Here is a 114,806-nt window from a genome sequence, read left to right as displayed (position 1 = left end):
GGGAGCCGGTCAGGACATCTCGAAGGGCGGCCAGGCCATCTCGAACTCCGCGGAGCAGCACAAGTAATTCACGAGGCGCGCCGCTTCGCTGCGGCGTTCCCGCTCAGGCGTTCCATAGCGTTGACGTAGTTCTCTCTCTTCCCGCCACCTTCGCGTGGCGGGATTTTTTTTGTCTTTGGAGCCGTTCGTGTGTCGTCCAGGCCGCTCGCGGCGTCCCACGGGTCACGCGTCATTCTCTGCACAATGACGCCGATGACCCAGATCCCCTTCGCTGCGATAGAGTTCGCTCATCTCGATGCCTTCCTGAGCGATGATGCCTGGCTTCAGACATCGGGATTCACAGCGCAAAGGGAGACACGAATGGCCAAAGTAAAAGTAGCCGGGTTCGGCGTTTCGCTCGATGGCTTCGCCGCGGGAACCGGTCAGAGTCTGGAACATCCGCTCGGGGTGCGGGGCCCGGAGCTCTTTCAGTGGTTTTTCCCGACGCAGACGTTTCGGCGGATGCAGGGAAAAGACGACGGCGAAACCGGTGTCGATGACGACTTCGCCCGGCGCGCGATGGACGGATTCGGCGCGTTCATCGTCGGGCGCAACATGTTCGGGCCGATTCGCGGCGAATGGCCGGATGAACAATGGAAAGGATGGTGGGGTGAGGATCCGCCCTATCATGCGCCGACTTTCGTGCTGACCCATTACCCGCGTCCGCCGATTCGGATGCAAGGCGGGACGACGTTTCACTTCGTCTCGGACGGCATCGAGGTCGCGCTGCAAAAGGCACGCGAAGCGGCGGGCGCGAAGGACATCAAGATCGGCGGCGGAGCGGCCACGGTCAAGCAATACATTCAGGCCGGCCATGTGGATGAAATCCACCTCGCTTTCGCGCCGGTGGCGCTCGGGCAAGGGGAATCGCTCTTCGACGGTCTGGATTTGCGCGCTTTGGGATATCGGACGGTCGAGCACGTTCCGACGGAGCGGGCCACGCACATCGTCCTTGCGAAGTAGCTGCGCGCGATACGAAAAAGCCCGGCCGATTCTTCCGGCCGGGCTGTGCGGTTCATGCCTTATTGCGTGTCGGGCAGTTCGAGCGCCGGCTGCTGCGTGTTGCCACCCTGCGCGACGAGCACGCGAATCTTCGCGGGCACGAGTTGCGTGGCTGCATTTCCCGAAGGCAGCGTCGTCACGAGCCAGTCCGCGTTGTTGACGAGATCGAACGACGCCGATTTATAGACCGGCGTCTTCGAGCCCGGCAGCGTCGCGATCAGTTGATACGTGCCGCCGGAGACGTAGATCGAGTCTTGCGTCGTCGCCGGTACGGCGTTCTTGTAGGCGACGCCCGCCATCGTCGGGCTGACGGTCGAGATGTTCGTGCCCGGCGCGACGAGATAGATGTCGAGGTTCGGCGCGTTCGTCGATGCGTTGAACGCGCGCACGCGTGCGCTGCTCGATAGCAGGCCCTTGTCGAACGGATCGTCGATCACCGCGATCGACGGCACGAAGCCCGCGTCCGGCAGCGCGATCACCGTGTATTCGTGCCCTTTCGCCGCGTTCGAGATGGTCGTGTCGGTGGCGAGTTGCGTCGTCGTGTTGACGGCGGCGTAGGAAAAGTTGTGCTGGCCCGTGTCGATGTTCGCGAAGTTCGTCACCGCCTTATAGGCGAGATTCGGCTGCAGGATCTTGCTGTTGTCGTAGAAGTCGACGTTCGGGCCGCTCGGGATCGCGTGGATGAAATGGACTTGCGGCTGAGTGACGCCGATTTCCTTGCCGACGTCATCGGAGCTTCCGCCGCAAGCGGAGAGCAAAGCGGCGACGGCGGCAAGCGCGGCAGCGGTGCGGATGAGCTTCATGGTTTCACCTTTTCTCTTGGTTTTAATCGTTGTTTGAGTCCGCGGTGCGTTTCGTAAGGCGTGGTGCGTTTCGAGGTTTGAGGCCGGGACTCTCCCGTTTTGGCCTTGCTCACCGTCAGCGGCGACGCTTACCGCGAATTACACCGCGACGGGTAACCGGCGTTAGCAATCCCTGTGCCCCGGTTCGGCGCAGGGAGGCTCGAACTGTGGACAAGCATCGTTGACCGCGCGCCGGCATTCTCCAGATCAAGCTTCACGAGATAACGTGTCGACGAGGGAACCAGAAGGAGCACTTGCGGCTATGCCATTGCGCGACAGGATTGATACAGTTTCATTCCAAGTTCATATTCAGGCGACCCTTCCGCATCGGAAATCAACGCGGCCATTTCCGTCATGTCGAGCCGGTGATCGCCCGCAAATAGCAGACGCCGAATCGCGTTAGCAAGGAGCCCTTCTCTCTCCCCTACCGGGAGATAGTCGAGCTTTTCATAGGGAATCGTTGAAACGTTCCTAAAGCTAGGCGTCGCCAGGAACGGAACAGTCAGATTTGCCATCACACGTCCACTGGAAATCCAATCCCGGTACAGAATATCCACCGCGATTCCGGGATCCGGCTCTTCAGAGAAAAGCTGCCGCAGTGTTTGCTTTCCCTTCGGAGTCACGACGTAACAGGCAGAGCAATATGCAAAGATCCCACGTGCGTCAATAATGCTCACGCCTGAGAGCGCATGTCTATCCTCTTCCGAAGCATCGCCGCGCATCCGATTCTTCATTTGTATCTCACTAAGAGATAACAGGAAGGGCGCCTGTGCATAGAAGGAGCAACAGTCTAAAAAAAGAATATCGCAGGTCGGATTTCTAGCGATAAATTCACTTAGCGTGGCTGGATTCGCTATTTTCGAAAAAGAACGACTGATTTCTACATCGTCCTCCAAAATCAGAAGAGCCGACGAATCATCAGAGTCTGCAATAGCCTCCGTGTGCGACTGTCGACACGCCCAAACACTGTTTTCAACAACGCCGACGAACGGCCCACGCGTGCTTCCATCGACTGCGGCGAAACGCTTGATCCAATCTTCGCAGCCCAAATCATGCAGCTGACGCTCGATTGAATGTCGACGCTCCTTACTTCTTTCAAGATTTATGTACACCCCTTCAAGCCGCATGATCGATGCTCCATTCTTAAATCGATAAGTATAGCTCATCATTTTCTTGCTGATGATCATCGCTCTCTTGAAGCTTTACATCTGCCGCCCGCGCTTTGCCGAATCGATGATCCGAGCGCACGTGTTCAGGTCCGCTGTGAACACATCTAGATCGCTGCGGAGGACGGATCCCGCATAAAATCGTCCTCCGCAACAGCTGCTTACCAGCGATATCCCGCCTGCGCTTTTATAGAAGAGACAAACCCGACTGCGTGAGAGCACTTATGTAGTAATTACATAAGGGCCGCAATTGAGCATGCCTGAATATTTTGTCGCATCCAGATGGGTATGTTGACCAGTGCGATGCGCTCTGGACGAGCGCTCGATTTCGGCAATTTTTGTATCTGGTATTGCCGAGATTTCAATTCGCCGAGTCCGGTTTGTCGTGCATTTTTCCAAACATCGTGCGAAGAAAGTGCGCCGTTACGCCATCCCCCGCCGCCGCTGATCAAACCAGAACGACAGCCCAACGGAAAGCAGAATCACAACCGTCGCAATCACGGTCCATTGCGTGACGATTTCCCCGAGCAGCAGCGCGCCCAAACCAACCGCCACCACCGGATTCACATAAAGACAACTCGTCGCGACGATCGTGCTCGTATTGCGGATCAGAAAGTTATACGCGACATAAGCGGCCATCGAACCGATCACAACGAGATACAAAAACGAGAACCCCGCGCCGACGCCGACGCTCGCCAACCGCTCGCCCGATGCGAACGCGATCGCCGTCGCGATCAATCCGCCCAAACCGATCTGCAGCGCCGTCGACATCAGCAGATCGGAAGGCTGCGGCAGGCGCGTCGCCAGATGCGCGCCGCCCGCCCAGAAGATCGCGGCGCACAGAATCGCCAGCGTGCCGACCGTCGAACTCGGCGAGGGATCGCCGTGATTCAGCAGCACGATCCCGAGCAGACCCAGCGCCACCGCGAACCACTCGCCTTTCGCGACGCCGCGTCCGCTGAGCGCGGTGAAGATCGTCGCGAAAAGCGGCACCGTCGCGACCATCACGGCGGCCGTGCCGGTCCCCACGGTCCGCATGCCGTAAGCCATCATCCCGCTCGACAGACCTTCCAGCAACGTGCCGACGATCGCCGCGTTGCGCACTTCCCGCGCGCTGGGCCACACCGACTTGCGATGCACCGCGATCAAGAATAGCCCTATGCCCGCGAACAGATTGCGCAGCCCGCCGAGCATCAACGGCGGAAAAGATTCGAGCGCGAGATGGATGCCGAGATACGTCGATCCCCAAACGAGATAGACGACCGTCAGTGCAAGCGCGACCTGCCCCTTGAAAGAGCGCGGCGCGCGAAACGGAAAACGGTCAGGGAAGCTGAACGGCAGGCGCGGCGGAGGCAGTGCGGACATGCATCACTCCGCGGCGACGGCTGCGCGCCGGAGAAAAACGGGCAAAACCAGACAGAACGACATGGCGTAAAGCAAAGGGGAATGGCGCGAGGAAGGACCGCGCGACCTTCGGGAAAACCCGGAAATCCGCGGCGCCCGACATTATGCAGTAAGCGCTCGCATCCATCGGCTCATTTTCGGGATGGTTGCCAAGACGCCACGCCGCGGTGTAACGTGTCGGCTGCTAACGCGGGGGTCCTGCGTTGCACATCGCGGTTTCGTGCGGTTTTATCGACGAAGCGCTTCGTGTGGCGTGGGTGAGAAATACCCTTTGAACCTGATCTGGATAATGCCAGCGCAGGGAAGCGTTCGGGTTCCATAGGCCGCAGTCCACGCCACTTCAACCGAACCCGTACCTTTCCATCTCGTTCCTCCCTGTTTAGCTCCTGAGTCACCACGAGCTACGACATCGCTCGTGCTGAAAAAAATCGTCCCTTAGGAGATCAAGCACATGAATGCCAACCCGAAGTTCCTCTCGGAAAACGCCGTCGTCGATGCCGCCGCCATCGCGCCGCTGCCGAACTCGCGCAAGGTCTATGTCGAAGGTTCGACGCCCGACATCCGCGTGCCGATGCGCGAGATCACGCAATCCGACACGCCCGACGGCTTCGGCGGCGAGAAGAATCCGCCCGTCTACGTGTACGACACGTCGGGCCCGTACACCGATCCCGACGCGCAGATCGACATTCGCAGCGGTCTGCCCGCGCTGCGCGGCGCGTGGATCGAAAAGCGCGGCGACACCGAGGAACTGAGCGGCCTGTCGAGCGAGTTCGGCCGCGAGCGCGCCGCCGATCCGAAAACGGCCGAACTGCGCTTTCCGGGTTTGCACCGTCATCCGCGCCGCGCGCTCGCCGGCAAGAACGTCTCGCAGATGCACTACGCGCGCCAGGGCATCATCACGCCGGAGATGGAGTACATCGCGATTCGCGAGAACCAGCGTCGCGCGGAGTATCTCGAAAGCCTGCGCACGAGCGGCCCCAACGGCGAAAAGCTCGCGAAGATGATGGGCCGCCAGCACGCCGGACAAGCCTTCGGCGCGGCGGCGTTCGGCAAGGACGCGGTGAAGGAAATCACGCCTGAATTCGTGCGCGAGGAAGTGGCGCGCGGCCGCGCGATCATCCCCGCGAACATCAATCACCCGGAAAGCGAGCCGATGATTATCGGCCGCAACTTCCTCGTGAAGATCAACGCGAACATCGGCAATTCGGCGGTCACGTCGTCGATCGGCGAGGAAGTCGACAAGATGACGTGGGCAATTCGCTGGGGCGGCGACACGGTCATGGATCTGTCGACCGGCAAGCACATCCACGAAACGCGCGAGTGGATCATCCGCAATTCGCCGGTGCCGATCGGCACGGTGCCGATCTATCAGGCGCTCGAAAAGGTGAACGGCAAGGCCGAAGACCTGACGTGGGAAATCTTCCGCGACACGCTCATCGAGCAGGCGGAGCAAGGCGTCGATTACTTCACGATTCACGCCGGCGTGCGCCTGCAATACGTGCCGCTGACCGCGAACCGCATGACGGGCATCGTGTCGCGCGGCGGCTCGATCATGGCGAAGTGGTGCCTCGCGCATCACAAGGAAAGCTTCATTTACGAGCACTTCGAAGACATCTGCGAAATCATGAAGCAATACGATGTCTCGTTCTCCCTCGGCGACGGCCTGCGCCCCGGCTCGATCTACGACGCCAATGACGAAGCCCAGCTCGGCGAACTGAAGACGCTCGGCGAACTGACGCAGATCGCGTGGAAGCACGACGTGCAGGTGATGATCGAAGGCCCCGGCCACGTTCCGATGCAGCTCATCAAGGAAAACATGGACCTGCAACTGGAATGGTGCGACGAAGCGCCCTTCTACACGCTCGGGCCGCTGACGACCGACATCGCGCCGGGTTACGACCACATCACGTCGGGCATCGGCGCTGCGATGATCGGCTGGTTCGGCACCGCGATGCTCTGCTACGTCACGCCCAAGGAACACCTGGGGCTGCCGAACAAGGACGACGTGAAGGAAGGCATCATCACGTACAAGCTCGCGGCGCACGCGGCCGATCTCGCGAAGGGTCATCCGGGCGCGCAGGTGCGGGACAATGCGCTGTCGAAGGCGCGCTTCGAATTCCGCTGGGAAGACCAGTTCAATCTCGGTCTCGATCCGGACAAGGCGCGCGAATTCCACGACGAAACGCTGCCGAAGGATTCCGCGAAGGTCGCGCATTTCTGCTCGATGTGCGGCCCGCACTTCTGCTCGATGAAGATCACGCAGGACGTGCGCGATTTCGCGGCGAAGCAAGGTGTCAGCGAAAGCGAGGCGCTCGCCAAGGGCATGGAGACGAAGGCGATCGAGTTCGTGAAAAAGGGCTCGGAAATCTATCAGCCGACCTGAAGCTTCTGACTCGCTGACAACGGCCTGTCGCACAGCGCGTGCGGCAGGCCGTTTTTTATGTGTGCGCCGGGCGCAAAGCCTTGTCGGGCCTGAATGAGCGGTTCATCCGACGATTCGGGCATCTTTTCTGCTATTTGAGTGCGTGAACCGGCGCAAATGCGGCCGAGCCGCAGCCGATTCATCTCATCTTCGAATTGGAGAGTCGACATGAAAATCATCAAACAGATCGGCGCCGCTGCAATGATCGTTGGGTTTCTGGGAGGACTGACCGCTTGCGGCGACATGACCACGCGTCAACGGGATACGGCTATCGGCGCCGGCGTCGGTGCGGCGGGCGGCGCGGTGATCGGCGGCAGCGCGCTTTCGACGCTCGGCGGCGCGGCGGTCGGCGGGATTATCGGCAATCAGGTCGGGAAGTAGCGCGAACATCGTCTACGACGCAACGGACGCGTTTCGCCGCCCTCAACGACCCGCTGTTTCATTTCTGTTACATAAAGGCGCGCCGCAATGCTTTTTCACATCACGCGGCGCGCCTCCCGGTTGTCGTTCGACTAAGCTGCTTCTTAAGGGGCCAATTTCATTCGATCCCACGTCCCGCAAGCCGTAACGCAAGGAGCAGTGCCATGATTTCCGCCCGCAGCATGTCCGGACCCGGGACGGCCGCCGCAGCGCTCGCCGCCGGGCTTCTTCTCGGCGGATGTTATTACCCTTACGGTTATCCGGCTTATCCAGCTTATCCGCCCGCGCCTGTCGTCGGCGCGACCTACACGCAGCGGGAATTCGCGTTGCCCGCGTCCGGCACGGCGGCCACGCCGACGTCATCCGCGACCTTGCCGCCACAGTACGAATACGCCGTCGGCTCGTCGTACTCCGACTACTACCGGACGTATCCCTATCCGTATTACCCGCCGTATGCGGCTTACCCGTACTACGGCTATCCGGCGTACTACGGCTACGGCTACGGTTATCCGGCGGTTTCGTTCAGCTTCGGCTACTGGGGCGGCAGCGGATGCTGCTGGGGACATGGCTATCGCGGCGGCTACCACGGTGGCGGATGGCACGGCGGCGGCGGGTGGCATGGGGGCGGCGGCTGGCACGGCGGCGGCGGCAGTTGGCATGGCGGCGGAGGCGGCGGCCGCGGACACTGATCGCCGCGCCGCGATACGCCAGGTGAGACAAAAAGCCGTTTGTCGCCTTGCCGCGTAACACTGCTGCAACATTTTCCTTTCGACACGGGCTCGCGCGCACGACGCGCTTCATCGTGCGCCGGCGCACTTTCCTTATCCGACAAGGCTTCGCCACTATTCGCCAGATGATTGGCACGGTTTTGGCTACATAGCTTCCCTGCATCGAGTCGCAACGGCGATAACCGTTGTTCCGCGCACTTTTCCGTATCGGGGGATCGGACATGATGGCCTTCGTGTTTTTCCTGCTGTGGATTTTCGCCTCGCTCGGCCTTCTGACCGTGTGGGTCTTCCGCCAGACGCCATCGGCCGGTCGCGACGAGAGCGCGCCGAGCGCCGTCGCCGAGGGCTGATCGCGCTCGTCCGTGCTTCTCCGTCCGCATCGATTACGCGCCCGCAAGCGGCGCGTCCCTTCACGTCCATTCACCTCTGCGCGCCACGCCGTGGCCGGAATGGACGGGCATTCACGCCTTGACGCATGCCCTTCGCGCCCTATTCTTAGTGTGCGCGTTATGCGGTTGCTTAAGCCGGCGACCGGACATCGAACTCCACGCGCATCGCGGCTTCGCGTTGGCGCCGCTTCGGTTCATGACAGAACGAAGGAGACCCGATGTTCCACCAGCTACTCACCCCGATCGCCAATTCCCTGTTCGCATCCTTCATCGTCGCCGCGCTGCCGATCATCCTCGTGCTCGTGCTGCTCGGCTGGGCGCGCCGTCCCGCGTGGCAGGCGTCGCTCGCGGGGCTGGTCCTTGCGCTCGTCATCGCCATCGCGGGCTGGCATTTTCCGGTCGGGCTCGCGCTCGATTCGGTCGCGGCCGGCGCCGTGTTCGCGCTGTGGCCCGTCATGTGGATCGTCTTCGCCGCGATCCTGCTCTACAACGTCGCGCAACGCTCGGGGCGCTTCGAAGCATTTCGCGTGTGGATGGTCGATAACCTGCCGAACGACCGGCGCATCGTGCTCGTCGTGATCGGCTTCTCGTTCGGCGCGCTGCTCGAAGGGATTTCGGGCTTCGGCACGCCGATCGCAATCACGAGTTCGCTCTTGATCCTGCTCGGCTTCCCGACGCTCGAAGCGCTGACCTTCACGTTGATCTTCAACACGGCGCCGGTCGCGTTCGGCGCGCTCGGCGTGCCGATCACCGTGCTCGGCGCAGTCACGCACCTGCCCACCGATGCGCTCGCCAAAATGGTCGGTCGCCAGTTGCCGTTCTTCGCGCTCTTTCTGCCCTTCTATGTGATCGGTATCTACGCGGGCTTTCGCAACATGATGCGTATCTGGCCCGTGCTGCTCGTCTCGGGCGGCGTGTTCGCATTGACGCAGTTCGTGACGTCGAACTACATCAGCTATGCGCTCACCGACGTGCTTTCGTCGCTCGTCTCGCTGATCGTGACGATCGCGTTCCTGCGCGTGTGGGAGCCGGTCGCGGACGAGCGCTTCGCGGTGAACGTCGAGCGCGCCGGCGCGACGCGTTCGGCGATCCCGGGCGGCCAGGGCTGGGTGCCGTGGATCGTGGTCTCGGTGGTCGTGATCGTGTGGACGGTGCTCAAGATCTTCATGATCGGCGACGTGAAAATCGCGTGGCCGGGCCTCGACAAGGCGGTCTACATCACGCTCTACAAGCAGCCTTACGGCGCGATCTGGGACTTCCAGCCACTCGCGACGGGCACGGCGATCCTGGTCGCGTCGATCATCACCGCGTTGATGGTGAAGCTGCCCGCGCGCGAATACGTCGCGGCGATCGGCGATACGTGGGTGCAGACGCGCATCGCCATTCTGACGGTCGCGACGATCGTCGGCCTCGCGTATCTGATGAACTACTCGGGCATGAACTACACGCTCGGTCTGGGCGTGGCGTCGGTCGGGCCGTTCTTCCCGCTCGTGTCCGCGTTCCTCGGGTGGGTCGCGGTGTTCCTCTCCGGCAGCGACACGTCGGGCAACGCGCTCTTCGGCAATCTGCAGGTCGTCGCGGCGAACCAGCTCAACCTCAATCCGGTGCTGATGGCGGCGACCAATTCGTCGGGCGGCGTGATGGGCAAGATGATCTCGCCGCAAAACATCTCGACCGGCGTCGCGACCACCGAGCTCAAGGGCAAGGAAGGCCTCGTGTTCGCGCGCACGTTCAAGCATTCGATCTTGCTGACGATCCTGCTCGGCGTGCTCGTGTGGCTGCAGCAAAACGTGCTGACGTGGATGATCCCGCCGCATTGAGCTTTCGCGCTTCCCCTGTTTCTCCCGCTTCTTGCGCTTTCGTCCGGCGGACCATTTCTGAGACGAACGCGGTGCTAACATGCGCGGACTTTCGATGAGCCTTGCGAAGTCCGCCCGCCATGTCACCCGCCAATCTGCTGCAACTGATCGTCCTCGCCGCCCTGTGGGGCGCGTCGTTTCTCTTCATCCGCGTGGGCGTCGCCGAGTTCGGCGTCGCGCCGCTGATGGCCGTGCGCGTGGGCATCGGCGCCGTGTTCCTGATCGCGATGCTGCTTTCGCGGCGGCCGCTCGCCCAAACCGCCGCGACGCTGAAGAAACGCTGGCTTCAGTTGCTCGCCGTCGGCATTCTCAACTCGGCCGCGCCGTTTTGTCTCTTCGCGTATGCCGAATTGACGCTTTCGGCCGGGGCCACGTCCGTCATCAACGCGACGACGCCGCTGTTCGGCGCGCTCGTCGCTTTCCTGTGGCTCAAGGATCGCCTGACGACCGCGCGCACGACCGGCATGGCGATCGGCTTCGCGGGCGTGCTCGTTCTGGTGTGGAACCAGATCGCGCCGGAGCACGCCGGGCAAGCCGCCGCGCTGCCGGTGCAAGGCATGCTCGCGGCGGCGGCGGCGCTGGCGGCGTCGGCGCTTTACGGCGTCGCGGGCAACTTCGCGAAAAAGTATCTGATGGACGTCGACGCGATGACCAACGCGGCCGGCAGCATGATCGGCGCAACGCTCACGCTCGCACCGATCGCGCTCTTTACCTGGCCCGCCACGCCGGTTTCCGCGCACGCATGGGGCGCGGTGCTCGCGCTCGGCATCGGCTGCACGGGGATCGCGTATTTCATCTACTTCCATCTGGTCGCGGTCGCGGGCCCGGCGCGCGCGATGACCGTCACGTTCGTGATTCCGCTGTTCGGCATTCTGTGGGGCGCGCTCTTTCTCGGCGAGCACGTCTCGCTCGTCATGATGGCGGGCTGCGCGATCGTGCTCGCGGGCACCGCGCTCGCGACGGGCGTCGTGAAACGCGTGCCGTTCGTCGGACGGCGAAAATTCGCGCGCTGACTATACTGCTTTCGGGAAAAGCGGCGGTGTGCGGGCGGCATCGTCCGCAAGGGTGAAATTGTTTGCATGCCGTTGCACGCCGTGCGGCGCCGCGTCATCCTTCGCGCTTTTGCCGGGAGCCGTCATGCACGATCTGTTCGCCAAGCTCAAACATGAAATGATGAAAATGGTCCCGCCGACCGTTTTCTTTTTCATCCTCCTGCATGCCGTCGCCATCGTGCGCGCGTTGATGGTAATGGGCACCGGCATTTCGCTGACCTCGTCGATGTCGGTGCTCGTCGCTTCGCTGATTCTCGGCAAGTCCGTGCTGATCGCCAACATGCTGCCGTTCATCAACCGCTATCCGGACCGTCCGCTGGTCTGGAACGCCGCCTGGAAAACGCTGATCTACACGGCCATCGCTGGCATCCTGCACTATCTCGAGCGGCTGCTGGACTTCTGGAAGGAGACCCACGGCCTTGCTGCCGCGAATCAGGCGCTCATCGCGCATATCAACTGGCCGCAGTTCTGGGCCGTCCAGATCCTTCTCGTGCTGATGATCGGCAACTACTGTGCGTTCGCCGAACTGGGCCGCGTGATCGGACGCGACGTGCTCAAGTCGTGGTTCTTCGGGCCGCGCGTCGACATGCCGCCGAAGTGGCAAAGCTGAGTCATTCGCCGCGCACCGGCCCGCGCCCCGCCTTGATCGCGCCGCGTTTCACCTTGCCTTCGACGCGCCGCAACTGCGATGCGCGCGTCGGCTTCGTCGCGATTCGCTTGCGGCGCGTGATTGACACGCTGCGGATGAGTTCGTCGAGACGCGCGAGCGCCGCCGCGCGATTCATGTCCTGCGTGCGATGCTCCTGCGCCTTGATGACGATCACGCCCTCGCGCGTGACGCGGCTGTCGGAAAGCGCGAGCAGACGCGCCTTGATGTGCTCCGGCAACGAAGACCCGCGGATGTCGAAGCGCAGATGGATCGCGCTCGACACCTTGTTGACGTTCTGACCGCCCGCGCCTTGCGCGCGCACGGCCGTCAGCTCGATTTCGTCGGGCGGGACGGCGAGGCTGTCGGTGATGGTCATCGGTCGAATTCCCTGGATAGGCGCCGCATTCTCGCGGCCAGCCCGGAGTCGCGGCGCGTCGGCTCCCGGACGGCTTGCGCGAAGATCGCCGCCGAGCCGATCACTTCGACTCTGCGCTTCGCCCGCGTGATCGCCGTGTACACCAGCTCGCGCGACAACACGCGCACGAACGCGCCGGGCAACACGAGCGCCGCGTGCTCGAACTCCGAGCCTTGCGACTTGTGCACGGTGAGCGCGAACGCGGTGTCGTGCGGCGGCAGCGCAGCGGGCGACACGTAGCGCAGCGCGCCATCGGCCAGGCGGAACGCGACGCGCAACAGGCCGTCGGCGCCCGGCAGCGCGATGCCGATATCGCCGTTGAAAAGCCCGAGCGCATAGTCGTTGCGCGTGACGATCACCGGCCGTCCGGCGAACCACTGTGCACCGAGTGCAAGCGCAATGCCCGCTTGCTCGCGCACTTTCGCCGCGATGCGCGCGTTCACTTCGTCGACGCCGCGCGGCCCCTTGCGCGTCGCGCACAGCACGCGGAAGCGATTCAGCGCATCGAAGAGTCGGGCGTGATCCGCTTGCTCGCCGTCGAGCACGGCCGATAGCGCGTCCGCGTACGGCGCGAAGCCTTTCGCGAGACGCGCGAGGGTGCGCTCGGACAGCGTCGCGTCGCCATCGTCGAAGAGCACGGCCGCGCGCTCGCCCGATGGATCGAGCGCATCGAGCGCGGCCCGTTCGTCGCCATTGCGGATTGCGATCGACAGACGCCCGATGTCCGAATCGAGCCCGAAGCGATAGTTCTTCTGCAGCCACACGACGCAATCGGTGAGCGCGAGCTCGGCCTTCGCGTCGAAGAGATCGCCGTAGCCCTCGGAATCGTCGATGGGCGCGGCGGTCGGCAATGCGGCTTCGAGGCGCTTCGCATCGACCGAAAGCGCCGCCGCGATGCGCGCCACGCCCGCATGGCTGAACGACGGCTCCGCGCTCAGTTCCGCGAACACCGCGCCCGCTTCCACCGCCGACAGTTGATCCTTGTCGCCGAGCATCACGAGACGGCTCGCCGGCGCGACGGCTTCGAGCAGATGGGCGGCGAGCGCGACGTCGATCATCGAGGCTTCGTCGACGACGATCACGTCATACGGCAACGGATTGTCGCGATGATGCCGGAAGCGCCCGTCCGACTGCACGCCGAGCAATCGCTGCAACGTGAACGACGTGCGCGGCAGGCGTTCGGCGAGTTCGGGCGGCAGCTTGTCCGCGCGTTCGATGAGCGCCTCCTGCATGCGCTGCGCCGCCTTGCCGGTCGGCGCGGCGAGCGCGATCCGCAAGTCCGGATCGGCGTCGAGCAGACACGCGAGCACGCCGACGACGGTCGTCGTCTTGCCGGTGCCCGGCCCGCCGCTCACGATCGTCAGCCGTCCCGCCAGCGCGACGAACGCCGCGACCCGCTGCCAGTCGATGTCGTCATCCGCGCGCGGGCCGAAATAGCGCGCGATGCGTTCGGCCTGTCGCGCGATGTCCTCTCGCGAAGCGGTCATGCGCGTATCGCGCGAACGTTCGACGAGCGAGCACGCGAGCCTGCGCTCGTAGTCGAAGTAGCGCGCGAGATAAAGCCGCCCGTCCTCGTCGATGACGAGCGGCAGCAGGTCGGCCGCGTCCGCGCGCGCGCCGCCGCGCACGAGGCACGCGACACCGCTTGCAAGCAGCGCGTCGCGCGCCTCGTCGAAACGCGCGTCGTGACGGCGCGCGAGCGCGGCGAGCGGCAGGCACACGTGGCCTTGCGCGGTCGCGCGGCTCATCGCGAGCGCGGCGCGTTCGGCCCACAGCACGATGCGTTCGTCTGCGTTCAGGCGCGCCGCGAGCGCGCTCATGCGCCGCGCGAAACCTTCGGCGAGCGCCGCGCTTTCATCGGCGGGCGCGGGCACGGGGCGCGTCGCCCGCATTGCATCGAGCGTGCTCATGCCGCGCCTCCCGACATCAAACGATCGAGCGCCTCGACCAGTTCCAGCGACGGCCGTCCGCGATGCACGCCGCACGCTTCTTCACCGTCGCGCCAGTCCGGGCGCACGCCGCGCACGAACAGATACAGATAGCCGCCGACATGCGTGTCGTACGCATAGCCCGCGAGCCGCGCGCGCAAATATCGATGCAGCGCGACCACGTAAATGAGCGCCTGAAGGTGATACGCGTGCTCCGCCATTGCCGTGGCGAGCGGCGCGGCGGCGTAGTTGGAAGCGGCATCGCCCAGATGATTCGACTTCCAGTCGATGATCCAGAAACGGCCTTCGTGCTCGACGATCATGTCGATGAAACCCTTGATGAATCCGCGCAACGCGCCCGCCTCCAGCGCGACGTCGGGAAAACCGTGCGCCGCGAGCAGACGCCGCAACGCGCTGAAATCGAGCGAATCCGCCGGGAACAGGAACTCCAGTTCGTTCATGCGGCGCGTCGTCGCGATGGTCGCGAGCCGCATGCCGGGCGCGATTTCGCTCCTCACGGTGTCGCCGATGAGACGCAGCATCATCGGACGCAGACGCGGCGCGAGCGCTTCCGGCGCGGGCGTCGGATGCTCGTGCAGCGCGCGCTCGACGGCGGCCGGCCAGCTCGACTCATCGGTGAAATCCGCCAGCTCGAACATGCGATGCAGGCATTCGCCCGCCGCCGCGCCGCGCGGAAACGCGAGAATGTCGTCGGGATCGAGCGGCGATTCGTCACTTGAAGCGGCGTCCGTGCGCGCGGTGTCATCGAGCGCGGCGAGTTCGTCGTGATCCGGACGCGCTTCCACCGGCTGCGCCTGATTCGCCTCGTCGCGCGCGCCCGCCGCGATCAGCGAACTGAAGCTCGCCATGCGCCAGCGATCGCGCAGGATGCGCCGGTTCGTGCGCGCGGCGATCTCGTGTTCGTGGGACGCGTCGGCTTCGAGCGGCTCGCGCGTGTCGATCACCGGCAGCGGCGCGACGCCGATCGCGCCCTGCGACCGCGCCGCAACCGCATGCCACGCCGCGACGATTTCCGCTTCCTCGGGCGGCGCATCGCAGAACGCATCGAAGTCTTTTCCGCCACCCGCGACGAGCCAGTTGAGGACGCTTCGGCGCGACTCCTTCGTCGACCGGCTCGACAGATAAGAACCCGCGACGACATAGCAGCGGAACACCGCGCGCGTCAGCGCGACATACACGAGACGCGCGCTCTCGGCCGCCTGCTCGCGCGCAATGGCCGCACTCGCGAGATCGTCTTCGTCGCCTTCCATGCCGTAATGCAGCACCGCCACGCCCGCGTCGTCGTGATACTCGCGCGCATCGGGCAAACCGGATTTCGACGCCTCGCGCGACGCGCCGTCGTTCAGGAACGGACAGAACACGACCGCATACTCAAGCCCTTTCGACTTGTGCACGGTCACGATCTGCACGAGATTGCGGTCCGATTCGAGACGCAGTTGCGCTTCCTCGCCGCCGCCCTGCTGCTCGCGTTGCGCCGCGAGCCAGCGCAGCGTCGGCGCGATGCCGGGCTGTTCGGCCGAGCGCGCCTGCAGCAGCTCCGCCAGATGATTCACGTTCGTGAGCCGGCGCTCGCCGTCGGGCCGTGCGACGAGACGCGTCGCGATCGACAGCTCGCGCGCGAGCGTGCGCCACATCACCGCGAAGCCGCGCTCGTGCCAGATCGTGCGATAGCGCGAGAAGCGCTCGACCCAGCTCGTCGAATCGATCGACTCGCCGTGCGGATCGGCGGCGTCCGCGTGTTCGAGCCGCCAGAGCGCGGCGGCGTCGAGCCCGAACCAGTCGGTGGCGAGCGCGGCGCGCAGGCGGCGCAGATCGCCCGGCGTGTCGATGGCGGCGAGCACGCGCTCGATCTGCTCGGCATCGAGCGAGCCGAACACGGACGCCTGCGCGAGCTCCACGCTGCCGATGCCCCATGCCGCGAGCACGCGCTTCACGAGACTGCCCTGCCGATGCGTCCGCACGAGCACGGCGATATCGCCCGCCGACAGCGGCGCTTTCCCGATGGTCACTTCGCCGCGCTGCGCACCGCGCAACAGCCGCGCGATCTCGGCGGCGCAGGCCTCTGCGGCATCGCGCTGCGCATTCGCTTTCACAAGCACCGATTCGCCGTGCGGCAGCATCCACACGCAGAAATCCGCGATGTCCGAATACGCGGCGGCAGGCGTGTTGTCGACGAACGGTCCGCGCTGGCGCGTGCCCGCGCGCACCGGCTGATAGTCGAGCCCATCTAGGATGAACGCCGACGGATTCGCCTCGAACAAACGGTTGCACGCCTCGATGATCGGCGGCGTGGAGCGCTGGTTGACCGCGAGCGTGTAGCGCGCGCTCGCGCCGTCGCGCGCGGCGAGATACGTGTGCAGGTCGGCGGCGCGGAAGCTGTAGATCGCCTGCTTCGGGTCGCCGACGAGAAAGAGCGGCCCGTGCGGCGCGAATACGCGATCGAAGATCGCGAACTGCAGCGGGTCCGTGTCCTGGAATTCGTCGATGAGCGCGGCTGGATAACGCGCGCGCAACGCCTCGGCGAGCCACGCGTGCTTCACGAGCGCGTGATGCAGGTTCGACAGCAGATCGTCGAACGACACGACGCGGCGCGCGCGCTTGCGCGCGGCGAGTTCCGACGGCGCGTGATCGAGCCATTCACGCACGATGTCGAGCCACATCGCGCGCTGCGATGCCTCGGCGGCGGCGGCGGACGCGGCGAGCGCATCGGCCTGATCGAAGAAGGCGTGCGCGGGCGGCGTGTTCTTGACCTTGGTGCCCTTGGCGAGCGCGGTCGCCGTGAGCTTGAGCGCCCGCTCGGGCGGCGGCGCGTGGCAATCGCCTTCCGCGAAGTAGGCGCTCCATGCCTCGATGGCCTCGCCGACGATCTTCGTGCTGTAGCTGTTCGCTTTCAGCGCATCCTTCGCGTCGGAGAGCAGCTTCACGATGCCGTCGCGCTCGGCGTGCCACAACGCGCAGGCTTGGTCGAAGAGCGCCTGCATGTCGGCGGTTTGCGCGGCGCCGAAGTCACCGAAACGCAGCGCCGCGAGCGGCTTCTTCAGACGCCGCGCGAGTTGCGCATCGAGCGATGCCGGACCCGCGCCCTTCGCGACGAGCCACGACGCGAACGACGGCACGCGCGCCGCCACCGGCTCGACGCGCTCGCGCCAGAAGTCGGCGGCGAGCTCGAAGCGCAACGCGCTGTCGTCGGCTTCCATTTCGAACGCGAACGGCATCGCCGCGGCGAACGGCGCTTCCTGCAGCGCGCGCTGGCAGAACGCGTGAATCGTGTGGATCGCCGCCTGATCGAAGGTCGACACCGCGATGCGCAGGCGCTTCGCGGCTTCGTCTGCGTCGATGCCGGCGAGCGTCGTGTCGAACAGTTGCTCGATGAACGGATCGCCCGCCGCATCGCCGTTTTCGATCGCATGCGCAACGCCCGCGAGCCGCGAGCGGATGCGCTCGTGCAGCTCGGCGGTCGCCGCCTTCGTGAACGTGACGACGAGAATCTGCTCGACGGACAGGCGCTTTTCGAGCAGCAGCCGCACGTAGAGCGCGCAGATGTTCCAGGTCTTGCCGGTGCCGGCGGAAGCCTCGATCTGATTGACGCCGTCGAGCGCGCAAGAGAAGACGTCGAGTTCCTGCACGCCGATGTTGTCCAGAGATGAAGTCAGGTTGGTCATGCGCCGCTCCGCAGATGTTGCACGAGCGGTTCGAACACGATGCGCGCGAGCGCGGCGAAGGCGTCGTCGAGTGCGAGGTCCGCGCCGCGAAAGGCGATGCGAAACACCGGATCGTCGGATTCGGCGTGCGTGCGCTCGGATTCCCACGCGGCCTGCGCTTTCGAATCGCCCTCCTTCACCTTGAGCCACGCGCTCTTCGGAAAGAAGCGCAGCGGCATGCGGCGTCCCGCGCGATAGAGCGACGCGAGCGCGGCGAGATGCGCGAGCGGATCGGCGACGGGCATCAGTTCGAAATCCGCCGATTGTGCGCCGCGCCCGTGCCAGATCGTGCGGCGCGGTCCGTCGGGCAGCGCCGCGCAGTACGCGAGATGCGCGAGCCACGCGGACAGATAATCGCGCGCGCGCGGCGCGTCGTAGCGATAGATCACCTGGCCTTGCGGCGTCAGCGCGTTCAACGTGCCGACGAGCGCCATCGGACGGACGTCGACGAGCGAATCGTCGTGCGCGCCGAATAGCGCGATGCCCGCGGTGTCGGGCCAGCGTGGCCTCACGTCCAGCGAGAACGGCAGACGTTCGACGCCCGCCGACGTCGATGCCCGCACGCGCTCCGCCAGTTGCCCGAGCGCGTGCAGTTCGCGCGCCTGCCACACGCCGCCCGTCGCGCCACCCGGCATTTCGGGACTCGCGCGCGCGACGCGTCTTGCGAGTTCCCGCGCGGCGCGCTCGCCATCGTCGGCGGCGTCGAGCAGCGCCGGCAGCACGCGCGCGGCGAGCGCATCGCGGCCCGCGAAGCCGAGCTCGAACGGCTCGGTGTCGTCGAGTTCGGACTCGGCATCGACGAGCGCAATGCCCAGGCGGTCGCGCAACAGCGAGCGCGCCGGATGCCGCCAGAAGCGCACGAAGTCGTCGAACGCGACGGTCTGCGCGTCGTCTTCCGGCGGCAACGGCGCGCTGAAGAATCGCGCGACGGGCTGCGACTTGCCCGACTCCAAAGCGCGAGCGAGTTCGGCGCGCTCGGGTTCGTAAGTGAAGAGCCTGCCATCGTCGCGAAAATACTCGGGCGCATACGGCTGCAGCGGATGCTCGAACACGAAGCGCGCGCGCGCGTTCGCGAGTTCGTCCGGCGCCGCGTGCTTGCCCGCGACGGACTGCGCGAGATAGTCGAGCAGTTCGTCGATGAGCGCGGCGGGCGGCAGCACGGCGTTGTCGCGGATGCTGCGGCCCGTGTACGCGATCATCAGCCGGTCGCGCGCCGCGAGCGTGAGATCGAGAAACAGATTGCGCTCGTCGTCGCGGCGCTGACGGTCGCCGAGCTTGCCGAAGCGGGCCATCAGATCGAACTCGTCGGCGCGCGCGAGGCTCGGCAGCATGCCGTCGTCCATGCCGAGCAGACACACGACGCGATACGGCAGCCCGCGCAAGCTCGTCAGCGACGAGAACGTGACGCCGCCCCAAGGCACGCCGCCGCGCGCTGGATCGTCGAGCGTGTCGGTGAGCGCGGTGCGGATCACGGCGGCCGGTACTTCGGTCACGCCCGCGCCCTCGTCCATTGCGGCGATCAGCGAATCGATCGCGCGGCGCACGTCGCCGACGGCGTCGGCGAACGCGACGCCCGCATCGAAAAAACGCTCCAGCGCGTCGAGCAGCAGATCGCCCCAGGCGCGCGCGGTGCGCGCTCTCGCGATGCGTTCGGCGAACGCGTCGATGTCGTCGACGAAGCGCGTGAGACGGCCGAGCAATTCGGCCTCCGACCCGTTCGCCCCTTCGATCGGCAGCCAATCCGCGACCGGCGCGCCGCCGCCCGGCAGCGCATAGCCGAGATAGAGCCGCGTGAGCGCATCGGCGAATGTGTGACGCGCGGCGGGCACGTCGTCCGCCGTCACGTCGTCGGGACGCAGGCCGCGCCGCGCGCCCGCCGCCGCGAGCCACGCCTGCGCCGTTTCGAGCGCGGCGGCGTCGATGCCGTAGCGCGCCGCGATCGCATCCACGCGCAGCCATTCGACGAGCTCGGGCGCGCCGACGCTGCGTTCGGTGAGCGCGAGCCAGTCGATGAGCGCGCGCGCGACGGGATTCGCCTGCGACGGCGGCAGGCCGGTAATCCGATACGGAATGCGCCGGCGCTCGTTGCTCGCGCCCGCGGGCGCGGTGCCGAAGATGCCGTCGATGAGCGGCCCAGCGACTGCGAGATCCGGAAACGCGACGAGCACGTCCGAAGGCTCCAGCCCTTCGATATCGTCGAACCAGTCGAGCAAGCGGTCGTGCAGCACTTCGAGCTGGCGCGACAGGCTGTGACAAACATGCACTTCGATGCCGTTCTCGACGATGTCCTCGAGCTGCGGCTCGGCGCTGTCTTCATCGAGCGCGAGGATGCCGTTTTGCAGACGCGCGAGCCACGTAGGCGCGCGATTGTTCTCGAACAGTTGCCGCTCGCTCGACGCCGCGCTCTCGGTCAATTCGTGCAGCATGTGCAGTTGCGCCTGCGTCTGCCGGCCCCACTCCGCGAGCAGCGGATGACCGACTTCCTGATAGTCCGCCTCGCCCTTCAATTCGAGTTGCTCGACGCGCGCCTCGCTCACGATGTCGAACCAGAACTCGCGGCAAGGATTCTGCGCGTAGACGCGCACGTCGATCCAGCGCGACAGCTCGCGCAAGAGCGCGATGTGCAGCGGCGGCATCGTCGGCAAGGCGAACACGCTGATGCGGCTCGGCCATTGCGCGCGCATCACCGTATCGAGATCGAAGCCGGGGGAACCGGCGAGGAAGCGGTATGCGGGCGGCGTCGGGTCTTTCTCGTCGCCGTTCGCATCGCGGGACAGGTCTTCGAGCAGTGCGCGCCAGAGCGCTCGTTGCCAGCGCTCGTCCTCGCGCTGGATGTCGTTCGCGCCAGAAAGACGCGGGCCGCGCGCGTCGATTTCGGCATTGCTTCCCGTGAGAATCGAGCCGCCCGCCTGCCAATGCGTGAGCCACTCGGGCCGATACGTCAGATAGTGATCGAAGACTGTCGCGATGCGCCGCGCGAGTTCGTAGCGCATGGAATCGTCGGCGGCGTTCAGATACGTCGATAGCCGCGCCGAATCGCCGAACGATGGATCTTCGAAGAGCCGATAGCAACGCCACGCGAGCCGGTCCGGCGAAAACGGCGAATGCGCGGGCACCGGCAGCACGCGCCCGATCTGCGCCCACAGCCATTGCGCGAGATAACAGAAGTCGACGTTCGCGCAGATGCCGAAGCGCTCCGCCATATCGAGTTCGAGCCGGCGCCGCAACGCCGCGCTCGGCACGATGACGGACTCGCGCGCGAAGGGATCGCCCTCGCGCATCGCAAACGCGTCGAGGTCTTCGAAGAGCGCTGCGGCGAGCGTCTCGTGACGATTCGAATAGAAGAGTTCGAGCATGGAAAGCGGCTTGCTATGCGGTCTGTGAAAGCTTCACCGGCGCGCGATTTGAAAAGCTTTGTCAGCTAATGCGCCAGCATAACAAAGCGGACGTGCCGCCGAGAACCTGGCCGAATGGCCGAGGGTCGAAGCCCGGGTGAGTTGGGTTAGACTCGATTCTCGCTTCGTCCCCATGACGTCAACGAGCGTAAAACAGGAAGTCGATGCGCTATTCGTTCGAAATCAGGAAGTTCATTTACAGCCAGTATTTCTTTGGCGGGTTGCGCATCGCGCTCGGCGTATCGCTGCCCGCCGTCCTGATGCTCACCGTCTTTCACAATCGCGAGCTTGGTTTCACGATCGCGACCGGCGCGCTCGGTGCGTGCGTCGTCGACATGCCCGGCCCGCTCAGGCACAAGCACAACGAGATGCTCGCGTGCACGGTGATCGGCTTTCTTGCGGCGCTCGCAACGGGCATCGCGACCGCGAATCCGATCACGCTCTGGCTGACCATCGTGCCGCTGACCTTCGTGCTGTCGCTGATCGTCGTGTACGGCAATCGCTGGCCGCAGATCAGCTTCGCGACGCTCTTCATGATGGTCGTCACGCTGGAAGAGCATTTCACGCCGATGCAGGCGCTCATCAACGCATCGTGGATTTTGCTGGGCGGCCTCTGGTACACGTATTGGGCGACGCTGGTCTCACGGCTGCTCGTCTATCGCATCGAGCAGCAGGCGCTGGCCGAAAGCATCTTCAGTTGCGCGGAGTATCTGCTCGCGCGCGCCGAGTTCTACGACAGCGACGCCGATCTCGACGAGTGTTATCGCGTGCTCATCGAAAAGCAGATTGCGGCCGTCGAGCGGCAGGAAGCGGCGCGCGACATCGTGCTGCGCAACTTGCCGAAGGTGAAGAGCGGCAAGCTCAACGCGCGGCGCGCGCGGCTCTTCAATCTGTTCATCAACGTGGTCGATCTGCACGAGTTCTTCGTCGGCGCGCATACGGACTATCCGCTCGTGAGAAAGACGTTCGCCGGCTCCGACGTGCTGATCTTCTATCGCGACCTGATGCGCAAGGCGAGCGCGGATCTCGAGGAAATCGGGCTCGCGGTGCTGCAGAACAAGGCGGCCGGCCGGCAGATCAGCATGAAGGCCGAACTGCGCGCGATCGAATACGAACTGGAACTGATGCGCAAGCACGGGCTGCCGGAGAAGAATCCCGAAGCGTACGCGGCGGCGGCCGCCGTGTTCAGGCGTCTGTGGAGCGCGACGCGTCTCATCGACAAGATGCGCCGCCGCACGCGCGACGAACCCAGCGTCACCGAAACAGAAGTGCAGATCGACCACGCGCTGTCGCGCTTCATATCGAGCCGGCGCGTGCCGTTCATGCAGATATTCTCGAACCTCACGATGTCGTCGCCGAGTTTCCGGCATGCGCTGCGCGTGACGATCGCCGTGGGTATCGGCTTCTGGCTCGGGCGTCTCTTGCCGCTCACGAACGCGTACTGGATCGTGATGACGACCGTCATCATTCTGAAGCCCGGCTACTCGCTCACCAAGCAGCGCAACACGCAGCGGATCATCGGCACGGCGATCGGCTGCGCGGTGACCATCGCGCTGATCCTGTTCTTCAAGGAGCCGCATATCCTGCTCGTCGTGATGTTCGCGTCGATGGTGATGAGCTACAGCCTCCTGCTTTTCAACTATGCGGCGAGCGTCGTGTTCACGTCGTCGTATGTGCTGCTGATGTTCCATCTGCTCGCGCCGGGCAACATGCGGATCATCGGCGAGCGCGCGATCGACACCGTCGTCGGCTGCGCGATCGCGATCGCGGCGAGTCATCTGTTTCCGTACTGGGAATATCGGCTGATGGGCAAGCCCGTGAAGGATCTGCTCGCCGCGACGCGCAATTATCTCGAAGCGAGCTGGTGGTGGCGCGGGACGCAGACCGACAAGGCGCGCGCGGCTGCGGTTCACGCGCCGGCGGCCGAAACGCCGGTCGATCGCGCCGTGTTCGCCGATGCGAATGCGGGTGCGGTGGCGGCGACGTCGTCGGCCGTGGCGACGCCCGCGCAAACGGTGACGATCACGGCGGAAGCGGTCAGCGAACCGGTCGAGCCGATGGCCGCCACGCCGCCGCCCGCCGCCGATTCCGCGATGAAAGCCGCGAGCGCGACGGCGCAGCGTTTATCGTCGGTGAGCATCGGCGAGAGCACGGCGGCCACGGCGAGCAAGGGCGCATCCGCCGCGGCGACGGTGACCGCCACGGCGCTCGACCGCGACTTCCGCTACCGGCTCGCGCGCAAGAACGTGCATATCGCGTTCGCCAATCTCGCGCAGGCGTTCCAGCGCATGATGCTGGAGCCCAAGGCGCAGCAAAGGTATGCCGCCGAATTGAACGATCTGCTCGTGCAGAGCCATGTGCTCGCCTCGCAGATCACCGCCGCCGCGCCGCTGCTGCAATCGCTCAACGAGGTGGGCGGTCAGCCGTTCGAGCCGGTGCAGCGCACCTTCGGGATCGTACGCGACAATCTCGCCGAGGCCGAGGGCGAACTGCCCGCCGCCGCCAAGCCCGATGCGCCGCCCGCTCACGCGGACGCGCTCAAGCAACTGCGGCGCGATCTGGACAAGATGGTCGTCGATGCAGAGCGCGCGCAGTCGCTGCCCGCCGATGCGCTTCACGATCTCAAGCTGCTCGCGCATCAATGCAAGCAGATGCTGACGGCGTCATCGCTGATCGAGAAGGACGCCGCGCAGATTCGCCTGCCGGTTTGACGCGTGCCTACTGCGACGCGCCGACCGCCGGCACGGCGGGGCGCACGTCGCTCGCCGCGGATGGCTGCGCGTTTTCCTCGTCGAACTCGCGCTTCTCGCGGATCGCGTTGAACAGGATCGTGCCGATCACGATCAGCACCACGACGACGATGAACACGCTGACGGCGCGGGTCGGATTCTTTTTCGGCGTACCGTCCGGGCGGCGCGGATCGCGGGGGTCGTGGCTCATGAATGGATTCGTGGCGGCGTGTCGGGAAGAACCCGCTATGGTACTCGGGTTGGGTTTCAGTTGGATTGCGGGGCGCCCATCGTCGTTTCGCAACCCGCGCCGCCATCGCGAAATTCTCTGCTGCACGCGCGCGCTTGAACGCGGCCCGTCCGATTGACGATACTAGTCACGATTCCATGCGCGTCCGATCCCGGGAAGGGCTAAAGGGGCAATCCCGGGATACCTAGTGACCGGACGTGTTGAGCCGCCCGCCCGGGCGGCTTTTCTTATGTGTCGGCGGTTCAGGGTTCGAGCGTGGGGCGCACCGGCAACGCCGTCGAATACTTGATCTGCTCCATCGCGAAACTCGAGCTCACGTCATACAGCGGCACGGCGCGAATGAGTTGCTTGTAGACGCGATCGTAGTCGTCGATATCCGACACCACGACGCGCAACAGATAATCGGTCTCGCCGCTCATCCGGTACACCTCGACCACTTCCGGAATATCGCGCACGGCGCGCGTGAAATCGTCGGCCCAGGTCTGCGTGTGCTGGTTGGTGCGTACCGCGACGAACACCGTCGTCCCGACGCCCAGCTTCTTCGGATCGCACAACGCAACCTGCGCGCGGATCACGCCCGTCTCTTTCAGACGCTGCACGCGTTTCCAGCACGGCGTCTGCGAAAGGTTCACGCGCTGCGCGAGTTCCGCGATGGGCATCGTCACATCCTGCTGAAGCAATTCGAGCAGCTTGCGGTCGATGAGGTCCATTCCCATGCTGCACCCCTTATAGGAAATTATTCTATTTCTTGATGGTCGAGCGGAATTATATGGAAACTAATTCTGGAGGCAAGCCGGTATAAATGAGCGGATCGAACAACAACGACGCGACGGCTCATCCACTATGCGACTCGAACATGTCAGCCGCCTGGCGCGGCCCTCTTCATCGGCTTTGGCGGCTTCCCCGGCCGCCGATTGTGCCGCGTTCCGAAACCCCGCGCTCGAACGACTGTGCCGCGAAATCGACGCCGCATTCGCCGCCGCCGAAGCGGATTCGCGCGCGTCGTTCGGCGAGCGCGTGCGCCTCGCGCTGCAACGCGCGATCGCCGATCCGGGTCTGCTGCGCCCCGATCAGCGCGTGAGCGATCCGCGGAACTATTGCCGTCATCTGCTCGCCGCCGACCCGCTCAACCGTTACGCGATCGCCGCGCTCGTCTGGGAGCCGGGGCAAGCGAGCCCGGTGCATGGTCATCGGACATGGTGCGGCTATGCGGTGATCGATGGCGCGCTCGAAGAAACGCTTTATCGCTGGGATGCAGTCGCCCATCGCGCGATCGAGACGCGGCGTCATCCGCGCGCGCCGGGCGCGGTGTCCTATGTGGATGCGGGACGCGGCGCGATTCATCAGCTCGGCAATCCCGCCGATGCCGCCGCGCGCGCCGTATCGCTGCATGTCTACGGCGTCGCGGGCGAGCAGATCGCCACACACGTCAACGATCTGCTCGCCGCCTGAAAAAGCTCAGCCCTTCCCCGGCTCGGAGGCGGTCGGAATCTGCGGCGGAATCTGCACGGATTGATCGGTCGGCGGCGGCGCCGGCTGGGGTTCGTGCGAAACGTCGCGGGCCGCGGCTGCGGCGATCTTCGTCTCGCGCACAAAGGCCGGCCCGGCCGCGAGTTCTTCTTCCTCTTCCACCGGCGCCGGCGCCTCGCCCGTCCAGATGCGCCGCGCGCGCTCGCGTCCTTCGGCGTCGGCGCCCGACATCGCGTCGCGCGTCATTTGCACGTGCATCTGCGGAACCGGAATCTCGATGCCGGCTTCGTCCATCTTGCGCTTGATACGCAGATTGAACGCCCGCGCGACGCTCCATTGCTGCAACGGGCGCGTCTTGATCTGCCCTTTCACGACCATCCAGTTCGGATCGAAGCGGTCGAGTCCCCACACTTCGACCGGCCCGAGCATTTCGAGCCGATAGCGGAAATCGTCCAGCAGATCCGCGCCGACTTCGCGAATCATCTGCGTGACCTGGTCGACGTCCGCCGAAAACGGCACGCGCACCTCGAACACCGCGTACGCGAAATCGCGCGACAGATTCTTCACCGTCTTGATCTGCGAGAACGGAATCGCGTGGATCGCGCCCTGGCCGTCGCGCAGGCGCACGGTGCGGATCGTCAGGCTTTCGACGATGCCCGCGTGACCGCCTTCAACCTCGATCGAATCGCCGACAGAAATCGTGTCCTCGATGATGATGAAAAGCCCGGTGATCAGATCCGCCACGAGCGATTGCGCGCCGAAACCCACCGCGAGGCCGATCACGCCCGCGCCCGCGAGCAGCGGCGTCACATTCAGGCCGAGATTCGCGGCGGTGACGATCGCGGCGACCGTCAGCAGGAACACGAACACCACGTTGCGCACGAGCGGCAGCATCGTGCGGGCGCGCATGCTCGGGCCGCGTCCGCCACGCCGCGCCGCGTCGGGCCTGAGCGCTTCCTGAATGCCCGTGTCGATCAGAATCCAGATCAGCCAGACGACGAAGAACGTCAGCACGATCATCCCGACCGCGTGCGTGATGCCGCGCGCGGCGACGCTCTCCTCGGCCATGTGCGCGAGCGAGAATCCCCAGAAACGCGACGACAATTCGAGGAACACGAGCCAGACGCCGACCACGATCATCGTGCCGACGAACTTGACGAGCCTGCGCACATACGCCGACTGGCGGCGCGGTTTTCTCGACTTGGGCCGCGTGATACGCACGACGATCGCCGAGAGAAAGAACGCGACGACGAGCAGGCCCGCGGTGGCGATCGCCATCTGCAGCACGTTTTCCGACGTACCGATGCCCATGAGCGTCGCCACGACCGACGCCGACGCGAGCAGCAGCAGCGGCAACTGCCAAAGCGACGCGACCACTTCGAACGTCTCGGTCGCGGCCTTGCGCGTGTTGCGCTGCTCGTACGTGCGGCTGCGGATCAGATGCGCGACGGGCCGCTGGAACGCGAGCGCGAAATACGCGGTGAGCGCCGCGGCGCCCATGTTCGCGCACGTCGAGATCAGCGCGGAGAGATTGGTGCCGAGCTGCTGCGCGACGTCGTAATTCGCGGCGGCGTCGCCGAGCGCGCCGAGCGTGCCGATCAGAAAGAGAAGCCGCCGCGCGCGGCCGATGAGCAGGTTCACCGCGACGCGCCGGTGCGCCGAGCCGAACAGCGAGAACATGATGAGACAGATTGCGGAGAACACCGCGCCCGCGACGATCGCGTAAGCGGTGACCATCGCGAGCGTGCGGCCGAGCGACAGCGGCATGTAGTGCGTGAACGTGAGCGCCGCGAGGAACGCGAACAGGTACGGCGCGACGCGGCGCAGCGTGAAGAGCAGCAGTTCGCGCGTCGTCGGGTTCGAATGCAGGCCGCTGTCGATGCCGAATCGCGCCCGCACGCGCCGCTGCAGATAGACGAGCGCCATCGCGCATGCGCCCCAGCCCGCGAGCGTCGCGAAATAGTTGAAGAGCGTGCGGCCGAACGATTCGCGGCTCTGGCTCGTGACGATCGTGAAAAGCTCGTTGCCGGCGGCGTTGAAGCGTCCGACCCAATAGGCGATAGGCGTCTTGCCGCGCTTCACGTCGGCCTCGATGTTCGTGAGCGCCGACGCGATCGCGCCCAGCAAGCCCGCGTTCTGCGCGATGGTCGCCACGACCGACGATGCCGTCGTTCCCGAAGTCGGCTGTGCGCCCGCTGCCGTGCCGCTCGCGGCGGTGTCCGCCGTCGCGGAGGCCGCCGCCGCGCCGGATGCCGGAGCGGTGGAATCGGCGGCGCGCTTCGCATCGCGCAGATGCTTGAGCTGCGCGACGAGCGCCGTGCGCTGCTTGTCGCTATCGAGGGTGGCGATGATGTTGTCGAGCGAGCGCAGCATCTCGGCGTCGGACATCGCGGGCGCCGACGCGGCATCCGGTGCGGATGCGGGCGCGGCCGGCGTGATCAGTTCCTGGAACGTGGGCAGCGTGAGGGCCTGTGCGGCCTGGACGGCAGGCGAGGCGAACACGATCGACGCGGCCAGCGCGGCGAGCATCGACGACATTGCAAGCGAAAACGCGCGCGCAGCGTGGCGCGCGAGTGCGGCGCGCAACAGCACGCACGCCGCCATCCAGGAGATCGCGCCAGACGCCGCCGCGCTTCGCGGCGCGAGCTTGCGTGACTTCATAACGGTCTCGATTTCTGAAAGTCCGCCAGTTTAGCGGCTATAACAGGGAGGCCGCCCAAAGCGGACGTAACCGAATGTTAAGCGCTTCTGCGTTGATTTTTCAGACGAAACATCTCTATTTATCCATCTCGGTGCGCGCGCCGCTGGACTCGGACGTGGGTCCGGCGACCGAGCCTTGCGCGCTCGCTTGCGGATTCGACGCGCCGCCCGACTGCGCGGACCATTCCTGCAGCTTGCGCCCCGCCGATTGCAAGCCCGCGCCCGTCGCGCTCGCGGCATTGTTGATCGCGGCGTTCGTCGCGCTCGCCGCGCTGTCGAAGTTCGATCGCGCCGTCGCGGCGACGCTGCTCGCGGAGACATCGGGCATCGATCCGGCGCTGTCGATGTTCTGCTGCGCCGATTGTTTCGCGGCATCGACCTTCTGGCCGACGTAGCTCGCCGCCTGGTCGAACTTCTGGCTCGTCTGGCTCGCCAGATTGTTGAGAGCGCTCGCGGCCTGCCCCGCGGTTGCGTCGTGCTTCTCGCACGCGGCCAGCACGCCCAGCGCGGCGAGCGTCACGGCGATGCGGGTCATGGGAGTCATCTGCATGGTGATACCTTCCTTCGTCTCGAAACTCGCGCACATCATACGCTGTCGGTGCGCGTCGCTTCGCGCTGTCACATGCGAAGCGCGGCGCGAATAGTAGACTGATCCGCGCGGCGCGAGCGCGATGGAGCGGCGCGCGGCATCGAGCATCCGACAACCCATTCCCTGACGAGGTTAGCGATGGCTGCCAAGAAGATTCTGTTTCTCACCGGCGATTTCGCCGAGGACTATGAAACGATGGTTCCGTTTCAGGCGTTGCAGGCCGTCGGCCATACGGTGGATGCGGTGTGCCCCGGTAAAAAGCGCGGCGACACCGTGAAGACGGCGATCCACGATTTCGAAGGCGATCAGACTTATACGGAGAAGCCGGGACATCGCTTCACGCTGAATGCGAGCTTCGACGACATCGATCCGGCCCGTTACGACGCGCTCGCGATCGCAGGCGGCCGCGCGCCGGAATATCTGCGCCTGAACGATCGCGTGCTCGAACTCGTGCGGCACTTCGCGCAGGCGAACAAGCCGATCGCCGCGGTCTGCCACGGCGCGCAATTGCTCGCGGCGGCGGGCGTGATCGAAGGGCGGCGCATTTCCGCGTACCCGGCGTGCGCGCCCGAAGTGCGGCTCGCGGGCGCGACTTACGCCGATATCGCCGTCGATGAGGCCATCACCGATGCGAATTTCGTCACCGCGCCCGCATGGCCCGCGCATCCGGCGTGGATCGGGCAATTCCTGACGCTGCTCGGCACTCGAATCGAACTTTGAAACCTTGCATCGCAGGGGAACCTCGCCTCTGGTCAACGGGGTGCGCCAGCCTTACATATAGCTGGCGCAAACGATTTACCCGCGGTGAGCGGCGAATAGAATTTTCCCTCTACATTTCGGAGACTTCTGGTTTTGGCACCCTATACGGTTGGCATATATTTGCCGCCGTCCCGCCTCCCACGAAGTCTCGCACCATGCTCTTCATGAATGTCGCCGTCGCCCTTGTCGCAGGGTTGATGCTCTTCGAGCCGTTCACTCGCGCCCCTGTCTCCCGCTTCACCACTCCACGCATGCGTCGCAGTCTCGCTCACCGCGCTTTCTGTCAGGCGGGCGCTGCATTCTTCGCGGCTCTGCTCATCGCGACGAGCCCGCCCGCGCCCGAACGAATTTCGCCGCTCGTCGTGTACTCGGTCGCGCTATTGCTGGTGTGCGCAGCGGTCTACTGGATCGGGCGCGGCAAACGCTTGCTTCGGCAGCCACGCGTGTTTGCGAACATGTATTGATCTCCAGCGCGGCGCACATTGCGCCGCGTTTTGCTTTCGGCAGCGAAGATGACTGCCGCTTCTCTCCCCATCATTTCCTTTCGACGTCCGAACGACGAGACCCGGCTCCCCCGCGCTTTCCGGTATATTCGCGCCAAGACTTTCGACGAACGCACGGACGAAAAAAAAGGCGCTACGTTTCCGTAGCGCCTTAAAAGTTCTAGCCATTCCGAGGGCCGTGCTAGAACCTGAGAGCCTGTCTCCGAAGCTCGGGCGGTAAGCGCTGAAGCGCACGTCACCCCGGGTTTCGAAATTCGGTTCCATTTTTTCCGGGATCGCTGCTCAAGTCAAGCAAAATCTCGCGGTCCGGGCAACTGCCCAAGTTTCGTTCAACATGCACCGAAACACATAAAAGTTTCATTGCGGGTACAGCTTATTCTGAAGGTTTGCATCGTTTGCAAGTTTCTCGTGCTGGCCTTGTAGAATTGCGCCAGGTCATCAAACAAAACGATGTTTCACTTAACGAATGCCTATGCAAAACGAACCGTCGGTGGGCCGCGAACGCGCCCGGGAGAAGGACGGCGAGGAAGTCACCGCGCTCGCCCGCGGGCTCGATGTGCTGCGCCGGATCGCCGCCGCGGACGCGCCGGTGAGCAATCGAGAACTGACCGACTGGACGGGAATTCCGAAGCCCACGATATCCCGGATCACCGCGACGCTCGTCGGCGCCGGATTGCTGCACCGCTTGCCCGACAGCGAGCGCTTCGTGCTGACGGCGTCCGTTCTCGAACTGAGCAACGGATTCTTACGTAATTTCGATATTCGCGCTCGAGCGCGCCCGTTTCTTATCCGTCTCGCCGAGCGCACTGGTCTCTCGGTGCACCTCGCCGTGCGCGATCGTTTGGAGATGGTTGTAATCGATGCCATTCGGCCGCGGTCCGCCGTTCTGGTGTCGCGGCTGGAAGTCGGCGGCAGGATGGACCTGAGCCGCACCGCTGTCGGACGCGCGTATCTCGCGGTGTTGTCCGACGCGGATCGGCGTGCGCTGATCGGCAGCTTGCAGATCGCATCCGGCGACGACTGGCCGGCCATTGCGGGCGGCTTGCAACGCGGCCTCGACGATGCGTTGCGCCTCGGCTTCGCGATCTCCATCGGCGAATGGCATCACGGATTGAATGCGGTCGCGGCGGGCTTCGTCGGGCCGTCCGAAGAACGCTATTCGGTCAATTGCGGCGGCGCCGCGCATCAGTGTCCGCGCGACATATTGATCGACGAGGTCGCGCCCGCCCTGCTCGATTGCGTCGAGCAGATCACACGCGAGATCGGCGGAACGCACGCCCCGAACCTATTGCGCGCCGCCAGTTAGACTACGCGACGGCCGCCGCGCGGCCGAACGCCTTCGAAAGCGCGGCCGGTTGCGCGTGTAACACTCGTAATCAACAGAAAGAAAGGCCGGTGGACGCCCTCGGGTGCGGGACGTAGCATCATGCTTCGCGCGCACCGGGGTCGCGCCGGATTGCTCGCCTAACTCGACAGGCAGCCTTTCCAGCCGCTTTCAACGGCCCCGCGTCATTCACGGCCTCCGCTTCGGTCTCGGTTCATGCGCGCGGCGCATCGTCTGGCGCTTGAACCGTGACCGCCGCCCGTCCGCGCTCCGAACAGATTTGAAAGACCAGCCTCCAAACCGATGGACGACCAAAAGAATCCCCCAGGGCACTCGCGCCCGACGCCTCCGACGCCTGCCGCCATCGAACCCGCGCCGCGGCGGCGCCGGGTCGTGCCGCTCATCGTCGCGATCCTGATCGTCGCCGGCGCAGTTGCGTGGTGGCATCCGTGGAATCGCGGCGAGAGCGGCGGCACGAGCGGCGCGCCGGAAGCCCGTCAAGGCGGAAGGCGCGGCATGCCGAATCCGATGAATCAGCCGCAGCCGGTGCATGTCGCGACCGTCACGCAAGGCGAAATGCCCGTGGTCATCAATTCGCTCGGCACCGTGACGCCGCTCGCGAACGTCACGGTCAAGACGCAGTTGAACGGCACGCTCGTCGATGTCGCGTTCAAGGAAGGCCAGATGGTCAAGAAGGGCGACGTGCTCGCGCAGATCGATCCGCGTCCGTATGAAATCTCGCTGCGCAACGCCGAGGGCACGCTCGCGAAAGACCAGGCGCTGCTGCAGACCGCGCGCCTCGACCTGCAGCGCTATCAGACGCTGCTCTCGCAGGATTCCATCGCGAAACAGCAGGTCGACACGCAGGCGTCGCTCGTCAAGCAGTACGAAGGCGCGGTGAAGTCGGATCAGGCCAACGTCGATACCTACAAGCTCGATCTGACCTACGCGCGCATCACGGCGCCGGTGTCGGGGCGCGTCGGCTTGCGTCAGGTCGATCCGGGCAACTACGTGACGACGGGCGACACGAACGGCGTCGTCGTCATCACGCAGTTGCAGCCGATCAGCGTGATCTTCACCACGTCCGAAGACAATCTCGCCGCGATTCTCAAGCCGCTGCACGCGGGCACGAAGATGTCGGTCACGGCGTATGACCGCGCCAATACCACGTCGCTCGAAGCGGGCTATCTCGAGACCGTCGACAACCAGATCGACACGACGACCGGCACCGTCAAGCTGCGCGCTACCTTCGACAACAAGGAAGGCATGCTTTTCCCGAATCAGTTCGTGAACACGAAGCTGCTCGTCGATGTCATCAAGAACGCGACCATCGTGCCGACGCCGGCGGTGCTCAACGGTTCGTCGGGCGCGTTCGTGTACGTCGTGAAGCCGGACAACACCGTCACCGTGCGCAACGTGAAAACCGGCCCGGTCGACGGCGAGCGCACCAGCATCAAATCCGGACTGCAAGTCGGCGAGCGCGTGGTCATCGACGGCTCGGACCGCCTGAAGGAAGGCGCGAAAATCACGATTCCGGCTGAAAAGGCGAAAGCGGCATCGGGCGCGTCGGGCGCGTCGGGTGCATCGGGCGCGTCGGCTGCGGCGCCAGCTTCGGCGGCGTCGGGTGCGCGCCACGGCGGTCATCGGCGTCAGCAATCGCAGCAGTAAGCGCAATTCGAAAGCATGAATCCATCCCGCATTTTTATTCTGCGTCCGGTCGGCACGGCGCTCCTGATGGCGGCGATCATGCTGGTCGGCCTCGTCGCGTTGCGCTTTTTGCCGCTCTCGGCGCTGCCCGCCGTCGACTATCCGACGATCCAGGTCCAGACGTTCTATCCGGGCGCGTCGCCCGACGTGATGACGTCGAGCGTCACGGCGCCGCTCGAAAAGCAGTTCGGGCAGATGGCGAGCCTGAACCAGATGTCGTCGCAAAGCTCCGCGGGCGCATCGGTCATCACGCTGCAGTTCAGCCTTGATTTGCCGCTCGATATCGCCGAACAGGAAGTGCAGGCGGCGATCAACGCAGCGGGCAACCTGCTGCCGTCCGACCTGCCCGCGCCCCCGATCTACGCAAAGGTGAACCCCGCAGACGCGCCGATCATGACGCTCGCGGTCAGCTCGAAAACCTTGCCGCTGACACAAGTGCAAGACCTCGCCGACACGCGTCTCGCGCAGAAGATCTCGCAGGTCGCGGGCGTCGGCCTCGTATCGGTGAGCGGCGGCAATCGCCCTGCCGTGCGGATTCGCGCGAACACGCGCGCGCTGGCGTCGTATGGCCTGAACATCGACGATCTGCGCACGACGATCTCGAACCTCAACGTCAACACGCCGAAGGGCAACTTCGACGGCCCGACGCGCGCCTACACCATCAACGCGAACGACCAGCTCACCGACGCCAACGCGTACAAGAGCGCGGTCGTCGCGTATCGCAACGGCCGTCCGGTGATGCTGACGGACGTCGCGAGCATCGTCGAGGGGCCGGAGAACACGAAGCTCGGCGCATGGGTCGATTCGACGCCCGCGATCATCCTGAACGTGCAGCGTCAGCCGGGCGCGAACGTGATTGCGGTGGTCGACGGCATCAAGAAGGTCCTGCCGCAATTGCAGCAATCGCTGCCGGCCGCGCTCGACGTGCGCGTCGTCACGGACCGCACGACGACCATCCGCGCTTCGGTGCGCGACGTGCAGTTCGAACTCGCGCTGTCCGTCGTGCTGGTCGTGCTCGTCATCTATCTGTTCCTCGCGAACGTCTACGCGACCATCATTCCGAGCTTGTCGGTGCCGCTGTCGCTCGTCGGCACACTCGCGATCATGTACCTGTGCGGCTTCTCGCTCGACAACCTCTCGCTGATGGCGCTGACCATCGCGACCGGCTTCGTGGTCGACGACGCCATCGTGATGATCGAGAACATCGCGCGTTACGTCGAGGAAGGCGATCCGCCGCTCGAAGCGGCGCTGAAGGGTTCGAAGCAGATCGGCTTCACCATCATCTCGCTGACGGTCTCGCTCATCGCCGTGCTGATTCCGCTGCTTTTCATGGGCGATGTCGTCGGCCGCCTCTTCCACGAGTTCGCGATCACGCTCGCGGTGACCATCGTCATTTCGGCAATCGTCTCGCTCACGCTCGTGCCGATGATGTGCGCAAAACTTCTGCGCCACACGCCGCCGAAGGAAAGCAAGCGCTTCGAGGCGCGCGCGCATCAGTTCATCGATTACGTGATCGGGCGTTACGCGGTCGCGCTGGAATGGGTGCTCGCGCGCCAACGCGCGACGCTGTTCGTCTTCGTGCTCACGCTCATTCTGACCGCCGTGCTGTACGTGTACATTCCGAAGGGCTTTTTCCCGACGCAGGACACCGGCGTGATCCAGGCGATTACGCAGGCGCCGCAGGCCGCGTCGTATCAGGCTGTCGCGGACCAGCAGCAGGCGCTCGCGAAGAAGATTCTGCAGAACCCGGACGTCGAAAGCCTCACCTCGTTCGTCGGCGTGGACGGCTCGAACATCACGCTGAACAGCGGGCGCATGCTCATCAACCTGAAGCCGCGCGACGACCGCAGCAATACGTCGAGCGATGTCATCCGCGAGATTCAGAGCGAAGTCGCCGATATTCCCGGCATCAAGCTGTACATGCAGCCGGTGCAGGATTTGACGATCGATTCGACCGTCAGCCCGACGCAGTATCAGTTCATGCTGACGGACCCGAACGCGTCGGAGTTCGCGGAATGGGTGCCAAAGCTCGTCGAGCGGCTGCAACACACGTCCGTGCTGACGGACGTCGCCACCGATCTGCAGCAGAACGGCCAGTCGGTGTATATCGAGATCGACCGCGAGACAGCCGCGCGCTTCGGCATCACGCCCGCGACCGTCGACAATGCGCTCTACGATGCATTCGGCCAGCGCATCATCTCGACGATTTTCACGCAATCGAACCAGTACCGCGTGATTCTCGAAGCCGAACCGTCCGACGCGCATTACAGCGAAACGCTGAACGGCATCTATCTGCCCTCTTCCACCGCGACCAACGGTCAGGTGCCGCTCTCGGCCATCGCGAAGTTCCACGAACGCGCGGCGCCCTTGCTCGTCACGCACCTCGGCCAGTTCCCGGCGACGACCGTTTCCTTCAATCTCGCGAAGGGCGCGTCGCTCGGGGAGGCCGTGAAAGCAATCGAGCAGGCCAAGGAGGAAATCGGCTTGCCCGCGTCGTTCCAGATCCGCTATCAGGGCGCCGCGCTCGCGTTCCAGGCGTCGCTGTCGAACGAGCTGTTCCTGATTCTCGCGGCCATCGTCACGATGTATATCGTGCTCGGCGTGCTGTACGAGAGCTTCATCCATCCGATCACGATTCTCTCGACGCTGCCGTCCGCAGGCGTCGGCGCCCTGCTCTCGCTGATGATCACCGGGCACGATCTGGACATCATCGGCATCATCGGCATCGTGCTTCTGATCGGCATCGTGAAGAAAAACGCGATCATGATGATCGACTTCGCGCTCGAAGCGGAGCGCGATCAGGGCAAGCCCCCGCGCGAAGCGATCTTCCAGGCGTGTCTGCTGCGCTTCCGCCCGATTCTGATGACCACGATGGCCGCGCTCCTCGGCGCACTGCCGCTGATGCTCGGTTGGGGCGCGGGCTCGGAGCTGCGGCGTCCGCTCGGCGTGGCGATCGTCGGCGGCCTGATCGTGTCGCAGTTGCTCACGCTGTTCACGACGCCCGTCATCTATCTCGGCTTCGATTCGCTCGCCCGCAAGCTGCGCGCGCGCTTTCATCGCGACGCGCCGCCGGCCCCGGCCAGCGAGGGCCGCTGAGTCATGAACCTGTCGCGCATCTTCATCGCCCGGCCCGTCGCCACGACGCTGCTCGCGGTCGGCATCGCGCTCGCGGGCATGTTCGCGTTCGTGCGCTTGCCGGTGGCGCCGTTGCCGCAAGTCGATTTTCCGACCATCTCCGTGCAGGCGTCCTTGCCCGGCGCGAGTCCGGAGACGGTGGCGACGAGCGTCGCGAGTCCGCTGGAGCGACATCTGGGCACCATCGCCGATGTCAGCGAAATGACCTCGATGAGCTCTGTCGGCACGACGCGCATCACGCTGCAATTCGGCCTGAATCGCGATATCGACGGCGCCGCGCGCGACGTGCAGGCCGCGATCAACGCCGCGCGCGCCGACCTGCCGACCGCGCTGCGCCAGAATCCGACGTACCACAAGGTCAACCCCGCCGACGCGCCGATTCTCGTGCTCGCGCTCTCCTCGCCCACGCGCACGGCGGGCTCGCTCTACGATTCGGCGGCGACCGTGCTGCAGCAGACGCTCTCGACCGTGCCGGGCGTCGGCGAAGTGGACGTGAGCGGCTCGGCGAATCCGGCCGTGCGCGTCGAGCTCGAGCCGGGTGCGCTCTTTCACTACGGCATCGGGCTGGAGGACGTGCGCGCCGCGCTGGCGTCGGCGAACGCGAACAGTCCGAAGGGCGCGATCGAGTTCAAGGGCACGCGCGTCCAGCTCTACACCAACGATCAGGCGAGCAAGGCCGCGCAGTACAGGGACCTCGTGGTCGCGTACCGCAACGGCGCGGCGGTGAAGCTTTCGGATGTCGGCGAAGTGGTCGATTCCGTCGAAGACTTGCGCAATCTCGGCCTCATCAACAACAAGCGCGCGGTGCTCGTGATCCTGTATCGCCAGCCGGGCGCGAACATCATCGAGACGATCGACCGCGTGAAGTCGATGCTGCCGCAGTTGCAGGCCGCGCTTCCCGCCGACGTGCAGATCACGCCGACCGCCGACCGCTCCACGACCATCCGCGCATCGCTGCACGATACCGAGCTCACGCTCGTGATCGCCGTGGCGCTCGTCGTGATGGTCGTGTTCCTGTTCCTGCGCAACTGGCGCGCGACGCTGATACCGAGCGTCGCCGTGCCGATCTCGATCATCGGCACGTTCGCGGCGATGTATCTGCTCGGCTTCTCGCTCGACAATCTCTCGCTGATGGCGCTGACCATCGCGACGGGCTTCGTCGTCGACGACGCGATCGTCGTGCTCGAGAACATCACGCGGCATGTGGAAAAAGGCGTGCCGCGGATGCAGGCCGCCATACTCGGCGCGCGCGAAGTCGGCTTCACGGTGCTGTCGATCAGCGTGTCGCTCGTCGCCGTGTTCCTGCCCATTTTGCTGATGGGCGGCATCGTCGGGCGGCTGTTCCGCGAGTTCGCGCTCACGCTGTCGCTCGCGATCGCGGTGTCGCTCGTCGTCTCGCTGACCGTCACGCCGATGATGTGCTCGCGCCTGCTCGAAGAGCCGCACGAGCGCAAGCAGGAAGGCCGCGTCGCGCGCTGGCTGGAGCGCCAGTTCGATCGCATGCAGCGCGGCTATGCGCGCACGCTCGGCTGGGCGCTCACGCATCCGCGCACGATTCTCCTGATCCTGCTGGCGACCATCGGGCTGAACGTTTATCTGTACGTCATCGTGCCGAAGGGCTTTTTCCCGCAGCAGGACACGGGCCGCATCATCGGCGGCATTCAGGCGGACCAGAGCACGTCGTTCCAGGCGATGAAACTCAAGTTCGCCGAGATGATGAAGATCGTCGAAGCGGACCCGGCCGTCGACAGCGTCGCGGGCTTCACGGGCGGGCGCTCGACCAATTCGGGCTTCATGTTCATCTCGCTCAAACCGAAGAGCGTGCGCAAGGTGTCCGCCGATCAGGTCATCAACCGCCTGCGCAAGCCGCTCGCGGATGTCGCCGGCGCGCGCACCTTCCTTCAGGCGGTGCAGGACATTCGCGTGGGCGGGCGGCAATCGAACGCGCAATATCAGTTCACGCTGCTGTCCGACTCCACGGCGGACTTGTACAAGTGGGGGCCGCTTCTCACCGAGGCGCTGCAAAAGCGCCCCGAACTCGCCGATGTCAATTCCGACCAGCAGCAAGGCGGCCTCGAAGCGATGGTCACGTTCGACCGCGCGACGGCCGCGCGCCTCGGCATCAAGCCCGCGCAGATCGACAACACGCTCTACGACGCATTCGGCCAGCGGCAGGTATCGACCATCTACAACCCGCTGTCGCAGTATCACGTCGTGATGGAGCTCGCGCCGAAATACTGGCAGGACCCGGAGATGCTCAAGCAGATTTACATCAGCACGTCGGGCGGCACGGCGAGCGGTTCGGCATCGACGCAATCGACGACCACGTCCGGCACGACGACGACCGCGTCCACTTCGGCGACGGGATCGACGGGCGCGGGCGGTTCCTCGACGAGCACGTCCGACACAACCGCTGCCCTTGCGCTGGCCGCCGTGAAGAACTCGGCGACCAACGCGATCGCCGCGACGGGCAAGAACGGGTCGTCGTCGGGTGCTGCGGTGTCGACATCGAAGGAAACGATGGTGCCGCTTTCCGCGATTGCGAAGTTCGGGCCCGGCAACACGCCGCTTTCGGTGAATCACCAGAGCCAGTTCGTCGCATCGACGATCTCGTTCAATTTGCCGCCGGGCAAGTCGCTCTCCGACGCGACCGCGGCGATCTACGAGACCATGGCCACGATCGGCGTGCCGCAGACCATTCACGGCAGCTTCCAGGGCACGGCGCAGGCGTTCCAGCAATCGCTCAACGACCAGCCGCTCCTTATTCTGGCGGCGCTCGCAGCGGTTTACATCGTGCTCGGGATTCTGTACGAGAGCTACATCCATCCGATCACGATTCTCTCTACTTTGCCGTCGGCGGGCATCGGTGCGCTGCTCGCGTTGCTGTTGTTCAAGACGGAGTTCAGCATCATCGCGCTGATCGCGGTTATTCTGCTGATCGGCATCGTGAAGAAGAACGCGATCATGATGGTCGATTTCGCGATCGAGGCGACGCGCCACGGCGCGCAGACGCCGCAGGACGCGATCCGCGAGGCGTGTCTGTTGCGCTTTCGCCCGATCATGATGACGACCGCCGCCGCCCTGCTCGGTGCGCTGCCGCTGGCGTTCGGCAGCGGCGAAGGTTCGGAGATGCGTGCGCCGCTCGGGATCGCGATCGTTGGCGGGTTGATCGTGAGTCAAATGCTCACGCTCTATACGACGCCTGTGGTCTATCTTTATATGGATCGGTTTCGGATTCGCGCGGAAGAACGGCGCGCTCGGCGGCAGCGCGGGGCGGGGCCGGCTGGCGCGGCGGAGTGAGGTTTTGCTCTTTGTTTTCTCCGGATCGCGGAGTGGGCGTTTGTTGTTGGTCCTTCGCCGGATCCCGGAGTGGGCGTTTGTTCTTGGTCCGTCGCCGGATGCCGGAGTGGGCGTTTGTTCTTGGTCCTTCGCCGGATCCCGTTTTGCTCTCGGTCTATTAGCACTGCCGCCCCGCACAGGGGCAACGTTAATAGACCGACACGAAACCGGGATCCGGCGAAAGCCGAAGCCACCGACCAAAAAAAAGGAACCGCAAGCAAAGGAGACTTCCGCACATGAACTCGCTGAAGGTTCTGCTGATCGGCGCCCACGGCCGCACGGGCCGCCTCATCGCCGAGCGATTGCATCGGCAAGCCATGCCATTCCGCGCAATGCTGCGCAAATCCGCGCACAAGAGCGAGTTCGCGGCGATGGGCGCCGAAATCCTGCTAGGCGATCTCACCAACGACTTTTCTCACGCCTTCGATGACATCACGCATGTGATCTACGCAGCCGGATCGGCGGACAACGAAGGCGTCAACGAGGAACGCGCGATCGATCGCGATGCCGTCATGCGCACCGCCGATTACGCCAGGCGCCGCCGCGTGCAGCAGCTCGTCGTCGTGAGCGCGCTATCCGCACTTCATCCGGCGCGAAGCAGTTTTGCATTGCGCCATTACTCGCGGATGAAGCGCGAAGCCGACGAATACGTCGCGCATCGCGGTGTGCCGTTCGCGGTTCTTCGGCCAGGGCCTTTATCGGACGCGCCGCCGCGCGGGACCATCGCGCTCGCCGACGAACTCACTGAACACACGCCCGAAGTCGCACGCGCCGACGTCGCGCGCATCGCCGTGCGATGTGTGACGCTCGGCATCCGCGACCGATTGATCGCGTTCGTCGGCGGCGACGTGCCGATCGATACCGCGCTCGCTTCGCTCAGCGCGGTCCGTCACGCCACGCCGACGAGCCTGTAACCCACGCCCGTCTCGGTCACGATATGTTCCGGCTGCGCGGGATCGCGCTCCAGCTTCTGCCGCAGATGCGCCATGTAAATGCGCAGATAATGCGGGCTTTCGACATGCGACGGCCCCCACACTTCCACCAGCAATTGCCGATGCGTCAGCACTCGCCCCGCGTGACGCACGAGCGTCGATAGCAGCCGGTATTCGATCGGCGTCAGATGCACGTTTTCGGCGTGCTTCGTGACGCGGCGCAGCGCGAGATCGACGGTCACATCGCCGAAAGTCACGACCGGCGTCTCGCTCGCGGACGCCTGATTGCGCCGCCGCAAATGCGCGCGAATCCGCGCCATCAGCTCGGAAACGCCGAAGGGCTTCGTGAGGTAATCGTCGGCGCCGGCATCGAGCGCGGCGACTTTCTCCTCCTCCTGCGTGCGCGCCGACAGCACGATGATCGGCAGCTCGGTCCAGCCGCGCAGTTCGCGGATCACGTCGATGCCGTCGGTGTCCGGCAGGCCGAGATCGACGATCACGAGATCGGGCTTGCGCGTCGCGGCTTCGACGAGACCTTTCTGACCGGTGTCCGCTTCGTGGACCGTCATGCCCTGCGCTTCGAGCGACACGCGCACGAAGCGCCGAATCTGCTTCTCATCCTCGATCAGGACGACGGTAAAGGACGGCTCGCTCATCGGATAGCCGTCCGCGCGGTTTCGCGTCGCTTCACGGCAGAAGAATCGTCGAGCCGGTCGTCCTGCGCGCTTCGAGGTCTTCGTGCGCGCGCGCCGCTTCCGACAGCGGATAACGCTGGCGCACGTTCGTCTTCACTTTCCCCGACGACACGACATCGAACAGTTCCGCCGCCATCGTGTCGAGATCGCTGCGTTTGGCGATGTAGCTGAAAAGCGTCGGCCGCGTGAAATACAGCGAGCCGCGACCGGCCAGCTCCGACGAATCGAGCGGCGGCAACGGGCCCGACGAATTGCCGAAGCTCACGAAAAGCCCAAGCGGCGACAGGCAATCTAGCGACGCGATATACGTGTCCTTGCCGATCGAATCGTAGACGACAGGCACGCCCGCGCCGTTCGTGATCTCGCGCACGCGCTGCGTGAAATTCTCGCGCGCGTAGACGATCGGATGATCGCAGCCGTGCGCCTTCGCGAGCTCGGCTTTCTCGTCGGAGCCGACCGTGCCGATCACCGTCGCGCCGAGCGCCTTCGCCCACTGACACGCGAGCATGCCGACGCCGCCGGCCGCCGCGTGGATCAGCACCGTGTCGCCCGCCTTCACGCGATACGTCCGGCGCAGCAGATATTGCGCGGTCAAACCCTGCAGCATGATCGACGCGGCATCTTCGTAGCCGATCGAATCGGGCAGCTTGACGACGTAATCCGCCGACATCACGCGCTCTTCCGCATAGGCGCCCGGCGGGCGCGACGCATAGGCGACGCGATCGCCCGGCTTGAACTGCGTGATGCCCTCGCCCACCGCCGTCACCTCGCCGGCCGCTTCCATGCCGAGGCCGCCCGGCAGCGGCATCGGATACAGGCCGGTGCGAAAGTACACGTCGATGAAATTGAGGCCCACCGCATGATGCTTCACGCGGATTTCGCCCTTGCCCGGCGCGCCCACGTCCACGTCGACCCACTTCATGACTTCGGGGCCGCCTGCCTTGTCAAATCGGATTGCCTTGGTCATCGCTCGTTCGTCTCCTTTGATCTTCAGGACGCCCGCGCGAAGCGCAGACGCAAGTCGTCGAGAATCATGCGCGCCGTCGCGATGTTGGTCGCGCACGGCACGTTGTGCACGTCGCAGGCGCGCACGAGCGCGTTGATGTCGGGCTCGTGCGGCTGCGGCGTCATCGGGTCGCGCAGGAAGATCACGATGTTCACGCGCCCTTCCGCCAGTTCCGCGCCGATCTGCAGGTCGCCGCCGTGCGGGCCGGACAGCTTGCGCTCGATCTCCAGCCCGTGCGCCGCCGCGATGCGTCCGCCGGTCGTGCCGGTCGCGACGAGATTGCATTGCGCGAGCGTGTCGACGAACTCGCCCGCCAGCGTGACGATGTCGTCCTTCTTCATGTCGTGCGCGATGAGCGCGACGCGTGTGGTCATCAGAGGCTCCGTCTCAGTAGGTGCCGGGATAAGCGCCGCCGTCGATCAGCAGATTCTGACCGGTGATGTAGCCCGCATGCACGCTGCAGAGGAACGCGCATGCCTTGCCGAATTCCTCCGATGTGCCGAAGCGGCCCGCGGGCAGGCTTTGCGCACGGCGCGCCCGCATTTCGTCGATCGAAATGTTCTGCGCCTTCGCCTGCGCTTCCATCGTCACGGCGATACGGTCGGTGTCGAACGTGCCCGGCAGGAGATTGTTGATCGTGACGCCCGTCGATGCGACCTTGCGCGCGACGCCGGCGACGAAACCGGTCAGGCCCGAGCGCGCGCCGTTCGAGAGACCCAGCACGTCGATCGGCGCCTTCACCGACGAACTCGTGATGTTCACGACGCGCCCGAAGCCGCGCTCGATCATCCCGTCGATGGTCGCCTTGATGAGCTCGATCGGCGTCAGCATGTTGCCTTCGAGCGCCTTGATCCACATCTCGTGCGTGAAAGTGCGGAAGTCGCCCGGCGGCGGCCCGCCCGCGTTGTTGACGAGAATGTCCGGCGCGGGACAGGCGGCGAGCGCGGCGGCGTGGCCTTCGGGCGTCGTGATGTCGCCCGCGACGGTCGTCACGGTGACGCCGTAAGTCGAGCGGATGTGCGCTGCCGTCGCTTCGAGCGTTTCCGCCGTGCGCGCGGTGATGACGAGATTCACGCCTTCGGCGGCGAGCGCTTCGGCGCAGCCGCGTCCCAGGCCCTTGCTCGCCGCGCATACCAACGCGGTGCGGCCCGCGATTCCCATATCCATCGTCTTTCCTCCAGTTGTCTTTCGTCACAGATCGTGACGTCTTCGCGCAATTCTAGAAGAATCGGGGCAGCAACGTCGGCGGCGGAAACGCCAAGGCCCGCGCGAATCTTCTTAGGCGTGCGCGGGCTTTTGGGTAAACTGTCGCCACTGTCCGCTCCCCGAGCGTCAGAGGCAGAACATCACACGAGCAGGACGCGCCGCGCGCGAGACCCATGAAACAAGACAGCCGCTTTCCCAATCTCTTCATCACCGATCATCCGCTGATCCAGCACAAGCTCACTCACATGCGCGACAAGGACACGTCGACGCGCACGTTCCGCGAGCTGCTGCGCGAAATCACGCTGCTGATGGGCTACGAAATCACGCGCAATCTGCCGCTTACGACCAAGCGCGTGGAAACGCCGCTCGTCGGGATCGACGCGCCGGTGATCGCCGGCAAGAAGCTCGCGATCGTGCCGGTGCTGCGCGCGGGCATCGGCATGTCGGACGGCCTGCTGGATCTCGTGCCCTCGGCGCGTGTCGGGCATATCGGCGTGTATCGCGCGGACGATCATCGTCCGGTCGAGTATCTCGTGCGTCTGCCGCCCGATCTCGAAGAGCGCGTCTTCATTCTGTGCGATCCGATGGTCGCGACGGGCTACTCGGCGGTGCACGCCGTCGACGTGATGAAGCGCCGCAACGTGCAAGCCGAAAACATCATTTTCGTCGCACTGGTCGCCGCGCCCGAGGGCGTGAAGGTGTTCCAGGACGCGCATCCGGATGTGAAGCTGTATGTCGCGTCGCTCGATTCGCATCTGAACGAGCATGCGTATATCGTTCCGGGTCTCGGCGACGCGGGCGACCGTCTCTTCGGCACAAGGAATTAAGCGTTCGCCGGAACCATTCCAGCCGCCGCGCGATTCTGCGCGGCGGTTTGCGTTTACGGCTTCGTTCGCGCGAATTCCACGCGATTCGACGGAATTTCGCACGGTTTGCGCCGATTTTAGCGTTCCGGCCCGTGCCACACGGCATTGAGAGCGCACGACGCCATGCTAAAATTTCGGTCTGTTCCTATTCGGGTCAGGCAGGATCGAAACGGTCTCCGAGCGAACCCGACCGCGGCCGAGCAGCGCGCGGCAGACAGACACATTCAGCACGACAGCACACTAGGCGCCCGGCAGGTCCGCGCGCGATGGAGAAAGGTAATGGCGGGTCATTCGAAATGGGCCAACATCAAGCATAAGAAAGCCGCGGCCGACGCGAAGAAAGGCAAGGTCTGGACGCGCCTCATCAAGGAAATCCAGGTCGCGGCGCGCATGGGCGGCGGCGAGATCGATTCGAACCCGCGCCTGCGCCTCGCCGTCGACAAGGCCTACGACGCCAACATGCCGAAGGACAACATCAACCGCGCGATCCAGCGCGGCACCGGCGGCGTCGATGGCGCGAACTACGAGGAAATCCGCTACGAAGGTTACGGTATCGGCGGCGCGGCGATCATCGTCGACACGATGACGGACAACCGCACCCGCACCGTCGCGGAAGTGCGCCACGCGTTCTCGAAGTTCGGCGGCAACATGGGCACGGACGGGTCGGTGTCGTTCATGTTCGATCACGTCGGCCAGTTCCTGTTCGCGCCCGGCACGCCGGAAGACAAGCTGATGGACGCCGCGCTCGAAGCCGGCGCGGACGACGTCGTGACGAACGAGGACGGCAGCATCGAAGTGGTCTGCCCGCCGAACGATTTCCAGAAGGTGAAGGACGCGCTCGAAGCCGCGGGCTTCAAGGCGGAACTCGCCGAAGTGACGATGAAACCGCAGACGGAAGTCGAATTCAGCGGCGACGACGCAGTGAAAATGCAAAAACTGCTCGACGCGCTCGAAAATCTCGACGACGTGCAGGAAGTCTATACAAACGCCGCGATCAACGAAGACTGAGCTTTCCGAGCTTCGTAGCGCAGGGGCGCGGCGGCATCGAAATCCGCCGCGGCCTCGCATGGAACATCTTTCGCTTCGGCTGCCATGCCGGAGCAGCGCCGCACGGCCTTCGCGGCGCTGCATCGCCCGAGGAAGGCGCGTGACGCAGCCGATGTCAGCGCGAGCCGCCTTCGCGACGCCATGACGAGTGTCATACGCGCGCTTTACGGTCGATGCGCCCGCCGCTTTTTCTCAAGCCGCTTTTTGTCAGGATTTCGGGGATTCACATGAAGTTACTCGTCGTCGGTTCCGGCGGCCGCGAACATGCGCTGGCCTGGAAGCTCGCGCAATCGCCGCGCGTGCAGATCGTCTATGTCGCGCCGGGCAACGGCGGCACCGCGCAGGACGAGCGCCTGCGCAACGTCGACATCACGGATCCGGCGGAACTCGCCGATTTCGTCGAGAAGGAACATGTCGCGTTCACGCTCGTAGGGCCGGAACAGCCGCTCGCCGCGGGCATCGTCAATCTGTTCCGTTCGCGCGGGCTGAAAATCTTCGGCCCGAGCAAGGAAGCCGCGCAGCTCGAAAGCTCGAAGGACTTCGCGAAGGCGTTCATGAAGCGCCACAACATTCCGACCGCCGAATACGAGACGTTTTCCGAGCTCGCCGCCGCGCACGCCTACATCGACGCCAAAGGCGCGCCGATCGTCATCAAGGCGGACGGCCTCGCCGCCGGCAAGGGCGTCGTCGTCGCGATGACGCTGGAAGAAGCGCACGCCGCCGTCGATTCGATGCTCGCCGACAACAAGCTCGGCGACGCCGGCGCGCGCGTGGTGATCGAGGAGTTTCTGGCGGGCGAGGAAGCGAGCTTCATCGTGATGGTCGACGGCAAGCACGTCCTGCCGCTCGCGTCGAGCCAGGACCACAAGCGCCTGCTCGACGGCGACAAGGGCCCGAACACCGGCGGCATGGGCGCGTACTCGCCCGCGCCGATCGTCACGCCGCAACTGCACGCGCGCGTGATGCGCGAAATCATCCAGCCGACGGTGCGCGGCATGGAAAGCGAAGGCATCCGCTTTACCGGTTTCCTGTACGCCGGCCTGATGATCGACGCGAACGGCAATCCGAAAACGCTCGAGTTCAACTGCCGCATGGGCGACCCCGAGACGCAGCCGATCATGGCGCGCCTGAAGGGCGATTTCTCGAAGGTCGTGGAAATGGCGATCGACGGCAAGCTCGACACCGTCGATCTGGACTGGGACCGCCGCACCGCGCTCGGCGTGGTGCTCGCGGCCCATAACTATCCGGATACGCCGCGCAAGGACGACCGCATCAGCGGCATTCCCGCGGAAACCGAGAATTCAGTCACTTTCCATGCCGGCACGACGCTCACCGACGGCAAGCTCACGACCTCGGGCGGGCGCGTGCTGTGCGTCGTCGGCCTGGCGGATTCCGTGCGCGGCGCGCAATCCGTGGTCTACGATACAGTCAACCAGATCTCGTTCGACGGCATGCAGTATCGGCGCGACATCGGCTATCGCGCGCTGAATCGCAAGCAGACGGCGGAAAAACCCGGCGACAAGCACTGACACGGCGCGGCGCACGCCGCCCAAGCACCCGCGCTGCCGGACCTCGTGTCCGGCAGCGTGCTTTCGAGAGTTTCGATACGAAGGGTTAACCCCTGCCATTCAAGGCCGCCCACAGGGGCGCACGCAGCAATCGATGAGTGAACCGAACCGCAGCGCGGAACAACGCACACAATCCGACGCAGCCCACGATATCGCCGCCGTTCGCGATTATCTGAGGGGCCTGCAGACGCGCATCGCCGATGCGCTCGGCGCCTTCGACGGCACCGCCTTCGCTACCGACGCCTGGACCCGCGAGCCCGGCGCGCATCTGCGCGGCGGCGGCGTGACGCGCATCCTCGAAGGCGGCGGATTCTTCGAGCGCGGCGGCATCGGCTTTTCGGATGTGCAAGGCGACGCGCTGCCGCCCTCGGCGAGCGCGGCGCGTCCGCAACTCGCCGGACGCGGTTTCGAGGCGCTCGGCGTCTCGCTCGTCATGCATCCGCGCAATCCGCACTGCCCGACCGTGCACATGAACGTGCGTATGCTGACGGCGACCAAAGACGGCGAAGCGCCGATCTTCTGGTTCGGCGGCGGCATGGATCTCACGCCGATCTACGGCTACGAGGAAGACGCGCGGCATTTCCATCAGGTTTGCCGCGATTCGCTCGATCCGTTCGGCGCGGAGTTGTATCCGCGTTTCAAGACCTGGTGCGACGAGTACTTCTATTTGAAGCATCGCAACGAGCAGCGCGGCATCGGCGGAATTTTCTTCGACGATTTCTCGGAGCCGGGCTTCGAGCGCTCGTTCGCGATGATGCGAAGCGTCGGCGATGCGTTCCTGAAGGCGTATCTGCCGGTCATCGAACGACGCCGCGACACGCCCTACACGGAGCGCGAGCGCGAGTTTCAGGCGTATCGGCGCGGGCGTTATGTCGAGTTCAATCTCGTGTTCGACCGCGGCACGCACTTCGGCCTGCAAAGCGGCGGACGCACCGAATCGATTCTGATGTCGATGCCGCCCGTCGCGAACTGGCGCTATGACTGGAAGCCCGCGCCCGGCACGCCGGAAGCGCGGCTGTACGAAGACTTTCTGGTGCGCCGGGAATGGCTGTGACGCCCTGCGCCAAGCGCGTCGGCCTGCTCGGCGGCACATTCGATCCGATCCACAACGGGCATCTCGCGCTCGCGCGGCGCTTCGTCGAGTTGCTGCAACTGACCGAGCTCGTACTGCTGCCCGCCGGACAGCCGTGGCAGAAGGCGGGCGTATCGGCGCCGGAACATCGGCTGGCGATGACGCGTGCGGCGGCGGCATCGCTTTCGCTCGATGGCGTGCAGATCGTCGTCGCCACCGATGAGATCGACCGCCACGGCGACACGTACACCGTCGACACGCTCGCGCACTGGCGGGAGCGCGAAGGCGCGGACGCGTCGATCACGCTCTTGATGGGCGCGGACCAGTTGGTCAAGCTCGATTCGTGGCATCAGTGGAAGCGGCTCTTCGACTACGCGCACATTTGCGTGGAAACACGCGCCGGCTTCGACGTCGCGACGCTGCCCGCCCCGGTCGCGGCCGAATTCGAAGCGCGCCGCGCATCGCCCGACGTTTTGCGCGGGAGTCCGCACGGTCACATGCACATCGACGAAATGCTGCTACTCGACGTATCCGCCACGGCGATCCGCGAAGAAGCGCGTTCGATGAACGGTGCGACCGACGCCCGCGCGCAGGTCCCATCCGCCGTATGGGACTATATTGTTCAACATCACCTGTACCAGACATCGTAACTATGGAACTTCAGAAGCTGCAACGCGCGATCATCGACGGTCTCGAAGACGTCAAGGCGCAAGACATCAAAGTGTTCAACACGACCCATCTGACGTCGCTTTTCGACCGCGTGGTCGTGGCGAGCGGCACGTCCAACCGCCAGACCAAGGCGCTCGCCAACAGCGTGCGCGAGAAGGTCAAGGAAGCGGGCGGCGACATCGTCAGCACGGAAGGCGAAGAGATCGGCGAATGGGTGCTGGTCGACTGCGGCGACGCGGTCGTGCACATCCTGCAACCCGCTCTGCGTCAGTACTACAACCTCGAGGAAGTCTGGGGCGACAAGCCCGTGCGCGTGAAGCTCCAAAGGCCGAACATGTTCGGCGGCGCGAGCGTCACCGCCGATGAAGACGAGGACGACGAAGACGACGCGCCCGCCGTCAAACGTCCCGCGCGGAAGACCGTGCGCAAGCACTGACACCGCTTCGTTTCATGAAGCTGGTCATCCTCGCCGTCGGACACAAGATGCCCGACTGGATCACGAATGGCTTCGACGAATACGCGAAGCGCATGCCGCCCGAACTGCGCATCGAGCTCAAAGAGATCAAGCCGGAACAGCGCTCGTCGGGACGCAATGCCGAGAGCGTGATGGCGGCCGAAAAGCAGCGCATCGAAGCCGCCTTGCCGAAGAACGCGCGCGTGGTCGCACTCGACGAACGCGGCCGCGACTGGACCACGATGCAACTCGCGAACGCCCTGCCCGGCTGGCAGCAGGACGGGCGCGACGTCGCGTTCGTGATCGGCGGCGCGGACGGGCTGCATCCGGAGGTGAAATCGCGCGCGGAACTGATGCTGCGCATTTCGAGCCTGACGTTGCCGCATGGCATGGTGCGCGTGCTGCTCGCCGAACAGCTTTACCGCGCGTGGAGCATCACGCAGAATCATCCCTATCATCGCGCTTGAGGGTGCTTCGACGCTGGATCGAATGCCCCGCGCGTCATTCGAATCCACATCACGATGCCGACTCATCCCTACGTTTATCTCGCCTCGCAAAGCCCGCGCCGTCAGGAGTTGCTTCTTCAACTGGGCGTGCAGTTCGAACTCCTTCTTCCCCGTGCCGATGAAAACGCCGAAGCGCTCGAAGCCGAGTTGCCCGGCGAAGCCGCCGATGCGTACGTCGTGCGCGTGTGCGCGTTAAAGGCAAAGGCCGCGCGCGCGCGATTGCTCGCCGGCGGCTTCGCGTCCGCGCCGATTCTCGTCGCCGATACGACCGTCACCATCGACGGGCTGATTCTCGGCAAGCCGCTTCACGAAGAAGACGCCGTCGCGATGCTCGAACGCCTCGCAGGCCGCGAGCATGAAGTGCTGACGGCGCTCGCCGTCGTCGATGCCGATGGCGCGTTGCTGGAACCCGCGCTCTCGCGCTCGCAAGTGCGTTTTTCGAACGTCGACCGTGCTGCGCTGCAACGCTACGCGGCATCGGGCGAGCCGCTCGGCAAGGCGGGCGCGTACGGCATTCAGGGCCGCGCGGCCGAGTTCATCGAGCGAATCGACGGGTCCTATTCGGGTATCATGGGTCTGCCCCTTTTCGAAACCGCTGCTCTCTTGCGCCTGGCGCGCGTCGCATTCTAAACAGGCCATGAACGAAGAAATCCTGATCAACGTCACACCCCAGGAAAGCCGCGTCGCACTGGTTCAGCAAGGCGCCGTTCAGGAGCTTCACGTCGAGCGCACGCTTTCGCGCGGGCGCGTCGGCAACGTCTATCTCGGCAAGGTCGTGCGCGTGCTGCCGGGCATGCAGTCCGCGTTCATCGACATCGGTCTCGAGCGCGCCGCGTTTCTTCATGTGGCGGATATCTGGCATCCGCGCATCGCGGGCGAGCCGCATAACTCACAGCCGCATACGCCGATCGAAAAGATCGTCTTCGAAGGTCAGTCGCTGATGGTGCAGGTCGTGAAAGACCCGATCGGCACCAAGGGCGCGCGCCTGTCGACGCAGGTGAGCATCGCGGGACGCACGCTCGTGTATCTGCCGCAGGAGCCGCATATCGGCATCTCCCAGAAGATCGAGAGCGAAGCGGAGCGGGAGGCCGTGCGCGCGCGACTGACCGCCGTCCTGCCCGCCGACGAGAAAGGCGGCTACATCGTGCGGACCATCGCCGAAGACGCGACGAGCGAAGAACTCGCGGCCGACGTGGCGTACTTGCGCAAGACCTGGGCGACGATCGTCGCGCAAGCGCAGCGCGTGCCGCCCACCACGCTGCTCTATCAGGATCTGAACCTCGCGCAACGCGTGCTGCGCGATTTCGTCAACGACGAAACCACGCGTATTCAGGTCGATTCGCGCGAGACGTTTCAAATGCTCGCGGATTTCGCCGCGGAGTTCACGCCGGCGGTGGCGTCGCGTCTGCATCATTACACCGGCGAGCGGCCGCTCTTCGATCTGTACAACATCGAGGCGGAGATTCAGCGGGCGCTGTCGCGGCGCGTCGATCTGAAGTCGGGCGGCTATCTGATGATCGACCAGACCGAAGCGATGACGACCATCGACGTGAATACGGGCGGGTATGTCGGCGCGCGCAACTTCGACGACACGATCTTCAAGACCAATCTCGAAGCCGCGCATACGATCGCGCGGCAACTTCGTTTGAGGAATCTCGGCGGGATCATCATCATCGATTTCATCGACATGGAGAATGTCGAGCATCGCGATCAGGTGCTGGGCGAGCTGAAGAAGGCGCTCTCGCGCGACAGAACGCGCGTGACCGTGAACGGCTTTTCGCAGCTCGGGCTCGTCGAGATGACGCGAAAGCGCACGCGCGAGTCACTGGCTCACGTGCTGTGCGAGCCGTGTCCGGTGTGTCAGGGCAAAGGTCAGGTGAAGACGCCGCGCACCGTCTGCTACGACGTGCTGCGCGAAATCATGCGCGAGTCGCGGCAATTCAATCCGCGCGAGTTTCGCGTGGTGGCTTCGCAGCAGGTGATCGATCTGTTTCTGGAAGAGGAATCGCAGCATCTGGCGATGCTGATGGACTTCATCGGGAAGCCGGTTTCGCTGCAGGTGGAGAGTAATTTATCGCAAGAGCAATACGACATCGTGTTGATGTAGCCTCGCCCAAAGTCATTCGAGCGAGGCCGAGTGCCTCACGCCGCCTGCTGCTGATACTGAATCCGATGCAGATGCGCGTACAAGCCGTCCTTGCGCAGCAACTCCGCATGACTGCCCTGCTCCGCGATCTTCCCCGCTTCCATCACGAGGATGCGGTCGGCGCGCTCGATCGTCGAGAGCCGGTGCGCGATGACGAGCGTCGTGCGTCCTTTCATCAGCGTCTCGAGCGCCGACTGCACGTGCCGCTCCGATTCCGAGTCCAGCGCCGAGGTCGCCTCGTCGAGAATCAGGATCGGCGCGTCCTTGTAGATCGCGCGCGCGATCGCGAGACGCTGACGCTGCCCGCCCGACAGACGCATGCCGTTGCCGCCGACGAGCGTGTTGATTCCGTCCGGCAGGGACGCGACGACATCCGCGAGATTCGCCGCCGTCAGCGCCGACATCACGCGTTCGGGGTCCGGCGTCTGCCCGTACGCGACATTCGCGGCGATCGTATCGTTGAAGAGCACGACGTCCTGGCTGACCATCGCGAGCTGGCCGCGCAGGTCGTGCAGGTTGTACTCGCTGATCGGCACGCCATCGACGAGCAACTGGCCGGCGCGCGGATCGAAGAAGCGCGGCAGTAGATTCACGAGCGTCGTCTTGCCGCTACCAGAGGGGCCCGCGAGCGCGACCATCTCGCCCGGCGCGACCTTGAACGACACGCGATCGAGCGTCGGCCGGTCGACCGAGCCATAGCTGAACGACACGTCGCGGAATTCGACTTCGCCGCGCGCGCGTTCGAGACGCCGGCCGCCGCCAGCGGGCTCGGCCGGCTCGTCGATCAGGCCGAAGATCAGCTCGGCCGCCGTCATGCCGCGCTGCAAGGGCTGATTGATGTCGATCAGATGCTTGAGCGGCGAGATCACGAGCAGCATCGACGTGACGAACGCGACGAAGCCGCCGACCGTCGTCTGATCGTTGGCCGATTGTACGACCGCGATCGTGATGACGATGGCGAGCGCGATCGATGCGAGAAACTGCGTAAGCGGCTGCGCGAGACCACCCGAGACTTGCATGCGCATCGAGTAGCCGCGCAACCGCTGGCTCATCTCCGTGAAGCGGTCGATTTCGTACGGCTCGCCGTTGTGCACCTTGACGACTTTGTAGCCGCCGACCGTCTCCTCGACGATATACGACAGATCGTTCGTCAACGACTGATGCTCGCGATTCAGGCGCCGCAGCCGGCGGTTGATCTTGCTAACGAGCCAGCCGATCGCCGGCAGGATCACCGCGACGATCAGCGTGAGCCGCCAGTTGAGGATGAACAGATAGCCGAGCAGGAACACGACCGTGAGCGAATCGCGCACGAGCGTCACGACCACGCTCTGCAGCACGCTCAGGATCTGATTGACCTCGAAGACGATCGCGTTGATGACCGTGCTCGCGGTTTCGCGCTGAAAGAAGCCCGCGCTCGTATGGATCATGCGCTGGAACATTTCGAGCCGCAGTTGCAGCAGGATCTTGTTCGTCACGTAGGAGAGAAAATAGCCCGATGCGTATTGTGCCCCGCCGCGCACCAGCGCAAGGCCGATGACCGCTGCGGGCACGAGCCATTTCGCATGATCGCTGCTCTTCGAGCCGAAACCATGGTCGAGCAGCGGCTTGAGCAACATCGGAATGCCGGCCTCGGTCGCGGCGACGATGCCCATCGTCAGCAGGCCTAGCATCACCATGCCGAGCAGCGGACGGATATACGGCCATAGCCGTTTCATGACGGCCATGGGCGAGCTGGCTTCGCCCGTGCCGATGGTCTTGCGCAATGTCTGCTTCTCGCTCAAATCTTTCCTCGGTGTTCGGTTTGCATGGAAATGCGTCGTTTCGATTCGCGGTGCGGATCGGCACACGAGAATTCGATATTCTAATCCTGTGTCGATCACGCGCTCGACGGAACGTCGCTATTACCGGGCTTGCGCCGATCCGTCCGGCGCGCCGGCGCGAGGCGGCGGCAGGCGTCGTGTCAGACGTTCGCCGCGGCCGAGCATCAGTCCGGCGAAGCACCAGAAGGCGAGCGCCGTCGTCTGCCACATGAAGTCATCGGTCGAATTCTTCGCGATCATGCCGCCGACCAGTGCGATGCCACCCGCGGCAAGCCACGGCAATTCGCGCCGCAAGCGCCAGAAGCGGACGACGAGTGCCGCGAACAGCAACACTTCGAGCACGACGCCGACGACGCCCGTCTCGAGCCACGTATTGAGGAAGAGGTTGTGGGCGTGGGTCAGCGCTTGCGGCTCGGCGGCGAGCAGGCGCGGCGGCATTTCCTTCGCGTACACCTCGCCCGGCAGCGGCTTGCCGAAACCGATGCCGGTCCACGAATGCCGCTCGCCGGCCTTGCCGTAGAAAGCCCAGAGGCGCGGGCGCGTATCGGCGGCGAGCGTATCCGCAATGCCCGGCAGAAACGACGGCACCGGAACGCGATCGCCCTCGATCGTCACGCCGTGTGCAGGGAGCGCCGTCGGATGCAGCGGGAGACGGCTGCGCGAACTGAATTCGAGCGCACCGACCACCGTCACGGCGAGAATCAGAAGCACCACGGCCGCGAGCGCCATGTGTCGTCGATAGAGCGGGTACAGCGCGATCAGCAGCGTGACGAACGCCGCAAGCCCGAAGAAACGGTTGAGCGTCGCGACGCCGATGAACACACTGAGCAGCACGCCCGTCACGCCGATCACGCGCCATTTGCCGAGCATCATGCCGGTGAAGAGCGCTATCGCGAAAAGCGCGATCGTGCTCGTGTGGCCCACGCGATTGTAGTAGTGCAGCATGAAGGTGTCGGCGGTGGGCGGCTGCAGTTGCCCCCAATAGACGACGCTGATAACCGCGACGAGCACGCAGCCGAGCCAGTGCGCGACGACGAAGCGTTCGGGCCTCGCCGTGCGGGCCCCGAGCAGCCAGAATGCATAGAACGTGACGAGCGGATACAGGACTTCGTCCAGCCACGCGTGCATGCTTTCCGACGGATACGCCGACCACGACACCGACGCGAACGTCCATGCCGCCCAGAGCCCCGCGGGCGCAAGGAGTGGCCAGTGCAGCGGAGACGGCGCCTTGCGCGTCGCGGCCAGCGTGAGCGTGCCGATCCCGATGAATCCCAGCGCGATATTCTCGAGCGCGGTCATATGCGCGAACGCCACGACGAAGAGAATGACCGGCGCGCCGATCCATAGAAACCAATCAGGCTGAAAGCGAACCGTTCTTGTCGTCATAGACCTTCGGCCAGCATTTCTTCGAGCGCCCCGCGCACCATGTCGAGCGAGATGAGGCCCATACAGGCCGCGTGATCGCCGCGCCAGGCGACGCACGTCGTTTCATTGCGGTCGCAGCGACGGACCCACGCAATCTTTCGCCGAAAGATGTCCGGCTCGTCGCGGCACGGCATGTCGACGATAGTAACCGGTCTGAAGCGCGAATCGCGCCAGAATTCGCCGGCACCGTGGATCATCGCGTTGCCGGGTCCGAAGAGCGCGATCGTCGGCACGCTCACCATGCGCCCCAAATGCGCAACGCCCGTGTCCGGGCACACCAGTGCTCGCGACCCGGCAAAGAGATGCCACAGATCGCCGAGTCCGACGCGGCCCGCGAAGCTCACATAGCGCGCTTCGGGGTCGATTGCGCGGATCAGCTCCACTTCGCCCGGTCCGCCGCTCCATACGGGCGTATAGCCGAGCGTTTCGACATGCCGGGCGAGCGCACGCCAGCGATCGTGCGGCCAGCGTTTGACCGACGTGCTCGCGCCCGGATGCAGCACGACATACGGTTGCGCAAGCAACGCGGCGTCCGACGGCGCGAAACTCGCGGCCACCGGCGCCGGCCAGTCGCTCGGCCGATAACGCGCCGGCGCGGGCCCGTCGATCAGCGTGGCCGCGATGTCGGCCCACGCGGCCGGCTTTGACGGATAAGCATGCGACTCGTCGAGCGGCCAGTTTTTCCACGCAGGCGTGTCGTCGCCATGACCGACGATCCAGCGGCATTTCGCGGCAATCGCAAGCCATGCATGACGATTGTCCCCGACGACGATGCCGAGATCGTACGGACCGGACTTCAGCACGGCCGAGACGCTTGCGGCATCGCGAGGATCGAAGGGCAGCGCCTCTGCGCCATAGGGATGTCCCGCGTAAAGCGGCACGATCGCCTTCGGGCACGTGAGCGCCATGCGCGCCTGCGGATAGCGCACGCGCAGCTTCGCGACGAGCGGCGTGAGCAGCAACGTATCGCCGAGCAGCAGATGATGGGCGATCAGAATGCTCGACACGTCGGTCGGCTTATTGCGAAACGCCTTGAAAGCAAGCTTGGGTATCGCTCGGGCAATGATGCGTATGCGCCCGGAGAGTCGGCTCATAGAATCAAAACAGGATTGCTTGCGGGCTGCCGCACGAGGAACACCGGCGCCATTACGCGCTCCTGTTCGCAAATGGAGTCCCTCATGCCGGACGTCATCATGGGCGACGATGCGATGCGGTGCGCGAACCAAAAACCCCGGTTCTTGACGACGGATGTGATGGGAACCAAACTCGCCTCGATCGATCTTTTGCGACGCGCTCGCGTGAGGCAAACTAGCGACCTCGGTCGACCCGGACAACAAAAAGAGGCCTGAGGCCTCTCTGAATGCTCGATTCAGGCAGGGTGAATTAGACCGCATCGCGCCTTGCCGAACTAATAATTCAAGAATTATACCAACACTAACGCCACTCCAACGCTCCATGTCCCGCCCGACCCTCGGCATCGCCATCATCACCCACAACGCGGCCGCGCGGCTCGCGCAATGCCTGCAGGCCGTTTCCTTCGCCGATGAAATCGTCGTCGTCGACGGCGGCAGCAGCGATGCGACCGTGGGCATCGCCGAGGCGCATCGCGCGCGCGTGATCGTGGCGCGCGACTGGCCAGGCTTCGGCCCGCAGAAGAACCGCGCGCTCGACGCGCTCTCGACCGACTGGGTGCTGTCCATCGACGCCGACGAGATCGTGTCGCCCGAACTGGCCGCTTCGATCCGCGCCGCGATCACCGATCCGCAAGCCGACGTCTACGCGGTCGACCGCCTGTCGAGCTTCTGCGGCACATGGGTGAAGCACAGCGGCTGGTATCCCGACTGGATTCCGCGCCTGTTCCGGCGCGGCACGGCGCGCTTCTCGCCCGATCTCGTGCACGAGCGGCTCGTGCTGTCGACCGGCAAGCCCGTCGTGCGCCTTTCCGGCAAGCTGATGCACTACTCCTACGAGGATTTCGAAGCGGTATTGCGCAAGCTCGACGCCTACTCGACGGCGGGTGCGCAACAACGCCACGCGGCCGGAAAGCGCGGCAGCTTCGGCATCGCGGTGTCGCGCGGCGCGTGGGCGTTCGTGCGGACTTACGTGCTGCGCCGCGGCTTTCTGGACGGCAAAACCGGCTTCATGATCGCGCTATTCAACGCGCAGACGGTCTACTACCGGTTCCTGAAGCTGGCGCATCTCAACGAAGCGCGCTGATTGGCTCAGCGCTTCGCATCGATGTCACGCGCGAGATCGAGCAAAGCGCGCACATGCGACTCGACGCTCGCGTCATAGCGCACCGCGCCGGCTAGCGCGCGCGGGGCGTCGCGCCGCGCTTCGATCGCCTCCTGCACCGTGCGGCGCAGATCGTCGGCGTCGCCAGGTTTGAAGACGTGCTTCGCGTGATCTGCAATGGCGTCGCAACAGCCGATGCACGCCGGGAAGATCACCGGCGTCCCGGACATCACCGATTCGATGCCGACGAGTCCGAATGGCTCGTAGCTCGACGCAAGAATGGTGAAATCCGCCGCGCGATACGCATCTTCGATGTTCTTCGCGTAGCCGACATAGCGCACGTTCGCTGCCGGCTTCTCGGGCGCGCGGCCCGCGACGGCGATCACGACGTTCATCCCGGCGAGCGCCTTCTCGATCAGCGGCAAGCCCTTGCGCTCGTGGCTGCTCGACGGAAACAGCAGCACGGTTTCATCCGGTTCGAAGCCGAACTGCTCGCGCAGACGCGCACGCGCAGCGGCACCGACGGGCGAGAATCGCGCGCCGTCGACGGGCGGATAAAGCACGCGAATCTTGCGGATATCCACGCCATACAACGCGCGCAACTCGTCGCTCATCATGTCCGAATGCGCGACGACCACGTTCGCGTGCGCGTATTGACGCCGCTCCAGTGCGATCTGCCGCGTGTCCGAGGGTTTCTCGCGCCGCCCGGTCGCGCGCAGGAAGCCGATATGGGTGCCGCCGCAAATGGCGATCTCGGAACCTTCCACGCGATTGCAGCCGATGAGCACGTCGACCTTCGCCTTCTTGCGCGCACGCTTGAGCGCCCACGAGAAATACGCGTCGCGCAGCTTGCCCGGCAGAAACGACACCTTGATGCGATGCGGCTCGATCAATCGGCTTTCGGGCAGCGACGTGTCGATCTTGCGGGCGAAAAACGCGGGCTTGCGCTTGCCTTCGAAGCCCGCGGCGGCGAGGCCGCGCACGAGATCCATCGCGTAGCGTTCGAGTCCGCCGGAATGCTTGAGCGCATTCGCCGAAATGCCGATCCGCATCAGTAGACGATTTCGATCGCGCTGCCCGCGAATTCGCCGCGCAGCGCCGTGATGAGATCGTCGGTCGGCTTCACGCGCCACGCGTCGCCGAGGCGCACTTCGCCTTCGGCATGCTCGCTGCGATAGACGATGCTCACGTTCAGGCCGTTCGGAATCGGCGCGCTTTGACGCTGGCGGCCGTTCTCCTTCACGGGCATGGGCGGCGGCGCTTCCTGCGCGCCCGCCGCATGCGCTTCGAGCACGCGGCGCAGGCGCAAGGCATCGGCGTTGCCGTTCATCTCGACCTTGACCGACTGCGCGTAGCGGCTGCGCGCGCGTTCGAGGTCCATCGCCGTATCGACGGTGAAACGGATGCCGCCCGTGAACGCGTCGTTGCGCGCCATGCCCTGCACGACGAGCAGCTCGTCTTCCTTGAAGAGCGCCTTGTTCGCTTCGAACTGCTCGTTGAAGACGGTGACTTCGCATTGGCCGCTGCCATCGTCGAGATTCACGATCAGCATCTTGCCGCGCTGGGTCATCTGCGTGCGCATGGCGGAGATCACGCCCGCGATGAGCTTGTCGCGCCCTTCCTTTAGCTCGCCGATCTTCTGGCGCACGAAGCGGCGCACTTCACCCTTGTAGGCATCGAACAGATGGCCCGACAGATAGAAGCCGAGCGCGGTCTTTTCTTCCTGCAGACGCTTCTTGTCGGACCACTCGGCTTCGTCGACGTACTCGTGCTTCGCGAGCGGCGCGTCGCCCATGTCGAAGAGGCCGGCTTGCATTGCGTTGGCGGCGGCCTGATCGGCGGCTTCCATCGCCATCGGGACGGAGGCGAGCAACTGCGCGCGATTCGCGTGAATCGAATCGAACGCGCCCGCGCGGATCAGCGCTTCCACCGTGCGCCGATTCACGACACGACGGTCGATGCGCTCGCAGAAGTCGAACAGATCGACGAACGGGCCGTCTTCGCGCGCACGCAGAATCTCTTCGATTGCGTTCTGGCCGCTGCCTTTCACCGCACCCAGGCCGTAGCGAATGGTTTTCGAGCGCTTGCCATCGGCTTCCGCGACCGGTTCGAAGCGATACGCCGACTGGTTGATATCGGGCGGCAAAACCGCCATGCCGTTCGCCAGGCAGTCTTCGAACAGGATCTTGACCTTGTCCGTGTCGTCCATGGCGAGCGACATGTTGGCGGCCATGAATTCCGCCGGATGATGCGCCTTCAGCCACGCCGTGTGATACGCGAGCAACGCATACGCCGCAGCGTGCGACTTGTTGAAGCCGTAGCCGGCGAACTTCTCCATCAGGTCGAAGGTCTCGTCCGCCTTCTCGCGCGTGAGGCCGTTCTTCGCCGCGCCTTCCGCGAAAATCTCGCGATGCTTGGCCATTTCCTCGGGCTTTTTCTTGCCCATCGCGCGACGCAGCAAGTCCGCGCCGCCGAGCGAGTAGCCGCCGATGATCTGCGCCATCTGCATCACCTGCTCCTGATAGACCATGATGCCGTAGGTCTCTTTCAGAACAGGTTCGACGCGCGGATCCGGATATTCGACGATCTCGCGCCCGTGCTTGCGCGCGCAGAAGCTCGGGATCAGGTCCATCGGGCCCGGCCGATACAACGCCACCAACGCGATGATGTCCTCGAAGCGGTCCGGCTGCGCGTCCTTCAGCATGCCCTGCATGCCGCGGCTTTCCAGCTGGAACACGGCGACGGTGTTCGCTTTCTTCAATATCTGGAACGAGGCCGGATCGTCGAGCGGAACCTGCGCGAGGCTCCAGTCCTTCTTCGACGGATCGAGGCGGCGAATATAGCGCTCCGCCCAGTCCAGAATCGTCAGCGTGGTGAGGCCCAAAAAGTCGAACTTCACGAGGCCGACGGCTTCGACGTCGTCCTTGTCGTACTGACTGACGACGCCGCCGTCTTCGCCTTGCGTGTAGAGCGGGCAGAAGTCCGTGAGCTTGCCCGGCGCGATCAGCACGCCGCCCGCGTGCATGCCGACGTTACGCGTCAACCCTTCAACGCGCTGCGCGAGTTCGAGCAGTTGATGCACTTCGTCTTCGGAATCGAAGCGTTCCTGAAGCGTGGGCTCTTCCTTCATCGCGTCCGCGATGGTCACGTGCTTGCCCGGCTTGAACGGAATCAGCTTCGCGACGCCGTCGGTGAACATGTAGCCGAGATCGAGCACGCGGCCGATGTCGCGCACCGCCGCCTTCGCCGCCATCGTGCCGAAGGTCGCGATCTGCGACACGGCATCCGCGCCGTACTTGCCCTTCACGTACTGAATGACGCGGTCGCGCCCTTCCTGACAGAAGTCGATGTCGAAGTCGGGCATCGACACGCGTTCCGGGTTCAGGAAGCGCTCGAACAGCAGGTTGTAGCGCAGCGGATCGAGATCGGTGATGCCGAGCGCGTACGCGACGAGCGAACCCGCGCCCGAGCCCCGCCCCGGACCGACCGGCACGCCATTGTTCTTCGCCCACATGATGAAGTCGGCGACGATCAGGAAGTAGCCCGGAAAGCCCATCTTGATGATCGTGCCGCATTCGAAATCGAGGCGCGCGTAGTACGTTTCGCGCTGCGCGCTGCGTTCGGCTTCATCGGGATAAAGCTGTTGCAGACGGACTTCGAGGCCTTCCTTCGACAACTGCACGAGGTAGTCGTCGAGCGACATGCCGTCGGGCGTCGGGAACAGCGGCAGCTTCGGCTTGCCGAGTTCGAGCGTCAGATTGCAGCGCTTCGCGATCTCGACAGTGTTCGCGAGCGCCGACGGAATGTCCGCGAAAAGCGCGCACATCTCGTCCTGCGTGCGGAAATACTGGTCCTGCGTGAAGCGCTTCTGCCGACGCGGATTCGCGAGAATATCGCCTTCGGAGATGCACACGCGCGCTTCGTGCGCGGTGAAGTCGTCGGGCGTCATGAACTGCATCGGATGCGTCGCGACGACCGGCAACTTCAGCTTCGCCGCGAGCTTGACCGCTTCCTGCACGTAAGCCTGCTCGCCCGGCTGACCGGCGCGCTGCAGTTCGATGTAGAACGCGTTCGGAAAGAGCTTCGTCCAGCGCTCGGCGTTGCGTTGCGCGGATTGCACGTTGCCCGCCGCGAGCGCCATGCCGATATCTCCGCCCTGCGCGCCCGAAAGCGCGAGCAGTCCCGTTGCGAGCCCTTCTTCGAGCCATTCGACCATCACCTCGGCGCGGCCGCGATACTGGTTCGTGAGCCACGCGCGGCTCAACAGCTCGCACAGGTTGAGGTAGCCCTGTTTGTCGCGAACGAGTAACAGGAGGCGCGAAGGCTTGTCGCGATCGGCGGGATTGGTAATCCAGACGTCGCAACCGGCGATGGGCTTCACGCCCATGCCGCGCGCTTCCTTATAGAAGCGCACGAGACCGAATGCGTTGCCGAGATCGGTCAGCGCGAGCGCGCCTTGCCCGTCTTTTGCGGCAGCCTTGACGACGTCGTCCAGCCGCACGATGCCGTCGGCGATCGAGAATTCGGAGTGGACGCGGAGATGAACGAAGCGGGGATCTGACATGGCGGTATTGTACATGCGGGCCATCGGCTGAACCGGCGCCGAAGGGCACGTTAGCCGAACGGATAAGGCCCGCGCCGCGCCCGGAATTGCGCGTGCGCAAGGCTTCGCGACGCGTCAGCGGGAATCCGGCGAAGATGCGGGCCGTTTGCGGGATAATACGTGTTTTGCGCGCGATTTTCGCCCGCACTTTTTACCCGTCACAGCCGTTTTGCGCGTCATCCGATCATGAGCATCCTGAATCTCTCCGCCTATAAATTCGTCACCATCGAAGACGGCCCCGCGTGGCGGCCGCTCGTCACCGAACGCTGCAACGCGCTCGGTCTGAAGGGCACGATTCTGCTGGCGCCGGAGGGCATCAATCTGTTCATCGCTGGGCCGGTCGCCGAGGTCCGCGAGTTCATCGACTACATCCGCACGGACGCGCTCTTCGGCGGCCGCTTCGCCGATCTGCAATTCAAGGAAAGCCTTTCCGCGAAGCAGCCGTTTCGCCGCATGCTGGTGAAGCTCAAGCGCGAAATCATCACGATGAAGAAGCCCGCGATCAGGCCGGAACTCGGCCGCGCGCCGTCCGTCGACGCGCCCACGCTCAAAGCCTGGCTCGACCGCGGCCACGACGACGAAGGCCGTCCTGTCGTGATGCTCGACACGCGCAACGCATTCGAGGTCGATGTCGGCACGTTCGACAACGCGCTCGACTACCGCATCACGAAGTTCAGCGAGTTTCCTGAAGTGATCGAGCAGAATCGGGCGGATCTGGACGGCAAGACGGTCGTGTCGTTCTGCACCGGCGGGATTCGCTGCGAGAAAGCCGCGATTCACATGAAGGAAGTGGGCATCGAGCATGTTTATCAGCTTGAAGGCGGCATTCTGAAGTATTTCGAGGAAGTCGGCGGCGCGCACTACAACGGCGAGTGCTTCGTGTTCGATTACCGCACGGCGCTCGATCCGAACCTGCAGCCGACCGCAACCGCACAATGTTTCGGCTGCCGCGCGGTGGTGTCGGTCGAAGATCAGCAGTCGCCGTTCTACAAGCCGGGCGAGGCGTGCCCGGCTTGCCATCCCGACGCGAAGGTCGGCGCCGCCGCGTAATGATTTATCGGGGACGATTTGCACCCTCACCCACCGGCCCGCTGCATGCGGGCTCGCTCGTCAGCGCGCTCGCGAGTTTTCTCGATGCGCGCGCGCACGGCGGACGCTGGATCGTGCGCGTCGAAGATGTCGACGCACCGCGCACGGTTCCCGGCGCCGCCGATGAAATCCTCGCGACGCTCGAACACTTCGGCATGCACTCGGACGAGCCGCCCGTCTGGCAGAGCGCGCGCGGCGACGCGTATCGCGCCGCGTTCGAGCGTCTTCAGGCGACGGGTCTCATCTATCCGTGTGGTTGCACGCGCCGCGAAATCGCCGACTCGCTGGTGAACGCCCACGCGCGCCATGCGACGCTCGCCTATCCGGGAACGTGCCGCACCGGCCTGCACGGCAAGCCCGCGCGCGCGTGGCGGCTGCGCGTGCCGGACGGCGACGCGGCAGTCGTCAGGTTCGTCGATCGCTGGCAAGGCGCGCAGACGCAGGATCTCGCCACCGAAGTCGGCGATTTCGCGCTGAAACGCGCCGATGGACTGTGGGCCTATCAGCTCGCGGTCGTCGTCGACGATGCCGATGCCGGCATCACCCACGTCGTGCGCGGCGCCGACCTGCTCGATTCGACCGCGCGGCAAATCTACTTGCAGCAGTGCCTTGGCGTGCCGACGCCGGAATACCTGCATGTGCCTGTGGTCAACAACGGCATCGGCGAAAAGCTGAGCAAGCAGACGGGCGCGGCGCCGCTCGATCGCAACGCGCCGCTCGATGCGCTCGTCGAAGCGGCGCGGCATCTGGGCATCGAAGCGCCGGCCGCATCGCTGGAAACGTTCTACAGCGCCGCAACGGCGGAATGGGCGAAGCGTTTCGCGCGCTAGACGCAAAAAAGGCAGCCGCGCGGGCTGCCTCTTTCGATTCGAAGCGCGACGAAAATCACGACTTGCGCGGCATGCCCAGACCGCCGAGCAACGCCGCGAGCGGCTGCTTCGGCGCGCTCTTGCGCTCGGGCTCGACCGTTTCTTCCTGACGCTTCATCGCCGAGGGCGACGGCTCGTACGGCTTTAGGAAAAATTCGTCGATGGGCTGCTGACGGCCGCGCGGGCGATCGTGCGTGCCCGTCGTGCGGCGGCGCGGACCCGACTCGTCGCGCGGCGAATGCCGATGCTCCGTGCGCTCCGGTCGACCGAATCGCTCGTCACGACGCGGCGCCGATGCGTCGCGGCGCGCGCGAATCGTCACTTCGAGCGGCTCGACCTGGAGCGGACGCTTGATCAGCTTCTCGATGTCGGCGAGCTGCTTGCGCTCGTTCGCGCTGCACAGCGACAGCGCATCGCCCGATGCGCCCGCGCGCCCGGTCCGGCCGATGCGGTGCACGTAATCTTCCGCGTTGAACGGCAGATCGAAGTTGATGACCGCCGGCAATTCGGCGATATCGAGACCGCGCGCGGCGACGTCGGTGGCGACGAGCGCCTCGATCTCGCCGCGCTTGAACGCGTCGAGCGCCTGCATGCGTTCGCTCTGCGAGCGGTCGCCGTGAATCGCCGTCGCGACGATGCCGTCCTTCTCCAGCACGCGCGCGAGGCGGCTCGCGCCGATCTTGCTATTGCAGAAAACGATCACCTGCTTCAGTTCGCGCTCGCGGATGAGCTGCGCGACCGCGCCGGATTTGTCGCTCTCGTGCACTTCGTAGACGATCTGGCGCACGTTCGCATTCGTCGAATTGCTGCGCGCGACTTCGATCGTCTGCGGATTGCGCAGATACGTGGACGCGAGCTTCTTGATTTCCGGCGAGAACGTCGCCGAGAACAGCAGCGTCTGACGTTCCTTCGGCAGCAGATTCAGGATGCGCTGGAGATCGGGCAGAAAGCCCATGTCCAGCATGCGATCGGCTTCGTCGAGCACGAGCATCTGAACCTGACCGAGATTCACCGTCTTCTGCTGAACGTGATCGAGCAGACGGCCCGGCGTCGCGATCAGGATCTCGACGCCACGGCGCAACGCGTCGGACTGCGGATTCATGTCGACGCCGCCGAACACGACCGTGCTGCGCAGCGGCGTGTGCTTCGAGTACGTCTGCACGTTGGCGGCGACCTGGTCAGCGAGCTCGCGCGTCGGCGTGAGCATCAGCGCGCGCACCGGATGACGCGCGGGCGAGGCACTCGTGTTCGCGCTCGGCAAGAGCCGCTGGATGATCGGCAGCGAGAAACTCGCGGTCTTGCCGGTGCCGGTCTGCGCGGCGCCCATGACGTCGCGGCCCGCGAGGACGACGGGAATGGCCTGCGCCTGAATCGGCGTGGGCGTCGTGTAGCCGGACTCGCGCACCGCTTTCAGGATGTCGGCGGACAAACCGAACTGGTCGAACGTCGGCGCTGCGGCCGGTGCGGTGGACGTGTTCGTGGCGACGGAATCGGACATGGTGACTATATTGGCTTTCGCTAAAATGCCGCACGATGCGGCGCGCGTAAAAAACTCGGTCGGTTGTTTCGGTCGATCGTCGCGATCGGTTGCTTACGCGGATGGTTTCGTTGGTGCACGCGGCGCGTCGGTCAAGCGCAAGGTGCGCGCGCTGGACGGGGCGGCCGGTCAATCGAGCATCACGCCCCGCTCATTGCTCTGTTTCGATCCGCGTGCCGGCGTTCCGATGGAACACGGCTTCGATGACGCCTTCAAGGCACGCGGCATCGCGCGATCTGTCTTCCAAAGCGGCCGGGCGCTCGACGCCCAGTGCCCGCTCAAGCGGCATCGAACGGCGATGCCGGAAATTCTGGACTCGATCCGGCCGCGATTTTTACAGCCGGAAAGCCGCACATTGTAGCACCGCGCGCCGAAGCGCTCCGGCGGCGCGAGAGCGCACCCGGAGCGTACAGCAAGCGGCGCGCCTATTTCTTGCGCGCCTCGCAATCGGCGAGCAGCGGCGGCGAATCTTTCGCGGCCATCTCATCGTAAAGATTCGCCTCCGGGCCCTTGGTCCACCACGTATATTGATCGGCGACGTATTTCGCGCCCGATCCCGCGATCACGTTGACGAACAGGAGCTTACGTCCGTCGACGGTCAACGCCGCGAAGCTCTGATGGTTGCGCGTGTTCGTGTATTGAACGGACACGCTTTTGCCGTCCTTGCAGTCGTAGCGCGTGGTCTGCGTCGACGCGGTCTGGATCTGCGGCACGGTGAGCGCCATGGCGAGCGCCGCCTGGGCGCCGAGCAACGCGAGCATGATCGCAATCGGTTTTTTCATCGTTCGATTCACTTGTGTTTGGTGCGCGAGGCAGCGCTCAAGGGTCGATGACTTCCGCGCATGCGTCGGTCGGCGCGGCAGCGACATGCCCGACCACCGGCACGATTTTCAGTCCCGCCGACGCGATCCGGCACGGCGCCGCCGCAAGTCCGCAGCCCGAAAGCGCCACGCAGACCACGACGAGCGCGGACATCGGTTTCCATTTCACTTGCTCGCTCCCGCCGGCGCGCGCGCCGGTCATCTGGCCGAAACCGGCCTCACCTTCGACGCTGCGAGTTTCGCGCGTTCGCGCGCTTCGCCGGTGTCGGCGCCCGTTGCGAGCGCGACGCCCATGCGGCGCTTCACGAAACTTTCCGGCTTGCCGAAAAGCCGCAGATCCGCGCCCGGCACGGCGAGCGCTTCGGCGACGCCCTCGAACGCGATGCCCGCTTCATCCAGCCCGCCGTAGATCACGGCCGACGCGCCGGGCGCGCGCAAAGCGGTATCGACGGGCAAGCCGAGGATCGCGCGCGCGTGCAGTTCGAACTCGGAGAAACGTTGCGTCGCGAGCGTGACGAGGCCGGTGTCGTGCGGGCGCGGGCTCACTTCCGAGAACCAGACGTCGTCGCCGCGCACGAAGAGTTCGACGCCGAAGAGTCCGCGCCCGCCGAGCGCGGTCACGACCTTCGCGGCGACATCGCGCGATTTGGCGAGCGCGGCCGGGCTCATCGCCTGCGGCTGCCACGACTCGACGTAATCGCCCGCGACCTGAACGTGACCGATCGGATCGCAGAAGTAAGTTTGCGTCTCGCCGCTCGCGGGGTCCGCCGCGCGCACGGTGAGCTGCGTGATCTCGTATTCGAAGTCGATGAAGCCCTCGACGATCACGCGCCCGTGATTCACGCGCCCGCCCGCCATCGCGTAGTTCCACGCGGGTTCGACGTCGGCGTCGCTTTTGAGCACCGACTGGCCTTTCCCCGACGACGACATCACCGGCTTCACGACGCACGGAAAGCCGATCTTCGCGATCGCCGCCTTCATCTCGTCGAGCGATTGCGCGAACGCGTACGGCGAAGTCGGCAAGCCCAGTTGTTCGGCCGCGAGCCGCCGGATGCCTTCGCGATTCATCGTGAGCTGCGTGGCGCGCGCCGTCGGGATGACGGTTGCGAGCCCGGCCGATTCGATATCGGCGAGCGCTTCGGTCGCGATCGCCTCGATCTCCGGCACGATCAGATGCGGCTGCTCCTTCTCGACGAGCGCGCGCAGCGCGGCGGCGTCGGTCATGTCGATCACGTGCGCGCGATGCGCGACCTGATGCCCCGGCGCGTTCGCGTACCGGTCCACCGCGATCACTTCGACGCCCAGCCGCTGCAATGCGATGATCACTTCCTTGCCGAGTTCGCCCGCGCCGAGCAGCATCACGCGCGTGGCATTGGGAGAAAGCGGCGTGCCGAGGCGCGTGGCGCCGGTGCGGCGTGGATCGGTCTGCATGAGTGCTCCAGAATCGGGTGGTGAGGTCAGCGAGGCGCAAAGCGGCTGAATTGGGCGCGATGTTAACACGCAGCACCAGCGGCGACACTTTGCCGTTCGGCCTATTGACAGGCGAATGCGCGTCGGAATTCCCGGCGCGTTTCCGATCGATGGCAAGCTCCCGAAAGCGCAGCCAGGCATTTTGTTGCATCGCGGCGCTGGACAAATCACAGGACGCGTGCGATACCCTTACGCTTTCGCCAGCTTCAGGATCATCGATGCCCACGCACTTCCCTCGCGCGTCCGCGCTTACCTCGCCGCGCTCATCGTCAAATCCGCTGTGGCGCCGCAAGAAGGCGCTCGCGCTGGTCTCCCGCACGTGCGCGCTCGTGGTCGCGGCGAGCGTCGTCGCCGGCTGCGCGATGCCGAAGCACACCGATGCAAGCGCCCCGCCCACCGATCCCTATAATCCTGCCGCCACGCAACTGCTCGACGATACGCAATGGGCGCTCACGAGCTGGACCGATGCCAGCGGCCAGCCGCGCGCCATCCCGCACGCGGGCGAGAACAACGCGCAGCCGCTCACGCTCGATTTCTCGACCGCGAACGGACGCCGTCAGGCGAGCGGCTTCTCGGGCTGCAACCGCTTTACGGGCGCCTACGAGCTGAAGAACGGCAAGCTCACGTTCGGTCCGCTCGCCGGCACGCGCATGGCGTGCGTGTCCGGCGCGGGCGCGGCGCTCGAGCGGCCGTATCTCGACGCGCTCGCACACGTCGCGAAGAGCGGCGTGCAGATGAATCCGCCGCAAGCGCTGCAACTGACGCTCGACGACGGTCAGGTGCTCACCTTCGCGCCACGTGGGAAATGATGTGTTGCGTACTCGCGGCAGGAACGTCGTGCGCGTGCGCCAGCCGTTAAACTGCTCGATCGAACAGCCCGGCCGACCGGCGATATCGCTGCGGCCGGGCAGCAGTCTCATTTGTTTCACCCAACATTGATTCAATCTCAAGCATGCACATGGTAGTTCTCGGCTGGTTCGGTGCATCGGTCGTCTGGTTCCTTCCGCTCTTCTGGCGCATCGTCAAACAGGCGCTGCCCGGCGGCGCAGGCGTGCGCGGCCCCGGCACGATCCGCCTCTGGATCGGGTTTGTCGCCGTGCTGATCGCGAGCAGCACGCTCGAAGGCGCGCTCGCAAACTCGCTCGAAACGCAGGCGAACATCAATCGCATCGGACTCGCGCTCGCCGCGGCGCTGAGCGGCCCGGCGCATCTGGCCGGCGCGGGCGCGATCGCGGCGCTCGTGCTCGCCATCTTTCTGCCCTGGCTGATCGAATTCAGCTGGCGCTCGGTGCTCGCATGGGCCGACGAAGCGTTCGGCTTCGGCCTGCCGCAAAGCTGGCTCACGCCCCACGAACGCGAAAGCGAGTCGCGGCAACAGTCGACGACCCGTGACAAGGCGCGCGACAAAACGCGTGACAAGACGGCGAACTGGTTCGAACGGCGCGCCCGCGCGAAGACCGCACGCGATTCGCAGGAACGCGCCCATCGCGCCGAGCGTTTCGATTCGCCGACGCCGCGCACCTTGCCCGACGAGCCGACGCTCGGTCTGCCGACCGGTCATCGCAGCACACGTTATCAGCGGCCGACAGCGTGGCGCCCGCCCGCGACCGGCAAGAGCGGCGCGAGCCGCACGGTGGCGGCCGCCGCGAGCGCCGTCGCCACGGCCGAGGCGTACGCGAAACGCCCCGCCTTCGAGGCCGCAGGCGTCGCTCCTCCCGTGACGCAGACCGAGCCGATGGCGCCTTCGGGCTGGTTGAATTCGTCGCCATCGGCGGCGAATCGCGAGGCCCGCGCGCCGTTTGCGCCGCGTCAGGCGTCGGCGTTCGAGCCTTCCGGATCGGGCTTGCGCGCATCCGTCGCCGTCGACAAGCCGCGCGTCCAGACGCCGCCTCCTGCGCCGCGCGTGGATCGCCCGCGCAGTCCGGCGACATCGATGCCCGCGCAGCGATCGACGGGCGTGGCGAGCATGTCGACATCCGTCGGCACGAATCCCGGCACGAATCCCGGCGCGTCACGCCGGCCGCCTGTGACGCAAGCCCCGCAGGGCTTCAGGCGTCCCCCGGCGCGTCCGGCCGCAGCCGCCGCAGCCGCCGCAGCCGTTTCGACGCGCGAGTTCGCGCCCTCGCCGCTCGCCGCGCCCGCGTTCTCGCGTCCTGCCGCGCCGCTCGGACCGCCGACGCCGCCGCCCGCGCCCGAAGCCATCCAGGCGGCGCTGCGCTCGATCGAAGAGAAGACCGCGATGTGGACGTCACTCGCGGGCGCGAGTCTCGCGCGCGGGCATGTGGCGATGGCGCGCGCCGCGCAGCCCGAAGTCCAGCCGGCCGCCGACGTACCGGAGCTGGCGGCGCCCGTGAAAAGCATCGTCGAAACGGCGCCGGAAGTGACGCCGCTCGTGGACGTGCAGGAAATCGATGAACGCATCGATCCGCCGTCGATCGACGCGCACGTCATCGCGCCCGCGCTCGTCGAACCGCCGCCGCTTTTCGACATGCGTCTGCCCGAGCCGTCGATTCCCGAATTCGCGGCCTCCGAGCCCGACACGCCGCCCGCGATCGAGGCCGTCGAAGAGGAAGCGGAAGAAACTGCGATGCCGGAGCCGGCGCCCATCGATTTGCCGTCCGAACCGCCGCTGCCTCGCCCGGACGCAACGACGGCAGAACCCGCGCCTGTGGTCCGGGAGCGAGAACCCGAACCCGAGCCCGAGCCGGACCTGCGCGATCTTGCGCAAACGCCGCCTTGGCTGGACGCGCCCGAGCCCGCCGACGAGCAAGGCGAGCCCCCTCCCCCATCGCTGCTTCGAGTGGTCGATGAGCCGGACGAAATGCCCGCCGAAGATGAACAACCGGTCGCCGAACAGCAGGCATCGGGCGACGAGTTCGCGACGCCGTCGAACATCGTGCGCTTTCCGGTGATCGCCGCCGCGCCGGTCGCGCCGCTGCCAGCGGTCGCCGCGCCCGCCGCTGCGCCCGTCGTGAGTCAGCCGAGCCCGGCGCCCGAACCGCGCCCGCCGGTACGCGGTTCCGCGCCGACGGAATTCGAATTCCACGCGCCGCACGCATCGGCGGTGGAATTGCCGACGCTCGATCTGCTCGAACCCGCATCCGATGAAGTCGAGCCAGTCTCCGAGGAGCGTCTGAACGAAACCGGCCTGCTCATCGAGCAGCGCCTTCAGGAATTCAAGGTGCCGGTCACGGTCGTCGGCGCGTCGGCGGGTCCGGTCATCACGCGCTTCGAGGTCGAACCCGCGCTCGGCGTGCGCGGCAGCCAGATCGTCGGCTTGATGAAGGATTTGTCGCGCGGCCTCGGCCTTACGTCGATTCGCGTCGTCGAGACGATTCCCGGCAAGACCTGCATGGGCCTCGAACTGCCTAATCCGAAACGCCAGATGATCCGCCTTTCGGAGATCCTCGAAGACGACGTGTACCGCAACTCGAAGTCGAATCTGACGATCGCGATGGGCAAGGACATCATCGGCAATCCGGTCGTGACGGATCTCGCGAAGGCGCCGCACATGCTGGTCGCGGGCACGACGGGCTCGGGCAAGTCGGTCGCGATCAACGCGATGATCCTCTCGCTGCTCTACAAGGCGAAGCCCGAAGACGTGCGCCTCATCATGATCGACCCGAAGATGCTGGAGCTTTCCGTCTACGAAGGCATTCCGCATCTGCTCGCGCCCGTCGTCACCGACATGAAGCTCGCGTCGAACGCGCTCAACTGGTGCGTCGGCGAAATGGAAAAGCGTTACCGGCTGATGTCGGCGGTCGGCGTGCGCAATTTGCAGGGCTTCAACCAGAAAATCCGCAACACCGAAGCCGCCGGCAAGAAGCTCACGAACCCGTTCTCGCTCACGCCCGATGCGCCCGAGCCGCTCTCGACGCTGCCGCTCATCGTCGTGGTCATCGACGAACTCGCCGATCTGATGATGGTCGCGGGCAAGCAGATCGAGCAACTGATCGCGCGTCTCGCGCAAAAGGCGCGCGCGGCCGGCATCCATCTGATTCTCGCGACGCAGCGGCCATCGGTGGACGTCATCACCGGCCTCATCAAGGCGAATATTCCGACGCGCGTGGCGTTTCAGGTGTCATCCAAGATCGATTCGCGCACGATTCTCGACCAGATGGGCGCGGAATCGCTGCTCGGCGCGGGCGACATGCTGTTCCTGCCGCCCGGCACCGGCTATCCGCAGCGCGTGCACGGCGCGTTCGTCGCGGACGAGGAAGTGCATCGCGTGGTCGAACATCTGAAGCAGTTCGGCGAACCGGAGTACGAGGAAGGCATTCTGTCCGGACCGACGCCCGAAGGCGGCGGCACGCAGGATCTTTTCGGCGATTCGTCCGATGCCGAAGCCGATCCGCTCTACGACGAAGCTGTCGCATTCGTCGTGCGTACGCGGCGCGCGTCGATTTCGTCGGTGCAGCGGCAATTGCGCATCGGCTATAACCGCGCGGCGCGGCTCGTCGAGCAGATGGAAGCAGCAGGCCTCGTCTCGCCGATGGGCAGCAACGGCAACCGCGAAGTGCTCGCGCCGCCCGGCCCCGCCGAATAAGCGGCGCGCCTGAAGCGTTACCAGAGCCGCAAGCGGCGCAACAGAAAGATCGTGATGGCGGCGCAGCACGCCATCACGCCGACCACGATCCAGAACGACGCCGGATCTTTCGTGCCGGGCAAACCGGCCACGTTCATGCCGAAAATGCCGGTCACGAGCGTCGCGGGCAAGAGCAAGGCGGACATGATCGCGAGCCACAGCAGCTTGCGGTTGATGTCCTCCGAAAGCGCCGCGGCGATCTCGTCCTGCAAAAGCTTCGCGCGTTCGTACAGCCCTTCCAGACCGCCGCCCAGGCCGTTCAGCACCTGGATCGCCTGCACGAGCGCTTCCATCGAACGCGGCTCGGCCCATTCGAGCTTGCGCAAGACGAGCTGCGTGAGCGCATTGCGCTCGGGATCGATGAAGCGCCGCACTTCCACGAGCCGCCGACGCACGTCGCCGAGCACGGAGCGGCACCTGGCGTGGCCGCCTTCGAGCACGCTTTCCTCGACATCGTCGAGACAGTCGCCGATTTCGTCGATGCGATCCGCGAAAGTGTCGTTCAGCGCGCGGATCAGGCCCGCGAAAAGATCGACGGTATCGCGGAACATCGCGCCTTCGAGCACGGCGTGACGCAGCCGGTCGGTCGATTGCAGCGGCCGCGCGCGCACCGTGATCATGCGATGCCGGTCGACGTAAAAGCGCAGCGCACCGGTCGCGCGGTTGGCCTCGCGGGCATCGGGCGCGGTGGCGTCCGGCGTCTTCGCGACGAGTTCCAGGTCCGCGACGACGCCATACATGAAGTTCGATCCGATATGCACGCGCGGACGCTTGTCCTCGCCGTTCAGGAATTCGCGCGCGACGTCCGGCATCGACGTGACGCCTTCGAGCCAGCCTTCGACGGCGTCGTCGTTCGCGGACAGATGCAGCCACGTCGGGCCATCTCCGGCGACGGCTGCGCGCGCTTCGTCCCACGTCAGCCGCAACGCCTCGCCGCCCGCGAAGCTGAATGCGCTGATGAATCCCGGCGGCGCCGGTTCGTTGCGCTTCGCCGGGCGCTCGCGGGCGTCGAATGTATGAGTCGTGTTCAAGTTGCGTTCCCTGCTATTGCCTTTCGATTTCCTCAGTACACCTTTCAGTCGATGCGAAAGACAGGCGTATCAAAAAGGCATCGTACTAGAACTCGTAGCGGCCCCAGAAGAAGGCGACGTTCCCGTCGTTGAGACCGGGAATGTGCGGGATGATCGTCGCCATCACCGACGTGCTCCGGTAGCGGATCGAGCCGATCGGCAGCGCGAGCGGCAACGGCAGGTAATGCGCGATGTCGCTGCGCGCCGTGAAGCCGACGAAGAATCCGCCGCCCGCCTGCAATCCGCCGAGCACCGGCTTCGTGTACCACTGGCGCGCGTAGCCGCCGATCGGCTCGAAATTGTGATGCGAATCGGAAAAGGCGAATGCGAACAGGATGTCTTCGTTACCGTTCGCGTCGGTCCAGTGCTTGCCCGCGCCGCCGCCCCACGACCACGGATTCAGTTCGCTGCGATTGTCGAAGCCGTTGATGTGCCAGCCGTAGCCCGTCACGTAAAGATCCGAGGTGCCTTCATGCGCGACGCGCATCACGCGCTGGCACGCCGACGACATCCAGTCGCGCTTGTAATCGCATTCCTTGTCGTCCGCGTGGGCCGCGCACGACACGCACAGCATCGAAATCGTGACTGCCTTGACCAGTGTTGTTTTCATCGTCCGCGCCCGGTCGTTTCAATCGCCGCGATCGACGCGTCACGAAGGCGATACGAACTTGAAATCGACCGGCGAGCCGATCGACAGCCGCTTCGGGTCCGACGCAAGCTCGCCCGTCTGCGGATCGCGGCGAAAGAAATACGCGCTGTCGCTCTCCTGATTGCCGACGATGATCCAGCGCCCGGTCGGATCGATTGCGAATTCGCGCGGCGTCTTGCCGAGCGTCGGATAGCGCTTGACGAGCTTCAGATGGCCGTTCGCCGGATCGATCGAGAACTGCACGAGTTCGTTGGCGTCGCCGCGATTGGTCGCGTACAGGAAGCGCCCGTCGGGCGACAGATGAATCGCGCCGCCGCCGATCTTCCCTCTGAAACCCGGCGCGATCAGCGAGGCAGTCTGGATTTGCGTGAGCTTGCCGTCGCGGTAATCGAACGCGAGCACCGATGCGTTCAGCTCGGTCGTCAGATAAGCGTGCTTGCCGCTTGCGTCGAAGACCAGATGGCGCGGCCCCGAGCCCGCCTTGATCGGTGTGTAGCGCGATTCGGTCGGACCCAGCAGACCGCGGCTCGATGCGGCCGGATCGGCCGTGTATCGATAGGCGAACACCTTGTCGACGCCGAGATCCTGCGCGAAGAGATACTTGCCGTCGGGCGAGAACACGGTCGAGTGGACATGCGAATTGTCCTGCCGTCCTTTCACCGGGCCGGCGCCTTCGTGATGCACCGTCAGCACCGAATTGCCGACGTGGCCATCGGAAGCCAGCGGAAACACCGCGAAGCTGCCGCCCGGATTGGACGCGACCGAATAGTTGGCTGTCAGCAGATATTTGCCGTCGGGCGATATCGCGAGATAGCACGGATCGTTGCCGTCCGATGACACGCGATTGAGAAAGCTCAACTGGCCGCTCGCGCGATCGAAGCGAAAGGCGCTGACGCCGCCGCGTTGCGTTGCCGGGCCGTTGTCGCCGGGCAATTCGTTCACTGCGTACACGTAATGGCGGTCGCGGCTCACGACGAGATACGACGGATTCACCGTCTGCGCCGACGCGATGCGGGACAGCTCGCCGCTGCCCGTGTCGAACCGATAGACATAGATGCCTTCGCTCTTGCCACCGCCCGTATAGGTGCCGATGAGCAGATCGTAGACGTCGCCGCTGGCCGGTTTCGACGCGGCGACGTCGCTCGCGGTGCCCGGCGCGGCGGGCGTCGCGCCCGTTTGCGCGAAGGCCTGCGCCGCTGCAAACGAGAGCATCAGCGCGACGCCTTTCGCCCACGCGACGGGCCTGGCGCGCTTCGGGCGCGCGTCTTGCAAGACGTGCATCAGCGGATTCGCGCCGCAAGGTTGGCTCGGGTGCATGAAACCTCCTCTTCGTCTCTTTGATGCTTGTTATCGGGAGCGGCGCGCGAAACCGCCGACATCGCAAGGCCCAAGGACGTGCGGGAGCAAGTTCCGCTCCAAACGATGAAAACGACGATACACCTTTGCACGACCAGCCAACCGACACGATTCGAACCAACAACAGGAGTTGCCGCGATGACCATCCACCTAAGCCTCGCCCCGCTCGTCTCGCTGATCGCCGGGATCCTCATTCTCATCATGCCGCGGCTGCTGAACTTCATCGTCGCGATCTATCTGATCGTGATCGGGCTGATCGGCCTGTTCGGCATGGGATCGGCTCATTTCTGACGGGCGCGCGACTGTCGTTGTGACGCCGATTCCCGTCGGCGGTTCCGCGGACGCGCACGAACGCGCGAACGCACGCGTACGGAATGTCCGTGCGCGTGCGCAAAGTGTCACGAAAGAAGGACGCGCGGGCCTGCCGCGCGGATCGGCCGTGTCAGCCGTTGGCGAGCTGATCGAGACGCAGGCGTCCCTGCAGCGACAGCGCACCGACCGACACGCCGGTGACGCCGAACGTATAGCGGTTGAAACAGCCGCGCTCCGTAAGGAACGCGGCGGCGGCGTCCATCGCGTTGCGCGACAGGCCGAGGTTCTTGTGATCGAGCGCGAGGAGCATGTCGGCGTCCGATACGCGGCTCGCGGCGGAAAGAATGGCGATGCAGTCAGCTTTCGACGGATAGAGCATGGGATTCTGTTCCTCGAAAACGCTACGTTGAAAACCGGAAGAGACGTTGCGCGAAGCGACTGCATGACCCGCGCGCGAGACGACCGGGAACATGCTGAAAGACAAATGAAAGGCACAGAAAGTTTCCGCGCCCTGCTCGAAAAGGCCGCGGCGCGGATGCCTTTCACGAAGCTTCATTCTAAACATCAGTCGAAAGCAGAAGCAACGGTGCGTTCGGCGCTTCGCTAGTCATTTTCCGCCAACCGTGCGACACGTCCCGATGACGCCCGGCCCGGTTTCCTGCTCGCCGTGAACGATTGCGGCAGAATGCGGCCAGAAAGCATGCATGACGTCCGTCGCCCCGACCGCCGACGACGCCGCGTTTCGCTCGGGCGCTCGTGTCCCGAATCGTTTGCTCAACCCGCGGCGCGTTTCGATTCGGCCCGCGCCGCCTGCAGGAAGATGTTCGCTTATGCCCGCACTGATCGAAGACTATGCAATGGTCGGCGACGGCCACACCGCCGCCCTCATTTCCCGCGACGGCTCCGTCGACTGGCTCTGTTGGCCGCGCTTCGATTCGGGCGCGTGCTTCGCCGCGCTGCTCGGCACGCCCGAGCACGGCCGATGGCTCCTCGCGCCCGACATGCCCGACGGCGAGTCGCCTGTCGTCAGCCGCCGCTATCGAGATGACACGCTGGTCCTCGAAACCGATTTCGAGACACCGCAAGGCGCGGTGACGATCGTCGATTTCATGCCGCTTCGCAACGGCCATTCGGAGCTGGTGCGTATCGTGATCGGACGCCGCGGCACGGTACGGATGAAGATGGAACTCGTGCTGCGCTTCGATTACGGCTCCGCGGTGCCGTGGGTCAGCCGCCTGCCCGACGACAGTGGCATCCGCGCGATCGCCGGGCCGGATCTCGCGGTGCTGCGCACGCCCGTCGATCTCGTCGGCGAGAACATGCACACGACCGCCTGCTTCGATGTGAGCGAGGGCGAGCGCGTGCCGTTCTCGCTGTGCTATTCGCAGTCGCATCTGCGCTTGCCGCACGCATCCGATCCGAATACGCAACTCGCGCGCACCGAAAATCACTGGCGCGAGTGGTCCGGGCAAAGCGAGCTCAACGGCCGCTGGGCGAGCGCGATCCGCCGCTCGCTCATCACGCTGAAGGCGCTCGCGTACGAGCCGACGGGCGGCATCGTCGCCGCGCCGACGACATCGCTGCCGGAACAGCTCGGCGGCACGCGCAACTGGGACTACCGATACTGCTGGCTGCGCGATGCGACCATCACCCTGCTCGCGATGATGCGCGGCGGCTACTACGACGAAGCCCGCGCATGGCGCGCGTGGCTGGGCCGCGTGATGGCGGGCTCGCCCGCGCAGATTCAGATCATGTACGGCATCGCGGGCGAGCGCCGCCTGCCCGAATGGGAGATCCCGTGGCTGCCGGGATACGAAGGCGCGGCGCCGGTGCGGATCGGCAACGGCGCGGTCGACCAGTTGCAGCTCGACGTCTACGGGGAAGTGATGAACGCGCTCCATCTCGCGCGCGTCGGCGGGCTGCAGAGCGATGAAACCGCGTGGTCGATCCAGTGCGCCATGCTGCAACACCTCGACACGATCTGGGAAGAACCCGACGAAGGCATCTGGGAAGTGCGTGGCGGCAAGCAACACTTCACGTTCTCGAAGGTGATGGCGTGGGTCGCGTACGACCGGGCGATCAAGTCGGCGGAAAGCTTCGACCTGCCCGGCCCGATCGATCACTGGCGGGAGATGCGTGCGCGCATCCGCGCCGAGGTGCTGAAGAAAAGCTGGAATCCGAAGCTCAACTCCTTTACGCAGGCTTATGGCAGCGACGCGCTCGATGCCAGCCTGCTGCTCATTCCGTTGCTCGGATTTTTGCCGCCAAAAGATCCGCGAGTGACCGGAACCGTACATGCGATCGAGACCGATTTGACGCACGATGGGCTCGTCAAGCGCTACCACACCGCGGAAGTCGCGGACGGGCTGCCGCCCGGGGAAGGCACGTTTCTGGCTTGTAGCTTCTGGCTGGTCGACAATCTGGCGCTGCAGGGCCGGATCGACGAAGCGCATCAAATGTTCGAGCGCCTCGTCGGTCTCGCGAACGATGTCGGGTTGTTGGCCGAGGAGTACGACACGGTGGCGAAGCGCATGGTCGGGAATTTCCCGCAAGCCTTTACCCACGTGGCTCTCGTGCACACCGGGATGAACCTGATGCGTCACGAGGAAGAAATGGCGAAGGCGACCGGTCAGCCGTCCGGCTCGGAACATCACGCCGAATCTGAAGCGCAGGCCGAAATCGACGCCGCGGCGGGAAAGTCATAAATCTCTGTTTTATTGGCGAAATCAGTGTTTTGACGGTAATATTTGTGCAATGCACAAAAAGTATGATTGCAGGATGTGTTGTTTCCAGGCGAGCAATTTCAACCGATCGGTTGAATTGAACGTTTAATGCGCGGAAAATATTGCCTCGACTCAAGTTGCATTCTTCCCGCGTCGATAACGCGCGGGTGGCAACGCGAAAAGGCACGCGAAGCATCGCAGGAAGTCAGTGCCCCGGCAGCAAGGCGACAGCCCGCCGCGCCGCCGGGGATCTTCGAAAGCCGTTGAAGTTCGTCGCCGGAAGCATTGCCGGGATCAACGGGCGTACCGGTTTCCACCGGAGTTACTGGGGCAACCATGCTCTATCAAATTCACGAATTCCAACGCGCCATGCTGTCTCCCCTCACAGCATGGGCCCAGGCAGCATCGAAATCCTTCGTCAACCCGGCCAGTCCGCTCGCCTATGTGCCGGGTTCGAGCCGTCTCGCCGCAGGCTACGAACTGCTCTACCGGCTGGGCAAGGACTATGAGAAGCCGGAGTTCAATCTTCATCAAATCGTCAAGGACGGTCACAACATTCCGATCGTCGAGCAGACGGTGATCGAGAAGCCGTTCTGCCGCCTCCTGCGCTTCAAGCGCTTCGCGGACGACAGCGCAACCGTCACCAAGCTGAAGAACGAGCCGATCGTGCTCGTGTGCGCGCCGCTCTCGGGCCACCATTCGACGCTTTTGCGCGATACGGTCAAAACGCTCTTGCAGGACCACAAGGTGTACATCACCGACTGGATCGACGCGCGCATGGTCCCGACCGAGAACGGCCCGTTCCATCTGGACGATTATGTCGAGTACATCCAGGAGTTCATCCGTCATATCGGCGCGAAGGACCTGCACGTCATTTCGGTGTGCCAGCCGACCGTGCCGGTGCTCGCCGCCATTTCGCTGATGGCGAGCCGCGGCGAAGACACGCCGCGCACGATGACGATGATGGGCGGCCCGATCGACGCGCGCCGCAGCCCGACCTCCGTCAATTCGCTCGCGAACGAGCACTCGTATGAGTGGTTCGAGAACAACGTCATCTACACGGTGCCGGCGAACTATCCCGGCGTCGGGCGCAAGGTCTATCCGGGCTTCCTGCAGCACGCGGGCTTCGTCGCGATGAATCCCGAGCGCCATCTCACGGCCCATTGGGACTTCTATCAAAATCTGCTGCGCGGCGACGATGAGGACGCCGAGCAACATCGCCGTTTCTACGACGAATACAACGCCGTGCTCGACATGGCCGCCGAGTACTACCTCGAAACGATCCGCATCGTGTTCCAGGAATTCCGGCTCGCCGAAGGCACATGGGAAGTCAACGACGAGCTCGTGCGTCCGCAGGACATCAAGCACACGGCGCTCTTCACGATCGAAGGCGAACTCGACGACATCTCCGGCAGCGGCCAGACGCGCGCCGCCCACGATCTGTGCACCGGCATTCCGGAGAAGCACAAGCGCCATTTCACGGCGGAAAAGGCCGGCCACTACGGCATTTTTTCGGGCCGCCGCTGGCGCACGATGGTGTATCCGCAATTGCGCGAGTTCATTCTCGAGCACGACAAGACGCCGAAGACCGAAGCCGTGCCGGCCTAAGGTACGAGCGGTACGAACGCACGAACGCGCCGGTACCGATTCCATCGCGGCAAACAAAAACGTCGCGCCTTGCAAAAGGCGCGACGTTTTTTCTTCCGACCGCGTCGATTCAGCGGCGCGTCAAAAAGGCCAGCAGCAACTCGGTATTCATCCGCACGATCTGCTCGCGCTGCGCCTGCTCGCTGAAATCGAGCCCGAAAGTCGCTTCCAGCGTGAAGCGATTCGAAACGATGTAATAGCCGAGTCCCGACAGGATGATGTAGAACTTGAGCGGATCGACGTCGGTGCGAAACAGTCCGGCTTTCTGACCGCGATCGAGAATGGCCGTGAGCGTCGCGACGATCGGCGAAATGAGCTCGCGTATTCGATTCGATCCTTTGATATATCTCGCCTCGTGCAAATTCTCGTTGTTGATGAGGCGCAGCAACTCCGGATGATCCCGGTAGTAATCCCAGACGAAATGCGCGAGACGCGTCATCGCTTCGATAGGCGCAATGCCGTCGAGTTCGAGCGTGCGTTCCGCTTCGACGAGCGCCGATAGCGCATGTTCGAGCACGGCGGTGAATAACTGCTCTTTGCTACCGAAGTAGTAATAGAGCATGCGCTCATTGGTCTCCGCCCGACGCGCAATCTGATCGACACGGGCGCCGAACAAGCCACCGGCCGCGAACTCTTCTGCGGCGGCAAGCAAAATACGGCGCCGGGTGCCTTCAGGATCTCTTTTGATTTTCGGCTGATTCATGGTGGCATGACTCGGGAGCCGCGTTGCCGGATTAGCGTCACGCGGCCCGCATTGGGTACATGACGTGAACGGGCGCTGCCCAGGGTTATTGGGAAACACCGTCCTGCGGTCAAACGGAAAAGCGCTTCGATTATGCGCACATCGAAAGGACGTTGGCAATTGGGAGTAGAAGCCATTCGGCACGACTGTTGACGACTTCGGCGATAATGTCGATCAAAGCCGAGCGTGCGCCCGCGAAACGGGACGCGCGCCGAACAGGCAGCGTGCCCGTCGTCGTGGACGCCGAAGCGTTCTCTTCGCATCCGAAGCGCACCGCGCGATTCCCAACGCGATCTTCGCCCACGCTGCGCCAGTCCCCAAGGCATCATCGCAATTCCTCGTGACCGCAACCTTTTCCAAGACGCTCGCCGAGCGCATCGAAGACCTGCTGCCGCAGACGCAATGCACCAAGTGCGGCTACCCGGCCTGCCGGCCCTACGCCGACGCCATCGCCGCGGGCGAGGCGAGCTATAACCGGTGCCCGCCGGGTGGCGCCGAAGGTGTCGCGCGTCTCGCCGCGCTGCTGGGCGCGCCCGATATACCGCTCGATACGACGCATGGCGTCGAGCGCGCACGGCCCGTCGCGGTGATCGACGAGAACGTGTGCATCGGCTGCACGCTGTGCATGCAGGCGTGTCCGGTCGATGCGATCGTCGGCGCCGCGAAGCAGATGCACACGGTCATCGCCGAACTGTGCACGGGTTGCGATCTGTGCGTGCCGCCCTGCCCCGTCGATTGCATCGCGATGGTGCCCGTGACCGGCGATCGCACCGGCTGGGACGCGTGGAGTCAGGAACAAGCCGATGCCGCGCGCGCCCGGCACGACCGCCGCGTGGCGCGTCTGGCGCGCGAGCGCGCCGAGGCGCAGGCACGCGCGAGCGCGCGTCAGGCCGCGCGGGCGGCGCAAACAGCGCAAGCGACGCAGGCCACGTACGAAGCGCAGCCCGCGAGCGACGATCCGGAAGCGAAGAAACGCGCGATCATCCAGGCCGCGCTGGAGCGCGCGCGCAAGAAGAAAGAAGAGATGGCGAAGCTCGGCGCCGGTCCCAAGAACACGGCTCACGTGAGCGCGGCCGTGCAGGCGCAGATCGACGAAGCGGAAGCGCGCCGCCGCCGTCTTGGCATTACGGACGACGCAAACGCGTCCCATCCCGATAAAGGCGATAAACCCGCGTAAGAACGGACATCGAATCATGAACGCCACGAAGCGCCGCGCGATCTACGAGACTTTGCAGAGCCTGAATCCGCACCCGGTGACCGAGCTCGAATACACGACGCCGTTCGAACTGCTGATCGCCGTGATGCTCTCCGCGCAGGCCACCGACGTCTCCGTGAACAAGGCGATGCGCAAGATGTTTCCCGTCGCCAACACGCCGGCAACGGTGCTCGCGCTCGGCGAGGAAGGCGTAGCGGAATACATCCGCACGATCGGGCTGTATCGCACGAAGGCGAAGAACGTGATCGCGACGTGCCGCATGCTCGTCGAGCAGCACGGCGGCGAGGTGCCGGACAATCGCGAGGCGCTGGAAGCGCTGCCGGGCGTCGGCCGCAAGACCGCGAACGTCGTGCTGAACATCGCGTTCGGGCAGCCGTCTATCGCCGTCGATACGCACATCTTTCGCGTCGCGAATCGCACCGGGCTCGCGCCGGGCAAGGACGTGCGCGCCGTCGAAACCGCGCTCGAGAAATTCACGCCGAAGGAATTTCTGCACGACGCGCATCACTGGCTGATCCTGCATGGACGCTATGTCTGCAAGGCGCGCGTGCCGGAATGCTGGCATTGCGCGATCGAGCCGCTCTGCGAATATCGGCCGAAGACGCCCGCGCCCGTCGAATGAAGAGGGTTTGGGCAGAACCGGTGCATCGCGGTCTACAATAGCGGATTCAGAAACCCGCAATCGAATCAATACGTTATGTTCAACCCCAGCCGCGACGAAGTTCGCCAGTTCTTCACCGAAACGTGGCGCAAGGAGCGCGCCGGCGAGATTCTGACGCCGCTCGAAAGCATGGCCGCCGACTGGATCGGCGAGCATCCGGAATATCACGACGCGCTCGTGAACCCCGAATCGCGCGAAGCCGATTACTCGCCCGATCGCGGTCAGACGAACCCGTTTCTGCATCTGTCGATGCATCTCGCGATCAGCGAGCAGCTTTCGATCGATCAGCCGCCGGGCATCCGCCGCGCGCACGACAGGCTCGTCGCACGCCTCGGCTCGCCGCACGACGCGCAGCACGCGATCATGGATTGCCTCGGCCAGATCATCTGGGAAGCGCAGCGCTCCGGCACCCCGCCCGACACCGACGCCTATCTCGCGCTGATCGAGCGCCGTGCTTCGCGCGACTAAGCATCGAAACTGGACGCATCAAGCAAAACACCCCGCTTCGAGCGGGGTGTTTCGTTGTGCGGATTGCGGGAGAAATCGCGCTTACTTCTTCAGCACGAGACTGCCATCGAGCGATTCGATGTATGCCGCGAGATCCTTCAGATCGCTCTGCGACAGGTTCTGCACCTGCGCCGCCATGATGGCGTTGTTGCGTCCGAAGTTCGGGTTGTTGCCGCCGATCTGATACTGCCGCAGCGCCCAGTAGATGTACGTCGCGTGCTGACCCGCGAGACGCGGATACTCGCCGCTCACCGGCTTGTTCAGACCGGGACCGTGACAGGCCGCGCAGTTGTGGCTGTCGGAAAGCGCCTTGCCGTTTGCGACATCGGCTGCGTGCGCGCTGCCGAACGCCGTCATGCCGATGAGCGCCGCTGCGGCGCTCGCTGCCTTAAAGCTTGAGTGAAGTGCCTTGGACGGCTTCATGAATTCTCCTTCCCGTTGTCGCTTTGCGTTCACGCGCGGATCACTTGTCGGGATTGTTCTTCGATTGGGGAGTCTGCGCAGCGTAGTACGCGGCGATATCGGCGATATCCTGATCCGACAGCGTCGTCGCGATGGCGCGCATCGTGTCGAAATGACGGTCGCCCTTCTTGTAGGCATGCAGCGCATTGGCGATGTACTGCGCGTTCTGGCCGCCCAGCATCGGCACTTCGTACACCTCGGGGTACGCGGTGCGATAGCCGGGGATGCCGTGGCAGCCGATGCACATCGCAACCTTGCCCTCTGCGGCCTTCGCGTTGCCGACGACGTCGGCCGACGCCTCACTCGCGAAGCCGGCGAGACCGGACAGCGCTGCAATCACGGCACATTTGCCGACGAAATTGTTCATAGCTCTTCTAAACTGGCTTGAGGGGAAATCCGGCGCTCACAAGGCCGCGGCCCGCGCCGAGCGCAATACAACCTTCTCGGGACTGTTTGCTGTTGCAGGGTCTGTCGCCACGCAGGCCAAAAAAATCGCGCTAATTGTACCGCGCGACCTACCCTCCGTCCACACGCGAACCGCGCCGAAGCCCTGCTGACAAGGGGAATCGGCTGAAAAGCAGCCGTTTGCCCTGCGACAATTCGTCCCTGTACACGCGATGAACCCGCTTGCGCGCACGCTTCACCCGCGCTCGGGCATGCAGCGTCGACCTGCCGATAAAGCGGCTCAAACGATACCGGGCGCGCCTCAATGCGGAAAGGTCTTCTGACTTATACTGGGATTTTTTTGCCAACCGGATCTTCGTCATGCGTTTCGAAGGCTCATCGCAATACGTCGCAACCGACGATCTCAAGCTCGCGGTGAACGCCGCGATGGCGCTGCAACGGCCGCTGCTCATCAAGGGCGAACCGGGAACCGGCAAGACCATGCTCGCTGAGGAAGTTGCGGGAGCACTCGGCATGCCGCTTCTGCAGTGGCACATCAAATCGACGACGAAAGCCCAGCAAGGCCTGTACGAATACGACGCCGTCTCGCGCCTGCGCGATTCGCAGCTCGGCGACGAGCGCGTGAAGGACATCCGCAATTACATCGTCAAGGGCGTGCTGTGGCAGGCGTTCGAGTCGGACCAGCAGAGCGTGCTGCTCATCGACGAGATCGACAAGGCGGACATCGAATTTCCGAACGACTTGCTGCGCGAACTCGACCGCATGGAGTTCTACGTCTACGAGACGCGCGAGCTCGTGAAAGCGAAGCACCGGCCGCTCGTCATCATCACGTCGAATAACGAGAAGGAGTTGCCCGACGCGTTCCTGCGCCGCTGCTTCTTCCACTACATCAAGTTCCCGGACGCGGAGACGATGAAGGCCATCGTCGAGGTGCATTTTCCGAACATCAAGCAGGATCTGCTCGCCGCGGCGATGCAGAGCTTCTTCGAGCTGCGCCAGGTCTCGGGCCTGAAGAAGAAGCCGTCGACGTCCGAACTGCTCGACTGGCTCAAGCTGCTCCTGGCCGAAGACATTCCGCCCGAGGCGCTGCGCTCGTCGGATCAGAAACAGATCGTGCCGCCGCTGCACGGCGCGTTGCTCAAGAACGAACAGGACGTCGCGCTCTTCGAGCGGCTGCTGTTCATGAACCGCAACCATCGCTGATAACGACATGAGCCGCTGGATCGAACCCGTCACGCTGCAAGGCGAACACGTCAGGCTCGTGCCGCTCACGCCCGAGCACGAGCAGGCCCTCACGGCCGCCGCGAGCGATGGCCAATTGTGGAAGCTCTGGTACACCTTCGTGCCGCCGCCCGACAAGACGCGCGCCTATATCGACACCGCGCTCGACATGCGCAACCGCTCGGGCGCGCATCCATTCGCGGTGATCGATGCGAAGAGCGGCGACATCGTCGGATCGACGCGTTACTTCAACGTCGACGAAGCGAATCGTCGGCTGGAGATCGGGCATACGTGGTATGCGAAGCGCGTGCAGAAGACCGCGCTCAACACCGAAGCCAAGCTGCTGCTGCTCACGCACGCCTTCGACAGGCTCGATGCCATCGCCGTCGAATTCCGGACGCATTTCATGAACCACGCGTCGCGCACGGCGATCGCGCGGCTCGGCGCGAAGCAGGACGGCATTCTGCGCAATCATCAGGTCGGCAAGGACGGCGTGTTGCGCGACACCGTCGTGTTTTCGATCATCCGCTCGGAATGGCCGGCGGTGCGCGCCAATCTGAATTTCCGGCTCGAACGTTAAGCACGATGGAGAGCGCGCCATGCTGATCGACTTCTTTTACTCGCTGCGCGACGCGAAGCTGCCCGTTTCGGTGAAGGAATATCTGACCTTGCTCGAAGGGCTGAAGGCGCAGGTCATTTCGCCCTCGCTCGACGAGTTCTATTTCCTCGCCCGCATGACGCTCGTGAAGGACGAGAAGTACTTCGACAAGTTCGATCGCGCGTTCGGCGCGTATTTCCACGGCCTGACGCAGCTTCCCGACGAAGTCTTCGACATTCCGCTCGACTGGCTCAGGAAGCGGCTCGAACGCGAATTCACGGCGGAAGAAAAGAAGCGCATCGAGGCGCTCGGCGGCCTCGACAAGCTCATGGAACGCCTGAAGGAACTGATGGACGAGCAGAAGGAGCGTCACGAAGGCGGCAACAAATGGATCGGCACGGGCGGCACGTCGCCCTTCGGGCATGGCGGCTACAACCCGGAAGGCATTCGCATCGGCGGGGAATCGGCGGGGAACCGCACCGCCGTGAAAGTGTGGGACGAGCGCGCGTACAAGGATTACGACGATCAGGTCGAAATCGGCACGCGCAACATCAAGGTCGCGCTGCGGCGCTTGCGGCGCTTCGCGCGCGAAGGCGCGAACGAAGAGCTCGATCTGCCCGGCACGATCCGCAGCACCGCCGCCAACGCCGGCTGGCTCGATCTCAAGATGGTGCCCGAGCGCCACAACAACGTGAAAGTGCTGATGCTGCTCGACGTCGGCGGCTCGATGGACGATCACATCAAGCGCGTCGAAGAGTTGTTCTCGGCGGCGAAGGCCGAGTTCAAGCATCTCGAGTTCTACTACTTCCACAACTGCGTGTACGACTATCTGTGGAAGAACAACCGCCGCCGTCACACCGAGCGCACGCCGACCTTCGACGTGCTGCACAGGTTCACGCCGGACTACAAGCTGATCTTCGTCGGCGACGCCACCATGAGTCCCTACGAAGTGCTGCAGCCGGGCGGCTCCGTCGAATACAACAATGCCGAGGCCGGCGCGGTGTGGTTGCGCCGTCTCGCGGATCAATTCCCGCATCACGCATGGCTCAATCCCGAGCCCGAGCGGCTATGGGAATATCGCCAGTCGATCTCCGCGATCCGCAACGTGCTCGGCAATCGCATGTATCCGCTGACGATGGCCGGCCTCGAAACCGCCATGCGCGCCCTGTCGAAGTAATCGAGACACCCGAATGAAAGCTTCCGCTCCGGCGCCCGCCGCGCCGCGTTTCCTCTTTGATACGTCGCTCTCCACGATCGTCGCCGGTTTCGTCGCGATGATGACCGGCTACACCAGTTCGCTCGTCCTGATGTTCCAGGCGGGCCAGGCCGCGCATTTGTCCGATGCGCAGATTTCCTCGTGGATCTGGGCGCTCTCGATGGGCATGGCGGTCTGCACGATCGGCCTGTCGCTGCGCTATCGCGCGCCGATCGTCGTCGCATGGTCGACGCCGGGCGCGGCGCTGCTCGTCTCGTCGCTGCCGAACGTCGCCTACGCCGATGCGATCGGCGCGTTCATCGTCTGCGCGGTGCTCTTGACCGCCGTCGGCCTGACCGGCTGGTTCGACACGCTGATGAAGCGCATTCCGTCGGGCATCGCCGCCGCGCTGCTCGCGGGCATCCTGTTCGAGATCGGCATCGAGATTTTTCGCGCCGCCGAGCATCGCACCTCGCTCGTCATCGTGATGTTTTTCACGTATCTCGCCGGCAAGCGCTTCCTGCCGCGCTACGCGATCCCGGCGACGCTCGTCGTCGGCATCGCGGTCGCGGGCGCGCTCGGGCTGCTCGACTTTTCGCGCTTTCATGTGGCGCTCGCGCATCCCGTCTTCACGATGCCCGCGTTCTCGATCGCCTCGGCGATCAGCATCGGCATTCCGCTTTTCGTCGTCGCGATGGCCTCGCAAAACGTGCCAGGCATCGCCGTGTTGCGCGCCGATGGCTACACGACGCCTTCCGCCCCGCTCATCTCGACGACCGGCCTCGCGTCGCTCGTGCTCGCGCCGTTCGGCTCGCACGGCGTGAATCTCGCCGCCATCACCGCCGCGATCTGCACCGGCCGCGAGGCGCACGAGAATCGCGACAAGCGCTACACGGCGGCCGTCTGGTGCGGCGTGTTCTATCTGCTCGCGGGCACGTTCGGCGCGACCATCGCGGCGCTGTTCGCGGCGTTTCCGAAGGAGCTCGTCGTGTCGGTGGCGGCGCTCGCCCTCTTCGGCTCGATCATGAGCGGCCTCGCCAACGCGATGCAGGACGCGCGTCAACGCGAACCCGCGCTCGTCACGTTCATGGTGACGGCGTCGGGCCTCACGCTGCTGTCGATCGGCTCCGCGTTCTGGGGCTTGATCGCGGGCGTTGTGACGCATGTCGTGCTCAATGCCAGACGCGCCTGACGCAGCCTACAATGGCGGAATCGGCCCCGATTTCCGGCCGATGCTTCCGCAATCGTTTTTGGCATTTCCGTCATGGCTTTGATCGACAGACTGCTGGCGCGCTCCACGCCGCCTGGCACCGCACCGAAGCGCAAGACGATCGTGCGCGTGCTGCTCGACGACGCCGGGCACGTCCAGGACGTCGTCCTGAAGATGAACTGCGGCGATCCGGCGAAAGACGCGCACGCGCTCGACGAAGTCCGCAAGATGCGTTTCGCGCGCGGCCAGTTGGACTCGGGCACGGTGCGGCGCTGGCACGAGCTCGCTTACGCGGCCGATTGAACGCCATTGAACGCGATTGAACGCGCTTGAACGCGATTGAACGCGCGAGGCGGCGCGCCGGTCGAATTCCGGCACGCCGCGTGCGTGCGCGCACGGTATCAGCGCGTTCGCCGCGCTCGGGACTAGAATGGGAAAATGAATTCAGGGGCGCGCCGCGCGAACGAAGTCGCCGCGCGGCGTCGCAATCATGGGCAATCCGCGGGTTGTTTTCCGCAATTTGACAAGACGCCACGCGTCTGAGACTCGACATGACATCCGCTCTCGACCAGCTCAAGCAATACACGACCGTCGTCGCCGACACGGGCGACTTCCAGCAATTCATCGCATTCAAGCCGCAGGACGCGACGACCAATCCGTCGCTGATCCTGAAGGCCGTCCAGAAGGACGACTACAAGCCGCTGCTCGAAAAGACCGTCAAGGAGCACGCGAAGAAGCCGATGCCGCAGATCATCGACAATCTGCTCGTCGCGTTCGGCACCGAGATTCTCAAGATCATTCCGGGCCGCGTGTCCACCGAAGTCGACGCGCGCTTGTCGTTCGACACGAAAGCGTCCATCGACAAGGCGCACGACATCATCAAGCTGTACGAGAACGCGGGCATCAGTCGCGATCGCGTGCTGATCAAGCTGGCGTCGACGTGGGAAGGCATCCGCGCGGCCGAAGTGCTGCAGAAGGAAGGCATTCACTGCAACATGACGCTGCTCTTCTCGCTCGCGCAAGCGGTCGCGTGCGCCGAAGCGGGCGCGCAGCTTATTTCGCCGTTCGTCGGCCGCATCTACGACTGGTACAAGAAGTCGGCCGGCGCGGAATGGGACGAAGTGAAAAACGGCGGCGCGAACGATCCGGGCGTGCAGTCGGTGCGCCGCATCTACTCGTACTACAAGAAGTTCGGCTACAAGACGGAAGTCATGGGCGCGAGCTTCCGCACGGTGAGTCAGATCACCGAACTGGCGGGCTGCGACCTGCTCACGATCAGCCCCGATCTGCTGAAGAAACTCGCCGACAGCAACGAAAAGGTCGAGCGCAAGCTCTCGCCGGAGAGCGTGAAGAACGAGAACGTGGAGAAGATCGCCGTCGACGAGCCGACGTTCCGCTTCCTCGTCAACGACGACGCCATGGCGACCGAAAAGCTCGCGGAAGGCATCCGCGCTTTCGCCGCCGATGCGATCAAGCTCGAAAAGCTGATCACCGCGCTGCAATAAGCGCGCTGAAAACAGAACCGCGAATCGCGCCGGATCACTGGTGCGATTTGCGGTTTTTTCCATTTCGCTGCTTCTTGACCTAATTTGACCGTTTCCGAGTCGACGTAGGACGCCGTTGCAATAGACTTTCGGGCTCTGGCGGCATGTCCGCTTTATATGCACGGAGTCATTCGGTCATGCAACTGGATACCTATATCTTCTACAACGGCGACTGCGCCGAGGCGCTCGAACTCTATCAGGCCGCGTTCGGGGCGCAGATCGCCGCGCTGGTGCGCTTCCGCGATGCGCCGGACGGCGGCAACGCCCCGCCCGACTGGGCAGACAAGATCATGCATGCGGTATTCTGCGTCGGCCCGAACGCGATTCTGGTGTCCGACGGCCGCTATGGTCAGCCGCGCAAGGACTATTCGGGCTTCACGCTGTCGATCGCCGCGGACGACGCGCAATCCGGCGAGCGCATCTTCAACATGCTTGCCGAAGGCGGCAACGTGCTCACGCCGTGGCAATCCACGTTCTGGACACAAGGCTTCGGCATGCTGACGGATCGTTTCGGCGTGCCCTGGCTCATCAACGTGGTGCACGAAGCCGAAGTGCAGGCAGCCTGAGCATTCACTGCTTCATGGATTGAGCGGCCGCGCCCCTTCGATATTCCACTGCCGCTCGATTTCCGACAGCCGCATCCGCAAGCGATCCACCTGCTCGACGAAACGCATCGCGAGCCAGTGCATGCCCTGCGTCGTCGCGTTCTCGTCGTCGGCGGCGATCGATTGCGGCGCGCCCGACGCATCCATCGCGCGATACAGCAAACCGACGCGCCCGAAGCGCAGCGCGCGCGCCATCTGCAGGAGCTGTCCGCGCACCGCGTATTCGCCCGGCGAGCACGCAATCGCAAAACGGCTGGGCGTTGCGCCCGAGACTTCCGGCATCGACGTCACGAGCATTTCCAGCGCCGCGAGAATCGAGCGATGCAGGCGCTGGATCTCTTCCAGCCGCGCCATCGGCACATCGGTTTCCTTCGCGACCGACTCCATCAGCGCGCGCGCCTGCACGAGCCGCTGGCTCATCGCATACATGCGGCGCGCCGTGTCCTCGGCGACGAGCGGCGTGCCATCCAATAAAGCGCCGTAGATCCTCGCGCATTCGCGCAGATTGTCCGCGAGACGGTAGCGCCACGAATACGTCGCGTATTGCGGCAGCACGAACGAGAACGCGAGCGCGATCACGACGCCGATCATCACATTGGCCGTGCGCCACAAACCCGTGGAAAGCGGCAAGTCGCCGTGCCCGGAAACGATGACCATCGTGATCGCCGTGAGCAGCGCGACATAGCCCGGCTTGCCGATGGCGTAATACGCGCAGCCGCCCGCGACCAGGCACATCAGCACGAAGAACACCATCTGCGAGCCGGTCAGCGTCTCCGCGAGAATCAGCACGAGGCCGAAGCCCGCGCCGAGCGTCGTGCCGATGGCGCGTTCGGCGGCCTTCTTGCGGATGTTGCCGTAGTGCTGCAGCCCGCCGATCACGACGAGCACCGACACCGTCGCCCAGATGCCGTGCGGCATGTCGACGCCCGTCGTGACGGCGATCGACATTGCCACGGCAAGGCCGACGCGCAGCCCGTGGATCAGGTTCGCGTGCCGGTATCGGAAGTACGGCGACGTGACCCAGTGAACGAGGCGTGAGAGACGGCCGCGCCTGATTGACGTCGATGTCGGAGAAAGCATGGTTCGCTCACACGAAGGCTGTCCAAAAAAACGCCCGCAAAGGCGAGAAGCCTGTTACGGGCGTTTTACCAGCTTTTCGCGCGCCGCGCCGGGCAGGTGCGCGACGGCCGGAATCAGCCTTCCACGATGTCCAGATAATCTTCCGGACGCGTGCGGTCGTCGGAGCGCTTGAGGCCGAGAACGCGCACGAGCACGCTCACGACGATCGAAACGATGAGGTTCGCGATCAGCGCCCACACCGCCGCGTAGCCCGGCACGACGTAGCCGAACAGATGCAGCGGATAGATCGAGCCCTTCAGTTGCAGCGACACGGCCATCCACGTACCGACGCCGATGCCCGTCGCCCAGCCGATCAGCAAGCCGCGATGATCGAGCACGCGCGTATAGAGGCCGAGCACGAGCGCGGGCAGCGTCTGGATGATCCAGATGCCGCCGAGCAGTTGCAGCTGGATCGCGTACGTGAGCGGCAGCGCGAGAATGAACACCACCGCGCCGACCTTCACGATCAGCGACACGAGCTTGGCGACGTTGGTCTCCTGCTCCGGCGTCATGTTCGTGTTGACGAACTCGCGATGCACGTTGCGTGTGTACAGGTTCGCCGCCGCGATCGACATGATCGCCGCCGGCACCAGCGCGCCGATGCCGATCGCCGCGAACGCCACGCCCACGAACCACGACGGGAAGTAGTGCAGGAACAGCGCCGGCACGGCGAAGTTCGCGCCGTAGGCCTTGAAGTACTGCGCGTATTCCGGCATGTCCTTCACGCCCGAGGCGAGCGCCATGTAGCCGAGCAGCGCGAGCAGGCCGAGCACGAGCGAGTACGCCGGCAGAAGCGACATGTTGCGGCGGATCGTGTTGCCCGAATTCGACGACAGAATCGCCGTCACCGAGTGCGGGTACAGGAAGAGCGCGAGCGCCGAGCCGACCGCGAGCGTCGCGTACGCGCTGTAGCCGTTCAGGCTCGCGGCATCGGGCGCTTTCAGCAGCAGCTTTTCAGGCGGCACGGTGCTGAAAATATGGCCGAAGCCGCCGAGCTGCGCTGGAATCACGATCATCGCGGCGATGATGGTGACGTAGATCAGCACGTCCTTCACCACGGCGATCATCGCGGGTGCGCGCAGGCCCGACGTGTACGTGTACGCGGCGAGAATCGCGAACGCGATGATGAGCGGCAGATCGCCGACGAAGCCCTGCGTCGAGAAGCCGAGCGCGCCGATCACCACTTCGATGCCGACGAGTTGCAGCGCGATGTACGGCATGGTCGCCACGATGCCCGTCAGCGCGACGGCGAGCGCGAGCATGCGGCTGTTGTAGCGCGCGTGCACGAAGTCGGCGGCGGTCACATAGCCGTGACGCTTCGCGATGCTCCAGAGCTTCGGAAACACGACGAACGCGAATGGATAAATGAGGATCGTGTACGGCAGCGCGAAGAAGCCCGTCGCGCCCGCGCCGAACACGAGCGCCGGCACCGCGACGAACGTGTAGGCGGTATAGAGATCGCCGCCGAGCAGGAACCACGTGACGATGGTGCCGAAGCGGCGTCCGCCGAGGCCCCATTCGTCGAGCTGGGCGAGATCGCCCTTGCGCCAGTGCGCGGCGATGAAGCCGAGAATCGTGACGCCGACGAAGAAGAGGACGAAGACGAAGGTTGCGGTGGTGTTCATCATCGCGCGCCTCCGTTCTTTCGTCCCGAGGGCAGCGCCTTCGTCTTCTTATAGACGACGGCGGTGATGACGGCGCTGATCAGCACCCACAGCAGCTGATACCAGTAGAAGTACGGAAAGCCCCACAGAACGGGCTCGATCTTGTTGTAGAAAGGCACCCAGACCACACCGATCCACGGAAGGATCAGAAGCCACAGCCAATGCTTGTTGCGCGGTTGTCCGGTGCCGGTCGTAGCTTCGTGAGCCATGAACGGTCTCCTCTTGTTTTGTCGTTATTGCGAGCCCGGCGGGATGCCGGTCGTCGGGTAGACATGCCGCTTGAAGCGCCCCGAAATAACAGAGGGAGTATATGGACCGATAAATAGCGCTCAAATCAGGGAGAATCCCGACTATTCAGATTCCGCTGATTTCTCTGCTTGCTTCTGTGATAGCCGCGAAAGGGCCAGAACGCACGCTCCGGCCCGATGCATGTTCGGTCAGATGGAGAACGAACCCGTCGTCGGGATGCCCGCGCTTTCGGCGAGACCCTTCACCCACTTGCGCGCGGGCAGGCCGAGTTGGGCTTCGATGAGCTTCGCGCGCGTTTCGAGCGCGGCGAATGGCACGTCGAGCGCGGGACCGGCGAAGGCGAGCGCGACGCGATTGCCGTCGTGCACTTCGGGCAGCGCGATCACGCGATGATCGAACGCTTCGTTCAGATGCCGCATGTTGCGCACGAAGCTCGGATGATCGCCGAACAGATTGATCGTGACGACGCCCGCCTCGGGCGTGAGACACGCGCGGCACGCACGATAGAACGACACGCTGTCGAGGACGGGGCCGCGCGCGGTGGCGTCGTAGAGATCGATCTGCAATGCGCCGATCGTGCCGTGGTTCGCGCGATCGTTGACGAACTCCCACGCGTCGCGCTCGGTGACGGTGAGGCGCGCGTCGTCATAGGGCAGTTCGAACATCGCGCGCGCGGCGATCACGACCGCGGGGTTCAGTTCGACGGCTTCGACCTTCGCGCGCTTGAGAAAGCGGTAACAGAACTTCGTGAGCGCGGCCGCGCCGAGACCGAGTTGCGCGATGCGCTCGGGCGTTTCGATGAAGAGCAGCCACGCCATCATCTGCTGCGCGTATTCGAGCTCGATGTGATCGGGCTTCTTCAAACGCATCGCGCCTTGCACCCATTCGGTGCCGAAATGCAGATAGCGCACGCCGCCCTCTTCCGAGAACGTCACGGGCGCGAAGCGCGGCTTGCGCGGCGCCTCGATGCGCGGGGCGTTCGCGAGCTCGTCATCGTCGCGATTGCGCTTCGATTTGGCGTTGTCTTTCTTGCGGCCGAACGCGCGGGCTTCGGCCGACGCGCGCTTGATGAGATTCGTCATTGTGTGGTGAGGATGTCGCGCCAGATGCGCAATTTTTGATCGAACGAGAGGATAGCATTGGCCGCGCTCGACGACGGCAGCACGAGCGTCGCGTAGCCTGCCGCTGCAAGGACGGGCGCGAACTTGCCCGAGGTCTTGCCGTTGAAGCAGACCTTGCGCAAGTTCGGGAAGCGCGTGCGGAACACGGCGAAGTCGTTGGGCGATGCGTTGCGGATCGCGGCATCGAGACTGCCTTCGCGTTCGCACGCGGCGAGTACGTCCCATAAGCCGATGCCGTGCTGCTTCAGGCGCGCCAGACGTTCGTCGTAGCTCAGTTCGTGGAGCGGTTCCCCGATCGCCGCGCCGACGAGCCGCCAGAACTGATTGCGCGGATGCGCGTAATACTGCGTCGCCGCCAGCGATGCGACGCCCGGAAAGCTGCCGAGGATGAGGGTGTGCGTGACGTCATCGCCGACCGGTTCGAATCCCGCGAGCTTCATTTCGCCTCGCCGTGCGCGACGCGCTTCGCATGCGAGCTCAGATGTTCGAGCGAACGCGCGTGTTCCCAATGGTGCTTTTTCGCGGCTGATACGTCGAGGCGCGTCCAGAGCGCATCGAGCATGCATTCGGTGACCATCAGCGGCGCGCCGTGACGCTTGAACACGGATCGTCTCGCGACGAGCGCATGCGCGCTTTCCCCATGCGCCGATGCCAGCCGATGCAGCGGATGCCGCGCGGTGATCCTTCTGCTGACGAGCGCCGAGCGCGACACGCTGCCATCGCTATAAAGCAGTTCGGCAAGCGGACGCGTGCGCAGACGGCGCATCGATTGCCAGATACCCGTGCTGTGCGAAAGCGGCACGACGCTATGCGCGACGACGAACGGCGCGCCATCGACCTTGAGCGTGACTTCGCGCGTCCAGACGGGCGTGCGCGGCGTGACATCGAGCGCGCGCCATTCGTCGCGCCACGGCATAGCGACGGCTTCGCGCGTCACTTCGACCGTCACCGCGCCGAGCGTGCGCAGATGCGCGGTCAGCGAGCCGCCGCGCGTGAGCCAGTCCTTTTGAGCGTCGGTGAGCGAGGCAAGCGGGACGACGCGCCAGTGTGCGTCGATGGGATCGTTGGGCGTGAGCATGCGGCGGATTATAGAGGCACCCGCTATTCGGACGTTTCGGCTGGAATTGCTCGCCATCCACGGATATAAGGGGATTGGCCGCGAACACTGCATCACCGAGGCGCGGCGTCCAGACGAACAATCAATGAAACAAGACTATGACAATCAACAAGAAACAGTCGTCGAAAGCAGTCACCGAGATCGCCGAAAAGACATTGCATGATCCGCACGCATCGAAGATTGCGAAGAGCTTCGCGGGATCGGTTCTCGCGCAGCGCCACACGAACAAACAGACCGGCGCGGCAATGGAACACAAGGCATCGGAAGCATTGAGAAGCCCGAAGTATTCGGAAGAGACCCGAAGGATGGCGGCATCGCTCATCGCTCAGTCGAACAAGGAACGCAAGAGCAAGTAAAAAACGCGCCGCCCGTTCCCCGGCGGCGCGTTCATTCAAATCACCTGCAAAGACTTACCGCGCAAGCAACAACGCGTTCGTGCGCTTCACGAAGCTCGCCGGGTCCTCCAGCGCGCCGCCTTCGGCCAGCAACGCCTGATCGAACAGCAGATGACACCAGTCGACGAAATTGGCGTTATCCGCATTCAACGACTTCACCAGCGGATGCTCAGGATTCACTTCGAGAATCGGTTCCGCTTGCGGCGCGTTCTGCCCCGCTGCCTTCAGCATGCGTTGCAGATAACCGCTCATGTCGCCTTCATCCGCGACGAGACAGCTCGGCGAATCGGTGAGACGGAACGTGAGGCGCACGTCCTTCGCCTTGCCTTCGAGCGCTTCCTTCATCTTCTCGACGAGCGGCTTCATTTCCTCGCCGACCTTCTCTTGCTGCTGCTTTTCCTCGTCGTCGAGCGCGCCGAGATCGAGGTCGCCGCGCGCGACGCTCTGCAGCGGCTTGCCATCGAACTCATTGAGGAACGACAGCATCCACTCGTCGACGCGGTCCGTCAGCAGCAGCACTTCGACGCCCTTCTTGCGGAACACTTCGAGATGCGGGCTGTTCTTCGCGGCCTGCCAGCTATCGGCGGTGACGTAATAGATCTTCGTCTGCTCGGGCTTCATGCGCGCAACGTAGTCCGCGAGCGACACGTTCTGCTCGTTGCTGTCGTTGTGCGTCGATGCGAAACGCACCAGCTTCGCGATGCGCTCGCGATTGCTGAAGTCCTCGCCGATGCCTTCCTTCAGCACTTGCCCGAACTCGTTCCAGAACGTGGCGTACTTCTGCTTGTCGGCGTCTTCGGTGGCTTCGGCCGAAGACGTCGCGAGCTCTTCGAGCATCGACAGCACGCGCTTGGTCACGCCTTCGCGAATCGCCCTCACGTCGCGGCTTTCCTGCAGGATTTCGCGCGATACGTTGAGCGGCAGATCGGCGGAATCGACGACGCCCTTCACGAAACGCAGATACGCGGGCAGCAGTTGCTCGGCGTCATCCATGATGAACACGCGCTTCACGTAGAGCTTCAGTCCGCCGCGATGCTCGCGGTTCCACAGATCGAACGGCGCGTGCTTCGGTACGTACAGCAGTTGCGTGTACTCGCTGCGGCCTTCGACGCGGTTATGCGTCCACGCGAGCGGCTCGTCGTGATCGTGCGAAACGTGCTGATAAAACTGCTTGTACTGCTCGTCCGTGATGTCGTTCTTCGGACGCGTCCAGAGCGCGCTCGCCTGGTTGACGGTCTCGTCCTCGTCCTTCGTGACCATCTCGCTCTTTTCGGCGTCCCACTCTTCCTTCTTCATCAGGATGGGCAGCGCGACGTGATCCGAATATTTCTGGATGATCGACTTCAGACGATGCGTCGACAGGAACTCGTCCTCGTCCGCGCGCAGATGCAGCGTGATGGTCGTGCCGCGTTGCGCGCGCTCGATATCCTCGACTTCGAAATCGCCCTCGCCCGCGCTCGTCCAGCGTACGCCTTCGTTCGCCGCGAGACCGGCGCGGCGCGTCTCGACCGTGATCTTGTCCGCGACGATGAAACCCGAATAGAAGCCGACGCCGAACTGCCCGATGAGCGCCGCGTCCTTCTGCTGGTCGCCGGAGAGCTTCGAGAAGAATTCCTTGGTGCCCGAACGTGCGATCGTGCCGAGATGCGAAATCGCTTCGTCGCGGCTCATGCCGATGCCGTTGTCGTCGATGGTGACCGTGCGCGCGGCTTTATCGAACGACACGCGGATGCGCAGATCCGGATCGTTCTCGTAGAGCGCGCTGTTCTCGATGGCTTCGAAGCGCAGCTTGTCCGCGGCATCGGATGCGTTGGAAATCAGCTCGCGCAGGAAAATTTCCTTGTTGCTGTAGAGCGAATGGATCATCAGATGCAGAAGCTGCTTCACTTCTGCCTGAAAGCTCATGGTTTCTTGCGCCATGTCGGTTCCTCTTTGATTTCGTTGATGCGGATGCGTTGGCCGTGTTGGCCGAATTCGTCCGATATAAGGGCGCGCCGCTCGATTTCAAGAGCGACGTGCACGCCGTTATGATGCCTGCATGCACCGCACCGCCCGCGCACTCACACCCGGCGAGATCGACATCGCCCGTTCGATCTTCCGCGACGCCATCGACTATTCGCGGGCGCGCGTGCACGCGCGCGCCTATTTGCCGTTCGGCCTGCAGCCGCGCCGCACGGCGATGGCGCCGAACGGCAACCTCTATTTTCCGCGCGGATGTTTTCAGGACGACTTCTCCGCCTGCGACATCGCCGACCGCATGTGGTTCATCCACGAGATGACGCATGTCTGGCAATTCCAGCTCGGCTATCCGGTGCGGCTGCGCGGCGCGATTCGCATCGGCCTGCGGTATGCGTACACGCTCGCCGATGACAAGCGCCTCTGCGATTACAACATGGAAGCGCAAGGCAACCTGCTCGCGGATTATTTCGCGCTCAAGTTCTGCGACGGGCAAAACCGCCTTTACGAGCATCGCTACCGGCATACGCCCGGCGCGCTCGCGCTCTATGAGACCGTGCTCGCGGAGTTCATCCGCGCGCCCGCCGCGCGCCGCAATCTGCCAAGGCTTGCCGGACGGCGCCGCTAGGCGCTGCGCCGCGCGGCCTTTTCCAGATAGTTCGACAGCAAGGCGGGCAAGGCCGGATCGCCGCAATTGGAGATGTTGAAGCGCATCCACGTCGTCGGAGACTGATGCGGCGAAAACAGGCTGCCGGGCGTCAGCAGAAAGCCGGCTTCGTGTCCGGCTGCCGCGAGTCCATCGGAATCGATGCCCGCGTCCGCCCACAGGAACATGCCCGCCGCAGCCGGCGGCGCGAAAAGTCTGAGGCCGGTTTTTTCCAGCATGCGCGCGGTCTTGTCGCGCACGCCGTCGAGCCGGGCCCGCAGCCGCTCGACGTGACGCCGGTAATGCCCTTCCGTCAACACCTTGTAGACGACGCGCTCGTTGAGCTCGGGACTCGTCATGCCGACGAGCATCTTCTGATCCGCGAGCGCTTTCGCGACTTCCGGCGCCGCCGCGATATACCCGACGCGCAGATTCGCCGCGAGCGTCTTCGAAAAGCTGCCGAGGAAGATCACGCGCTTCAACTGATCGAGCGATGCGAGGCGCGTCGCGGGAAAGCCAGCGGGACACAGATCGCCGTAGACATCGTCCTCGACGACGATGAAGTCGTATTCCTGCGCGAGTTGCAGGATGCGGTACGCCTGCGCCGCCGTCAGCGACGTGCCGGTCGGATTCTGCAGCACCGAATTGATGATGAGCATCTTCGGCCGCCAGGTCGCGACGAGCGTCTCCAGCGCATCGAGATCGGGGCCGTCGGGCGTGTACGGCATGCCGACGAGCCGCGCGCCTTGCGAAGCGAAGCGGCCGAACATCTGAAACCACGCCGGATCGCCGACGATCACGGCATCGCCCGGCTTCACATAGAGACGAGAAATGAGATCGATCGCCTGCGTGATGCCCGACACGAGCACGATCTGCCGCGCCGCCGACGCGCCGATCTCCAGTTCCTCGAGCCGCGTCTGCAACTGCTGGCGCAGCGGCAAAAAGCCTTGCGGCGTGCCGAAGCCCAGCATCTGCGCCCCGCTCTGGCGCGACAGCGAGCGCAGCGCGTTGGTGATCAATTCGCCGTCGAGCCAACGGCCCGGCAAATAGCCGAGCCCCGGCCCTTTTTCAGGACTGGACGTATGCAGCATGTTGCGCAGCAGCCAGACCACGTCGATGGTGTTCTGCACCGGCTCGCGATCCGCCGCGACGGCGGGCGTCTCGCCCTTCGCGACGAGCGTCGGCGCGATGCGCTCGCGCACGTAAAAACCGGAGCCGCGCCGCGAATCGAGATAGCCGTGCGCGACGAGCCGCTCGTACGCCTCGACCACGGTAAAGCGCGACACGCCTTTATCCAGCGCGAGTTTGCGGATCGACGGCATCCGCATGCCCGGACGAAATACGCGCTCGTCGATGCGCCTGCGCCCCCATTGCACCAGTTGATCGACGAGCGTGAGCTGCGCGGCGTCGTGCGGGGCGGGAATCTGATCGAGCGGAACGGACATGCGGGCCTCCGGTCTGCGGCGCGCAGCGTGACTGGGCCGTCAAAAAGTGTACCGAATAGTATGGGGCCGATTGTACCGTTACTGTTCCGGTGCAAGCGGCTACATTTTGCTTTCGGGCTGCGCGTCGCGTGCGAACGAAGCGCTATGCTATCGGCCCTTTTTATCGCTTTGCCCGTCATGACCGACCATCGACTGAAACTCGATCACCTCGTAATCGCCGCACGCACGCTGGAAGAAGGCGCGCAGTTCGTCGCCGCGAAATTCGGCGTGGAAACCGCGCCCGGCGGCGCGCATCCGCTGATGGGCACGCATAACCGGTTGCTGAATCTGTGGGGCGGCGCGTATCTCGAAGTGATCGCGATCGATCCGGCGGCGAATGCCGAAGCAGCGCGGCCACGCCTTTTCGCACTCGACGATCCGTCGATGCAGCGCCGCCTCGACGAGCACGGACCGCAGCTCGTGCACTGGGTCGCGCGCGTGGACCGGCCGAAGTCGCTCGCGCGCTGGCGCGAGCAGTATCCGGAGCGCATCGCGCCCGTCGCGGCGATGTCGCGCGCAGGCAATACCTGGGGCCTGACCGTACCCGACGACGGCGCGTTCCCCGCGTGGCAGGGCGCCGGCGATGGCGTGCTGCCGTCGCTGATTCAGTGGGACACGCCGCGTCATCCGAGCGGCGCGCTGCCGGAAACCGGCATCGCGCTGCGTTCGCTGACGGGGTTTCATCCGCGCGCGCGGGCCGTGGCGGAGCAGCTCGCGTGGCTCGGCGCGGCGCATCTGATGCGCGTCGAGGAGACGGCGGGCGCGCCGGTGCTCGTCGCGCAGTTCGATCTGCCCGATGGCACGACGCTCACGCTCGGCGAATCGGCGGAACAGGCCGAGGCGCGGGCGGCATCGAAGCCACGTCGCCCGAAGAAAACGGAATCACCCGACATGACCGACCACGGAGACACCGCACAATGAAGACCCGCGAAACCGAAGGCATGCTGCTCGGCCTGATCGGCGTCGTCATTTTCAGCCTGACGCTGCCGATGACGCGCATCGTCGTCGCGGAAGTCAATCCGATCCTGAACGGCCTCGGACGCGCGCTCGTCGCGGCCATTCCCGCCGCCGCGCTGCTTTTGTGGCGTCGCGAAAAGCTGCCGACGTGGCCGCAGGTCAAGAGCCTCGCGGTGGTCGCGCTGGGCGTCATCATCGCGTTTCCGGTGTTTTCCGCGTGGGCGATGAAAACCGTGCCCGCGTCGCACGGCGCGGTCGTGAACGGCCTGCAGCCGCTGTGCGTCGCCATCTATGCCGCGTGGCTCTCGCACGAGCGGCCGTCGAAGGCGTTCTGGGCGAGCGCGATCGCGGGCAGCGGGATCGTCGTCGCGTTCGCGTTGCAGGCGGGCGGCGGCGGGCTGCAGGCCGGCGACCTGCTGATGCTCGTAGCGGTCGGCATCGGCGCGCTCGGTTATGCGGAAGGCGCGCGGCTCGCGCGTCAGATGGGCGGCTGGCAGGTCATCTGCTGGGCGCTCGTGCTCTCGGCGCCGTTCCTGCTGCTGCCGGTCGGCTGGCTCGCGTGGGCGCAACTGTTCGGCAGCCACGCGACGCATCCCGAACCGCTCGCTCTCAAGACCTGGCTGGCGTTCGGCTACGTGACGCTGTTCTCGCAGTTCATCGGCTTCTTCGCGTGGTACGCCGGACTCGCGATGGGCGGCATCGCGCGCGTCGGGCAAGTGCAACTGCTGCAGATCTTCTTCACGATGGCGTTCTCGGCGCTCTTCTTCGGCGAGCACGTAAGCGGGTCGACGTGGCTGTACGCGGCCGCCGTCATCGTGACGGTCGTGCTCGGGCGCAAGTCCGCCGTGCGCGCCGCGCCGCAGCCGGCCGTGGTCGCTGCCGGCACGACGCACGCAAGATGACGCCTTCGCGCGATAATCGACGTTTGCGGTACGTTCCGCGATAAGAAATCACCCCAGAGACAATCGAGGCATTTCATGAATCAAGCCGATCTCCGCGCCACGCCGTGGCAACTCTCCGAACGTGCTCGCAAGCTCACCAGTTCGGCGATTCGCGAAATCCTGAAGGTCACGGAGCGGCCGGAAGTCATTTCGTTCGCGGGCGGCCTGCCCTCGCCGGCGACGTTCCCCGTCGAGGAAATGCGCCACGCCTCCGAACGCATCCTGCGCGACCAGCCCGCCGCCGCGCTCCAGTACAGCGCGACCGAAGGCTACATGCCGCTGCGCGAGTGGATCGCGAAGCGGTATTCGGTGAACGGCGCGCATATCCGTCCGACGCAGGTGCTCATCACGACGGGCTCGCAGCAGGCGCTCGACCTGCTCGGCAAGACGCTCGTCGATCCGGGCAGCCGCGTGCTCGTCGAAACGCCGACGTATCTCGGCGCGCTGCAGTCGTTCTCGCTATTCGAGCCGCACTACGTGCAGGTGCCGACCGATGAATCGGGCCTGATCCCCGAAGCGCTCGACGCCACGCTCACCGCGAACGCGCGCCTGCTCTACGCGCAGCCGAATTTCCAGAACCCGACCGGCCGCCGCCTGCCGCTCGAACGCCGCCGCGCGCTCGCCGCGCTGGCTCAAAAAGCGTCGTTCCCGGTGATCGAGGACGATCCCTACGGCGCGCTGGACTACGCGGGCGCGCCGCTGCCCACGATGCTGTCGATGGCGCCCGATCACATCGTGCATCTCGGCTCGTTCTCGAAAGTGCTGGCGCCGGGCCTGCGCGTGGGCTACATCATCGCGCCCGAGGAGTTGCACTTCAAACTCGTGCAGGCCAAGCAGGCGACCGACCTGCACACGCCGAGCCTCACGCAGCGCATCGTTTATGAAGTGGTGAAAGACGGCTTCCTCGACACGCACGTTCCCAAGATCCGCGCGCTCTATCGCGATCAATGCAACGCGATGCTCGACGCACTGGAACGCCACATGCCGGCGGGCGTCGAATGGAACCGGCCGGAAGGCGGCATGTTCGTGTGGGTGAAGCTGCCGCAACACATCGATTCGATGAAGCTGCTCGAACAGGCGATCGCGCAGAATGTGGCCTTCGTGCCGGGCGGCCCGTTCTTCGCCAACGAAGCCGAACACAACACCATGCGTCTTTCGTTCGTGACGGTGCCGCCCGCCACGATCGACGAAGGCGTCGCGAAGCTCGGCGCGCTGATCCGCGCGAGCATCTGATTTCAACGTTTAGAGGAGCAACCGATGGCATCGAACGTGTACGACAAGCTGAAGGAACTCGGCATCGACCTGCCCGTCGCGGGCGCGCCCGCCGCCGCTTACGTGATGAGCGCGCAGAGCGGCAACACGGTGTATCTCTCCGGACACATCGCGAAGAAGGACGGCAAGGTCCACGTCGGCAAGCTCGGCGACAACATCACGACGGAAGAAGGCAAGGCGGCGGCGCGCAGCGTCGCGATCGACCTGATCGCGACGCTGCACGCGCACGTCGGCGATCTGAACAAGGTCAAGCGCATCGTCAAGGTGATGAGCCTCGTCAACTCGACCTTCGATTTCACCGAGCAGCACATCGTCACGAACGGCGCGTCCGAGCTGATCGCGGAAATCTTCGGCGATGCCGGCAAGCACGCGCGCTCGGCGTTCGGCGTCGCGCAGATTCCGCTCGGCGCGTGCGTCGAGATCGAGCTGATCGCGGAAGTCGCGTAAGGCGCGCTTTCGCTTCTGCATCGAGGCGACGCAAACACCTGCTCCAATGACAACGCCCCGTCTCCGGACCGCGAGAACGGGGCGTGCGTCACGTCACTTCATGTGAGTCTTACTTTGCCGGACGGCCGAAGCTCTGGAACTCGAGGTCCTGCCCCATCGGGCGCACCACGGCGACGCGGAAGGTCAGCGAATCGTATGCCGCTGCGGAGACGCCCTTCAGATCGGTGATAGTCGATCGCCAGCGAGATCGCGTACTTCGCATTGTCGACCGTCGAAGGTGAAACGCCGACGAAGCGGCTTGCCGCCGCATTTGGTCGCTCGCGCCCGGCGCCAGACCGCAACGTGAAGCGCGGACCGCGGCCTTTCACAGACCGCGCCGGAGTGTATTGGGGGCAGAATGGGCCTTCCATCGAACGCATTCGAAAACCATGTCCTCACGCACCGTCCAGTTCAAGCAGGTCGATGTCTTCACAGCCGTTCCATTCAAGGGCAATCCGCTCGCGGTGATCTTCGACGCCGAAGGCCTCACGGCCGAGCGCATGCAGGAAATCGCCCGCTGGACGAATTTGTCGGAGACTGCGTTTCTCCTGCCGCCGACCGATCCGCGCGCCGACTACCGCGTACGCATCTTCACGACGGCAGTCGAACTGCCGTTCGCCGGACATCCGACGCTCGGCAGCGCGCACGCGCTCATCGATGCCGGTTACACGCCGAAGACGCCCGGCCGGCTCGTGCAGGAATGCGGCGTCGGACTCGTGGAGCTCGCGCAGCGCGGCGATACCAATGGCGATGCCGATGGCGGCGAGTGGGCGTTCGCCGCGCCGCCCGCCACCATCGCGCCGCTTTCAGATGCGCAGTGCGAGCGCCTCGCCGCCGCACTCGCGCCCGCCGTAATCGATTTCAGTTCGCCGCCCGCCGCCTTGGACAACGGCGTGCCGTGGCTCGTCGTGCGCGTGAAGGACGCGGCGCAGTGTTTCGCGACGTCGCTGCAAGGCGCGGCGCGCGAATCGCTCGCGGCGCTCGTCGCGGAAGTCGGCACGCACGGCATCGCCATGTATGGACCGCACGAAGCCGGCGGACCCGCGACGTTCGAATTGCGCGTGATTCTGCTCGGCGCGGAGAACATCGAAGATCCGGTGACGGGCAGCGCGAACGCGGCACTCGCGACGCTGCTGCGCGCGCGGGACCAGCGGCCCGGCCAGCGTTTCACGGTGAGACAGGGCACGGCGCTCGGCCGCGATGGCCGCGTCAGCATCGAATACGACGATGCGGCGGACGGCGCACCGATCTGGATCGGCGGCGCCTCGGTAACTGTGATCGACGGCACATTCCGCATCTGAAACAATGACCTACGCGCTGCCCGACGCCGCGCGTATACCCCCAAGCGCGGCCCCTTTCTTAATCCCGGCGGCTTCGTTAATATCTGAACAATCGGGGATCGGAACGCAATGGCGGTTCACATCGGCGGGCGACAGGCGTCGTGAGGGTGAGCCGCTCGCGCCGCAGCGCAAACGTATGCACTCGACGACACCGGATGCTCGCCGTCTCGCTCATGCCGGGCTTCGGGCGCTGCAGCGGCAAACGGCTCGCCGAACGGCCGTCGCGCGCGGACCTGAGGTGGATCGAGATGTGGATCGGGTCTCGGAGAAAATATCCGCCGATCATCCGCTGTGCGCCGCGCGCGGTATATTCACTCGTTTCGGTCGAACGCCTCAGAACATGCATCGCTTCATCCACCTCGCGCAGTCCGCAGCACGCAAGGCGCCACGCGACAGAGCGCCGACGGACACCCCATGAAGCGCACGCGCTCCCACGCCTTTTCCGACACCGTCCTCGGCGCGCCGTCGGCGCGGCGTCGGCGCGCGCTTCTCGCGATTCCCGTGCTCGGCACCTTCGTGCTCGTGCTGCTGTGGGCGGTGATCTTCGCCCGGCTGTCGGTCGAGCGCGAAGCGACCACGCATGAGTCGATGTCGTCCGCCGCCATTCTTTCGTCGGCGCTCGAACAGCACACCATCAAGGCGATTCACCAGGTCGACCAGATCACGCGCTTCGTCAAATACGAGTACGAGAAGTCGCCCGACAACTTCGATCTGATCGCCACCGTCGAAAAAGGCGTCGTGCAAAGCGACACGCTCGTGCAGGTTTCGCTGATCGACGAATACGGGACGCTGATCGCCAATACATCCGATCCGCATCCGAAACCGATCGATCTCTCCGACCGCGAACACTTCAAGGTCCACGCGCATTCGAACGACGATCTGCTCTACATCAGCCGCCCGGTGCGCGGGCGGGTATCCGGGCTCTGGACGCTGCAGATCACGCGGCGGCTCAATCATCCGGACGGCTCGTTCGCGGGCGTCGTGGTCGTGTCGGAAGACCCGGCGTATTTCACGAACGACTTCTACAACGTCGCGTCGATCGGGCACGAAGGCGTGATCGCGGTCGTGTCGGACAACGGCTCCGTGCTCGCGCGCAGCACGGGCGGCAGCCTGGCCGAGAGCGCCGCCGCGAATGCCGCCGCGAGCGCCCCGGCGAAAGGCAGCGCGCGCAGCGGCCCGGCCGATCGCTCGCACGCCGCGTTCAGCGCGACCGGCGTGTATCCGACGACCGATCACGCGTCGGGCATCTACGTCGATCCGATCGATCACGTGAAGCGCATCGTGTCGTACCGGCATATCGACGGCTATCCGCTCGGCGTGCTCGTCGGCCTGTCCGAGCGCGAGGAGATGGTCGACTACAACCACACGCGCAATGTCTATCTGCTGATGGCGAGCTTCATTTCGCTCGCGATGCTCGGCTTCTTCGCGGTCGCGACGGGCCTCATCGGCAAGCTGCTCGGGCGCGAGCGCGAGATGACGCATCTCGTCGAATACGACCTGCTCACCGGCCTGCGCAACCGGTATTCGACGCTGCGCGCGCTCAGGCTCGACGTGGCGCAGCCGGAAAACATCGGGCGCCTGGCGCTGCTCTTCATCGATCTCGACAACTTCAAGACCGTCAACGACACGCTCGGCCACAACGCCGGCGACATCGTCCTGCAGATGACCGCGTCGCGGCTCGCCGAAACGGTCGGGCAAAGCGGCACGCTGTCGCGCATCGGCGGCGACGAGTTCGTGGTCGTCGTGAAGGGCGACGACGTCGAGCAACGCGCCGTCACGCTCGCCGACGACATCTCGACGATGTTCGCCACGCCCTTCGACGTGCGCGGCAGCGCGTTCGTGCTGCATGCGAGCATCGGCATCGCGCTCTTTTCCGTGTCGAACGAGAGCGAAATCGATCTGCTGAAGAAGGCCGATCTCGCGATGTACAGCGCGAAGGACGCGGGCCGGAACTGCTATCAGTTCTATTCGCCGCAGTTGTCGCATCGCGCGGACCATTTGATGAAGTGGGAGCAGCAACTGCGCGTCGCGTTGACGGAGCAGCAGCTTTTCCTCGTCTATCAGCCGAAGATCGATCTGACGCGCCGCTGCATCACCGGTTTCGAGGCGCTCGTGCGCTGGAATCATCCGCAGCACGGGCTCATTCCGGCGAACGAGTTCATTCCGGTGGCGGAATCGACAGGACTGATCGTCGCGGTCGGCGATTTCGTGATTCACACCGCGTGCATGGAGCTCGCGCAATGGCAGCGCGACGGCTATACGGGACTGTCGCTCGCCGTGAACATTTCGGCCGTGCAGTTCTGGCGCGGCGATTTGCTGGAGACGGTCGCGCGCGCGATCGAGGCGAGCGGGATTCCGCCCGACAAGCTGGAGCTCGAAATCACCGAGACCGTGATGGTGGAGTATCCGGAGCTCGTGCAGGAGAAGATCGTCGCGCTGAAGCGGCTGGGCGTGCGTATCGCGCTCGACGACTTCGGCACGGGATATTCGTCGCTGTCGTATCTGAACCGCTTTTCGGTCGATACGCTGAAGGTGGATCGCTCGTTCATCCAGGCGATTCCGGAAGATCGCAGCGTCTGCGTGATGGTGTCGGCGATCGTCAATCTGGCGCGCTCGCTCGGGTTGACGGTGATTGTCGAAGGCACGGAGCGCGAGGAGCAGATTGCGTGGCTCGCCGCGCTCGGGCCGGTGGAAGCGCAAGGCTTCCTGTTCTCTCGCCCGGTGCCGGCGGATGGCGTGCAGGCGCTGCTCGACCGTTTCGGCGTATGCGGATGGCCGCGCGGACACGCCCCGCGATCGCGCAAGGACGCCGGCCACGAATCGAGCACCGCGCTCAGCGACGAGCGCGGCGTTTAAGCGACGGGTCGAATCAGAAGCCGCGCGAAAGAACCGCCGTGCCGATCGTCACGACGCCCAGCACGAGATTGATCACGACGAGCCTTCTCACGGTGCCGACCGCCCTCGCGCCATCGGGCCAGTTCTGCGCCTGCACCGCGCGGCGGATGCGCGGAAAAACGGCGAAGCGGATGTGACCGAAGATCAGCATCATCACGATGCCGAGACCGGCCATCGCGTGCAGCGGCCACGCCGCATGACCGCCGCCGAATTGCATGAGCAGGAAACCGCCGGTGAGCAGGATGACGATCACCGAGGCGCCCACCCAGTTGAAGAAGCGCGCGAATACCGACTCCCAAAGCGGAAGACGCAGTTGCGGCGTGAGATCGCCGAGCGCGGGACGCAGGCAGAAATGCGCGAAGATCATTCCGCCTATCCAAACGGCGACGCCGAGCAAATGCAGAAAGAGCGCCGCTTCGATGGCTTTGTTCATTGTGAATTCCGGGGCTGATTTGAGTTGTTGAGTACGTGCAGGCACAAGGCATAGGAATACGCGCGGAGTGTGGAGTTCCCCGCCCGGCCGATTTTGTTCGACGATGACAGCGTGGCACGCGAAAGAACCGGATTATTCGTGACCCTAAGGATCGCGCGAATGGGATATGTTTTGCCGATGCCCCATGCCAGTCCGAGGCTTGCCTTAGTGACGGATATCGGCCGCCGGGCAGCTTTCCCGCCCCGGCTTCGCCGAGCGCCGCGGTGGACCGACGACGATCTGCACATTGCGACCAAGGCGCGCGAGCAGTTCGAGCATCTTCGCCTCGCCGAGCCCGCGAAACTGGCCACGCATCAGCTGCGAGAGCTTGGGCTGACTGATGCCAAGAAGCGTTGAAATGATTGATGTCTGAATCTCGCGAACGACAGACGATAAAAAGCCCGCACTGAGCGGGCTTCATGCTGTCATGGAGCGCGCGCGGCGCCCCATTGAAACATCACCCCTCGAACACCGGCCGCAGCTCCGTCACCTTCAACGACGAATCCGGCGCTCTTCCCTTTCTCGATCGCTTGCCGAGATGCAGTTGCAACTGCGATCCGCTGAGCTTCTCGTCCCTCACCTTCCCGCCGCGCCCGGTGCCGATCATCATCACGCCGCGCGCATCGATGGCGAGCGCCTGGCGCAGCGTTTCCTTCGGATCGAGGCCCATCAGAATGACGCCGCGACCCCCGCCCGACAACGTCTTCATCTCGTCCATGCCGAAGACGAGCAGTTTGCCTGCGCTCGACAAGCACGCGACATAGATTGCGCCCGGAATGACGGGCATCGGCGCGAGCGGTGCCGCGCCTTCATCGATCGTCATGAACGCCTTGCCGGCCTTCTGGCGGCTCACCATGTCGCCGAGCTTCGCGATGAAGCCGAAGCCGTTGCTCGATGCCAGCAGCAGTTGTTGTTCAGCATTCGCCGCGAAGTAATGCAGCAGATGCGTGCCCGATTCGAGCTCGATCAGCGACGTCACCGGCACGCCATCGCCGCGTCCGCCCGGCAACGCCGAAACCGGCACCGAATACACGCGACCCTTGCTGCCCCACGCGACGAGCGAATCCGGCGTGCGCGCCTGGAACGCGGCGTACAGCCCGTCGCCCTGCTTGAACGTGAAGCCCGCCGGATCGAGCCCGTGGCCCTTCAGCGCGCGCACCCAGCCCTTCTGCGACACGACCACCGTCACCGGTTCGTCGACGACACGCGCCTCGAACGTCGCGCGCTTCTCCTGCTGAATCAGCGTGCGGCGCTCGTCGCCGTACTGCTTCGCGTCCGCTTCGATTTCCTTGATCAGCACGCGCTTCATCGCGGCGTCGCTGTTGAGCAGTTCTTCGAGCTTCGTCTTTTCGTCGCGCAAGTCGGACAACTCTTGTTCGATCTTGATCGCCTCCAGCCGCGCCAACTGACGCAGGCGGATTTCGAGAATGTCTTCGGCCTGCCGGTCGGAGAGATTGAAGCGCGCGATCAGCGCCTGCTTCGGTTCCTCCGACTCGCGGATGATGCGGATGACTTCATCGATATTCAGGAAGACGATCATTCGTCCTTCGAGAATATGGATGCGGTCGTTGACCTTGCCCAAACGATGCTGCGTGCGCCGCGTCACCGTGACGAAGCGAAAGCCGATCCACTCGTGCAGGATCTCGACGATGCCCTTCTGACGCGGCCGGCCATCCGAGCCGATCATCACGAGGTTGATCGACGCGTTCGATTCGAGGCTCGTGTACGCGAGCAGCGTGTTGACGAACTCGGTCTGATCGATACGGCTCGACTTCGGCTCGAACACGAGCCGCACGGGCGCGTCCTTGCCCGACTCGTCGCGCACGGCGTCGAGCAGCGCGAGCATCGACTGCTTGGTCTGCACCTGCTCGGGCGTGAGCGTCTTCTTGCCGAGCTTGATCTTCGGATTCGTGAGTTCCTCGATTTCCTCGAGCACTTTCTGGCTCGACACGCCCGGCGGCAATTCCGTGATGACGACCTGCCACTGGCCGCGCGCGAGATCCTCGATCTTCCAGCGCGCACGCACCTTCAGGCTGCCGCGTCCGGTTTCGTAGGCCGTCGAGATTTCCGTCGGCGATGAAATGATTTGCCCGCCGCCGGGGAAATCCGGTCCGGGCAGTTTCTCCATCAAGCCCGCGTGGCCGATCTTCGGATCGCGGATCATCGCGACAGCGGCTTGCGCGACTTCGCGCAGATTGTGCGACGGAATTTCCGTCGCCAGCCCGACCGCGATGCCCGATGCGCCGTTCAGCAACAGGAACGGCAAGCGCGCGGGCAATAGCTTCGGCTCTTCGAACGAGCCGTCGTAGTTCGGCATGAAATCGACCGTGCCCTGATCGATTTCATCGAGCAGCAAACGCGCGATCGGCGTCAGACGCGCTTCGGTGTATCGCATGGCCGCTGCGCCGTCGCCGTCGCGCGAGCCGAAATTGCCCTGGCCGTCGATGAGCGGATAGCGCATCGAAAAGTCCTGCGCGAGACGCACGAGCGCGTCGTACGCCGATTGATCGCCGTGCGGGTGATATTTACCCAGCACGTCGCCGACCACGCGCGCCGACTTCACCGGCTTGGCGTTGGCCGCGAGGCCCATCTCGCTCATCGCGTAGAGAATGCGGCGCTGCACGGGCTTCTGTCCATCGCACACGTCGGGCAGCGCGCGGCCCTTCACCACGCTCACCGCGTAGTCGAGATAAGCACGTTCGGCGTAATCGCCGAGCGTCAGTTGTTCGCCGTCCGGTGCAGTCTGTTCGGCGAAGAGATCGTCTGTGATTCCCATCGAATGTCCGTGTTAATGCGTTCGCGTCAGATGTCCGCTTCGACTTCGTTACCCTTTTCTTCGAGCCAGCTTCGGCGCGAGGCCGCTTCACCCTTGCCCATCAGCATCGTCATGCGCGAAACGGTGAGATCGAAGCCGAGATCGCCGAGCGCGACCGGCAGAAGACGGCGCGTGTCCGGGTTCATCGTCGTGTCCCAGAGCTGTTCGGCGCTCATTTCGCCGAGGCCCTTGAAGCGGCTGATGGTCCACGCCGTTTCGCGCACGCCGTCCTTGCGCAGCTTGTCGAGGATCGCTTCGAGTTCGCCTTCGTCGAGCGCGTAGAGCTTCTGCGCGGGCTTCTTGCCGCGCGCGGGCGCATCGACTCGGAACAACGGCGGACGCGCGACGCACACATGGCCGCGCTCGATCAGTTGCGGGAAATGCTTGAAGAAGAGCGTGAGCAGCAGAACCTGAATGTGCGCGCCGTCGACGTCCGCATCGGAGAGAATGCAGATCTTGCCGTAGCGCAGATTCGACAGATCGATCTGATCGTCGGGACCGTGCGGATCGACGCCGATCGCCACCGCGATGTCATGCACTTCGTTGTTCGCGAAGAGCCGGTCGCGTTCCGTTTCCCACGTATTCAGCACCTTGCCGCGCAACGGGAGAATCGCCTGGAACTCCTTGTCGCGGCCCATTTTCGCGGAGCCGCCCGCCGAATCGCCCTCGACGAGAAAGAGTTCGTTGCGGGAGATATCCGTCGATTCGCAATCGGTGAGCTTGCCCGGCAACACGGCGACGCCCGAACTCTTCTTCTTCTCGATCTTCTGGCCCGCGCGCGTGCGCGCCTGCGCCTGGCGAATCACGAGCTCCGCGAGCTTCTTGCCGTATTCGACGTGCTGATTCAGCCACAACTCCAGCGCCGGCCGCGAGAACGACGACACGAGCTTCACGGCATCGCGGCTATTGAGGCGTTCCTTGATCTGCCCCTGGAACTGCGGATCGAGCACCTTCGCCGACAGCACGAACGACACGCGCGCGAACACGTCTTCCGCGAGCAGCTTGACGCCCTTCGGCTGGAGATTGTGAATCTCGACGAAGTTCTTCACCGCCTGAAAGAGACCGTCGCGCAGACCGGATTCATGCGTGCCGCCCGCGGGCGTCGGAATGAGGTTGACATACGATTCGCGCAGCAGCGGCCCTTCCTCGGTCCACGCGACGACCCACGACGCGCCCTCGCCTTCCGCGAAGGTTTCCTCGGTGTTCTTCGAGCTTTCCGCGTAGCGTTCGCCTTCGAACAACGGAATCAGCAGTTCGCTGCCGCCCATGCCTTCGAGCAGATAACCGCGCAGACCGTCTTCGTATTTCCACGTCTGACGCTCGCCCGTTTTCTCGATGACGAGCACCACTTCGACACCCGGCAACAGCACGGCTTTCGAACGCAGGAGGCGCTGCAATTCGCCGAGCGGCAGATTCGGCGAGTCGAAATACTTCGGATTCGGCCATGCACGCACGCGCGTGCCGCTCTTCTTCGCGCCGCGTTCGGCTGGGCGCGTCGTCAGTTCTTCGATGACGTCGCCATTGGAAAACGCAAGCTGCGCGACCTTGTTGTCGCGCCAGACGGTGACTTCGAGACGGGTTGCGAGCGCGTTCGTCACCGAGACGCCGACGCCGTGCAGACCGCCCGAGAACGTATAGGCGCCGCCCGCGGCCTTATCGAACTTGCCGCCCGCATGCAGCCGCGTATAGACGATCTCGACGACCGGCACGCCTTCTTCCGGATGCAGGCCGAAAGGAATGCCGCGGCCGTCGTCCTCGACGGTCACGGAGTTGTCCTGATGCACGGTGACGGTGATTTGCTTGCCGAAGCCGCCGAGCGCTTCGTCGGAGGCGTTGTCGATCACCTCCTGAATGATGTGCAGCGGATTCTCGGTCCGCGTGTACATGCCGGGCCGCTGCTTGACCGGCTCCAGGCCCTTGAGCACCTTGATCGATGCTTCGCTGTAGCCGGCTGCCTTGGCGTTCATGACCTGGCGCTTGCCTCGTTCAGTGCCTGTCGCCATTGCGCTGGATTTTTTCGTGGACATAGTTGAACGTTGATCCGGCTCTCGAACGCCTGACGGAATGTCACGACATGACGCCCGATCTGCCGGCAAATGCTTGATGTTGTGCCTGGCCGGATGCGTTGAAAGCGAGGCAAAAAAACGCCCGCCGATCCGAGCCGCGCTAGGAGAATAGCGGTTTTCGCCCGCCGCGCCCACCTCGGCGCGATAAAACGCGCTTCGTTCGCGTACATGCGTTCAGCACACGCACAGCGGGCGCGAGCCGCTATTTGCGCTTCGCTTCGAGCTCTTCCCAGCGCTCGAGGGCGACGAGCAACTCCTCTTCGATCGCCGCGTGTCGCTCGGAAAGACGCGCACCTTCCTTCGCGTCCTTCGCGAAGATCGAGCCGTCTTCGAGTTGCGCGCCGATAACCTTCTGCTCGTCTTCGAGTTCGGCGATGCGCCCCGGCAGCGCTTCGAGTTCGCGCTGTTCCTTGAATGACAGCTTCACCGTGCGCTGCGCATTGCGGCCGGCGGCGCTGTCTTTCGGCGCATCGTCTTTCGGCGTGTCCTTCGCGGTCTGACGCGCCGCTTCTTCGGCAATGCGCTCCGAACGTTCGCGCTGAACCTGCCAGTCGGAGAAACCGCCGACATATTCGCGCCACTTGCCGCCGCCTTCCGCGGCGAACACCGACGTCACGACGTTGTCGAGGAACGCGCGGTCGTGGCTCACGAGCAACACGGTGCCGTCGTAATCCGCCAGCAGTTCTTCGAGCAGTTCGAGCGTCGGGATGTCGAGATCGTTGGTCGGCTCGTCGAGCACCAGCACGTTCGCCGGCCGCGCGAAAAGGCGCGCGAGCAGCAGGCGATTGCGCTCGCCGCCGGAGAGCGACTGCACCGGCGAGCGCGCGCGTTCGGGCGCGAACAGGAAGTCGCCGAGATAGCTCATGACATGCTTCTTCACGCCGTTCACTTCGACCCATTCGCTGCCGGGACTGATGGTGTCGGCAAGCGATTTGTCGAGATCGAGCTGTGCGCGCATCTGATCGAAATACGCGACCTGAATGTTGGTGCCGGTCCGCACGCGGCCTTCGTCGGGCTGCAGTTCGCCGAGGATGAGCTTGAGCAGCGTGGTCTTGCCCGCGCCGTTCGGGCCGACGAGACCGATCTTGTCGCCGCGCATGACAGTTGCCGTGAACCGGTCGACGATCGTG

99 protein-coding genes and 1 riboswitch (2 of these 100 only partly in view) are annotated in these 114,806 nt (G+C 64.6%); of the genes, 55 read left to right on the top strand and 44 right to left on the bottom strand.

Annotated elements, in window-relative coordinates:
• Together NCS00_RS05100 and NCS00_RS05095 are read left to right on the top strand one after the other, a co-directional pair.
• A protein-coding gene (locus tag NCS00_RS05100) for an entericidin A/B family lipoprotein (protein WP_008350566.1) crosses the window boundary here: on the top strand, window positions 1-67 show its final stretch. 68 nt of this gene lie to the left of the window's left edge; the window shows 67 of its 135 coding nt (coding positions 69-135); its start codon lies off the left edge, out of view; it ends in the stop codon at window positions 65-67.
• Between the two features lie 293 nt (window positions 68-360).
• Entirely contained in the window at window positions 361-1,002 is a 642-nt protein-coding gene (locus NCS00_RS05095; RefSeq protein ID WP_250439516.1) for a dihydrofolate reductase family protein, read from the top strand.
• A gap of 59 nt (window positions 1,003-1,061) precedes the next feature.
• Here the strand turns inward: NCS00_RS05095 and NCS00_RS05090 are convergent, their stop codons facing one another.
• From NCS00_RS05090 to NCS00_RS05080, 3 genes are all read right to left on the bottom strand, one after another.
• Window positions 1,062-1,844 carry a DUF4397 domain-containing protein gene (locus NCS00_RS05090; RefSeq protein ID WP_250439476.1) on the bottom strand — a complete coding sequence of 261 codons (783 nt, stop codon included), beginning with the start codon at window positions 1,842-1,844 and terminating at the stop codon, window positions 1,062-1,064.
• Between the two features lie 299 nt (window positions 1,845-2,143).
• Window positions 2,144-3,070 carry a glycosyltransferase family protein gene (locus NCS00_RS05085; protein WP_250439474.1) on the bottom strand — a complete coding sequence of 309 codons (927 nt, stop codon included), beginning with the start codon at window positions 3,068-3,070 and terminating at the stop codon, window positions 2,144-2,146.
• A gap of 402 nt (window positions 3,071-3,472) precedes the next feature.
• A complete protein-coding gene (locus tag NCS00_RS05080; protein ID WP_250439472.1) occupies window positions 3,473-4,414 on the bottom strand; it encodes an EamA family transporter in 942 nt (313 codons plus the stop codon).
• A gap of 220 nt (window positions 4,415-4,634) precedes the next feature.
• A riboswitch (TPP riboswitch) is annotated at window positions 4,635-4,775 on the top strand.
• Window positions 4,776-4,904: 129 nt separating this feature from the next.
• Between NCS00_RS05080 and thiC the strand changes: the two genes are divergently transcribed.
• The 7 genes from thiC to NCS00_RS05050 all read left to right on the top strand — a co-directional run bounded on the left by thiC (window position 4,905) and on the right by NCS00_RS05050 (window position 11,933).
• Window positions 4,905-6,836, top strand: a complete 1,932-nt coding sequence (gene thiC / locus NCS00_RS05075) for a phosphomethylpyrimidine synthase ThiC (protein WP_250439470.1) — start codon at window positions 4,905-4,907, stop codon at window positions 6,834-6,836.
• Window positions 6,837-7,076: 240 nt separating this feature from the next.
• The gene (locus NCS00_RS05070; protein ID WP_372492622.1) at window positions 7,077-7,256 is read left to right on the top strand and encodes a YMGG-like glycine zipper-containing protein; all 180 of its coding nucleotides are present in this window, start codon (window positions 7,077-7,079) and stop codon (window positions 7,254-7,256) included.
• 203 nt (window positions 7,257-7,459) lie between these two features.
• Entirely contained in the window at window positions 7,460-7,984 is a 525-nt protein-coding gene (locus NCS00_RS05065; RefSeq protein WP_250439467.1) for a hypothetical protein, read from the top strand.
• Window positions 7,985-8,244: 260 nt separating this feature from the next.
• On the top strand, window positions 8,245-8,373 hold the full coding sequence (locus NCS00_RS33320; protein WP_268811669.1) for a hypothetical protein: 129 nt from the start codon (window positions 8,245-8,247) through the stop codon (window positions 8,371-8,373).
• Between the two features lie 257 nt (window positions 8,374-8,630).
• Window positions 8,631-10,232 carry an L-lactate permease gene (locus tag NCS00_RS05060; RefSeq protein ID WP_250439465.1) on the top strand — a complete coding sequence of 534 codons (1,602 nt, stop codon included), beginning with the start codon at window positions 8,631-8,633 and terminating at the stop codon, window positions 10,230-10,232.
• Between the two features lie 119 nt (window positions 10,233-10,351).
• Entirely contained in the window at window positions 10,352-11,284 is a 933-nt protein-coding gene (locus tag NCS00_RS05055; RefSeq protein WP_250439463.1) for a DMT family transporter, read from the top strand.
• A 124-nt stretch (window positions 11,285-11,408) separates the two neighbouring features.
• Window positions 11,409-11,933, top strand: coding sequence for a hypothetical protein (locus NCS00_RS05050; protein ID WP_008350584.1), 525 nt, complete (start codon window positions 11,409-11,411; stop codon window positions 11,931-11,933).
• A gap of 1 nt (window position 11,934) precedes the next feature.
• Here the strand turns inward: NCS00_RS05050 and arfB are convergent, their stop codons facing one another.
• The 4 genes from arfB to recC are packed head-to-tail and all read right to left on the bottom strand — an operon-like array spanning window position 11,935 to window position 21,393.
• Entirely contained in the window at window positions 11,935-12,348 is a 414-nt protein-coding gene (gene arfB / locus NCS00_RS05045) for an alternative ribosome rescue aminoacyl-tRNA hydrolase ArfB (RefSeq protein WP_250439461.1), read from the bottom strand.
• A complete protein-coding gene (gene recD / locus NCS00_RS05040; RefSeq protein ID WP_250439459.1) occupies window positions 12,345-14,297 on the bottom strand; it encodes an exodeoxyribonuclease V subunit alpha in 1,953 nt (650 codons plus the stop codon). The genes arfB and recD overlap by 4 nt, the downstream gene beginning before the upstream one ends.
• On the bottom strand, window positions 14,294-17,998 hold the full coding sequence (gene recB / locus NCS00_RS05035; protein ID WP_250439457.1) for an exodeoxyribonuclease V subunit beta: 3,705 nt from the start codon (window positions 17,996-17,998) through the stop codon (window positions 14,294-14,296). Before recB ends, recD begins: the two co-directional genes overlap by 4 nt.
• On the bottom strand, window positions 17,995-21,393 hold the full coding sequence (gene recC, locus NCS00_RS05030) for an exodeoxyribonuclease V subunit gamma (protein WP_250439455.1): 3,399 nt from the start codon (window positions 21,391-21,393) through the stop codon (window positions 17,995-17,997). The genes recB and recC overlap by 4 nt, the downstream gene beginning before the upstream one ends.
• A gap of 203 nt (window positions 21,394-21,596) precedes the next feature.
• On the opposite strand from recC, the gene NCS00_RS05025 reads away from it, so the two are divergent.
• Window positions 21,597-24,143: an FUSC family protein gene (locus NCS00_RS05025; RefSeq protein ID WP_250439453.1), complete on the top strand. Its 2,547-nt coding sequence runs from the start codon at window positions 21,597-21,599 to the stop codon at window positions 24,141-24,143.
• Window positions 24,144-24,150: 7 nt separating this feature from the next.
• On the opposite strand, the gene NCS00_RS05020 is transcribed toward NCS00_RS05025, so the two are convergent.
• Together NCS00_RS05020 and NCS00_RS05015 are read right to left on the bottom strand one after the other, a co-directional pair.
• Window positions 24,151-24,372, bottom strand: a complete 222-nt coding sequence (locus tag NCS00_RS05020; protein WP_008350594.1) for a hypothetical protein — start codon at window positions 24,370-24,372, stop codon at window positions 24,151-24,153.
• Between the two features lie 281 nt (window positions 24,373-24,653).
• Entirely contained in the window at window positions 24,654-25,127 is a 474-nt protein-coding gene (locus NCS00_RS05015) for an Lrp/AsnC family transcriptional regulator (RefSeq protein ID WP_033536869.1), read from the bottom strand.
• A gap of 127 nt (window positions 25,128-25,254) precedes the next feature.
• On the opposite strand from NCS00_RS05015, the gene NCS00_RS05010 reads away from it, so the two are divergent.
• On the top strand, window positions 25,255-25,863 hold the full coding sequence (locus NCS00_RS05010; protein WP_051079032.1) for a cysteine dioxygenase family protein: 609 nt from the start codon (window positions 25,255-25,257) through the stop codon (window positions 25,861-25,863).
• 6 nt (window positions 25,864-25,869) lie between these two features.
• On the opposite strand, the gene NCS00_RS05005 is transcribed toward NCS00_RS05010, so the two are convergent.
• Window positions 25,870-28,542 carry a mechanosensitive ion channel family protein gene (locus tag NCS00_RS05005; RefSeq protein WP_250439451.1) on the bottom strand — a complete coding sequence of 891 codons (2,673 nt, stop codon included), beginning with the start codon at window positions 28,540-28,542 and terminating at the stop codon, window positions 25,870-25,872.
• Between the two features lie 115 nt (window positions 28,543-28,657).
• Window positions 28,658-29,131, bottom strand: coding sequence for a BCAL1086 family glycoprotein (locus tag NCS00_RS05000; RefSeq protein ID WP_051079045.1), 474 nt, complete (start codon window positions 29,129-29,131; stop codon window positions 28,658-28,660).
• 177 nt (window positions 29,132-29,308) lie between these two features.
• Between NCS00_RS05000 and NCS00_RS04995 the strand changes: the two genes are divergently transcribed.
• The 7 genes from NCS00_RS04995 (at window position 29,309) to NCS00_RS04965 (ending at window position 40,851) form a co-directional block, all read left to right on the top strand.
• Window positions 29,309-29,890 (top strand): DJ-1/PfpI family protein, encoded by a 582-nt coding sequence (locus NCS00_RS04995; protein ID WP_250439448.1) that lies wholly within the window; start codon window positions 29,309-29,311, stop codon window positions 29,888-29,890.
• 194 nt (window positions 29,891-30,084) lie between these two features.
• Entirely contained in the window at window positions 30,085-30,393 is a 309-nt protein-coding gene (locus NCS00_RS04990; RefSeq protein ID WP_144403775.1) for a hypothetical protein, read from the top strand.
• Between the two features lie 511 nt (window positions 30,394-30,904).
• Entirely contained in the window at window positions 30,905-31,738 is an 834-nt protein-coding gene (locus NCS00_RS04985; RefSeq protein ID WP_008350606.1) for an IclR family transcriptional regulator, read from the top strand.
• Window positions 31,739-32,059: 321 nt separating this feature from the next.
• Window positions 32,060-33,424, top strand: coding sequence for an MdtA/MuxA family multidrug efflux RND transporter periplasmic adaptor subunit (locus NCS00_RS04980; protein WP_250434328.1), 1,365 nt, complete (start codon window positions 32,060-32,062; stop codon window positions 33,422-33,424).
• Between the two features lie 15 nt (window positions 33,425-33,439).
• Entirely contained in the window at window positions 33,440-36,559 is a 3,120-nt protein-coding gene (locus NCS00_RS04975) for an MdtB/MuxB family multidrug efflux RND transporter permease subunit (protein WP_250439446.1), read from the top strand.
• Window positions 36,560-36,562: 3 nt separating this feature from the next.
• Window positions 36,563-39,898 (top strand): efflux RND transporter permease subunit, encoded by a 3,336-nt coding sequence (locus NCS00_RS04970; RefSeq protein ID WP_250439444.1) that lies wholly within the window; start codon window positions 36,563-36,565, stop codon window positions 39,896-39,898.
• Window positions 39,899-40,173: 275 nt separating this feature from the next.
• Window positions 40,174-40,851, top strand: a complete 678-nt coding sequence (locus tag NCS00_RS04965; RefSeq protein WP_008350614.1) for an SDR family oxidoreductase — start codon at window positions 40,174-40,176, stop codon at window positions 40,849-40,851.
• On the opposite strand, the gene kdpE is transcribed toward NCS00_RS04965, so the two are convergent.
• Genes kdpE through NCS00_RS04945 form a run of 4 tightly spaced genes read right to left on the bottom strand, consistent with a single transcriptional unit; the run spans window position 40,827 to window position 43,737 of the window.
• Window positions 40,827-41,525, bottom strand: coding sequence for a two-component system response regulator KdpE (gene kdpE / locus NCS00_RS04960; RefSeq protein ID WP_008350616.1), 699 nt, complete (start codon window positions 41,523-41,525; stop codon window positions 40,827-40,829). The genes NCS00_RS04965 and kdpE overlap by 25 nt on opposite strands.
• A gap of 31 nt (window positions 41,526-41,556) precedes the next feature.
• Window positions 41,557-42,531 carry a quinone oxidoreductase family protein gene (locus tag NCS00_RS04955; protein ID WP_250439441.1) on the bottom strand — a complete coding sequence of 325 codons (975 nt, stop codon included), beginning with the start codon at window positions 42,529-42,531 and terminating at the stop codon, window positions 41,557-41,559.
• Between the two features lie 23 nt (window positions 42,532-42,554).
• Window positions 42,555-42,944 carry a methylglyoxal synthase gene (locus NCS00_RS04950; protein ID WP_008350620.1) on the bottom strand — a complete coding sequence of 130 codons (390 nt, stop codon included), beginning with the start codon at window positions 42,942-42,944 and terminating at the stop codon, window positions 42,555-42,557.
• Window positions 42,945-42,957: 13 nt separating this feature from the next.
• Entirely contained in the window at window positions 42,958-43,737 is a 780-nt protein-coding gene (locus tag NCS00_RS04945; RefSeq protein ID WP_008350622.1) for an SDR family oxidoreductase, read from the bottom strand.
• 212 nt (window positions 43,738-43,949) lie between these two features.
• Between NCS00_RS04945 and upp the strand changes: the two genes are divergently transcribed.
• From upp to rng, 9 genes are all read left to right on the top strand, one after another.
• A complete protein-coding gene (upp, locus tag NCS00_RS04940) occupies window positions 43,950-44,603 on the top strand; it encodes a uracil phosphoribosyltransferase (protein ID WP_008350624.1) in 654 nt (217 codons plus the stop codon).
• Window positions 44,604-44,921: 318 nt separating this feature from the next.
• Window positions 44,922-45,650, top strand: a complete 729-nt coding sequence (locus NCS00_RS04935) for a YebC/PmpR family DNA-binding transcriptional regulator (RefSeq protein WP_008350627.1) — start codon at window positions 44,922-44,924, stop codon at window positions 45,648-45,650.
• Between the two features lie 266 nt (window positions 45,651-45,916).
• Window positions 45,917-47,218 carry a phosphoribosylamine--glycine ligase gene (gene purD, locus NCS00_RS04930; protein ID WP_008350628.1) on the top strand — a complete coding sequence of 434 codons (1,302 nt, stop codon included), beginning with the start codon at window positions 45,917-45,919 and terminating at the stop codon, window positions 47,216-47,218.
• A 133-nt stretch (window positions 47,219-47,351) separates the two neighbouring features.
• The gene (gene hemF, locus NCS00_RS04925; protein WP_008350629.1) at window positions 47,352-48,311 is read left to right on the top strand and encodes an oxygen-dependent coproporphyrinogen oxidase; all 960 of its coding nucleotides are present in this window, start codon (window positions 47,352-47,354) and stop codon (window positions 48,309-48,311) included.
• On the top strand, window positions 48,302-48,979 hold the full coding sequence (locus tag NCS00_RS04920; protein WP_008350630.1) for a nicotinate-nucleotide adenylyltransferase: 678 nt from the start codon (window positions 48,302-48,304) through the stop codon (window positions 48,977-48,979). The genes hemF and NCS00_RS04920 overlap by 10 nt, the downstream gene beginning before the upstream one ends.
• Window positions 48,980-48,981: 2 nt before the next feature.
• Entirely contained in the window at window positions 48,982-49,434 is a 453-nt protein-coding gene (gene rsfS, locus NCS00_RS04915) for a ribosome silencing factor (protein WP_008350631.1), read from the top strand.
• 14 nt (window positions 49,435-49,448) lie between these two features.
• A complete protein-coding gene (gene rlmH, locus NCS00_RS04910; protein WP_008350632.1) occupies window positions 49,449-49,919 on the top strand; it encodes a 23S rRNA (pseudouridine(1915)-N(3))-methyltransferase RlmH in 471 nt (156 codons plus the stop codon).
• Between the two features lie 54 nt (window positions 49,920-49,973).
• The gene (locus NCS00_RS04905; RefSeq protein WP_008350633.1) at window positions 49,974-50,588 is read left to right on the top strand and encodes a Maf family protein; all 615 of its coding nucleotides are present in this window, start codon (window positions 49,974-49,976) and stop codon (window positions 50,586-50,588) included.
• Window positions 50,589-50,595: 7 nt separating this feature from the next.
• The gene (gene rng / locus NCS00_RS04900) at window positions 50,596-52,065 is read left to right on the top strand and encodes a ribonuclease G (RefSeq protein WP_008350634.1); all 1,470 of its coding nucleotides are present in this window, start codon (window positions 50,596-50,598) and stop codon (window positions 52,063-52,065) included.
• 35 nt (window positions 52,066-52,100) lie between these two features.
• On the opposite strand, the gene msbA is transcribed toward rng, so the two are convergent.
• From msbA to NCS00_RS04885, 3 genes are all read right to left on the bottom strand, one after another.
• The gene (gene msbA, locus NCS00_RS04895; RefSeq protein WP_372492573.1) at window positions 52,101-53,828 is read right to left on the bottom strand and encodes a lipid A export permease/ATP-binding protein MsbA; all 1,728 of its coding nucleotides are present in this window, start codon (window positions 53,826-53,828) and stop codon (window positions 52,101-52,103) included.
• 177 nt (window positions 53,829-54,005) lie between these two features.
• The gene (locus tag NCS00_RS04890; protein ID WP_175981885.1) at window positions 54,006-55,310 is read right to left on the bottom strand and encodes an O-antigen ligase family protein; all 1,305 of its coding nucleotides are present in this window, start codon (window positions 55,308-55,310) and stop codon (window positions 54,006-54,008) included.
• Window positions 55,307-56,443 carry a glycosyltransferase family 9 protein gene (locus tag NCS00_RS04885; RefSeq protein WP_250439439.1) on the bottom strand — a complete coding sequence of 379 codons (1,137 nt, stop codon included), beginning with the start codon at window positions 56,441-56,443 and terminating at the stop codon, window positions 55,307-55,309. The genes NCS00_RS04890 and NCS00_RS04885 overlap by 4 nt, the downstream gene beginning before the upstream one ends.
• An 84-nt stretch (window positions 56,444-56,527) precedes the next feature.
• Here NCS00_RS04885 and NCS00_RS04880 point away from each other — a divergent pair, with 84 nt between their 5' ends.
• Complete coding sequence (locus NCS00_RS04880) at window positions 56,528-56,698, top strand: hypothetical protein (protein ID WP_175981880.1); 171 nt, start codon at window positions 56,528-56,530, stop codon at window positions 56,696-56,698.
• A 106-nt stretch (window positions 56,699-56,804) separates the two neighbouring features.
• On the top strand, window positions 56,805-57,566 hold the full coding sequence (locus NCS00_RS04875; protein WP_175981878.1) for a glycosyltransferase family 2 protein: 762 nt from the start codon (window positions 56,805-56,807) through the stop codon (window positions 57,564-57,566).
• A gap of 5 nt (window positions 57,567-57,571) precedes the next feature.
• On the opposite strand, the gene NCS00_RS04870 is transcribed toward NCS00_RS04875, so the two are convergent.
• Both NCS00_RS04870 and dnaE read right to left on the bottom strand, forming a co-directional pair.
• Entirely contained in the window at window positions 57,572-58,636 is a 1,065-nt protein-coding gene (locus tag NCS00_RS04870; protein WP_008350640.1) for a glycosyltransferase family 4 protein, read from the bottom strand.
• Window positions 58,636-62,163, bottom strand: a complete 3,528-nt coding sequence (gene dnaE / locus NCS00_RS04865) for a DNA polymerase III subunit alpha (protein ID WP_033536668.1) — start codon at window positions 62,161-62,163, stop codon at window positions 58,636-58,638. The genes NCS00_RS04870 and dnaE overlap by 1 nt, the downstream gene beginning before the upstream one ends.
• A 210-nt stretch (window positions 62,164-62,373) precedes the next feature.
• Between dnaE and NCS00_RS04860 the strand changes: the two genes are divergently transcribed.
• Together NCS00_RS04860 and gluQRS are read left to right on the top strand one after the other, a co-directional pair.
• The gene (locus NCS00_RS04860; RefSeq protein ID WP_244807851.1) at window positions 62,374-63,237 is read left to right on the top strand and encodes a sulfurtransferase; all 864 of its coding nucleotides are present in this window, start codon (window positions 62,374-62,376) and stop codon (window positions 63,235-63,237) included.
• Window positions 63,237-64,106 carry a tRNA glutamyl-Q(34) synthetase GluQRS gene (gene gluQRS / locus NCS00_RS04855; protein WP_008350646.1) on the top strand — a complete coding sequence of 290 codons (870 nt, stop codon included), beginning with the start codon at window positions 63,237-63,239 and terminating at the stop codon, window positions 64,104-64,106. Before NCS00_RS04860 ends, gluQRS begins: the two co-directional genes overlap by 1 nt.
• 55 nt (window positions 64,107-64,161) lie before the next feature.
• Here the strand turns inward: gluQRS and NCS00_RS04850 are convergent, their stop codons facing one another.
• The gene (locus tag NCS00_RS04850) at window positions 64,162-65,643 is read right to left on the bottom strand and encodes a DEAD/DEAH box helicase (protein WP_034471240.1); all 1,482 of its coding nucleotides are present in this window, start codon (window positions 65,641-65,643) and stop codon (window positions 64,162-64,164) included.
• Between NCS00_RS04850 and NCS00_RS04845 the strand changes: the two genes are divergently transcribed.
• Complete coding sequence (locus NCS00_RS04845) at window positions 65,642-66,043, top strand: hypothetical protein (protein ID WP_250439437.1); 402 nt, start codon at window positions 65,642-65,644, stop codon at window positions 66,041-66,043. The two genes, NCS00_RS04850 and NCS00_RS04845, sit on opposite strands and share 2 nt — an antisense overlap.
• Before the next feature lie 64 nt (window positions 66,044-66,107).
• Here NCS00_RS04845 and NCS00_RS04840 read toward each other — a convergent pair whose 3' ends face one another.
• From NCS00_RS04840 to purT, 3 genes are read right to left on the bottom strand one after another with little or no spacing between them, the layout of a single operon-like run.
• Window positions 66,108-66,464 (bottom strand): MliC family protein, encoded by a 357-nt coding sequence (locus NCS00_RS04840; RefSeq protein WP_250439435.1) that lies wholly within the window; start codon window positions 66,462-66,464, stop codon window positions 66,108-66,110.
• A gap of 37 nt (window positions 66,465-66,501) precedes the next feature.
• Complete coding sequence (locus NCS00_RS04835) at window positions 66,502-66,657, bottom strand: DUF6726 family protein (RefSeq protein ID WP_308196654.1); 156 nt, start codon at window positions 66,655-66,657, stop codon at window positions 66,502-66,504.
• Between the two features lie 44 nt (window positions 66,658-66,701).
• Window positions 66,702-67,934, bottom strand: coding sequence for a formate-dependent phosphoribosylglycinamide formyltransferase (purT, locus tag NCS00_RS04830; RefSeq protein WP_250439433.1), 1,233 nt, complete (start codon window positions 67,932-67,934; stop codon window positions 66,702-66,704).
• Between the two features lie 257 nt (window positions 67,935-68,191).
• On the opposite strand from purT, the gene NCS00_RS04825 reads away from it, so the two are divergent.
• Window positions 68,192-68,782 carry an META domain-containing protein gene (locus NCS00_RS04825; protein ID WP_250439431.1) on the top strand — a complete coding sequence of 197 codons (591 nt, stop codon included), beginning with the start codon at window positions 68,192-68,194 and terminating at the stop codon, window positions 68,780-68,782.
• A gap of 143 nt (window positions 68,783-68,925) precedes the next feature.
• The gene (locus NCS00_RS04820; protein ID WP_250439429.1) at window positions 68,926-72,519 is read left to right on the top strand and encodes a DNA translocase FtsK; all 3,594 of its coding nucleotides are present in this window, start codon (window positions 68,926-68,928) and stop codon (window positions 72,517-72,519) included.
• A gap of 17 nt (window positions 72,520-72,536) precedes the next feature.
• Here NCS00_RS04820 and NCS00_RS04815 read toward each other — a convergent pair whose 3' ends face one another.
• From NCS00_RS04815 to NCS00_RS04805, 3 genes are all read right to left on the bottom strand, one after another.
• Entirely contained in the window at window positions 72,537-73,589 is a 1,053-nt protein-coding gene (locus tag NCS00_RS04815; RefSeq protein WP_008350659.1) for a transporter, read from the bottom strand.
• An 85-nt stretch (window positions 73,590-73,674) separates the two neighbouring features.
• Window positions 73,675-74,238 carry an antimicrobial peptide resistance and lipid A acylation PagP gene (locus NCS00_RS04810; RefSeq protein ID WP_250439427.1) on the bottom strand — a complete coding sequence of 188 codons (564 nt, stop codon included), beginning with the start codon at window positions 74,236-74,238 and terminating at the stop codon, window positions 73,675-73,677.
• Window positions 74,239-74,277: 39 nt separating this feature from the next.
• Complete coding sequence (locus NCS00_RS04805) at window positions 74,278-75,594, bottom strand: lactonase family protein (RefSeq protein WP_250439425.1); 1,317 nt, start codon at window positions 75,592-75,594, stop codon at window positions 74,278-74,280.
• 177 nt (window positions 75,595-75,771) lie between these two features.
• Here NCS00_RS04805 and NCS00_RS04800 point away from each other — a divergent pair, with 177 nt between their 5' ends.
• Window positions 75,772-75,924 (top strand): DUF3096 domain-containing protein, encoded by a 153-nt coding sequence (locus NCS00_RS04800; RefSeq protein ID WP_008350665.1) that lies wholly within the window; start codon window positions 75,772-75,774, stop codon window positions 75,922-75,924.
• A 151-nt stretch (window positions 75,925-76,075) separates the two neighbouring features.
• Here NCS00_RS04800 and NCS00_RS04795 read toward each other — a convergent pair whose 3' ends face one another.
• On the bottom strand, window positions 76,076-76,324 hold the full coding sequence (locus tag NCS00_RS04795) for a hypothetical protein (RefSeq protein ID WP_033536686.1): 249 nt from the start codon (window positions 76,322-76,324) through the stop codon (window positions 76,076-76,078).
• A gap of 451 nt (window positions 76,325-76,775) precedes the next feature.
• Here NCS00_RS04795 and NCS00_RS04790 point away from each other — a divergent pair, with 451 nt between their 5' ends.
• Window positions 76,776-78,650 carry a glycoside hydrolase family 15 protein gene (locus NCS00_RS04790; RefSeq protein ID WP_034471251.1) on the top strand — a complete coding sequence of 625 codons (1,875 nt, stop codon included), beginning with the start codon at window positions 76,776-76,778 and terminating at the stop codon, window positions 78,648-78,650.
• A gap of 354 nt (window positions 78,651-79,004) precedes the next feature.
• Window positions 79,005-80,276, top strand: a complete 1,272-nt coding sequence (locus NCS00_RS04785) for a polyhydroxyalkanoate depolymerase (protein ID WP_008350671.1) — start codon at window positions 79,005-79,007, stop codon at window positions 80,274-80,276.
• Window positions 80,277-80,385: 109 nt separating this feature from the next.
• On the opposite strand, the gene NCS00_RS04780 is transcribed toward NCS00_RS04785, so the two are convergent.
• Complete coding sequence (locus NCS00_RS04780) at window positions 80,386-81,018, bottom strand: TetR/AcrR family transcriptional regulator (protein ID WP_008350673.1); 633 nt, start codon at window positions 81,016-81,018, stop codon at window positions 80,386-80,388.
• A gap of 379 nt (window positions 81,019-81,397) precedes the next feature.
• Here NCS00_RS04780 and rsxB point away from each other — a divergent pair, with 379 nt between their 5' ends.
• From rsxB to NCS00_RS04765, 3 genes are all read left to right on the top strand, one after another.
• Entirely contained in the window at window positions 81,398-82,234 is an 837-nt protein-coding gene (rsxB, locus tag NCS00_RS04775; protein WP_250439423.1) for an electron transport complex subunit RsxB, read from the top strand.
• Window positions 82,235-82,250: 16 nt separating this feature from the next.
• Window positions 82,251-82,895 carry an endonuclease III gene (nth, locus tag NCS00_RS04770; RefSeq protein WP_008350681.1) on the top strand — a complete coding sequence of 215 codons (645 nt, stop codon included), beginning with the start codon at window positions 82,251-82,253 and terminating at the stop codon, window positions 82,893-82,895.
• Window positions 82,896-82,970: 75 nt separating this feature from the next.
• Window positions 82,971-83,402, top strand: coding sequence for a DUF1841 family protein (locus NCS00_RS04765; RefSeq protein WP_008350683.1), 432 nt, complete (start codon window positions 82,971-82,973; stop codon window positions 83,400-83,402).
• A gap of 81 nt (window positions 83,403-83,483) precedes the next feature.
• On the opposite strand, the gene NCS00_RS04760 is transcribed toward NCS00_RS04765, so the two are convergent.
• Window positions 83,484-83,864, bottom strand: coding sequence for a c-type cytochrome (locus tag NCS00_RS04760; RefSeq protein ID WP_008350685.1), 381 nt, complete (start codon window positions 83,862-83,864; stop codon window positions 83,484-83,486).
• A 40-nt stretch (window positions 83,865-83,904) separates the two neighbouring features.
• Window positions 83,905-84,270: a c-type cytochrome gene (locus tag NCS00_RS04755; protein WP_008350687.1), complete on the bottom strand. Its 366-nt coding sequence runs from the start codon at window positions 84,268-84,270 to the stop codon at window positions 83,905-83,907.
• A 398-nt stretch (window positions 84,271-84,668) separates the two neighbouring features.
• Here NCS00_RS04755 and NCS00_RS04750 point away from each other — a divergent pair, with 398 nt between their 5' ends.
• From NCS00_RS04750 to NCS00_RS04720, 7 genes are all read left to right on the top strand, one after another.
• Window positions 84,669-85,511, top strand: coding sequence for an AAA family ATPase (locus NCS00_RS04750; RefSeq protein ID WP_244807842.1), 843 nt, complete (start codon window positions 84,669-84,671; stop codon window positions 85,509-85,511).
• 7 nt (window positions 85,512-85,518) lie between these two features.
• On the top strand, window positions 85,519-86,109 hold the full coding sequence (locus tag NCS00_RS04745; protein WP_034471257.1) for a GNAT family N-acetyltransferase: 591 nt from the start codon (window positions 85,519-85,521) through the stop codon (window positions 86,107-86,109).
• Between the two features lie 19 nt (window positions 86,110-86,128).
• On the top strand, window positions 86,129-87,304 hold the full coding sequence (locus NCS00_RS04740) for a vWA domain-containing protein (protein ID WP_008350694.1): 1,176 nt from the start codon (window positions 86,129-86,131) through the stop codon (window positions 87,302-87,304).
• A 13-nt stretch (window positions 87,305-87,317) separates the two neighbouring features.
• Window positions 87,318-88,514, top strand: a complete 1,197-nt coding sequence (locus NCS00_RS04735) for a benzoate/H(+) symporter BenE family transporter (protein WP_034471259.1) — start codon at window positions 87,318-87,320, stop codon at window positions 88,512-88,514.
• A 72-nt stretch (window positions 88,515-88,586) separates the two neighbouring features.
• Window positions 88,587-88,835: an energy transducer TonB gene (locus NCS00_RS04730; RefSeq protein ID WP_250439421.1), complete on the top strand. Its 249-nt coding sequence runs from the start codon at window positions 88,587-88,589 to the stop codon at window positions 88,833-88,835.
• Window positions 88,836-89,083: 248 nt separating this feature from the next.
• A complete protein-coding gene (gene tal / locus NCS00_RS04725; RefSeq protein ID WP_008350701.1) occupies window positions 89,084-90,037 on the top strand; it encodes a transaldolase in 954 nt (317 codons plus the stop codon).
• A gap of 176 nt (window positions 90,038-90,213) precedes the next feature.
• Window positions 90,214-90,642, top strand: a complete 429-nt coding sequence (locus tag NCS00_RS04720) for a VOC family protein (RefSeq protein ID WP_008350703.1) — start codon at window positions 90,214-90,216, stop codon at window positions 90,640-90,642.
• Between the two features lie 12 nt (window positions 90,643-90,654).
• Here the strand turns inward: NCS00_RS04720 and NCS00_RS04715 are convergent, their stop codons facing one another.
• The 6 genes from NCS00_RS04715 to NCS00_RS04690 form a co-directional block, all read right to left on the bottom strand.
• Entirely contained in the window at window positions 90,655-91,761 is a 1,107-nt protein-coding gene (locus NCS00_RS04715) for an FUSC family protein (RefSeq protein ID WP_175981858.1), read from the bottom strand.
• Between the two features lie 113 nt (window positions 91,762-91,874).
• Window positions 91,875-93,425, bottom strand: coding sequence for a monocarboxylate uptake permease MctP (gene mctP, locus NCS00_RS04710; protein ID WP_008350706.1), 1,551 nt, complete (start codon window positions 93,423-93,425; stop codon window positions 91,875-91,877).
• Window positions 93,425-93,673: a DUF3311 domain-containing protein gene (locus NCS00_RS04705; protein ID WP_008350708.1), complete on the bottom strand. Its 249-nt coding sequence runs from the start codon at window positions 93,671-93,673 to the stop codon at window positions 93,425-93,427. Before NCS00_RS04705 ends, mctP begins: the two co-directional genes overlap by 1 nt.
• A 228-nt stretch (window positions 93,674-93,901) precedes the next feature.
• Window positions 93,902-94,795 (bottom strand): class I SAM-dependent methyltransferase, encoded by an 894-nt coding sequence (locus NCS00_RS04700; RefSeq protein WP_250434271.1) that lies wholly within the window; start codon window positions 94,793-94,795, stop codon window positions 93,902-93,904.
• The gene (locus tag NCS00_RS04695) at window positions 94,792-95,274 is read right to left on the bottom strand and encodes a DNA-deoxyinosine glycosylase (protein ID WP_008350711.1); all 483 of its coding nucleotides are present in this window, start codon (window positions 95,272-95,274) and stop codon (window positions 94,792-94,794) included. Before NCS00_RS04695 ends, NCS00_RS04700 begins: the two co-directional genes overlap by 4 nt.
• Window positions 95,271-95,912, bottom strand: a complete 642-nt coding sequence (locus NCS00_RS04690; RefSeq protein ID WP_250439419.1) for a chorismate--pyruvate lyase family protein — start codon at window positions 95,910-95,912, stop codon at window positions 95,271-95,273. Before NCS00_RS04690 ends, NCS00_RS04695 begins: the two co-directional genes overlap by 4 nt.
• A gap of 137 nt (window positions 95,913-96,049) precedes the next feature.
• On the opposite strand from NCS00_RS04690, the gene NCS00_RS04685 reads away from it, so the two are divergent.
• A complete protein-coding gene (locus NCS00_RS04685) occupies window positions 96,050-96,307 on the top strand; it encodes a hypothetical protein (RefSeq protein ID WP_008350714.1) in 258 nt (85 codons plus the stop codon).
• A 54-nt stretch (window positions 96,308-96,361) separates the two neighbouring features.
• On the opposite strand, the gene htpG is transcribed toward NCS00_RS04685, so the two are convergent.
• A complete protein-coding gene (gene htpG, locus NCS00_RS04680) occupies window positions 96,362-98,266 on the bottom strand; it encodes a molecular chaperone HtpG (RefSeq protein ID WP_008350715.1) in 1,905 nt (634 codons plus the stop codon).
• Between the two features lie 118 nt (window positions 98,267-98,384).
• On the opposite strand from htpG, the gene NCS00_RS04675 reads away from it, so the two are divergent.
• Complete coding sequence (locus NCS00_RS04675) at window positions 98,385-98,930, top strand: hypothetical protein (protein ID WP_008350716.1); 546 nt, start codon at window positions 98,385-98,387, stop codon at window positions 98,928-98,930.
• Here NCS00_RS04675 and NCS00_RS04670 read toward each other — a convergent pair.
• On the bottom strand, window positions 98,927-100,393 hold the full coding sequence (locus NCS00_RS04670; RefSeq protein WP_250439417.1) for an aminotransferase-like domain-containing protein: 1,467 nt from the start codon (window positions 100,391-100,393) through the stop codon (window positions 98,927-98,929). The genes NCS00_RS04675 and NCS00_RS04670 overlap by 4 nt on opposite strands.
• Window positions 100,394-100,570: 177 nt before the next feature.
• Here NCS00_RS04670 and NCS00_RS04665 point away from each other — a divergent pair, with 177 nt between their 5' ends.
• The 6 genes from NCS00_RS04665 (at window position 100,571) to NCS00_RS04640 (ending at window position 108,284) form a co-directional block, all read left to right on the top strand.
• Entirely contained in the window at window positions 100,571-101,353 is a 783-nt protein-coding gene (locus tag NCS00_RS04665) for a VOC family protein (RefSeq protein ID WP_051079033.1), read from the top strand.
• Window positions 101,350-102,291: a DMT family transporter gene (locus tag NCS00_RS04660; protein WP_008350719.1), complete on the top strand. Its 942-nt coding sequence runs from the start codon at window positions 101,350-101,352 to the stop codon at window positions 102,289-102,291. The genes NCS00_RS04665 and NCS00_RS04660 overlap by 4 nt, the downstream gene beginning before the upstream one ends.
• A 75-nt stretch (window positions 102,292-102,366) precedes the next feature.
• Entirely contained in the window at window positions 102,367-103,563 is a 1,197-nt protein-coding gene (locus NCS00_RS04655; protein ID WP_008350720.1) for an aminotransferase-like domain-containing protein, read from the top strand.
• 24 nt (window positions 103,564-103,587) lie between these two features.
• The gene (locus NCS00_RS04650; protein WP_008350722.1) at window positions 103,588-104,049 is read left to right on the top strand and encodes a RidA family protein; all 462 of its coding nucleotides are present in this window, start codon (window positions 103,588-103,590) and stop codon (window positions 104,047-104,049) included.
• A gap of 428 nt (window positions 104,050-104,477) precedes the next feature.
• Complete coding sequence (locus NCS00_RS04645) at window positions 104,478-105,389, top strand: PhzF family phenazine biosynthesis protein (RefSeq protein ID WP_250439415.1); 912 nt, start codon at window positions 104,478-104,480, stop codon at window positions 105,387-105,389.
• A gap of 453 nt (window positions 105,390-105,842) precedes the next feature.
• On the top strand, window positions 105,843-108,284 hold the full coding sequence (locus tag NCS00_RS04640; protein ID WP_034471280.1) for a bifunctional diguanylate cyclase/phosphodiesterase: 2,442 nt from the start codon (window positions 105,843-105,845) through the stop codon (window positions 108,282-108,284).
• Window positions 108,285-108,297: 13 nt separating this feature from the next.
• Here the strand turns inward: NCS00_RS04640 and NCS00_RS04635 are convergent, their stop codons facing one another.
• The 5 genes from NCS00_RS04635 to NCS00_RS04615 form a co-directional block, all read right to left on the bottom strand.
• Window positions 108,298-108,756, bottom strand: coding sequence for a CopD family protein (locus NCS00_RS04635; RefSeq protein ID WP_008350729.1), 459 nt, complete (start codon window positions 108,754-108,756; stop codon window positions 108,298-108,300).
• 204 nt (window positions 108,757-108,960) lie between these two features.
• Complete coding sequence (locus NCS00_RS33315) at window positions 108,961-109,155, bottom strand: helix-turn-helix domain-containing protein (RefSeq protein WP_277621788.1); 195 nt, start codon at window positions 109,153-109,155, stop codon at window positions 108,961-108,963.
• Window positions 109,156-109,252: 97 nt separating this feature from the next.
• Window positions 109,253-111,571: a DNA topoisomerase IV subunit A gene (gene parC / locus NCS00_RS04625; protein WP_250439413.1), complete on the bottom strand. Its 2,319-nt coding sequence runs from the start codon at window positions 111,569-111,571 to the stop codon at window positions 109,253-109,255.
• Between the two features lie 26 nt (window positions 111,572-111,597).
• Window positions 111,598-113,577, bottom strand: coding sequence for a DNA topoisomerase IV subunit B (locus tag NCS00_RS04620; RefSeq protein ID WP_008350734.1), 1,980 nt, complete (start codon window positions 113,575-113,577; stop codon window positions 111,598-111,600).
• Window positions 113,578-113,878: 301 nt separating this feature from the next.
• Window positions 113,879-114,806, bottom strand: partial view of an ATP-binding cassette domain-containing protein gene (locus NCS00_RS04615; RefSeq protein WP_250439411.1) — the 3' portion only. It continues 1,007 nt past the right edge of the window; the window shows 928 of its 1,935 coding nt (coding positions 1,008-1,935); its start codon lies off the right edge, out of view — the gene reads right to left on this strand; it ends in the stop codon at window positions 113,879-113,881.

It is taken from the genome of Caballeronia sp. AZ1_KS37 (assembly GCF_023631165.1).
GTDB classification, from domain to species: Bacteria; Pseudomonadota; Gammaproteobacteria; order Burkholderiales; family Burkholderiaceae; genus Caballeronia; species Caballeronia zhejiangensis.
This window is presented reverse-complemented; position numbering and strand designations above follow the sequence as displayed.

What these genes read in the sequence shown, in the direction of transcription:
- NCS00_RS04695 (WP_008350711.1), bottom strand. Translation starts at nt 95,274, where the DNA reads ATGAAGCTCGCGGGATTCGAACCGGTCGGCGATGACGTCACGCACACC.
- NCS00_RS04845 (WP_250439437.1), top strand. Translation starts at nt 65,642, where the DNA reads ATGGTGACTATATTGGCTTTCGCTAAAATGCCGCACGATGCGGCGCGC.
- NCS00_RS04980 (WP_250434328.1), top strand. Translation starts at nt 32,060, where the DNA reads ATGGACGACCAAAAGAATCCCCCAGGGCACTCGCGCCCGACGCCTCCG.
- NCS00_RS04730 (WP_250439421.1), top strand. Translation starts at nt 88,587, where the DNA reads ATGGCTTTGATCGACAGACTGCTGGCGCGCTCCACGCCGCCTGGCACC.
- NCS00_RS04955 (WP_250439441.1), bottom strand. Translation starts at nt 42,531, where the DNA reads ATGACCAAGGCAATCCGATTTGACAAGGCAGGCGGCCCCGAAGTCATG.
- NCS00_RS04780 (WP_008350673.1), bottom strand. Translation starts at nt 81,018, where the DNA reads ATGAATCAGCCGAAAATCAAAAGAGATCCTGAAGGCACCCGGCGCCGT.
- NCS00_RS04905 (WP_008350633.1), top strand. Translation starts at nt 49,974, where the DNA reads ATGCCGACTCATCCCTACGTTTATCTCGCCTCGCAAAGCCCGCGCCGT.
- NCS00_RS05065 (WP_250439467.1), top strand. Translation starts at nt 7,460, where the DNA reads ATGATTTCCGCCCGCAGCATGTCCGGACCCGGGACGGCCGCCGCAGCG.
- NCS00_RS05060 (WP_250439465.1), top strand. Translation starts at nt 8,631, where the DNA reads ATGTTCCACCAGCTACTCACCCCGATCGCCAATTCCCTGTTCGCATCC.
- NCS00_RS33320 (WP_268811669.1), top strand. Translation starts at nt 8,245, where the DNA reads ATGATGGCCTTCGTGTTTTTCCTGCTGTGGATTTTCGCCTCGCTCGGC.
- NCS00_RS05020 (WP_008350594.1), bottom strand. Translation starts at nt 24,372, where the DNA reads ATGAGCCACGACCCCCGCGATCCGCGCCGCCCGGACGGTACGCCGAAA.
- NCS00_RS04810 (WP_250439427.1), bottom strand. Translation starts at nt 74,238, where the DNA reads ATGAAAACAACACTGGTCAAGGCAGTCACGATTTCGATGCTGTGCGTG.
- NCS00_RS04655 (WP_008350720.1), top strand. Translation starts at nt 102,367, where the DNA reads ATGAATCAAGCCGATCTCCGCGCCACGCCGTGGCAACTCTCCGAACGT.
- NCS00_RS04995 (WP_250439448.1), top strand. Translation starts at nt 29,309, where the DNA reads ATGGCTGCCAAGAAGATTCTGTTTCTCACCGGCGATTTCGCCGAGGAC.
- thiC (WP_250439470.1), top strand. Translation starts at nt 4,905, where the DNA reads ATGAATGCCAACCCGAAGTTCCTCTCGGAAAACGCCGTCGTCGATGCC.
- NCS00_RS05070 (WP_372492622.1), top strand. Translation starts at nt 7,077, where the DNA reads ATGATCGTTGGGTTTCTGGGAGGACTGACCGCTTGCGGCGACATGACC.
- dnaE (WP_033536668.1), bottom strand. Translation starts at nt 62,163, where the DNA reads ATGTACAATACCGCCATGTCAGATCCCCGCTTCGTTCATCTCCGCGTC.
- NCS00_RS05095 (WP_250439516.1), top strand. Translation starts at nt 361, where the DNA reads ATGGCCAAAGTAAAAGTAGCCGGGTTCGGCGTTTCGCTCGATGGCTTC.
- NCS00_RS04790 (WP_034471251.1), top strand. Translation starts at nt 76,776, where the DNA reads ATGCCCGCACTGATCGAAGACTATGCAATGGTCGGCGACGGCCACACC.
- NCS00_RS04800 (WP_008350665.1), top strand. Translation starts at nt 75,772, where the DNA reads ATGACCATCCACCTAAGCCTCGCCCCGCTCGTCTCGCTGATCGCCGGG.
- NCS00_RS04945 (WP_008350622.1), bottom strand. Translation starts at nt 43,737, where the DNA reads ATGGATATGGGAATCGCGGGCCGCACCGCGTTGGTATGCGCGGCGAGC.
- rng (WP_008350634.1), top strand. Translation starts at nt 50,596, where the DNA reads ATGAACGAAGAAATCCTGATCAACGTCACACCCCAGGAAAGCCGCGTC.
- gluQRS (WP_008350646.1), top strand. Translation starts at nt 63,237, where the DNA reads ATGATTTATCGGGGACGATTTGCACCCTCACCCACCGGCCCGCTGCAT.
- parC (WP_250439413.1), bottom strand. Translation starts at nt 111,571, where the DNA reads ATGGGAATCACAGACGATCTCTTCGCCGAACAGACTGCACCGGACGGC.
- NCS00_RS05085 (WP_250439474.1), bottom strand. Translation starts at nt 3,070, where the DNA reads ATGATCATCAGCAAGAAAATGATGAGCTATACTTATCGATTTAAGAAT.
- NCS00_RS04920 (WP_008350630.1), top strand. Translation starts at nt 48,302, where the DNA reads ATGGCTGTGACGCCCTGCGCCAAGCGCGTCGGCCTGCTCGGCGGCACA.
- NCS00_RS04685 (WP_008350714.1), top strand. Translation starts at nt 96,050, where the DNA reads ATGACAATCAACAAGAAACAGTCGTCGAAAGCAGTCACCGAGATCGCC.
- nth (WP_008350681.1), top strand. Translation starts at nt 82,251, where the DNA reads ATGAACGCCACGAAGCGCCGCGCGATCTACGAGACTTTGCAGAGCCTG.
- NCS00_RS05000 (WP_051079045.1), bottom strand. Translation starts at nt 29,131, where the DNA reads ATGCAGATGACTCCCATGACCCGCATCGCCGTGACGCTCGCCGCGCTG.
- NCS00_RS04715 (WP_175981858.1), bottom strand. Translation starts at nt 91,761, where the DNA reads ATGCTTTCTCCGACATCGACGTCAATCAGGCGCGGCCGTCTCTCACGC.
- NCS00_RS04635 (WP_008350729.1), bottom strand. Translation starts at nt 108,756, where the DNA reads ATGAACAAAGCCATCGAAGCGGCGCTCTTTCTGCATTTGCTCGGCGTC.
- NCS00_RS04975 (WP_250439446.1), top strand. Translation starts at nt 33,440, where the DNA reads ATGAATCCATCCCGCATTTTTATTCTGCGTCCGGTCGGCACGGCGCTC.
- NCS00_RS04760 (WP_008350685.1), bottom strand. Translation starts at nt 83,864, where the DNA reads ATGAAGCCGTCCAAGGCACTTCACTCAAGCTTTAAGGCAGCGAGCGCC.
- NCS00_RS04875 (WP_175981878.1), top strand. Translation starts at nt 56,805, where the DNA reads ATGTCCCGCCCGACCCTCGGCATCGCCATCATCACCCACAACGCGGCC.
- recC (WP_250439455.1), bottom strand. Translation starts at nt 21,393, where the DNA reads ATGCTCGAACTCTTCTATTCGAATCGTCACGAGACGCTCGCCGCAGCG.
- tal (WP_008350701.1), top strand. Translation starts at nt 89,084, where the DNA reads ATGACATCCGCTCTCGACCAGCTCAAGCAATACACGACCGTCGTCGCC.
- NCS00_RS04650 (WP_008350722.1), top strand. Translation starts at nt 103,588, where the DNA reads ATGGCATCGAACGTGTACGACAAGCTGAAGGAACTCGGCATCGACCTG.
- arfB (WP_250439461.1), bottom strand. Translation starts at nt 12,348, where the DNA reads ATGACCATCACCGACAGCCTCGCCGTCCCGCCCGACGAAATCGAGCTG.
- NCS00_RS05015 (WP_033536869.1), bottom strand. Translation starts at nt 25,127, where the DNA reads ATGGGAATGGACCTCATCGACCGCAAGCTGCTCGAATTGCTTCAGCAG.
- NCS00_RS04745 (WP_034471257.1), top strand. Translation starts at nt 85,519, where the DNA reads ATGAGCCGCTGGATCGAACCCGTCACGCTGCAAGGCGAACACGTCAGG.
- rsfS (WP_008350631.1), top strand. Translation starts at nt 48,982, where the DNA reads ATGGAACTTCAGAAGCTGCAACGCGCGATCATCGACGGTCTCGAAGAC.
- NCS00_RS04640 (WP_034471280.1), top strand. Translation starts at nt 105,843, where the DNA reads ATGAAGCGCACGCGCTCCCACGCCTTTTCCGACACCGTCCTCGGCGCG.
- NCS00_RS04620 (WP_008350734.1), bottom strand. Translation starts at nt 113,577, where the DNA reads ATGAACGCCAAGGCAGCCGGCTACAGCGAAGCATCGATCAAGGTGCTC.
- NCS00_RS04835 (WP_308196654.1), bottom strand. Translation starts at nt 66,657, where the DNA reads ATGTCCGCGCTCGTCGTGGTCTGCGTGGCGCTTTCGGGCTGCGGACTT.
- NCS00_RS05080 (WP_250439472.1), bottom strand. Translation starts at nt 4,414, where the DNA reads ATGTCCGCACTGCCTCCGCCGCGCCTGCCGTTCAGCTTCCCTGACCGT.
- NCS00_RS05025 (WP_250439453.1), top strand. Translation starts at nt 21,597, where the DNA reads ATGCGCTATTCGTTCGAAATCAGGAAGTTCATTTACAGCCAGTATTTC.
- recD (WP_250439459.1), bottom strand. Translation starts at nt 14,297, where the DNA reads ATGAGCACGCTCGATGCAATGCGGGCGACGCGCCCCGTGCCCGCGCCC.
- NCS00_RS04860 (WP_244807851.1), top strand. Translation starts at nt 62,374, where the DNA reads ATGAGCATCCTGAATCTCTCCGCCTATAAATTCGTCACCATCGAAGAC.
- NCS00_RS04805 (WP_250439425.1), bottom strand. Translation starts at nt 75,594, where the DNA reads ATGCACCCGAGCCAACCTTGCGGCGCGAATCCGCTGATGCACGTCTTG.
- NCS00_RS04670 (WP_250439417.1), bottom strand. Translation starts at nt 100,393, where the DNA reads ATGTCCGTTCCGCTCGATCAGATTCCCGCCCCGCACGACGCCGCGCAG.
- NCS00_RS04740 (WP_008350694.1), top strand. Translation starts at nt 86,129, where the DNA reads ATGCTGATCGACTTCTTTTACTCGCTGCGCGACGCGAAGCTGCCCGTT.
- upp (WP_008350624.1), top strand. Translation starts at nt 43,950, where the DNA reads ATGAAACAAGACAGCCGCTTTCCCAATCTCTTCATCACCGATCATCCG.
- NCS00_RS04795 (WP_033536686.1), bottom strand. Translation starts at nt 76,324, where the DNA reads ATGCTCTATCCGTCGAAAGCTGACTGCATCGCCATTCTTTCCGCCGCG.
- NCS00_RS04700 (WP_250434271.1), bottom strand. Translation starts at nt 94,795, where the DNA reads ATGACGAATCTCATCAAGCGCGCGTCGGCCGAAGCCCGCGCGTTCGGC.
- NCS00_RS04645 (WP_250439415.1), top strand. Translation starts at nt 104,478, where the DNA reads ATGTCCTCACGCACCGTCCAGTTCAAGCAGGTCGATGTCTTCACAGCC.
- NCS00_RS04755 (WP_008350687.1), bottom strand. Translation starts at nt 84,270, where the DNA reads ATGAACAATTTCGTCGGCAAATGTGCCGTGATTGCAGCGCTGTCCGGT.
- NCS00_RS04825 (WP_250439431.1), top strand. Translation starts at nt 68,192, where the DNA reads ATGCCCACGCACTTCCCTCGCGCGTCCGCGCTTACCTCGCCGCGCTCA.
- mctP (WP_008350706.1), bottom strand. Translation starts at nt 93,425, where the DNA reads ATGAACACCACCGCAACCTTCGTCTTCGTCCTCTTCTTCGTCGGCGTC.
- kdpE (WP_008350616.1), bottom strand. Translation starts at nt 41,525, where the DNA reads ATGAGCGAGCCGTCCTTTACCGTCGTCCTGATCGAGGATGAGAAGCAG.
- NCS00_RS05050 (WP_008350584.1), top strand. Translation starts at nt 11,409, where the DNA reads ATGCACGATCTGTTCGCCAAGCTCAAACATGAAATGATGAAAATGGTC.
- NCS00_RS04985 (WP_008350606.1), top strand. Translation starts at nt 30,905, where the DNA reads ATGCAAAACGAACCGTCGGTGGGCCGCGAACGCGCCCGGGAGAAGGAC.
- NCS00_RS04690 (WP_250439419.1), bottom strand. Translation starts at nt 95,912, where the DNA reads ATGCTCACGCCCAACGATCCCATCGACGCACACTGGCGCGTCGTCCCG.
- NCS00_RS04750 (WP_244807842.1), top strand. Translation starts at nt 84,669, where the DNA reads ATGCGTTTCGAAGGCTCATCGCAATACGTCGCAACCGACGATCTCAAG.
- NCS00_RS04870 (WP_008350640.1), bottom strand. Translation starts at nt 58,636, where the DNA reads ATGCGGATCGGCATTTCGGCGAATGCGCTCAAGCATTCCGGCGGACTC.
- NCS00_RS04675 (WP_008350716.1), top strand. Translation starts at nt 98,385, where the DNA reads ATGCACCGCACCGCCCGCGCACTCACACCCGGCGAGATCGACATCGCC.
- htpG (WP_008350715.1), bottom strand. Translation starts at nt 98,266, where the DNA reads ATGGCGCAAGAAACCATGAGCTTTCAGGCAGAAGTGAAGCAGCTTCTG.
- NCS00_RS04665 (WP_051079033.1), top strand. Translation starts at nt 100,571, where the DNA reads ATGACCGACCATCGACTGAAACTCGATCACCTCGTAATCGCCGCACGC.
- recB (WP_250439457.1), bottom strand. Translation starts at nt 17,998, where the DNA reads ATGACCAACCTGACTTCATCTCTGGACAACATCGGCGTGCAGGAACTC.
- NCS00_RS04885 (WP_250439439.1), bottom strand. Translation starts at nt 56,443, where the DNA reads ATGAGCCGACTCTCCGGGCGCATACGCATCATTGCCCGAGCGATACCC.
- NCS00_RS05005 (WP_250439451.1), bottom strand. Translation starts at nt 28,542, where the DNA reads ATGAAGTCACGCAAGCTCGCGCCGCGAAGCGCGGCGGCGTCTGGCGCG.
- purT (WP_250439433.1), bottom strand. Translation starts at nt 67,934, where the DNA reads ATGCAGACCGATCCACGCCGCACCGGCGCCACGCGCCTCGGCACGCCG.
- NCS00_RS04785 (WP_008350671.1), top strand. Translation starts at nt 79,005, where the DNA reads ATGCTCTATCAAATTCACGAATTCCAACGCGCCATGCTGTCTCCCCTC.
- purD (WP_008350628.1), top strand. Translation starts at nt 45,917, where the DNA reads ATGAAGTTACTCGTCGTCGGTTCCGGCGGCCGCGAACATGCGCTGGCC.
- NCS00_RS04735 (WP_034471259.1), top strand. Translation starts at nt 87,318, where the DNA reads ATGAAAGCTTCCGCTCCGGCGCCCGCCGCGCCGCGTTTCCTCTTTGAT.
- NCS00_RS05090 (WP_250439476.1), bottom strand. Translation starts at nt 1,844, where the DNA reads ATGAAGCTCATCCGCACCGCTGCCGCGCTTGCCGCCGTCGCCGCTTTG.
- msbA (WP_372492573.1), bottom strand. Translation starts at nt 53,828, where the DNA reads ATGGCCGTCATGAAACGGCTATGGCCGTATATCCGTCCGCTGCTCGGC.
- rlmH (WP_008350632.1), top strand. Translation starts at nt 49,449, where the DNA reads ATGAAGCTGGTCATCCTCGCCGTCGGACACAAGATGCCCGACTGGATC.
- NCS00_RS04935 (WP_008350627.1), top strand. Translation starts at nt 44,922, where the DNA reads ATGGCGGGTCATTCGAAATGGGCCAACATCAAGCATAAGAAAGCCGCG.
- NCS00_RS04765 (WP_008350683.1), top strand. Translation starts at nt 82,971, where the DNA reads ATGTTCAACCCCAGCCGCGACGAAGTTCGCCAGTTCTTCACCGAAACG.
- NCS00_RS04850 (WP_034471240.1), bottom strand. Translation starts at nt 65,643, where the DNA reads ATGTCCGATTCCGTCGCCACGAACACGTCCACCGCACCGGCCGCAGCG.
- NCS00_RS04950 (WP_008350620.1), bottom strand. Translation starts at nt 42,944, where the DNA reads ATGACCACACGCGTCGCGCTCATCGCGCACGACATGAAGAAGGACGAC.
- NCS00_RS04890 (WP_175981885.1), bottom strand. Translation starts at nt 55,310, where the DNA reads ATGACGACAAGAACGGTTCGCTTTCAGCCTGATTGGTTTCTATGGATC.
- NCS00_RS04965 (WP_008350614.1), top strand. Translation starts at nt 40,174, where the DNA reads ATGAACTCGCTGAAGGTTCTGCTGATCGGCGCCCACGGCCGCACGGGC.
- NCS00_RS05055 (WP_250439463.1), top strand. Translation starts at nt 10,352, where the DNA reads ATGTCACCCGCCAATCTGCTGCAACTGATCGTCCTCGCCGCCCTGTGG.
- hemF (WP_008350629.1), top strand. Translation starts at nt 47,352, where the DNA reads ATGAGTGAACCGAACCGCAGCGCGGAACAACGCACACAATCCGACGCA.
- NCS00_RS04970 (WP_250439444.1), top strand. Translation starts at nt 36,563, where the DNA reads ATGAACCTGTCGCGCATCTTCATCGCCCGGCCCGTCGCCACGACGCTG.
- NCS00_RS05010 (WP_051079032.1), top strand. Translation starts at nt 25,255, where the DNA reads ATGCGACTCGAACATGTCAGCCGCCTGGCGCGGCCCTCTTCATCGGCT.
- NCS00_RS04820 (WP_250439429.1), top strand. Translation starts at nt 68,926, where the DNA reads ATGCACATGGTAGTTCTCGGCTGGTTCGGTGCATCGGTCGTCTGGTTC.
- NCS00_RS04840 (WP_250439435.1), bottom strand. Translation starts at nt 66,464, where the DNA reads ATGAAAAAACCGATTGCGATCATGCTCGCGTTGCTCGGCGCCCAGGCG.
- NCS00_RS04880 (WP_175981880.1), top strand. Translation starts at nt 56,528, where the DNA reads ATGCCGGACGTCATCATGGGCGACGATGCGATGCGGTGCGCGAACCAA.
- NCS00_RS04990 (WP_144403775.1), top strand. Translation starts at nt 30,085, where the DNA reads ATGCTCTTCATGAATGTCGCCGTCGCCCTTGTCGCAGGGTTGATGCTC.
- NCS00_RS04660 (WP_008350719.1), top strand. Translation starts at nt 101,350, where the DNA reads ATGAAGACCCGCGAAACCGAAGGCATGCTGCTCGGCCTGATCGGCGTC.
- NCS00_RS04705 (WP_008350708.1), bottom strand. Translation starts at nt 93,673, where the DNA reads ATGGCTCACGAAGCTACGACCGGCACCGGACAACCGCGCAACAAGCAT.
- NCS00_RS04720 (WP_008350703.1), top strand. Translation starts at nt 90,214, where the DNA reads ATGCAACTGGATACCTATATCTTCTACAACGGCGACTGCGCCGAGGCG.